The organism is Paenibacillus sp. NPDC057967, from assembly GCF_042887015.1.
Taxonomy (GTDB): Bacteria; Bacillota; Bacilli; order Paenibacillales; family Paenibacillaceae; genus Pristimantibacillus.
Genome location: NZ_JBHVQB010000003.1, coordinates 433331 through 548673, shown reverse-complemented (window position 1 = coordinate 548673; position 115343 = coordinate 433331). Strand labels below are relative to the sequence as shown.

Genomic DNA, 115343 nt, shown 5'->3' with positions numbered 1-115343 from the left:
CGAAAGTCGTCTTTTTTCTTTCCAGCCTATTGCCGCATCGTCGGGATTTCGATATAATGTCCACTATAGGTGTACAATTGTCTTTTTGAGGAGGACTGGGATGGCTGATCGCTATTTTGTCGTTCGGGAGGATATTTTGCCGGAAGCGATACAGAAAACCATACTGGTGAAGTCGCTCCTCAGCAGCGGGAGCGCAGCGACCGTACACGAGGCCGTAGAGCGCGCGGGCCTTAGCCGAAGCGCCTTCTATAAGTACAAGGATGGCGTGTACGAGTTGAATGAGATTGCGCGAGAGCGGATTATTACCGTCTCCATGGATTTGGAGCATCGGTCCGGCGTGCTATCGAGCGTGCTTGCACTGGTAGCCAGTCAGGAAGGCAATGTGCTGACGATGAATCAGAGCATTCCATTGCAGGGATTCGCCAACGTCGTGCTTTCCATCGATGTCTCTCAGGTCGCAGGTGATGCTACTGAGCTGATGGAGCTGCTTCGCCTTCAATCGGGAGTACGCAAAGCGTCCATTATCGGACGAGGATAACGAATATAATTTAATAGGCAACGGAGGGAATATATGAAGCAGGTAAAAGTAGGTTTGCTAGGACTAGGAACAGTCGGGACAGGCGTCGTACGCATCGTGGAGGCGCATCAGGAAGATTTGCAAAGCCAGGTGGGGTCGTCCATTATCATCGAGAAGGTGCTTGTGCAAAACAAGAGCAAGTCGCGGAATATTTCGATTTCCCAAGATAAGCTGACGGAGGACCCGTGGGAGGTTATCCGCCACCCGGATATTGATGTAATTGTTGAAGTCATGGGCGGCATCGGTCAAACAAAGGAATACATTCTTGAAGCGCTCGCGCTCGGCAAACATGTCGTAACGGCGAACAAGGATTTGATGGCGCTGCATGGTCCGGAAATTTTGGCCAAGGCGAAGGAGCATCACTGCGATGTGCTGTATGAGGCAAGCGTAGCAGGCGGCATTCCAATTCTGCGTACACTTGTGGAAGGTTTCTCATCCGATCGCATTACGAAAATTATGGGCATTGTGAACGGGACAACCAACTATATCTTGACGAAAATGAGCCAGGAGGGTGCAGCCTACGCCGACGTGCTGAAGGAAGCGCAAGCGCTTGGTTATGCTGAATCTGATCCGACATCCGACGTAGAAGGTCTTGACGCTGCCCGCAAGATGACGATTCTGGCCACGCTCGGCTTCCGTACCAACGTAAATCTTGAGGATGTGTCCGCCAAAGGCATCTCCGCGGTTAGTAAAGAGGATATCCTGTATGCGAAGCGTCTTGGCTATGAATTGAAGCTGCTCGGTATCGCGGAGCGTCAGGATGACCTGATCAGCATCAGCGTGCAGCCAACAATGGTGAAGCATTCGCATCCAATCGCGTCCGTCAACGGCGTGTTTAATGCGGTGTACGTCTATGGCGAAGCGGTTGGCGAGACGATGTTCTATGGAGCGGGTGCGGGTGAGATGCCGACGGCAACATCCATCGTTGCGGACTTGGTCGCAGTAGTTAAAAACTTGAAGTTAGGTGTGAACGGCAAGCAAAGCGGCATCGCGTACAAAGAAACAAAGCTGAAAACCGACGAGCAGATTTCTTCGAAATATTTCATGCTGCTTCATGTGGCCGACCGTGCAGGCGTGCTCGCGCGTATTACGCAAGTGTTTGCGGAATCCGAAGTAAGCCTGGAGTCCGTGCTTCAGCAGCCGAACCCGACGAACCCGGAAGCAGAAATCATCATTATTACACATGACGCGAGCAAAGCCGCGGTCCAGAAGGTGCTCGGCACATTCGAATCGCTGGATGTTGTGCATAAAGTGAAGAGTGTATACAGGGTGGAAGGTTAAGCGGATGAATAATCGCAGAGTTATTGTAAAAGTACCTGCAAGCACCGCTAATCTGGGTCCCGGCTTCGATACACTCGGCATGGCGCTCGGTCTGTACGCTTGGATTGAAATGTCGGCATCTTCTACAGGCGAGACAACATTTGAGTATTATGGCGACGGCATGGATGACTTGCCTCAGGATAAATCCAATCTGCTCTACAAGGTGGCGCAACTGGTCTTCAAGGAAGCAGGCGTGGATTTGCCGGAGCTGCGTATCGCCATGTACAGCGATATTCCGCTTGCACGCGGTCTCGGCAGCAGCGCTTCGGCGATTGTCGGCGCGCTTGTCGCAGCCAACGCGCTGATCGGCAGTCCGCTCAGCGATCATAAGCTGTTCCAGCTTGCAACGGAACTGGAAGGGCATCCCGACAATGTTGGCGCCTCGCTGTTCGGCGGCATTGTCGTATCCGCTTGGGACGGCTCGGAGGCGCAGCATGTGCGGATCGAGCCGAATGAGCGGCTGCAGACGCTGGTAGCCATCCCAGCGTTCCAACTGGCGACGGAGAAGGCGCGCCATGCGCTGCCTTCTCAGATTGCCATGGCCGACGCGGTATTCAACGTGGGCCGCAGCTCGCTGCTCGTCGCAGCACTCGCTAGCGGCGAGCTCGGCTTGATCCGCCATGCGATGCAGGATCGGCTGCACCAGCCCTATCGTGCACCCCTTATTCCAGGCATGGCGGAGATATTGGAGCGCGCCGCCGACTTTGGCGCGCTGGGCGCAGCGCTTAGCGGAGCGGGGCCGACGCTGATCGCATTCGTTGATGCGAACAGCTCGGACAAGGCGGGTTTAGAAGCATTTCTCAAGGGGACACTTGCGAAGGAAGGCATCGATGCGGAGACGTTATGGCTTTCACCTTGCAAAAGCGGTCCTATTGTCACTATAGAGGAAGGACCGAGCGGCAGCGGGCAAGAATCGCTGCTGGATCGAATTAAAGGAGAAGTAAAAGCATGAAGACGATAGCTTTGTTGCCGGCCGGCTCCGTATCGGATGAAGCGGCCAAACATTTATTTGCCAGTGAAGACCGGGTCGAGTGGAAGTATCATCGGCTCATAGCGGATGTATTCAATTCGACAGTAACTGGAATAAGCGATTATAGCGTCATTCCTATAGAGAACACGATTGAGGGTTCTGTAAGCCTTCATATGGATTGGCTTGTTCATGAAGTCGATCTGCCTATGCAAGCGGAATGGGTGTATCCATCCATTCAGAATTTGATCAGCAGACGGTCGGAGCTGTTGAACGGCGCGGGAGAGCTGGACTTCTCCCGCATCAAAAAAGTGATCAGCCACCCCGTCGCTATGGCACAATGCCTGCAATTTCTAAGAGAGCATATGCCGAATGTGGAGACGGAGCATGTGAGCAGCACGGCTGAGGCGGTTCGTATTGTGCGCGATCATCCGGGTGAAGGCATTGCGGCGATCGGCACCCGTATTGCCGCCGCGAATAACGGGCTGGATATGCTTGCGACGGAGATTACCGATCACGACAACAACTATACCCGCTTTATGCTGGTTGGCTCCGAGCCTTACACCGCTCGTAAGTCGGACCGCATCAAGACCAGTATTCTGGTGACGCTGCCTGAGGACTATCCAGGTGCGCTGCATCAAGTATTGTCCGCTTTCGCATGGCGGAGAATCAACCTGTCGCGGATTGAATCCCGTCCGACGAAGAAGAAGCTGGGCAACTATTATTTCTACATCGAAATTGAGATGTCGCTGGATTCGGTTCTGCTGCCAGCGGCGCTTGAAGAGATTGAAGCGATTGGCTGCTCGATTCGGGTGTTGGGTTGCTACCCTAGTTTTTCGTATGAGCAATTGCTTTAATGACTAACTGACTACTTTTTCGGAGGTGTATGGTAAGGTATGGCACAGCAATGGATCTACTTAAACGGCGAATATGTAACGAAAGAAGATGCAAAGGTATCGGTGTACGATCACGGCTTTTTGTACGGTGACGGTATTTTCGAAGGCATTCGCATCTACGACGGCAACATCTTTAAGTGCAAAGAGCATTTGGACAGGCTCTATGATTCCGCCAAATCCATTATGCTGGACATACCTCTAACCTCGGGCGAGATGCAAGCGGCGCTCGTTGAGACCATCCGCCGCAATGAGCTGCGCGACGGCTATATCCGGCTTGTCGTCTCTCGCGGTCCGGGCAACCTGGGACTTGATCCGAGACGCTGCCCCTCCGCTTGGGTGATTAATATTGTGGAACAGCTGTCGATCTACCCGGAGGAGGCCTATAAGAACGGGTTAGTCTCCGTCTCGGTGTCGCAGCGCCGCAATATTCCGGACGCGCTGAATCCGAAGATCAAATCGCTCAACTACCTGAATAATATACTGGTCAAAATCCAGGCTAACCTGGCAGGCGTCGGCGAAGCGATCATGCTGAATGCGCAAGGTTATGTCGCAGAAGGGTCCAGCGATAATATCTTCATCACTAAGAACGGCACCGTCTATACGCCGCCTTGTTATGTAGGAGCGCTGGAGGGCATCACTCGCGGAGCGATTATGCAGTTGTGCGACAAGCTCGGCTACAAGCTGAAAGAAGAGCCGTTTACGCTGCATGACGTCTATATTGCCGACGAAGTCTTCTTCACCGGAACGGCCGCCGAGGTTATCGCCGTGCGCGAGGTCGACGGACGCAAGATCGGCTCCGGACAAGCCGGCCCCATCACAACCCATCTGCTGCAGGAATTCCGCAGTATCGTTAAGGTTGACGGCGTAAAGGTGTACGAGTAGACCGGATATTAAGATAAGAACCAACCCTTTGATCGATTGGAGAGAAGCTTGTGCGCGAAGCACAAGACTTCCTGCATGCGGTGAAGGGTTGTTTTTGCGTATGTAGCGCTGTGTGGTCGGTACGTGGGAGGTTTGTAAGTCGATTTGATCGACTTAAAATGCTCGATGCGTCGGCTTTGCGAGTTTAAGTCGGCCTCACCGATTTAAAACTAGTGATCAGCCATTTTCGGAGCAATAAGTCGGTATCATCGACTTAAAATACCCGTTGCGTCGGCCCTGCGAGTTTTAAGTCGGCCTGACCGACTTAAAACCAGTAATCAGTTACTTTCGGAGATTATCGTGACTTCTGAGATTTAGTAGTTTGAGGCGGCGTTATTTCCCCCATTCCATCGTTTTCAGCAATTTAGTGTTGCTTGGCAGCACTGTTTCCGAACACTCTGCGCTTTTGGCAAATTAGGGTTATATAGCGATGTGATTCTCTTCATTTGGCTGGTTCAAGTAAATGCTGTATCCCTACTACGACTTCCAAGTCGCTTCGACCGACCTAAATCAGGCATAGGCCGCGCTTTTTGCTCAAATAAGACCATCCCATCTACTTACTCTCGTCCGTTCAACTTACCAACTGTCTCCTTATGCCGCGAGACTAATTTTTTCAAGAAAGTGGAGACACCAGCCCATGATCTGCATAGGATGTAGAGATTGATAACGGGCATTAGCCTTGCCAAGTTATTCAGAACGTGACAGGAGGTCATCGGCGAGTGAGAATCCATATGGTCAAAAGTGGCGATACCTTATACTTTATCGGTCAGAAGTATAATGTGCCGCTCGAAGAAATTTTGAAGCTCAATCCGGGCATAACCAATCCGGATATGCTGGAGGTAGGTACTAAGCTGAAGATTCCATCGACCCCTACTGCACAGAATGGAGTGAGTGGAATGGATATCATGCATCAGCATGTCGTCAAACAAGGAGATACGCTTTGGAAGCTATCCAAGGCTTGGGGTGTTCCGCTGGCCACGATGATTCATGCGAACCCGCATCTCAAAAACCCAAACGTGCTTCTGACAGGAGAAGTTGTAAACATACCTAAAGCCGATGCGCAGGTGCCGCCGACCGTGACTCAACAAAGCACTGGCGGCAAAACGCCAACGCATCCGCTTCATCCGTCTTCCCTTATGCAAGGCGTTCAGGGCATTGTAGGCAAATTGTCTACTGCCCCGTCAGTAGTCGGCAAAACGTTCACAGGCCTTGCTACGGAGAAGAAAAATACCGCTCCTGTGACGGAGAAAAAACCGACGGCTCCAATCGTCTCTCCCGTACCGCCAGCTCCAGCTCCTAAGCCGCCTGCCGCCAAAGTCGAGCCAGTCGCAGAGAAAAAGGTCGAGGCAGTCGCAGAGAAAAAGGTCGAGCCAGTCGCAGAGAAAAAGGTCGAGCCGCTTGCTAAGAAAGTAGAGCCGCTCGCAACAAAAGTAGAGCCTCTGGCATCGAAGAAGGTTGAGCCGCTGGCCACGAAGATAGAACCGCTTGCAGCGAAAAAACAAGAGCCACTCTCTACTGGAAAAGTAGCTCCATTATCATCTAATGTAAGTCCTTTAGCCGAAAACAATATCGCACCGCTTGCAAACAGTAATATTGCTCCGCTGTCGTCGAATATGGCGCCAAACAGTAACATTGCGCCTATGGCTACTGGAAAAGTAGCTCCTCTGGCTTCAAAAGCGGCACCGTTAGGTACTGGTAAAGCTGCGCCGTTAGGCACTGGTAAAGTAGCACCGTTAGGTACTGGTAAGGTTGCGCCGTTATCCTCGAATGTAGCACCTCTGTCCATGGGCAACATGAGCCCTATGTCATCGAACATAGCGCCGCAGTCTATGGGCAACGTAGGCCCGATGTCATCGAACTACGCGCCACAGTCCATGGGCAACGTAGGCCCGATGTCATCGAACTACGCGCCGGAGTCCATGGGCAACATGGGCCCGATGTCATCGAACTACGCGCCGCAGTCTATGGGCAACGTAGGCCCGATGTCATCGAACATCGCACCGCTGTCCATGGGTAACATGGGCCCGATGTCATCGAACTACGCGCCGCAGTCCATGGGCAACGTAGGCCCGATGTCATCGAACTACGCGCCGGAGTCCATGGGCAACATGGGCCCGATGTCATCGAACATCGCACCGCTGTCCATGGGCAACATGGGCCCGATGTCATCGAACATTGCGCCGCAGTCCATGGGTAACATGGGCCCGATGTCATCGAACATTGCGCCGCAGTCCATGGGTAACATGGGCCCGATGTCATCGAACATCGCTCCACTGTCTGGTGGCAACGTAGGTCCGCTGTCTTCGAATGTAGCGCCTCTATCCATGGGTAACATGGGCCCTATGTCCTCGAACATCGCGCCGCAGTCCACAGATAATATTGCGCCATTGTCGTCCAATGCTGGTCCAAATGCCAATATCGGTCCATTGTCCAATGCGCCTGCGACCAAAGTGATGCCATACGCCGGTAAAAAACCGCTGCCTATTGAAAAGCCGGTAGAGAAGAAAATTCAAGCATCTAATTCCGAGTATATGGAAAGCATCGACCTGTTCCAACAATACGGCATGCCGGCCTCTGACGTCATGTCGCTTTACGACCTGCCGAACTATCCGGAAGCCAATGCTCCGAATGTTCAGCCCTATGCCATGCCGAACAGCGTAATGCCTTACAGTGTAAATGCCGAGCCAAATCTGGCGCCATATTCGGAGACACAACCGATGTATCCTTACGATTGTCCGCCGGGAACGTTCATGTCCAGCTATCCGAATTCATCCATTATGCCATACGGGGCAGGTCCAGACTGGGGCCATGGCGGTAATCCTTCCTATTATGGAATGGGCGAAAATACAGCTTTATCCCCGTCAAGCTTTGGCCCTAATGCAGGCATGATCTCGCCAATGTCGAATGCGCCAAATACAGGCATGATCTCACCGATGTCGAATGCACCGAACGCAGGTATGTTCTCGCCGATGTCCAACGCGTCGAACGCGGGCATTTCGCCATACTCTAGCACGCATGCTCTGTCCGCTATGTACCCGCCGCCGGGATATGCTGGATATCCAAACAGCTATCCGAATAGCAACCCAAACGCCTACTTGAACAGCTACCCAAGCGGCTATCCGTATCCCGGATGGGCGAACAACGCTGCGCCTGTAGGGCCTGCAGGCAAATCAAAGGATGATTGCGGCTGTGGAGGGAAGCGGGAGGATGAGTTGACGGGCACGACCGGCAAAACAAATTCCGCATCCGGCAAGCCGCGCAAAAAAGGCAAAAAAGCGGTCATTCGCACCGTTGCTCCCAGCAGCAAAAAGAAAAGAAAAAACGGCAGCCGGCCGTGGCTGAATCGTTAGCAGCATTAAGCTGATCATTTAATTCGAAGCGGCAAAACTGCATATTAGAAATACAGCCAAACCGATCAGGAAGCAACCGATCGGTTTGGTTTTTTGCTATCCGCTACTTGATTTGAATAATTATACAACTTTGGAGCAGACTATCGGAAAACGTAATAAAGGGGGCTTCCTCATGATGACATTCAGCCTGTGGAAGCAATTGAAACGAAGGCTGCGCAGAAACCGCAGACCGCTCTGGACGTTAGGCGGGCTCATATGCTGGATTCTGATCGTTTCAACTGCCGTAATGCCTGTATCGGCGCATGCAATGGACGGTAGATGGGGGATTTCACAAGCCGAACAAGACATAGAGATGAAATCGGCATATATGAATATGGAGCCGTCCATTATACCGTATTTGAAAAAACGGAAAGAAGCCGTTCCTGTCGTTCTGCAGCGCATTTACGTGTGCGGAGAAGAAACGGAGCCGATCGGACAATTGAGCTCTCATGAGGTCGTGATGCTGCTGTCGGATCATCCAGAATGGAACGCGGTGCTGCAAAAGGATAATGAAACGGTGATGTTGGTGCACCGCATTGAGGACATCTCGGATTATTGCCGGGAGCATGCGCATTTCGGTGTAGATAAGCGAGGGAATTTCTCCTTATTCGACGGCATGCCAAAAGAAGAAAAGGTGATGCGAACCTTCTTTCAATTGGATATTCATTATATGGAGAGCAGCTTGCCTCAGCGGCAGCTGGATCTGCTGAATCAAGGTATTCGGGTTAATGATATCGATGAATACAACAGTGTATTGTCGACGTTCAGCGACTATGCTGTTCAGCGTGACGAAAGAGCAATGAAAGAAGCTTATTAGCGGACAAGCTCTGCAAAAGCGGCGTTGCCACAGAATACAACCTCTCTAGAGATTGGCGAAGAGAGGTTTTTTGTTGCGTCTATATTTGGTGGGCTAGACTCTTAATCTGTAATCACTCATTAGAAACATCAAACGTCCGTTCTCATTCACGGCAAGTTTTGCTATAATAATAGACAGGTCTTATTTAGTTTGATAGGTTGGTAGGGAGTTGGCGAATTGCGCGTTTTAGGAATTGACCCGGGTATTGCGATTGCGGGTTTCGGATTTATAGACAAAGCAGGACATAAGCTCATGCCTGTGCAGTACGGCGCCATTACGACAGAAGCGCATACGCCGCCGGAGGAGAGGCTTGTCCAAATTTACGAGTCAGCCAGTGCGCTTATGGACAGGTACAAACCGGATGCCGTCGCGGTGGAGAAGCTGTTCTTCAATCGCAACGTGACGACAGCGTTTGCGGTTGGCCAGGCGCGGGGCGTCATCATATTGGCAGCCGCGCAGAGAGGATTGCCGGTTGCGGAATATACGCCGCTGCAAGTGAAGCAGTCGGTCGTCGGATATGGCAAGGCGGAGAAGAGGCAGGTGCAGGAAATGGTGAAGATGTTCCTCAAGCTGTCGGCTATTCCGAAGCCTGACGACGTAGCGGATGCGCTTGCCGTGGCAATCTGCCACGCGCACTCTGCTGTCATGACACAGAAAATAAACGAGGTGAAGCGGTCGTGATCGACTATTTGCGCGGGCCGGTTGTACATATTGAAGCAGAATACATTGTAATGGATGTCAGGGATATTGGTTATCGAGTGTTCGTCCCCAATCCTTATGCCTTTGCAGCCAAGGATGAAGCTGTGACGGTCTTTATTCACCATCATGTGCGAGAGGATGCCATTCTGCTGTTCGGATTCGAATCGAGGGAGCAACAGACGCTGTTCCGCAAGCTGCTGGATGTATCGGGCATTGGACCAAGAGTAGCGCTGGGGGTATTGTCTGCGGGCAAGCCGGAGTCCGTCGTTTCGGCGATCCAGCAGGAGAACATAGGTCTGCTGACCAAGCTGCCTGGCATTGGCAAGAAGACGGCACAGCGCATGATACTGGACCTTAAGGACAAGCTGCTCTTTGCTGTTCCGGAGGGAGGCTTGCTTACCGCTGCCGGATTCGGAGCAGAGCTTGCAGGCGATGCCGACGGTCAAGGAGCAGGCACGGCGTGGAAGGAAGCCCGGGAGGGGCTGGCTGCGCTCGGCTATACAGCCGCAGAGCTGGATAAGGCCTGGAATGGATTGCAGGATAGCGTGAAAGCGGATGACACTGTAGACTCGCTTATGAAGCGGGCCTTGCAGCAATTGTTCAAAGGGTAACGGAAGAAGGAGGTAACAGCAAGCGATGGATGATCGAATTATTTCCGCCAACCTGATGATGGAAGACCAAGCCGTTGAGCTAAGCTTGCGTCCGCGGTATCTGGCCGAATATATCGGACAGTCGAAGGTTAAGGAAAACCTGACCATTTACATTGAAGCCGCCAAGATGAGGAAGGAAGCGCTGGATCATGTCTTGCTTTACGGTCCTCCGGGACTGGGCAAGACGACGCTTTCGAATATTATCGCCAATGAACTGGGGGTTAACCTCAGAACGACGTCTGGACCCGCGATTGAAAGGCCTGGCGATCTGGCTGCCCTGCTGACGAATTTGCAGGAGGGAGACGTCCTGTTCATCGATGAGATTCATCGGCTTCACCGGACCGTAGAGGAAGTGCTTTATCCCGCTATGGAGGATTTTGCGCTGGATATTATGATCGGCAAAGGTCCGAGCGCCCGCTCGGTAAGACTCGATCTGCAGCCGTTCACGCTGATCGGCGCGACGACGAGAGCCGGACTATTGTCGGCGCCGCTGCGGGATCGCTTCGGGGTTGTAAGCCGTCTGGAGTTCTATACGGTGGATGAGCTGGCGTTTATCGTATCGCGCGCGTCCGAGATTTTGGATGTATCGATTGTCGGAGAAGCCGCGGCGGAGATTGCGATGCGCTCCAGAGGGACGCCACGGATCGCCAATCGGCTGCTGAAGCGGGTCAGAGACTTTGCCCAGGTGAGGGGAGACGGCGTCATTACACATGACATCGCCCGCTCTGCGCTTGAATTGCTTCAAGTAGATCCCATGGGACTAGACCATATCGATCATAAAATGCTGCATGCCATGATGACGACCTTCTCGGGCAGACCAGTCGGGTTGGACACGATTGCGGCGACGATCGGGGAAGAAAGCCAAACGATCGAGGATGTATACGAGCCGTATTTGATGCAAATCGGATTCCTTCAGCGTACGCCGAGAGGAAGGATTGCGACGGACAGCGCTTATACCCATCTGGGCTTGCCTGTGCCGAAACGAAATTAAGCGGTATGAGAGAGGAGAACAGAATGACGTTTAAAGCTTCATGGAAAAGACTGTCTCTGGCGACTGCTGCGCTGCTGGTGCTGGTATCGACCTTGTCGGTCCAGCCTACACGGGCTGCGGTCCCTGCGCTAGATATGATCAGAGTTGCGATGTTCCTTCAATTGCCGGGCAAATATGAGTCGATGACGGCTGCGGCCACCTTTCAGTCTGCTGGTGGAATCAAGATTGGCACGCGAGAGCCTTCGGGCATTAAAGAATGGTTCAACGTTGAGGCGAACAGAAGCGTGCGCTTTGCCGTAGACGATTATAAAGTTAAGCTGGTCGAGACGGCGAACTTTGCGAATGCATGGGCTATCTATCAGCATGTCCAATCCTTAAGAGGTATGGGCTATATCACATCGGTTCCCAAAAACGGAGGCACACAGTATCAGGTGTTCGAGGGGACTTACGCCTCAGCACAGGAATCTGCAACTGCGCTTGGCCGCTGGAATGCGGATGCGAAGCTGACAAGCTTGCTTGGCGGCTATAAGCCGTCACAACATGGACCGCTGCGCTTGGAATCGCCAGCCTTGGAGAGCAAGGCTGCGGCGCAAGCGATAGCTGCTTCGTTCGGCGGCGCCGGCCTGGATGCATATGTGGCGGTAAGAGCAGGAGAGAAGGGCGCCGTCTATTCGGTTATGGTCGGCGGCGCATCTACGGCGGATGAGCTGAAGAACCTTCAGACAGCTGCCATGAAGGCACCCAATGGCGCGTCCTTGAAGCCAATGGACACAGCCTCGCCATACATGCTGATTCGCGCTGATCATTCGGTCAGCGGCAAGTCGGATTCGGCTCTTGAGCTGTATGCCTTCCCGGCGAGCGAGATCAAAGTATGGGCAGCACCTGGCGGCGCTCAGCCGATCGGGTTGACGGAGCGCAGCAACCGAACGTATCGCGGAAGCTTCGAGCTTAGCGCGTTCAATGGCAAGCTGACCGTCATCAATGAGCTTCCCTTTGAACAATATTTGTATTCCGTTGTGGCTGTAGAGATGTACACATCTTGGCCGATCGAAGCGCTTAAGGCGCAAGCGGTAGCGGCAAGGTCCTACGCCTTGAACAAAGGCTTCGGCTTCCAGATCGCCCATGTCGTCGATACGACATTAAGCCAAGCTTATTATGGAACAGGCGTGGAGAAGCCATCGTCCACGGAAGCGGTTGAAGCGACCAAAGGCGAGGTGGCGCTCTATAACGGGAAAGTCATCGAAGCGGTATTCTCCTCCAATGGCGGCGGGAAGACTTCAGATGCGAGGGATGTATGGAAAAACGAAATTCCTTATCTGCAATCCGTGTCCAGTCCGGACGCTTCGGCGGAGACAGGCTTGCAAAGCTGGCATCGCATCGTTCTGCCAAGCGGACAGGTGGGGTATATCCGTGAGGATCTGGTGAAGGATACCGGTCAGAAGACAGCGGCAGGCAGCCGCATCCTGGAATTGACCACTGACGGCACGAATATTCGCCGCCATCCTGTCATTCAGGATTCAATCCCGGTTGTAGCCCAGCTGCAAAAAGGGGCCAGAGTCATCGAGCTGGAGCAGGTGATCCAATCCAATCCGATGAGCTGGACCAGGGGACCTTTCACGGGTGATGAGCTGTTAACAACGATTAATGCGCGTGTGAATCCCAAGCTGACGGGTACGGTCACGTCGGTGGAAGTTAGCGCTCGCGGCATTTCTGGCCGAGCAATTGAGATGACGGTGAACGGAACCAAGCTCACGCTCTCCTCGCCGGACTCCATTCGATCGACTTTTGGCGTAGGCGAGTCTCTGCCTAGCACGCTGTTCAATGTAGAGGAAACGGGCAAGGTCGTTATTCAAGGCGCCGGCGGCGCACAATCGACCAAGACGGAGAGCTCCAGGCAAGTGTATGTCATAGGAGCAGACGGCAAATCAACCTCCTATGGCCAAGATTATATGTATGTTTTGGATGGCGACGGAGATATTCGCGCAGCAACCAAAAATCCGGGCTTCAGCTTTACCGGCACGGGCTTCGGCCACGGCGTGGGCATGTCGCAATACGGCGCGTTAAGTCTGGCCCAGCAAGGGTATGACTATCAATATATTTTGAAATACTATTATAAGGGCATTACGATAGCCAAGGAATGAAGGTTAAGAGATGAATGTAGATTGGTTTGATTTTGACCTGCCGGAGGAGCTGATTGCACAGACTCCGCTGCAGGACCGTACGGCATCCAGGCTGCTTATGGTGAATAAGGAGACAGGAGTGACCGAGCACGGCATATTTACGGATTTGGAAGCGAAGCTGCAGGCAGGCGATGTGCTTGTATTGAACAATACGAGAGTAATTCCGGCGAGGCTGCTTGGCAGCAAGAAGGATACCGGGGCCAAAGCTGAGCTGCTTCTGCTCAAGCAGCTGGGAGAGGATCGCTGGGAAGCTCTGGTCAAGCCCGGTAAGAGGCTCAGGGCCGGGGCGGTAATCGTCTTCGGCGAAGACAGCAACGGCGAACCGCTAATGGAAGCGGAAGTTTTGTCGGAGGGAGATATGGGAGCGCGGGTAATCCAATTCCGCTATGAGGGCATCTTCCAGGAGCTGCTTGATCGGCTGGGAGAGATGCCGCTGCCTCCTTATATTAAGGAACGTCTGGATGAGCGCGAACGTTATCAGACGGTCTATTCTCGTCATGAAGGCTCCGCCGCCGCTCCGACGGCTGGCCTGCATTTCACGGAAGACTTCCTTCGGAAGCTGGAGGAAAAAGGGGTCAAGCTCGTCTATGTCACGCTGCATGTTGGCCTTGGGACCTTTCGGCCGATGTCAGTCGATACGGTGGAAGAGCATGAGATGCATTCGGAATATTATGAGCTGGATGAAGCCAATGCCGAACTTCTGAATGAAGCCAAGAGAAGCGGCCGACGGATTGTAGCTGTCGGAACGACATCAGCACGGACGCTGGAGACGCTTGCGGACAGATTCGGTGACGAGGAGCTGCAAGCTTGCAGCGGCTGGACTTCTATATTTATTTATCCGGGGTATAGCTTCAAGCTTGTAAATGCGCTGCTGACAAATTTCCATCTGCCGAAGTCGACACTGGTGATGCTGGTGAGCGCGATTGCCGGCAGAGATGCGATTATGAAGGCATATGGCGAAGCAATCGAACAAAGGTACCGCTTCTTCAGTTTTGGAGACGCGATGTTTATTTATTAAATAAGAAGAATGGAACGTGACAACGTGGCTGTAAAATACGAATTAATTAAACAATGCAAGCAATCCGGAGCGCGTCTTGGACGCGTACACACGCCTCATGGCATTATTGAGACACCGACCTTTATGCCGGTAGGCACTCAGGCAACCGTCAAGACGATGAGTCCGGAAGAGCTGAAGGCGATGGACGCTCAAATTATTTTAAGCAATACGTATCATTTATTCCTCAGACCGGGACATGACTTGATTAAGCGCGCAGGCGGCCTACATAAGTTCATGAATTGGGATCGCCCGATTCTGACGGACAGCGGCGGATTCCAAGTTTTCAGCTTGAGCGAAATGCGCAAGATTACCGAGGAAGGCGTGCATTTCCGCTCCCATCTGAATGGCGACAAGCTGTTCCTTTCCCCGGAAGTAGTCATGGAGATTGAGAACGCGCTTGGTCCGGATATTATGATGGCCTTTGATGAATGTCCGCCTTATCCGGCAGAGTATGAATATATCAAGCAATCGACAGAAAGAACAACCCGTTGGGCCGAGCGTTGCTTGAAAGCTCATGCAAGACCTCACGATCAAGCCTTGTTCGCAATCGTTCAGGGGGGCATGCACAAAGACTTGCGCATTCAGAGCGCTAAAGATTTGACTTCCATGGATTTCCCGGGGTATGCTATTGGTGGACTGAGCGTTGGCGAGCCTAAGCATCTGATGTATGAGGTGCTTGATTATACGGTGCCTGAATTGCCGGCGAACAAGCCGCGTTACTTGATGGGCGTCGGATCTCCTGATGCATTGGTTGAGGGGGCTATCCGCGGAGTCGACATGTTCGACTGCGTGCTGCCAACCCGAATCGCAAGAAACGGGACAACCATGACAAGCGGAGGGCGACTCGTCATACGCAACGCCAAGTTCGCGGAGGATTTCGGGCCGCTGGATCCGAATTGCTCCTGCTATACATGCCAGAACTATTCCCGTGCTTACATACGGCATTTGCTGAAAGCGGATGAAACGTTCGGCATGCGATTAACGACGTATCATAATTTGCATTTCCTTTTGCAGCTCATGCGGGATGTTCGTCAAGCTATCATGGAGGATAGGCTGCTAGACTTCAGGGATTCCTTCTTCGATGCTTACGGCCTTCATGATAACGACAAAGGATTTTGAAAGGGGTGAATTTTGATGTTTCTGGCAACCGAAGCAGGTGGTAATGCAGGTGGTATTTGGGGGCTGATCTGGCCTTTCATTCTGATGTTCGCCGTATTCTATTTCTTGCTTATCCGTCCGCAACAGAAGAAGCAAAAGCAGCGTTCAGCCATGCTAAATCAAATTAAAAAGGGCGATAAGATTACGACGATCGGCGGTTTGCACGGCACTGTTGTAGAATTGACGGATGACACAGTTGTTGTTCGTGTCAACGATACGACAAAGATGACGTTCGAGCGCAGTGCAGTTAACACGATTGTTAGCACTGCACCAGCAGCTGCAACGGAATAAATGATTGCATACATAGAATGGCCGACAGACCTTATGGTTTGTCGGCCATTTCTTTTATCACAATAGAAATGTAAGATTTCGAGATTGCCAGATCTACAAGCTCTATTTGGCGATAAAACCTACCAGATGCTTATGAGGCGGGTTTGCTAAGCAAACCTTTAGGCTGCATCTCTTCGTAAGTACTTGATAGAGGTGTCCTCATTTGCGCAGGTTGACACCGACGATGCCGCCTAGCGCACCTGCCAGCAATGCGACTCCCAGGATAAGCGCACTGTTCCATGACGGGGCGGCATTAGCCGCCAGGAAGCTGACAATCATGACGATAACACCGTAGATCAGACCGAGCAAGCCGCCGTTGTACCAGCCTTTGCGCTCCGATCGCTTGCCGGAAGTTAGACCGCCTGCCAAAGCAGAGACGCTGTGAACGAGCAGCGAGTAAGTGCCCAGATTGCTTTCCTTCATGCTGGAGAAGTGAAGCATCAGGGAGAGCAGCAATGCGCCTGCAGCTAGCCAAATAATTGAAAAGACGACGCCGGCGAGCACAGGCGAGCCGATAATCGGCGGTTTGGGAGCTTGCTTGACGGAATTCATCCTATTCCTCCTATCCGATATTCGCGTATTACTTAACCTTATGGCCAAGCATGCCGAATTAGTACAGGTCCTTAGGATCAATATTTGCCTAATGAGTTGCATCATTGCCATTAATTCGTGTGTGTTTATTCGTATGATGAGCGATTGGCGGGGTGAGAATAGCTGTACAACGTTACAGCTGGTCAAGCAGCCAGTATGGTACTTTCGAGGAGGCGCTTACTTGGAAATCTGGAGCCTGTTAATCCGGACGACGGTTATTTATTTCGTCGTGTTTTTGATCATGCGTTTTATGGGCAAGCGGGAAATTGGCAAGCTGTCCGTGCTTGATCTGGTCATATCGGTAATGGTGGCGGAAATCGCGGTAATCGTTATAGAGGATACCGAACGATCCATGTGGGATGGCATTGTCCCGATGGTGATGTTATTGCTTATACAGGTCAGTACAGCCATGATATCGATGAACAATCGCAAGATGCGCTTGCTATTCGATGGCAAGCCAAGCGTCATCATCGCAAAAGGTAAAATCAACCGGGAAGTGATGCGCAAACAGCGTTATAACCTGGATGATCTCATGCTGCAGCTCCGAGAAAATAAAATAACATCGGTTGCGGATGTAGAATTCGCCATTCTGGAGACAAGCGGCAAGCTGTCTGTTATCCCGAAGGATGGGGCAGAGGAAGCGGATTCGGTACAAAGTACAGAGACGCCAGATATTAATGTTGAAACATCCAGCCACACCCCTCTGCCAAGAGGAAGGGAGAAAATCATTCCTCCCGGGTTCCGGTATGAAATCCTGCCAATTCCGCTCATCATGGATGGCAAAGTGCAGGATGAAAATTTGGGGAAAATCGAAAAGACGCGCTTTTGGCTAAAAAATGTGCTGCAGGATCAGAAAGTGACCGATTTCAAGGATGTTTTTTTATGTACGATCGACCATAAAGGGAAGCTGTTTGTAGATGTCAATCAGAAAAAAATTACTTGAACCATACGCCTAGCCATGGAATTCGTGCCATATCATAGCGGTCAATGATGCGCATCCATATCATGAGCAGCATATAAATGATGGCGCTCACCAGACAAGCAAAGATCATACCCAGCCATTCGGCGGATAGCACAAAATGGTTCATCGTCCACTGAGCGGCTGCACCCATGATGGTCATGGCAGCACCGACCTTCAGGAAGTCCATAACGTTCATTCGGAATCCGATGAATCGCATGACGCTAATGCCATGAAGAATCGTGACCAATACGATGTTGACGCTGATGGCAATGATCGCTCCATAGATGCCAAGCTCAGGTTTGGACGCCAATTGGACAATCAATACAAGCTTGACTGCCGCCCCGATGAAGGTATTCATCAGGGCGGTTCCTGGTTTGTTCAGCGCTTGCAGAGCCGCCTGCAGCGGGGCTTGCAGGTAGATGAAGATGCCGGCCAGGCTCAAGAGCTGAAGCATCGGCGAGTATTCGGGATGATCATAGATCAGCCGGCATAACGGCTCCGCAAACAAGCCCATGACGACAACGAACGGAGCGCCGGATACCAGTGCGATACGCATCGACTGGTGAAGTCTCTTCTGAATCAACGCTTTGTCTCCCCGCGCGGCAGCTTCGGATAGCGAAGGCACAAGCGAGACGGCAAGTGAATAGGTCAAAGCGGTAGGAAGCAGCAATAGCGGAATAATCATACCCTGCAGGGCGCCGTATTGAGCGGTAGCCACACCGGTTACGATGCCAGCGGCAGCCAGACTGCGAGCGGTGAAGATGGATTCAAGCAAATAGGATAAGGACCCCACCAGCTTGCTGCCGGTTACTGGAATAGACAGTCCGAGCAGCTTGCGAAGAATAGGAGGTTTCGTGCGGCTGGGCGGCATGGAAGGGAGCTCGCTTGCTGCGGCTGCCTTCTTTTTTTCGCGTACATATTTCCACAGAAGAACAAGCAGCCCGCCGATCTCTCCGGCTACAACGCCAAGCATAGCGCCAGCTGCTGCCCACTCCAGTCCCATCGGGAGGAATAAATAAGCTAAGAACAGGGAGCCGATAATACGGACAATCGTCTCAGCCAGCTGGGATACTGCGCTTGGAATCATATTCTGCTTGCCTTGGAAGTAACCTCGAAACACGGAAGACACTCCGACGATGAGCAGCATGGGCGTCATCATAAGAAAGGCTCGATACACCCTGGTGTCCGGGAGGATATGACGGATAATAAACGGAGCGAATAGCAGCATCCCGATCGTCAGCACAACCGCAATAGAAATGGTCAGAATCATGGCCGTTCGAAAAATATGCTTCACACGGCGCGTATCGCCTAGTGACTCCGCTTCCGCGATCCACTTAGCGATAGCCAACGGGATACCGCCGGTTATAATGGTCAGCAATACAATGAGGAAAGGATAGGCCAGCTGATACAGACCAACTCCCTCCGCTCCAATGATACGGGGCAAAGCGATTCTCGGCACGAAACCGAGCAGACGGTTCACGATGCCTGCTGCGAGCAGAATCATCGCACCCTTGATAAAGGATTGCTTCGTCATAGCGGAGACCTCTTCTCATTCAAGGTAACGCCTCATGGGCGCTTAAGCGCACGGACATGCATGTACTAACACTTTATGCTCGGCATGTCCTCTTCCATGTCAGTCAATTTGACCCATCTTCCAACGGATGCAGGAGAATGGCGGGCATGATCGAATATATACAAGGGACAGCAATGTGAACGAGGAGGTGCAGCATATGGCAGAAGCAAATGAGGAATTGGACGCTGTGATTGAGGAATTATGCCATAGCAAAGCGGAGGAATTCCGGCTGCTCGGCTACGAGCATGTGGATGGCAAGGAGATTTGGGACTGCGTCAGCGCCAAATACGCGAAGACAGGCCAGCCGGAGCTGCATCAGCTGGTGAATGATATTTTATCGCTCAAGATTACGCAATTCATGAATTTCATGACGCTTAGCGCTTTCAAGGGTAACCCGTTCTAGTGGCGGGGCCTTTCTTTTTTTGACTCGTTTTTGCCGCATCTGTATAATGGGAATATTGAGATCATAAGGGGGATTCAGACGTATGTTCGGGAAGAGAATAATTGCCTTCCTTGCTATCGTGGTCGTCGGGTTTGCGGCAATGGCCGCAACAAGCCCGTGGGTTATCGATGGCGTCAAGCTTGGGCTAGATTTAAAGGGCGGTTACGAGGTGTTGTACGAAGCTGTACCGTTCGAAGGTGGTTCCGCTGTAACGCCTGAAACGTTGAAAAAAACGGCTCAAAGCTTGCAGAAGAGGATCGACGATACGGGATTGGTAGAGCCTGAGATTACGACGGAGGGCAAAAACCGCATTCGCGTGAAGCTCCCAGGCATCAACAGCGAGGACGATGAAGTGCTTAAAATGTTGTCCAAGCCTATCAACCTGACGTTCCGTGCGCCGGATGGCACAATTATGCTGACAGGTACGGATTTCGTAGAAAACGCTGCTGGAGTAGCCTTTGATAATATGAATCAGCCTATGGTTACGATCGAACTGAAAGACGCCAAGAAGTTTGAAGAAGTGACTGGCAAATTGGTTGGACAGACGATGGCTATTTACTTGGATGAAGAGCTAATCTCTAATCCAGGGGTGAGTCAGGTTATTGCAAGTAAAAATGCTGTGATCGAAATGCGCGGATCGACGTCCGACAAAGCGAGAGAATTGCGTGATTTGATCAATATGGGTTCTTTGCCCCTCAAGCTTGAAGCTAAATATACGCAAAGCGTAGGCGCGAAGCTTGGTATGGAATCCCTTAAAGATACGGTTACAGCCGGTATTATCGGCTCTTTGATTGTTCTTGTATTTATGGTCGTTATTTTCCGGGTACCGGGTTTTGTCGCTGCGATTACCATTATTACGTACGCATGGCTGCTTTTGCTCGTACAAAATTTAATGAACGCTACGCTTACGCTTCCTGGTATTGCGGCATTCGTGCTTGGTGTTGGTATGGCCGTAGATGCCAATATCATTACAGCGGAGAGAATCAAAGAAGAAATTCGCACCGGCAAGAGCATGCTGTCATCGCTTAAGACAGGCTCCAAAAACTCTTTCCGTACGATTATGGATGCCAATATTACGAGTATCATTGCCAGCGTCGTGCTTTATTATATTGGCGACGGCGCAATCAAAGGCTTTGCTTTGACGATGATTTTCAGTATTTTGGTGAGTATCGTCACGAATATTTTCCTTGCTCGTTTCTTGCTGACGCTTCTCGTTCGAAGCAACAAGTTCATGAAGCCGGGCTACTATGGCGTGAAGGAGAGTGAAATTCGTGAACTTTGATACGAAAATTCGCTATGATGTCGTAAAAAATCGCAATAAGTTTTTATTGTCTTCTCTTGCATTGACGATCATCGGCATATTGTCGCTGGTGTTCTTTCAATTGAATCTGGGTATTGATTTTAAAGCAGGTTCAAATATGGACGTAGCTACAACAAAGGCTGTATCTCAGCAAGAGGTCAATGAAGTTTTGAAATCTTTGGGGTATGAGGATTTAGCACCTACCATTGGCGGACAGAACAACGACCGGATCTCGATCCGTTTCAGCGATGTTCTTGATCAGGATGAGTCCAATAAGGTTTCGGCTGCTTTAAAAGCAAAGTTTGGTGAAGATATCGATACGGAAGTAAACGTTGTCTCCCCGGATATTGCCCGCGAGATGGGCATTAAGACAATCTGGGCGATCCTGATTGCAAGCTTGGGCATTATGCTGTATGTCATGATCCGTTTCGAGTGGCGTTTCGCGCTTGCTGCGAATATTTCTATCTTGTATGACAGCTTTATCGTTATAGCGGTATTCTCCATCTTCCGTTTTGAGGTAGACCTGCCGTTTATTGCTGCAGTTCTGACGACGCTTGGTTATTCCATTAACGATAAAATCGTTATTTTCGACCGTATTCGTGAGAACATGCGTTTTGCATCGGTTAAAAACGAGTCTCAGCTTGCTGAAATCGTAAACGCTAGTATTTGGCAGACGATGGCCCGTAACTTGTATACGGTGTTGACGGTTGTCATCGTGACGGTATGTATTTTCATCTGGGGCAGCCCTTCGATCAAAATGTTCTCCTTTGCCCTATTGGTTGGTCTTATCAGCGGCGCGTACTCCACGATTTTCGTAGCGAGCCCGCTGTGGTACCTGTTCAAGCGCAACCAAAAGCACAAGCCAAAGGTTGCTGCCAAACCGACTCCTTAATCTTGGAGCAAGTGCGATATGTATAGATGAATATAATGCTTACGAAGTCAGGTTTTGCTTCGCAAAACCTTTCAGGAGGTTCAAATGTCAACCAGACCGCGAGATGGGAATAAGACGACCCGGGGCAGAGCTCGTATATGGGACAACGTGCTGGACGTTCTGTTTCGGGGCGCACGAAGAAATCACAAGGATGCGGATCGGGATGAAAATGCGGATGAGCTGATGCAGGTGGTACAGCGTGTGGAAGGTGTCGTAACGGTACAGTCCATACGCGCCAGAGAGCATGGGCATTACGTGGTGGCGGAAATCATCATCAGCGTCAATCCCCGCATTACGGTATTGGAAGGCCAGGAGATTGCCAAAAGGGTTCGAACGCTGCTCATGCACAGGTTCCATCATTTGACGGAAGTGTCCATCTATGTAGAGCCTTATGATCCCGGATATCCATACAAATCCAATCACGATCCAAATCAGGAGCAGATGCCGACACTGCTGCAATAGCCGTTATCGGACAGCAGGAAGGAGTGAGAACCTGATGATTCATAGAAAGACACGCTGGGCTCTTGCGGAGTGGGAAGAGTCGGGGGAAGGTGCAGCCGGGAAGTTGAGCAAGGGGCTGAACCTTCCTCCTCTTGTTGCCCGCTTGCTCGTGCAACGGGGTTACCGTGACGAGGAGAGTGCTCGAATATTCCTATATGGAGACGAGAGCAGGCTCCATGACCCGTATTTGTTGAGCGGGATGGAGGAAGCGGTTAAGCGCATTCGGCTAGCAGGAGACAATCAAGAGAAAATTCGTATTTACGGGGATTATGATGCAGATGGCGTGTCCAGCACGTCGCTGCTTATCCATGTTTTCCGGGCTATGGAACTGAATTTTGACTATTACATACCTCATCGGGCGCTGGAAGGCTATGGACTGAACAAAAATGCCATAGCTTTGGCCGCGAATGAAGGGGTTAAACTAATCGTTACGGTCGATACCGGCATTAGCGCGTATGATGAAATTGAATATGCCAAATCGCTAGGTGTCGACGTGGTCGTAACCGATCATCATGAGCCGCCGGAGCAATTGCCGCAAGCCTGCGCTGTGGTAAATCCGAAGCAAGCGCATTGCGGATATCCGTTCAAGGGGCTGGCCGGCGTTGGCGTTGCCTTCAAGCTGGCGAGTGCGTTGCTTGCGAGGCCGCCGCTGGAGTGGGCGGATATCGTCAGTCTCGGCACGATTGCCGATCTGATGCCGCTGGTGGATGAGAACAGAATCCTGGTTCGATACGGATTGGAACTCATGCGCAAGGAGCCAGGAACGGGCTTCCGGGCCTTGGCGGAAGCGACGGGTATCGAGCTTCAGACGATCGTCTCCACAGGCATCGCATTCGGGATGGCGCCGCGAATCAATGCTGCAGGCAGGCTGGATCATGCGAAGAAGGCCGTCGAGCTGCTTACAACTCCTGTATACGATGAAGCGATTCTGTCGGCGATCCAATTGGATACATTGAACAAGGAGCGCCAGCGAATCGTTGAGTCGATTGTGAAGGAAGCGGAAGAGCAGTGGCTGACGAAGCGGCTTGCCGCCGAGGAGATAGGCATCGATCCGCCGTCGGTTATTGTGTTAAGCGGGGAGAGCTGGAATGTCGGCGTCATTGGCATTGTCGCTTCCAAGCTGCTGGAGCGGCATTATCGTCCGGTCATTATTTTGGGAATCGATGCGGAGACCGGCATGTGCAAAGGTTCAGCTCGTTCGATCGAAGGCTTCGATCTCCATGCGGCCCTTACGGAATGCGAATCTTTGATGGACCACTATGGGGGACATCAGGCTGCCGCTGGCATGAGCTTGCATCGGGATAATCTGGAGCAGCTGGAGCAACGAATGTCGGAGCTCGCGAAGCAATGGCTGACGCCAGAGCATTGGATACCGAAGACGCTGGTGGATATGGCATGCAGCCTTGAGGATGCAACGCTTGATACCATTAGCCAGCTGGCGCTTCTAGAGCCGTTCGGCATTGGCAATCCGTCCCCGCGCATCATGTTCCGGGATATCCAGCTTGCAGATCGGCGTGCGATCGGCAAGGAGTCCAAGCACCTCAAGCTGGCGCTTGGCGGCGGACGCAAGCTGCTGGATGCGATCGGCTTTGGCATGGGTGAGATGGCTTCCACCGTACCGGCAGGCAGCCGGCTGGACATCGTAGGCGAGCTGTCGATTAATGAGTGGAACAATCAGCGCAAGCCGCAGCTGCAAGTGCATGATTTGCATTATATGCCAGCGCCGCTGGCGAGTTTCCCAAGCAGAGAGCAATTCGGTCAAGTATACCAGTGGCTGCGCCAAACAAGAAGGGCTCCAGAGCAAGGACTTGCCATGCGAATTGCGGGTCAGGTCGGCTTGACTGTGGAAGCTGTTCAGCTTATGCTTGACGTATTCGAGGAATTAAAGTTTGTCGGACGTCATGATGGCGCTTACGTCGCAGCCGCAGCGCCGGAGAAGCGAGAGCTTGCCTCTTCGGAACGTTATCGTGCCGCGAAGGAGCAGCATGATCGTCTTCATGATCTCGCATAAAACATTCTCAATTAAACAAGTGTGTAGAAGAAAGGGTTGACCATTCGTGTCGAAGGCATCATACAATTTCAAGGATTACATTCGAGTTATTCCGGACTTCCCGCAACCGGGAATCCGCTTTAAAGATATTACGACGCTGCTGAAGGACGGAGCAGCTTATCGTGCCGTTATCGAAGAGATGCGCACAGCTGTCGAGCATCTGAAAATCGACGTTATTGCCGGACCTGAAGCGCGCGGTTTCGTCGTAGGCGCTCCGCTTGCGCTGGCTCTAGGCGTTGGTTTTGCACCGATTCGCAAGAGCGGCAAGCTGCCGGGCGAGACGATTACAGCCAGCTATGATCTGGAGTATGGCAAGGACCAACTAGCGATGCACAAAGATGCAATCTCGCCTGGACAGCGCGTTCTCATTGCGGACGATTTGCTGGCTACCGGCGGCACGATCGCAACGTCGATGAATCTGATTCGCCAGCTTGGCGGAGAAGTGGTTGGCGCTGCCTTCCTGATCGAGCTTGCCTACCTGAACGGACGCGAGAAGCTGAACGGCGTAGACGTATTCTCCCTGATGACCTACGAATAAGATGATTGTCACTAAAGGCCGCGAGAGCAGGCTGATGAATGCGCCCCGACATGGACTCGTCTTCGGACGATACGCCATCCGGGGCGATTTTTTCTATCGGGTGATACTAGACTATGTCGCGGGCGTCATAAGACGTCGATTTTATTCCGCAGGAAGTTGACGTAACCGCTCACTTAAAGGCATAATATTAGAAAACTCGGATCGTGCCGCAGCGGCATATCATATGAGAATACGATGGCGTTAACCCGTACGCTTGGAAAGGGACGTTTCATGGGCATAGAGCAGTTACTTGAGAAGGCATCCGTCTATATGAAAGAGCAGGATCTCATACGCATCAAGGAAGCCTATGATTTCGCTGAGCAAGCCCATCATGGACAAGTGCGGAAATCAGGAGAGCCGTATATTTTGCATCCTGTTACGGTCGCCGACATATTGGTGGATATGGGCATGGACGTGCTGTCGATTATCGCAGCGCTTCTTCACGATGTCGTGGAAGATACGACGGTGGATTTGGGGACCGTCCGCGCGAAATTTGGCGAAACCTGTGCCATGCTGGTGGACGGACTGACCAAGCTCGAGAAAATCAGGTTTCAATCCAAGGAAGAGCAGCAAAATGAGAATTACCGCAAAATGTTCGTCGCAATGGCACAGGACATTCGCGTTATTCTGATTAAGCTTGCAGACCGCCTTCATAATATGCGTACGCTGAAATATCAGTCGGAAGAGTCTCAGCGCAGAATCGCTTACGAGACGCTGGAGATATTTTGCCCGATCGCGCACAGGCTCGGCATCTCCGCCATCAAGTGGGAAATGGAGGATATCGCGCTTCGTTATCTCAATCCGCAGCAATATTACCGTATTGCCAATCTGATGAAGAAGAAGCGGGCGGAGCGGGAGCAGTTCATCGACGATGTCATATCCCGCATTAGCGAGAAGCTGGAGGAAATGGGCATCGAAGGCGATATTTCCGGCCGACCAAAGCATCTATACAGCATTTACAAAAAAATGACGAGTCGCAACAAACAGTTTAATGAGATCTATGATCTGATGGCGATCCGGATTATCGTGGACAATATTAAGGATTGTTACGCAACGCTTGGCATTATTCATACGCTATGGAAGCCGATGCCGGGCAGGTTCAAGGATTATATCGCTATGCCGAAGGCGAATATGTATCAATCCTTGCATACGACGGTGATTGGGCCGAACGGAGAGCCGACCGAAGTGCAGATCCGTACGTGGGAGATGCACCGTACGTCGGAGTACGGGATCGCCGCCCACTGGGCGTATAAAGAAGGCATGGTTGTGCCTGACGGCAACTTTGAAGACAAAATGTCATGGTTCCGCGAAATTCTGGAGCTCCAGAATGAAACGCGCGATGCGGCGGAGTTCATGGAGTCGCTTAAGATGGACTTCTTCGCCGACCTAGTCTTCGTATTCACGCCAAGCGGCGAAGTGATCGAGCTGCCTGCCGGATCAGTCCCGCTTGATTTTGCTTACCGCATTCATACGGAAGTAGGCAACCGGACAATAGGCGCGAAGGTGAACGGCCGGATCGTGCCGCTTGATCATAAGCTGAAGACCGGCGATATCGTCGAGATTCTGACGTCTAAGCATTCGTACGGACCAAGCCAGGACTGGGTGAAGATCGCGCAATCGTCACATGCCCGGAGCAAGATCAGGCAATGGTTCAAGAAGGAGAAGCGCGAGGAGAATGTCGCCAAGGGACGCGACCTGCTGGAGCGGGAGCTGAAGCGTCTTGGCCTTGAGCCGTCTGCATGGATGACGGACGACAAGCTTCAGGAAGCGGCGGGCAAATTCACGTTCAATGATATTGAGGATATGATGTCGGCCATTGGATTCGGCGGTATTACGGCGGCTCAGATCTGCACCAAATTGACGGAGAAAATGCGCCGCGAAGCGGAAGAAGCGAACCAAATTGAGCTTACGAATGAGAAGAAGGAAATTAAAGCGGCCTCAGGCAAGAAGGGACGCCCGAATCATGGCGTCACGGTCAAGGGCGTGGACAATTTGCTCGTACGCTTCGCACGTTGCTGCAACCCCGTTCCGGGAGACGCGATCGTCGGCTATATTACACGCGGCCGCGGCGTATCGGTTCACCGCATGGACTGTCTCAACATTCCATTTGGCATGGACGGAGAAGAAGCGGAACGCGTCATAGAAGTGGAATGGGAAGAGTCGGTGGAAGCGAACTATAGCGTTGACATCGAGATTACCGGTCATGATCGCAGAGGCCTCTTGAATGAGGTGCTGCATGCAGTGTCGGAGAGCAAGACGAATATATCCGCTGTGACGGGACGTTCCGTCAAGAACAAGATGGCGCTTATTCATATGACGGTGCTGATCCGCAACGTAGACCATCTGTCTTCCGTTGTAGAGAAGATCAAGCGTGTGCAGGATATCTACTCTGTTCAGCGCATTATGCAATAAAGGAGATAAGGCATTGAAAGTCGTGGCACAACGAAGCAAAGCGGCAAAAGTGACGGTGGAAGGCGAAGTGACGGGCTCCATCGATTCCGGACTGGTGCTGCTGGTCGGCATTACGCATGAGGATACATTGGCGGATGTGCGCTGGATGGCGGATAAGGTAGCGGGACTTAGAATCTTCGAGGATGAATCGGAGAAGATGAATCTTTCGGTTACGGATGTCGGCGGCTCTATTCTGTCCGTATCCCAGTTCACGCTGTATGGAGATTCCCGTAAGGGCAGAAGGCCTAACTTTATGGCTGCCGCGCGTCCCGACCAAGCAGAGACGCTGTATAACGCGTTTAACGATGCGCTTCGGGAGCTGGGGCTGCGTGTAGAGACGGGGCGGTTCGGCGCCATGATGGACGTGCAGTTGACCAATGACGGACCGGTGACGTTAATTTTGGAGAGCGGCGCTTAAGATTGGACAGACAGGCAACAATAAAGGTAGACGGCATGAAGGTTGGCATCGAAGCTGGCCGCTCATGCGAGATACCGATGTTGGAGGAATGTCTGTCATGCATCAGTCGAGGAAAGAGCAAGCCATGGAACGAATAGCGAGTGCGTTAATCAATCCGGACCTGCGTGAAGTCAGGATCGCAGCGGAGCTGGATGCGGATATGGAAGCGGCTGAGGAATGGGAAGGCAGACCGCTGCATGCCGGGCGCTCTGGCAACCGGATGTGAGACGTGCGCGATAAAAGCGTTTTCGAATTTGTAATATTACTGTAATCAATCGCTAACGTTCTATTAACATCCAGGACCTATAATAGATCTCGACCCCCTTTTTTAAAATATACTTTTACTTTGGACCTGCACGTTGTTGCGGGTTTTTTTCTGTCTTGCGGACGGAAAACCGCTCTGACCGCTTCAGATCAGAAGCGCGTTCTTGACTTTCCACCCATCGGCAAGTAAAATAAACAATCAGTATGAGATATATGGATTCCATGACGGGAAAAAGTAATTCTTCGCGAAATATACAGAGAGGGACGCCAATTGGCTGCAAGCGTCCTTATGACGGTTGAATGAAAGACCTCCCCGAGAACAGATGGCGAACGAGAGCATGGCGCATGATGGCGTCAGGCAATTCCTCCAGTAGCTGCTCTGCGAATGACGGATGTTACCCGTTGCAAGCGAGCGAACCGTATTGCGGATTCGTTCGGAATGTGGGTGGTACCACGGAAGCACAAGCTTTCGTCCCTTCGGCGATGCCGATTGGATGGGAGCTTTTTTTGATTGTCACGAATCAATGAAGAAAGTAGGGAAAGGCATGAAATTTCAGAAATCGCCCGGAACGCAGGATATATTGCCAGGCGCGGTGGAGAAATGGCAATACGTGGAGGGCAAAGCCCGCGACATATGCCGCCGCTTTAATTTCAGAGAGATTCGAACGCCGCTCTTTGAATCCACAGAATTGTTCCAGCGCGGCGTTGGAGAAACAACGGATATCGTCGAGAAGGAGATGTATACCTTTATCGACCGTGGCGAGCGCAGCCTGACGCTGCGTCCGGAAGGAACAGCTGGCGTTGTGCGCTCCTACGTGGAGAACAAGCTGTTCGGTGATCCGGATGTAAGCAAGCTATATTATATCGGCCCGATGTTCCGCTACGAGCGCGCGCAGGCGGGACGCTACCGCCAGTTCCACCAATTCGGCATTGAAGCGATCGGTGCAGTTGATCCGGCGATAGATGCAGAGGTTATCGCGCTTGGCTACACCTTCTACACCGAAGTAGGCCTGAAGGGTGTCCGCGTCGAGATCAATTCCGTCGGCACACCGGCTGTACGCGCGGCATTCCGCGAGCGTCTGCTGGAGTTCTTGAATCCGAAGCGCGAGCTGCTGTGCAAGGACTGCCAGTCCCGTATCGACCGCAATCCGCTCCGCGTGCTGGATTGCAAAGTGGATCAAGCGCATTTCGAAGGGGCTCCTTCCATTCTGGACAGCCTGGACGAGGAGTGCAGCGCTCACTTCGAGAAGGTGAAGCAGTGTCTGACGGATATGGACATTCCTTATGAGATTAACCATCGACTGGTTCGCGGTCTTGATTATTACACGCATACCGCATTTGAATACAAGGCGGAGGGGATTGGCGCCATCGATACCATCGGCGGCGGCGGACGCTATAACGGCCTCGTATCCGATGTCGGCGGGCCGGAGCAGCCGGGCGTCGGTCTTGGCCTCGGCCTGGAGCGTACGATTATTTTGCTGGAGCACCAGCAGACGGAACTGCCGAATTTGCATGAAATCGACGTGTATATCGTCGCGCTTGGCGATACGGCGGACCGGGAAGTAACCCGCTTGGTCTATCAGCTTAGGCAGCAAGGCATTCGAGCGGAGCGCGACTACCAAGGCCGCAAGATGAAAGCTCAGCTTAAATCTGCGGATCGTCTCGGCGCAAGGTTCACTGCCATTCTTGGCGACGATGAGCTGGAACGCGGCGAGATTGCGCTGAAGGATATGGCGAAGGGCGAGCAGCGCATGGTTCCAATGAATGCTCTTGCTTCGGAGCTTCAGCCGTAAGCGGGAATACCTGCAGGATGAATGAACAACTACTAACGATAAAGTGAGGAGACATGATTATGACGATGATGTTGAAGACGCATAACTGCGGAACATTGACGAAAGCAGATGTAGGACAAATTGTAACACTGAACGGCTGGGTACAGCGCCGTCGTGACTTGGGCGGAGTATTGTTCATCGATCTTCGTGACCGTACAGGAATCGTACAGACTGTATTCAACCCGGATTTCTCCGGCGAGGCGCTGGCTGTCGCTGATCGTGCGCGCAACGAGTTCGTGCTTGCTGTCAAAGGCAAAGTAGTCGAGCGCGACCCTGAGACATTCAACGCGAACCTGGCAACAGGCGAGATCGAAATCCGTGTAACGGAAATCGAAGTGCTGAACGCGGCGAAGACGCCTCCATTCCCGATTGAAGACGAAGTGGAAGTCGACGAGTCGCTTCGCCTCAAATACCGTTATCTGGACCTGCGTCGTCCAGAGATGCAGAAGACGCTTCTGCTTCGCGCGAAAGCGGCGAAGATTTTCCGCGACTACCTGGATGGGCAAGGCTTCATTGAAGTAGAAACGCCGATTCTGACGAAGAGCTCGCCGGAAGGCGCTCGCGATTACCTGGTGCCTAGCCGCGTGCATGAAGGCGAATTTTTCGCACTGCCGCAATCGCCGCAAATTTTCAAGCAATTGCTGATGGTCGGCGGCGTAGAGCGTTATTATCAAATCGCTCGCTGCTTCCGCGACGAGGATCTTCGTGCAGACCGCCAGCCGGAATTTACGCAAGTCGACGTTGAGACTTCGTTCCTCTCGCAGGATCAATTGCTTGGTATGATGGAAGAGCTGTCTGCGAGATTGCTTCGCGAGACATTAGGCGTGGAGCTGGAGCTTCCGTTCCAACGCATCACGTATGCAGATGCCATGAACAAATATGGCTCCGACAAGCCGGATCTGCGTTTTGGACTGGAGATCGAAGATATTACTGATATTGTCGCATCGAGCGACGTGAAAGTATTTGCAAGCGTAGCAGCTGGCGGCGGCGTGGTTAAAGCGCTGAACGCAAAAGGCTGCGCAAGCTGGAGCCGCAAGGAGCTTGACGACCTGCAGCCGTTCGCAGCACGCTACGGCGGCAAAGGCCTTGCATGGATCACAGTGAAGGATGGCGAGTGGAGAGGTCCAATCGTGAAATTCCTGAAGCCGGAGGAAATCGAAGCGTTGACTGAGCGTCTGGGCGTTGAGGAAGGCGACCTGCTGACCTTCTCCGCGGACAAGCCGAAAGTGGTGGCGGATGTGCTGGGCAACCTGCGACTGAAGCTGGGCCGCGATTTGGGACTTATCGACGATTCGAAGTTCAAATTCGCTTGGGTTGTGGACTTCCCGCTGCTTGGATGGGATGAGGAAGCGAAGCGTTATGTAGCGGAGCATCATCCGTTCACGCGTCCAAATGAAGAAGATCTGCACTACTTCGATACTGACCCTGGCAAAATCCGCGCGCAAGCGTATGACCTCGTCCTGAACGGCTACGAAGTAGGCGGCGGTTCGATGCGTATCTACAAGCGTGAGGTTCAGGAGAAAATGTTCAACGCGCTCAGTCTGTCGCCGGAAGTGGCGCAAGACAAGTTCGGTTACTTGCTTGATGCATTCGAATATGGCACGCCTCCGCACGGCGGCATCGCCTTCGGCTTCGACCGTCTGGTCATGCTGCTGGCAGGCCGCACAAACCTGAGAGAGACGATTGCCTTCCCGAAAACGGCAAGCGCGACAGATCTGCTTGTCGACGCGCCGTCCGAAGTCGAGCTGTCCCAGCTTGAGCAGCTTCATATCCGTACGGTTCTGAAGCCTAAGCCGGCAGCCGCTGCAGCAGGAGCGCCAGCTTCCGCACAAGGCGAAGAGAAATAGGCTTAACGCAAAGGAGGCTTACAGAGCATGCTGCATCAATTCTCGCGTACGGAGCTTGCGATCGGTCCGGAAGGGCTGGAGCGGATGAAAGGGAGCACGGTTGCCGTGCTCGGCATCGGCGGAGTCGGCTCTATTGCGGCAGAGGCGCTGGCTAGAACCGGCGTCGGCCGCATCATCCTGATCGACAAGGACGTTGTCGACATTACGAATATTAACCGTCAGATCCATGCGCTTTTGACGACAGTCGGTGAGCCGAAGGCAGATCTGATGCGGGACCGCATCAAGCTGATCAATCCGGAGTGCGATGTCATCTCCTTGCGGATGTTCTATACGGAAGAGACGTATGAGCAACTGTTCGCTTATCCGCTGGACTATGTGGTCGACGCATCGGATACGATCATCTATAAGGTTCACTTGATCAAGCAATGTCTGGAGCGCGGCATTCCTGTCATCTCCAGCATGGGCGCAGCTAATAAAATGGACCCTTCGCGCTTTAAAGTAGCGGATATCTCCAAGACGCATACAGACCCGATCGCTCGTGTCGTACGCACGAAGCTGCGCAAGGACGGCATCAAAAAGGGCGTGAAGGTCGTCTTCTCCGATGAGGAGCCGATGAAGCCGCGCGAGGACGTGACGCAGCGCATTGTACCGGAGAACGCTCCGGAAATCCGCAAAGCGCAGCAGCCGCCGTCTAGCAACGCCTTTGTTCCGCCGGTTGCCGGACTGATCATGGTCAGCGTGGTAGTAAAGGATTTGCTTGCATCGGGAGAAACTGGCGCGTGAATGCCGAACTTTCCCGCAAGCTGAGACTGGAGCCGGATAAGCGGGCAGTCATTCTTCATCCGCCCGATGATTATGATATTGTCCGCGAATTGGGCTTGCCGGCTTCCTCCAGCCGGTCGACGGAGGATGAGCTTGGCGAAGGGGCATATGAATTCGTTCTGTTGTTTGTTACTTCCCTCGCAGAGCTGGAGAAGCGGGCGCCTGTCGCCATCCGCGCTGCGGAGACGGATGCCTTGCTATGGATTTGTTATCCGAAGGGAACATCTCGCATCAAGACAGATATCAATCGCGATACAGGCTGGACGCTAATGAAGACGTTCGGCACCGAAGGCGTTGCGATGATCTCAATGGACGAGACGTGGTCCGCTATGCGTTACAGGCCGGAGGGCGCTGCCAAATCGAGTCGTTCCCGCAAGAAGGGGAGTGAGCTTGGAGCTCTGGCGGTGAAGCCATCTGCGGCCGTGCCTGATCTACCGGATGACCTGAAAGCCGCGTTCACAGCGTCACCGGAAGCCCGGACTTTTTTCGACACGTTGACGGATTCCATGAGAAGAGATTATTTAAATTGGATTCTAGAGGCGAAACGGGAGGAGACCAGGGCAAAACGGGTGTCTGCATCGATTGAGAAGCTTGGAAAGGGACTTAAGCGTCCTACCGATAAATAAAGGTTTAGCAGCAGCGCTGCGACGGGTTAAGCCCGTTGCAGCGCTGTTTTTTATGCATGGGAAGTTGCCCGCTAGCGCCAGTTCGTTCGGCAGCGGTAGCTATGCAGATTGCGGGACAGCTAGATTTGGTATATAATAGGTTTATAAAAATGAAACATAGTTTCATATGGTGAAACTTACTGTTAGCAGACATGGAAATTCCAATCCTAAATCGGAAGGAGGATAACGGATGTCCTACGTTTTTGAAGGAATTGATCATGTGCAGCTGGCTGCTCCAGAGGGCTGCGAGGAGCAGGCGAGGTTGTTTTATGGGAACATGCTGGGCTGGAGCGAGCTTGCGAAGCCGGAGACGTTGCGGCATAGAGGCGGCGTATGGTTCCGCTGTGGGAGCCATGAGGTTCATATTGGCGTCCAACCCGCGTTCGTACCGGCGCTGAAAGCCCATCCTGCCTTTACCGTACGGGGCCTTCAGCATTTGAAGGAAAGACTGAGCCGCTCCGGCGTTCCTGTCATCGATGACGAGCTCAGGCTGGAGGAAGGGTATCGCCGTTTCTTTGCATCCGACCCGTTCGGCAACCGGCTGGAGTTTCTGGAGCGTATCGAGAGTGCGGAATAATCGAATCAAGAAGGAGGACAACAAATATGGACAATAAGGAACGATTTACGAATCGGGTGGACAATTATGTGTTGTATCGCCCGACCTATCCGGGAGCAGCGATTGATTTCTTATACGAAAAGCTGGGGGTTGGCCCGGACAGCGTCATCGCGGATCTGGGGGCGGGTACAGGCATCTTCTCCAAGCTGCTGCTGGAGAGAGGCAGCCGTGTTATCGGCGTAGAGCCAAATGCAGCGATGCGTGAGGCGGCTGTGCTGGCGCTTGGCGGCTCAGAGCGCTACCAAGCTGTTGCAGCCTCGGCGGAGGAGACTGGACTGCCGACGCATTCTGTAGATTTCATTGTCTGCGCACAATCGTATCACTGGTTCGACAGAGAGCTTGCGAGGGCGGAATTCAAGCGTATCCTGAAGCCGGGCGGCAAGGTCGTTCTGATCTGGAATTCGAGAAAAACCTTCGGGACGCCATTCCTGGAGCAATTCGAGAAGATGTTGCTTGAATACGGTACGGATTACGAGAAGGTCGGCCATAAGAGCATCACACTGGACACGTTGCGTTCATATTTCGCAGACGGAGGCCCGACACTGAATACGTTCTCGATAGAGCAATTGCTGGACGAAGATGCGCTGAAGGGCAGGCTGTTGTCCTCCTCGTACAGCCCGACGCCTGACCACCCGCGTTATGAGGCTATGATGAAGGAACTGAAGGACATCTACCGGAGCAATGAGGCAGACGGCGTTGTCAGGATGGAATATGTCACGGAGCTGTATTGGGGAGAAGTTTAGGTAGACAGCCTGTCGATCTGGCGAACGTCTGTGCCTGTATGCTATCATCTAGGTATACCATCATAAAGGATTGAGTGTCGGCATGGACTTATTTAGCTATGAAGAAGCGGAACGGCCCCGGGCGAGATTGCTCGCTGATCGGATGAGACCGCAGACGCTGGATGAATATATCGGACAAGAACATATCATAGGCCAAGGCAAGCTGCTGCGCCGGGCGATTGAGGGCGACCAGGTGTCGTCTATCCTTCTGTACGGACCGCCGGGCTGCGGCAAGACGACGCTTGCGAACATCATATCACTGCGGACGGAAGGCGATTTCGTCAAGCTGAATGCGGTAGATGCTTCCGTCAAGGATGTCAGGGAGGTCATTGACCGGGCAAGGTCGAACAAGACGCTGTACGGCCGCAAAACCATTCTGTTCCTCGATGAGGTGCATCGCTTCAACACGTCGCGTCAGGATGCGCTCCTGCCTGCAGTTGAGCAGGGCATTATTATCTTTATTGGTGCGACGACGGAGAATCCATTTCATCATGTGAACGGGGCTCTTCTCTCCCGGTCGACGCTGTTCCAGCTTGAAGCGCTGGAGGAGAAGCATTCCATGGAAGCGATGCGCCGGGCGATTGAGGATGCGGATCGCGGTCTTGGCTTTATGAAGCTGATTGCGGAGGAAGAAGCGCTGCAGCATATCGCCGACATGTCCGGCGGCGACATCCGGCGGTCTCTCAATGCGCTCGAGCTGGCGGCGGTGACGACGCCTTCCGAGCCGGATGGCTCCGTCCGTATCACGCTGGAGGTTGCGCAGGAGTCGGTGCGCAAGCCTTCCATCCGGGCGGACATGTCCACGCAATACGATGTTTTGTCGGCCTTCCATAAGAGCATCAGAGGCTCCAGCGATGCCGCATTGTTCTGGTTTCTGTACGCTGTGGAGAAGCTCGGCATGGACCCGATGACGTTCCTGCGCAGATTAATCGTAGCTTGCAGCGAAGATATAGGGCTCGCGAATCCGCAAGCGATGGTCCAGGCGGTGACTGCGATGGACGCCTATCACAAGATCGGCTGGCCAGAGGCCAAATATAACATTTCCCAGGCAATTTTGTTCGCAGTTGAAAGTCCGAAGTCCAATGCGACTGCGGTGGCCATTGGGAATGTGATGAATGCAATCGAGCGCAACGGCAATCTGGAAGTGCCGCTCCATCTTCGCGATACGCATTACAAAGGCGCGGCGCAGCTCGGACACGAGGGCTACAAGTATCCGCATGACTTCCCGAACCACTACGTAAAGCAGCAATATTTGCCCGATCCGCTTGCGAAAGTCACATTCTACAAAGCGTCAGAACAGGGAATGGAAGATAAGATCAAGCAAAATCAGCAGCGTCGCTTGAAGTGACGCTGCTGATTGTTATTTGCTAATATCTTGCTAGTCCCATATTCGTACACGAGGAATGTCTGCCGTTCTTAGATAATCCAGTAATTGCCCCATATGAACAGACTCGTGATAAGCAATGCGCAGAAGCATATCGCCCAAGCCTCTGATATACCCCGCATCGGATCGGTCGATTTGGATTTCGTCCAGATCGGATTCGGTGAAAGCGGCAATCGTTTCTAGAAACTGATTGCGATAGGGCTCCGCAAATTCAAGCTCATCTTGAACGGTTGTGTAAGAACGATGTTCAAATGGGGAATCGAAATGCGGCAGACTGCCTCTATGCTGCAGCGCCAAATGATAATAATGCTCGCTTTCGAGTACATGCCTGACCATCTCGATGCATGTCAGGGCGCTGTCGTCCGGCTTCCAGCCGAACATATTCTCAGGAATAGATGTCCACACTTTAATGCTTCGACGCCGAACTTCATTGAAATGCAAAAGAATGAGAGAAATTGAGTTCATAATTGCCTCCTGAATGAAATATCCTAAAAGTATACACGAATAAATGTTCGGATTTCAATTCTGGGATCAATCATACCAAATGATGAGGAGGCCGCGATGAACGTATTGGACCATGAAGAATATAAGAAATGGGCTCTGATTAGGCAAAGAGGAAAGTTTCGCTATATGTTGAAGTGGGTCTTGTATTTCTTCTTATTTATGACGTTGATTCATGGATTTGTGTCGTTGCTTAACGGCAATGAGTTCGGGATACAGGAAGTTTTAATCGTACTGGCTGTTAGTCTGCTTGTTGGAGGCATAGGCTCTCTATTGAGATGGATAATATTCGAGAAGAGATTTCGGCTTAGCGATGACGACAATACCCCGGGGTGAAAGCAGAATAGAGCGGAGTACGTCCGCGACATCGTCTAATCGATTTAAACATAAAGGAGCATCATTCCCGCCAAGGGGAAGATGCTCCTTATTGGTTACTGCGCAATAGAAAACATGAGTCCGAAGTAAGCGAACACCACCATAAGCAGCCCCAGAAGGAAGGCTACGCTTGGGCGATTCATCCGGTACGTCCAGACGACGCCCACCGCCATTAGCAGCGCTGCGGCGAACATGAGCACGCTCTCCATATGGAGTGTAAACGCAAGCTGAACATCCGGGCTGAACGCCCCTTTGTACAGCCAGGTGAACAGCGGTGACGGCGATACCGATTGCAGCGTATCCTTGAGGTTATGCGGCGGCGCCTGCTGGCCCATGAAGGCTGTAGCGCCAAGCACCAGCATTGCAACCACGCTTTCCGCCCGGAGCCATTTGACCGGCTGGAAGCTGCTGTCCTTCGCGGCCACCGACTTGTATAGAAAGCCGTTCGTATAGGCGAATAACAGGAGCGGCAGAATGAGCAAATGCTTGATTAGCAGCGCCTGGCCATACGGGATCATCCATGAATTGACGTATTGCGGCGTAGTAAAGGTCATTAGCGTCAGTCCGGCCAGCAGCGTGACGACCACGCATATAATCGCGACCGGCGAAAACCACTTCAGGAATGCGGACCAATTGTCCTTATCCTTGGAGAACCAGCTCACGACGAACAATATGCCGATCCAGACGCTGAAAGCCAGAAAATGCATCGTATGTACAAACAAACCTTTGAAGGAACTAAGCGACGAAGCATGGCTTGCGTAACCTAGCCATATAACAAGCAATCCGGTAACGAACAGCGCCACCTTGGGCATATGCTTATCGTTCCGGAATGCTTTCATGCCCAGCAAGAGAGCCAGGCCAAGAGAACCAACAGTCGTCCAGATCCACGCCTTGCCCGATTTAACGTCCATCAGAATGCTCTTCAGCATCTCGCCGTACGTTAATTCGAATTGGGAGGCATACTGGCTGGCAAGCTGATGAATCGGCGCGAAGGACAAGATCGGAATGGCAAGTGCACATGCCATTAACAGCCCGTTCGGGACATGAACGGAAGGACGCTTGCGCTCCGGCACAAGCCGAAGCACAAGCGTTCCCATCAGAATAGCAAAGCTAATATAAAGAAGTCCTTCGCTTACGTAGATCATGACGATTTTTTCCTCATCAGCACAACGAAAATGACGACAGCTACAAGGATGATGCCGATCATGACCAGCACAGGCGGTGATGCCAGCACATCGCCGATGTCGTCGCCGGAATCGTTATCCGACGGCGTTGCTGTTGGCGTAGCGGACGGCTGTTCACTAGGTTGTTCGCTCGGCTGCTCGCTTGGCTCGTTCGATGGCTCTTCGGATGGGGTAGGCGACGGCGTCGCTAGAACAGACGCATCTACCGTAAACGCATATTCGCCCTCTACCGCATGGCTGTCCGCTCCGATAATCGTCCATTTCACCGTGTACTTGCCATTATCCAGCGCGGCTGGTACGGCTCCGGTCATCGTGTCGCCGCTTACTTCGGCTTTGCCGGTCTCCACTTGCTCTCCGGCTTCGTTGAACAGCTTGAATGTGCTTAGCTTCTCGATTTTGGTGTCAAACTTCATCTCAATACGCTCTGGAGATACATCTACCGTGGCGTCAACTGCAGGCAATGCGGTTTGCAGCGTGGAGTGCGCCAGTGCCGCGGAGGGCAGGAGCCAGATGAGGGCCATAACGATGAGTAATGCTCGTTTCATAAGGGATCAATCCTCCGTTTCTTTGTTTGCGAGTGGCAGCGCTTCAGCATGGCAATCGCTCCTTGCATTATACCATCTTTACCATACGGAAAGCTTCAAGGTCGTGATCAATTCGTTGCAGACTTTTGAACGTTTGATGAATGCGGGCTAGAAAAAAATAACAACTTTATCCGGGTACAGCGCGTTTAATACTCATAAGGAAACTTTAGGGACAAGGGGGGATGCACTTTATGAAAAAAAGACTGGCTGTTATGCTGTTCTTCGGACTGGCGGTGCTGGCGTTATCGTCGTATTCGAATGCTTCAGACCCCGCCAATATTGTGATCAAGTCCGGTGCCATAGCTTTTGAGGGAGTCACTGAGAAGGGGGCCGGTGAGGAAGGGCTTGTCTCATCCGATGAACGCCTGTTTCAGAACTGGATGAACAGCTATTCAAAGATTCCTTACGTTAAGCTCGGAGACAAAATGACCATTGAGGCAAATCGCGACTTATCGGGGAGTTATGAAATAAGGGACGTCCTATTAAAGAAGGACGGAACGCTGAAATACAAGACCCAACAAAACATAGAGCCTAGTCCTGTAACCGAGATACAATTCGATCAGGGCGTCGGCAGCTTTGTTCTGACGGAAAATATGCACGCTTATTTAAGCTCCCAGAGCGCAGACTATGAGCCGGGCGCAACGATCAGAGGGTTTAAGCTCTATCTAAAGGACACGGAGGAAACGCTTATATTTGTAATTCAAACCGATGCGGGGAGTTCAGAGGAGCAGGAAGTCGCATTCCATTGCATATCGACTAAGCCATCCTGAATACATATGACTACTACGCGCAGATTAGGCTGATACACGTATGTGCAAAAAAGGGAGGTGCACCCGTCGCCGGGCCATGCGCCGCGGTTGGCGGGGATGGGTTGGGAGAGCCTTTGCCGCTTGGCTTGTCGCTGACGCTTGTGATGCTTCTGGTTGGCTTGAACGGTTTTTTGGCTGCGTCGCAGCATGCGATGTCCAGAGCAAGAATGAATCGGATGGAGCGCTTGACATCTGGGAAGGACGCTCATGCGGGGCGGGCGAGACGGATACTGGAGCGAAGCGGGTATGCGACGGCTTGCCAGCTCGGCATTACTATGTCTTCGATTGGCCTCGGATGGCTGGGAGCGAACCTGGCAGCCGGGCGGGTAGCGCCCTGGTTGTCGGATGCCGCGACGATCAGCCCGTCCGCTGCGGTATGGAGCTCCATAGCGCTTGTGTTTGTTCCCCTTGTACTGTTGCATGTCACGATAGGCGCGCTGGTGCCCCGAGCAGCCGCGCACCGCAGAGCGGAGCTTGCCGCGATTCGGGCTGCGAGGCCCCTCCATCTCCTCTACCTCACCATATGGCCGCTAGTCTGGCTGGCCGATCATTCAACCTCTGTTATGCTGAAAATAGGAGGCATCGCACTCCCAACCGAGAAGGAGCCAGCCCACACGGAAGAGGATCTGCGTAATCTGCTGAAGGAAAGCCACCGCAGCGGTTATATTGATCAGACCGAGCTGACCCTGGTGGATAACATATTTGACTTCACGGAGACGACCGCGCGAGAAATTATGATTCCCCGCACCGACATGATCTGCTTGCATGCGGGGCTTTCGCTGCAGGCGAACAAAACGATCGCCGTCCAATATATGCGAACGAGATATCCCGTCTGCGAGACGGACAAAGACGATATTATCGGCTTTGTGCATATGAAGGATCTGTTTAACTTAAGCTCTGGAACAGTAGCATCAATCAAGGAAGTTATGAGGCCGGTCACAGCAGTGCCTGATTCAATCCCGATTAGTGTGCTGCTGAAGCTGATGCAACGAAACAAAACACAGCTGGTGATTCTGATTGACGAGTACGGCGGAACTTCGGGTCTGGTGACGCTGGAGGATATCATGGAGGAGATTGTAGGCGATATTCAGGATGAATTCGATCGCGAGCACGCCGCAATTATACGGCAGGAGGACGGCTCTTGTCTGGTCAGCGGATCGATGCTGATCGAGGAGATGAACAGCTTTTTCGGCATGAATCTGGAGAGCGGCGATTACGATACGATTGGGGGCTGGCTATACGCGCAGCTTCCTTTTCCCCCGGCGAAGGGGCATTCGGCAAGTGTCGATGGAAGATTCCAGTTTGTCGTCGAGGAGATGCAGCATCTGCGCATCTTGCGCATACGGCTTATTGTTCTGGCCGAAGATATGCAGCGGACCATAAAGAAAGGGCTCAACGGGAGTGTGTGAACCTCCCGATTGAGCCCTGTTTGTCTTTATTGCACGGTCTCGGCTTGAATCTTGTTGACGACATCGATCGTGCCGCCTCCGAGGCATACTTCGCCGTCATAGAAGACAACAGCTTGTCCTGGCGTAACGGCCTTCTGAGGCTGATCAAATGTAACAAGCGCCGTTCCGTCTTCCCGCATCGTGACGGTTACGCCTTGATCCTGCTGACGGTACCGGAATTTCGCTTTGCAAGCGAACGGCTCCCTGGTGTTCAGAGGAGCGATCCAGTTGAGGCCTGTTGCGATCAGGCTATCGGAATACAGGCTTGGATGCGTTTCTCCTTGCACGACATAAAGGACATTGTCCTGCAGGTTCTTGTCGGCTACGAACCAAGGCTCGCCGGAGCCGGTTCCGGAGCCGCCGATGCCAAGTCCCTGGCGCTGACCCAGTGTATAATACATGAGGCCGTCATGACGGCCTTTCTTCTCGCCCGTGCGAATATCAATCATATCGCCTGGTTTGGCCGGCAGATAGCCGCTCAGGAATTCCCTGAAGTTGCGCTCGCCGATAAAGCAGACGCCTGTGCTGTCCTTCTTCTTCGCCGTATGCAGTCCGGCTTCTTCCGCGATGCGGCGAACCTCCGGCTTCGGCAGATGGCCGATCGGGAACATCGCTTTCGCGAGCTGGTCCTGATTAAGCGCGCTCAGGAAGTAGGTTTGGTCCTTGCCGGCGTCTATGCCGCGCAGCAGCTTTGTTACGCCGTCTTCGGTCCGCTCGACTCTGGCATAATGCCCGGTCGCCAGATAGTCGGCGTTCAGCTCAAGCGCTTTGTTCAGGAAATCGCCGAATTTAATTTCTCTGTTGCACATGACATCGGGATTCGGCGTGCGACCCCGCTTATATTCATCGAGGAAATAGGTAAATACTTTATCATGATACTGTCGTTCAAAGTTGACCGTATAATAAGGAATGCCGATCTGATCGCAGACGCGGCGGACATCCTCGGAGTCCTCTTCCGCGGTGCAATGCCCGAATTCATCGGTATCATCCCAGTTTTTCATGAATATGCCGATTACGTCATAGCCCTGCTGCTTGAGCAGGAGCGCGGTGACGGAGGAATCGACGCCGCCGGACATACCGACGACAACTCTCGTTTCGGCGTTTGATTTGCTCATCTATGCCACCACCTTGTCTCTTGAAACTTTCATCATTGTATCATATGCTAAAAAAGTTTTCATGAAGAAGTGGGGGCTTTTTTGACACGAGGGGTGTCCAATATGTTACCATATAAAGATAATAGGAATACAGTGATTAAAGAGAGGTGCTACCTTGAAGATATCGACTAAAGGACGTTACGGTCTTACCATTATGATGGAGCTTGCAGCAAGGTTCGGCGAAGGTCCAATCTCGCTGAAGAGCATTGCCGAGCGTAACTCACTATCCGAACATTACTTGGAGCAATTGGTCGCTCCGCTGCGCAACGCAGGATTGGTAAAGAGTATTAGAGGCGCATATGGAGGGTACATTCTGTCCAAGGACCCGGCGCAAATTACATCCGGAGATATTATCCGCATTCTGGAGGGCCCAATCTCTCCGGTAGATTTCACAGAAGAAGACGATCCGGCGAAGCGCCATCTGTGGCTGCGCATCCGTGACAGCATCGCTGAGGTGCTCGACTCCACCACGCTGGAAAACTTAATCGCTTTCAAGGAAGAAGAAGCGAAGGATAGTTATATGTTTTACATTTAATCGCATACTTTGCATAAGGAAGAGCCCACCGATCATTTATTCGGCGGGCTCTTATTCAATTTGTCCCGGATTTTGTTTATTTTCCTTCACTAGTCGCTTCAATTGTTTATTAAAAGATGTATTCGAAAGCCATAATCCTCGTTGGCCTTATTGTTCATGAATTTTTGAATTCCGTATTTCGATCAGAAAAGCGCCTTGATCGAGCCCAACCACGCAGTAGCCCTGGTCATCCGTTGCACGATCCTTCGGAAAGGCTCAGCAGGAGCAGAGTCGTATGCCGGAAGTATGCTACCACCTGCGAAAATTGTCAATAATAAAATCCATTTTTCCATAATAATTCCTCCTGCCTATAAAACGCTTCAAAACGCGCTATAGTTGCGCAATTCGTACGATAGGTGAGCCTTGACGAATGTGTTATACTTTTCTAGATAAAGCTGTAGGACAAGCGAAATAATTCGATGGTTGAAGGATTCGCCGCAAGGCGCAGATTTTGAGCATCTACTATAAGGGTGACGGTTGATGGGTACATACTATTTTGATCATGCCGCTACAACGCCCATGCATCCGGATGTCGTGAAGACGATGCTCGGGCTGATGCAGGGAGTCGGGGGCAATGCATCGAGCATGCACGCGTACGGACGAGCAGCCAAGGGAGAGCTCAGCCGTGCGCGTGATCTGATTTCGGCGGCGATTGGCTGCAAGCCGGGAGAGCTGCTGTTCACATCCGGGGGAACGGAAAGCGACAATTTGGCCTTGATCGGCGGGGCGAAGGCTCAGCGCAAGCGCGGCAAAAACCACCTGATCACTTCAGCGGCAGAGCATCATGCCGTGCTGCATACATGCGAGTGGCTGGAGCAGGAGGAAGGCTTCAAGCTGACCGTGCTGCCTGTCGATCAGCAGGGCCGCATTCATGCGGATCAAGTGAGAGACGCGCTGCGTCCGGATACGGCGCTCGTAAGCATCATGCACGGCAATAACGAGGTCGGCACGCTGCAGCCGATTGAGGCGATCGGCGAAGCCGCGCATGCGGGGGGCGCTCTGTTTCATGTCGATGCTGTACAATCGTTCGGTACTACCAACTATCGGCTATCGGAGCTTCCGGTTGACTTTATGAGCTTCTCTGCGCACAAGATTAATGGACCACAAGGGGTCGGCGCCTTGTATGCGGCCGCCGGAGCGCCGTTCGAGTCGCTGCTGCAGGGCGGCTCGCAGGAGCGGAAGCGCCGTGCAGGCACCGAAAATATAGCCGGAATTGCCGGCTTTGCCAAAGCTGTTGACATTTGTGTGAACGAAATGAAAAAAAAGCAACCTTTTTTGGACAAACTTCGTAAAGAATGGGTAGAGCTGATGATAGGCGAATTGTCAAGCGATGAGGTTATCGTGAATGGCGATTTGGAGAACAGCTTGTCGCATATCATCAATCTTAGCTTTATCGGCGCCCATACGGAGTCGATGCTTATGAATCTCGATATGGCGGGTATAGCAGCAGCTAGCGGCTCGGCCTGCACATCCGGTTCGCTGGAAAAGTCCCATGTGCTAAGAGCGATGGGCATTCCGCAGGAAAGATTGGATTCAGCTGTAAGATTTAGCTTCGGGTTGGGGAATACTTTGGAGGAACTTCAAGAAGCCGCTCCTATTGTCGCGGGTATCGTAAGGCGGATACGGAGCTAGGTTAGGAGGCTTCCGGCCAAAGTGATCAAACTTCAACAGCTGATCGGGCTGCCGGTCATCGTTATTCATTCCGGCAAGCAAGTAGGAACCGTGAAGGACTGCTGGTTCGATGAGAACTGGAAGCTGAACGGCGTCGTGCTGGAATACGGCAAATGGTTTGCGGCGAAGGTTCGCATTGTCGCTTGGAGCGACGTACTCACCTGTGGTGAGGATGTTGTTATCATCGCAAGCGAAGAGGCCGTCATGATGATGAAGCCCAAGGAAGTAAGCCGCGCTTTTTACACCGGCGTCGTGAAATTGAAGAATATGCCGGTTGTAACCGTACACGGCGATCAATTAGGTTTACTGTCGGATGTTTATTTTTACCCTTTACAGGGTACACAGATAGTAGGCTATGAGCTTACTGACGGTTTTGTTTCGGATCTGATGGAGGGGCGTAAGTGGCTAAAGGCGCCGAGCGATCCGGATATGGTGTTGCTCGGGGAAGACGCGATTATCGTTCCTGCTGTCAGTGAAGCGGAATTGGAGCCTGTCGCAGCTTCCAATTTCAGAGAATAGGGAGAAATGTTTATGATGAATATGCTCAGATGTCCGAATTGCAATTCGAAAGATATCGGCAAGATCGGTTCCCACCAATTTTACTGCTGGGGCTGCTTTATTGAACTGACGGTGAATGGCGAGAAAATGTCGGTCTATCAAGTGGAAGAGGACGGCACGCTGAGCTCGCTCGACGACCTGTTCTTCGAGGACGATATCGCTTCGCAAGAGATTCACGTCAACTAACAAATAACTTCCATTGAATAAAACAACCAGGGACGGCCATAAGGCCGTCTTTTTTTGCGTTCCAAGGATGATTGGCATGACTTGTACATATACTGAACAACATAGGAGATCCTTTGCTCGCATGCGACTGGTCAGATGCGCGCGGGATGTTCGGGGGTGCAAGAGGTGGAACGATTCACAAAAAACCGGTTGTTCGTAGGGCTCATTTATTTGATATTGAGTTTGGTGGCGATCTACTTTTTATTGCAGCTGAAGCCGCTGATTGTCTCCATCTACGATTTTTTGAAAGCCGTGCTGGGGCCGTTTATTATTGCCATGATTATATCCTACGTGCTTAATCCCATTGTGACGCTGCTGCATGAGAGGAAGGTGCCGCGCACGATTGCAGTGTTGTTGATCTATGCGGTATTTTGCGCTGTGGTGACGGTGCTGCTTGTCAATATGATTCCGATGTTCGTGAATCAGATCCAGGAGTTGAACCGCCATATACCGGAGCTATCCATGCGGGCGCAAAGTCTGGTGACCGATATTAACAACACATCGTTCCTGCCTGAGAGCTTCCGCGATGGCGTCAATAAGGCGTTGATCGGAATCGAGAAGCGGGTGTCAGAATCGCTGCTGCATTTTATCAATAATATCGGGAACATGTTGAATGCGGTATTCATTGCGTTTATCATTCCGTTCCTGGCCTTCTATATATTAAAGGACTTCGATGTCTTCGAACGAACGGTCATTACTTACGTACCGAAGTCGCATCGGAAAAATACGGTCCGGCTCATGAAGGATATCGACCATGCGCTTGGCAGCTACATCAGGGGGCAGTTCCTTGTCTGCTTGATCGTCGGTATATTGGCTTATACCGGCTATTTGTTCATCGGCATGCCGTATGCGCTATTGCTGGCCAGCATTGTAGCGATTACGAATGTGATTCCTTATCTGGGACCGTTCTTCGGTGCAGCGCCTGCCTTGTTGATGGCGTCGACCGTCTCGCTGAAAATGATGATTTTGGTGGCGATTGTGAATACGGCCTGCCAAATCCTTGAGGGTAATGTCATCTCGCCGCAGGTGGTCGGCAGAACGCTTCATCTGCATCCGCTGCTCATTATTTTCGCCTTGCTGGTGGGCGGCGAGATTGCGGGCATTGTGGGCATGATATTAGCCGTGCCGATCTTCGCGGCCTGCAAGGTGATCGTCCAGCATATGTTCGCCTACTATGTGCGCCGAAAGATTATTTGACAGCCTACAGGGGCAAAGTTATAATTTGTCGTATAATAGCTAACACGATGATGAAATGGAGTAAGCCATAGCAAGCCATCCAGAGAGAATGCTTCTTCGCAGTTGCCCATCGCGGCGATATGCGTCGGTTGAGAGAGCGTTTATGTGCGTAAGTGGCCGAAAGCTAGTTTCGGAGTGTGAATGAACTTCAACGGCTGGACCCGTTATCGTCCGTTAAGGAGATTGCGCATGCTGCGCGATAACCAGGGTGGTACCGCGATATCGATTCGTCCCTGTCATTGACAGGGGCTTTTTTATTTTTTCAGAATATAGAACCTATAGGAGGCAATCGTCGATGAAAGCAAGTGAAATCAGAGCCAAGTGGCTGCAGTTTTTTGAAGAGAAAGGGCATAAGATCGAGCCGAGCGCTTCGCTCGTGCCGCATAACGATCCGTCCCTGCTATGGATCAACGCGGGCATGGCGCCGCTAAAGCAATATTTTGACGGCCGCGTCATTCCAGAGAATCCGCGGATTGCCAACTCGCAGAAGTGCATTCGTACCAATGATATCGAGAACGTCGGCAAGACTCGCCGCCACCATACGTTCTTCGAGATGCTGGGCAACTTCTCCATCGGCGATTACTTCAAGGAAGAAGTGATCACTTGGGCGTGGGAGTTCCTGACGGACAAGAAGTGGATCGGCTTCGATCCGGAGCGCCTGTCCGTAACGGTGTACCCGGAGGACGAAGAAGCATTCCGCTTCTGGAATGAGAAGATCGGCCTGCCGTCTGAGCGCATCTACAAGCTGGAGGAGAACTTCTGGGATATCGGCGAAGGACCGTGCGGGCCGTGTACGGAGATTTTCTACGACCGCGGCGACAAGTACGGCGATCTGTCCGATCCAGAGTGCTGGCCGGGCGGCGAGAACGAGCGTTTCCTGGAGGTATGGAACCTCGTATTCTCCCAATTCAACCATAACAAAGACGGCAGCTACACGCCGCTGCCGAGCAAAAATATCGATACTGGCGCAGGCCTGGAACGTTTTGCTTCTATTCTGCAAGACGTGGATTCGAACTTCGACACGGATCTGTTCCTTCCGATCATCGACCGCACTTGTGAAGTGGCAGGCGTGACGTACAAAGTGAACGAGGAGCAGGATGTGGCGCTTAAAGTGATTGCCGACCATATCCGTACGGTTGTATTCTCCGTCGGCGACGGTGTTATGCCGTCGAATGAAGGCCGTGGCTACATCATCCGCAGACTGCTTCGCCGCGCGGTGCGCTATGGCAAGAAGCTGGGCGTGGATCGTCCGTTTCTCTATGAGCTTACGCCGATTGTGGGCGATGTCATGGGTGTCTACTATCCGGAAGTAGTCGAGAAGCGCGAATTCATCGAGCGTGTCATCCGCACGGAAGAGGAGCGCTTCCACGAGACGTTGTCCGACGGCCTTGCGATGCTGTCCGATATCGTGGCATCCGCCAAGTCGGCTGACAGCACCATCATTCAAGGCGCAGACGCATTCCGCTTGTACGATACGTACGGATTCCCGTTCGACCTGACGGAGGACTTTGCGGCGGAGCATGGCATGACCGTCGACCGTGAAGGCTTCGACGCGGAGATGGAGCTTCAGCGCGAGCGCGGACGCGGCGGACGCCGCGAGACCGAAAGCATGAAGGTGCAGGGCGGACCGCTGTCCGAATATACGGATAAAAGCGAATTTGTTGGCTATACTGATCTGATAACTGACTCCCAGATTAAGGGTATCGTGCTGGGCGACGCATTCGTAGAGGAAGCGGGCGAAGGCAATCAGGTGCTGGTGCTGCTTGACCGCACACCGTTCTATGCAGAGAGCGGCGGACAGATCGCAGACCGCGGCACGATTGCAGGCGACGGCTTCGAGCTTCGCGTAGAGAATGTATCCAAGGCTCCGCATGGTCAGACGGTTCATCATGCGGTTGTGGTATCCGGCACGGCCAAAGCAGGCGCAACCGTGCAATCGGCGATCGACAAGGCTGCGCGTGAAGATATTATTAAGAATCATACGGCAACACACTTGCTTCATAAAGCGCTTAAGGAAGTGCTTGGCGATCACGTGAATCAGGCTGGCTCCCTGGTGGAGACAGACCGTCTGCGCTTTGACTTCTCCCACTTCGGCAGCGTTACAGCGGAAGAGCTGGCAGAAATCGAGCGCAAAGTGAACGAGCAAATCTGGCTGGGCACAGATGTCGACATCTCGAACAAATCGCTGGCGGAAGCAAAAGCGATGGGTGCTATGGCGCTGTTCGGTGAGAAATATGGCGATGTCGTGCGCGTCGTGCGTGTTGGCGATTATAGCCTTGAGCTGTGCGGCGGCTGTCACGTTCGCAACACTTCGCAGATCGGATTGTTCAAGCTGCTTGGCGAGAGCGGCATCGGTTCCGGCGTTCGCCGAATTGAAGCTGTAACCGGAAGACATGCTTATACGTATTACGAGGAGCAAGTGGAATTGCTGAAGCAATCGGCAGCGCTGCTGAAGTCAGGCGTAGCTGACGTGCCGAAGCGGATTGAAGGCCTGAACGCGCAACTGAAGGAGCTGTCCCGCGAGAACGAATCGCTGCAGGCGAAGCTGAGCCGGATCGAGGCGGGTTCACTTGAATCGCAAGCGGTGAAGGCGGGCGAAGTGACGGTACTCTGTGCGAAGGTGAATGCGCCGTCGATGGATGCGCTGCGCGGCATCGTGGATGAACTGAAGCCGAAGCTCGGCGCAAGCGTCATCGTGCTGGGCGCGGTAGCAGACGACAAAGTCAATCTTGCGGCAGCGGTATCCGCTGATCTCGTGAAGAAGGGCTTCCATGCCGGCCAGATCATTAAGGAAGCGGCGATTATTTGCGGCGGCAACGGCGGCGGACGCCCAGACATGGCCCAAGCAGGCGGCAAGGATATTACGAAGCTGGACGAAGCGCTGAAAGTTGCGGAAGAACTGGTTGTTAACCGGGCGAATGTGATATGATAGTGCTAGGCAATGTCTCTTTAACGGTTTTTTGGAAAGCGAGGTGCTGTTGATGAGTTCTATGGACCAAACAATGAAGTTTAACGTGAAGGCTGAGGGGGTGGAGACTTCTTCTGGAGATATTCTTCTTAGCGTGCATGAAGCATTGCTGGAGAAGGAATACAATCCAATTAACCAGATCGTTGGGTATTTGCTGTCCGGAGATCCCGCGTATATTCCGCGGCACAACAACGCCAGAAGTTTGATCCGCAAGAAGGAACGCGACGAATTGATCGAAGAGTTGGTCCGGTTTTACTTGCAGCACAAGAAACAATAACAAGGAGCCGGACAATTAGATGAGAGTGATGGGACTGGACTATGGGGACCGCAATATTGGAGTGGCGATCAGCGATGCCTTCCAATGGACGGCTCAAGGCATCACAGTCGTGGAAAAACGACGCGACGGAGGAGAGCTGGATCGGTTATCCGAGCTGGCAAAGGAACATGAAGTATCCGAAGTCGTAGTTGGTTTGCCGAAGAATATGAACGGATCCGTCGGCCCGCGTGGCGAAATTTGCATCGCATTTGCCGAGCAGATTGGGCAGAAGCTAGAATTACCAGTTCACCTTTGGGATGAAAGGCTGACAACGGTAGCAGCCGAGCGAACGCTCCTGGAAGCGGACGTCAGCCGGAAGAAGCGAAAGCTAGTCATAGACAAGATGGCCGCAACGATCATCTTGCAAAATTATCTCGATTCTAAAACGAAAAGGTGAGGGTTACGATGACAAAGGACGACATGCAGTACGAAGAGCCGGAAATCATTTATATTCCGGATGAAGAGGGCAACGAAGAGGAATTCGAAGTCATCATGAAGTTCGAAGTAGATGATTCGGATCAGAAATATATGATGGTTGTGCCGCTGATCGGCGCGGATGACGAGGAAGACGAAGTCTATGCGTTCCGTTATGAAGAAGATGGCGACGATCTGAAGCTGTATACGATTGAAGACGAAGAAGAATGGAACATGGTCGAGGAAACGTTCAACACGCTGCTCGGTGAGTTGGAGGAGCAGGGAAATGACTGATGTTTCACATAACAATCCTGAGCGGCTTAGCCGCTTGAAGGAACTGTTCGGCACCGAAGTGGAACTCGTGTCTGAAGATGGCACAGCCGAATTTTTCCGGATTAAAGCCGAGTTCAAGCTAGGCGGCGTGCAGTATGTTGCGCTGCAAAGCGAGGCGATGCGCGCCGAAGACGAGGTTGAGCTGTTCCGCATCAATCTGGACTCCGATGAGCCTCATCTGGAGACGATTGAGGACGATGAGGAATGGGAATCGGTCTCGGAAGCCTATGACGATCTGCTGTTTGACGGAGAAGAGCGCCCATAGCGTCCTGTACGGCGTTATCATTCGGCAGCTTGTCATTGCGCAATAAATACATTCGTATAGTGGAACCAAAAGGGCGGCTTACCACCGCTCTTTTTTTCGGAAACTTGCAGAAGAGGGTGCGATTGGTTGGATACGATGGAAGAGAAGCAAACGCAAAAAAAGAAGAAAAAGCGGAGCAAGAATCAGAAGCCTAGAACATGGCTCATTAATTTGTGGGTCTTTGTCAGCCTGGTGGGCATTATGGTTCTGGTCGCCGGCGGTGCGGCTTTTTACTTGTGGAACAATCTTAAACCTACGCCCAAGGGCGAGATGAAGCAGGTGACGATCACTCGGGGCATGTCTGCCAATTCAGTGGCCGATCTGCTCGAAGAGAATGGCATTATTAGAAATGGATTTGTATTCAGCTATTATTTGAAGATGAAAGATGAAGGAGCCAAGTTCCAAGCCGGCACGTACGAGCTGCAGCCCGGCATGGACAAAACTGCGGTTATTGCGAAGCTTAACGCGGGGGATACGATCGCAGCAGAGACGATCAGATTCACGATTCCGGAGGGCTTCACTGTCCTGCAGATTGCGGACAAGCTGTCGGCTGATGGACTCATTAATAAAGACAAGTTTCTGGAGCTGGCCGAGACGGACCGCGCCTGGGGAGACTCAGAGACGGTCCGCGGCTTGCCGAAGTCGGATAAGCTGCATAAGCGTCTTGAGGGTTATATGTTCCCGGAGACATACGAAATGAAGAAGGAAAGCACCGAGGAAGATATTATTATTCGCATGCTGACAGAGACTGACCGCAAGCTTAGCGCTTTGCCGGAAGGCTGGCAAGATGCAATGGAAGCTACGGGCAGAACACTGCACGAAATATTGACGATCGCATCGCTGGTTGAACGCGAGGTTGTCGTAGACGAGGAGCGCGCGCTGGTTGCCGGTGTCATCTACAACCGGATTGCAGCCCCAATGCGGCTGCAGATTGACGCTACGGTCCAATATGCCCTGGATACGCCGAAGGCACGCCTGTCTCTGTCTGATTTGGAAATCAACAGCCCTTATAATACGTACAAGATCGACGGCTTGCCGCCGGGACCGATTGCAAGTCCGAGCATTGCTTCGATTGAAGCGGCGTTGTATCCTGCGGATACCAAATATCTATTCTATGTGACGAAAAAGGATGGCTCACAGTCGCATCTGTTCGCAGAGACGTTCAAGGAGCATCAGAAGAATATCGCTTTAAGTGAAAAAACGACGCAATAGCAGGTGCCAGCAGACCAACTTTGTGAATTGGCACCCCTAGTATAGACGAAGGAGAACCATAATGACGTACAGACCTGAATTGCTTGTCACCGCATCGTCGCTTGAAGAGCTGTCCCGGCTTATAGCTGCCGGCGCCGACGCGTTCGTCATTGGCGAGTCCCGTTACGGGACTCGGCTTGCCGGTGAATTCTCGAGAGAGATGATCAAGGAAGCCGTAAGCCTGGCACACGCCAAAGATGTTCGAATCTATGCGGCGGTCAACAATATTATCGATAACGCTGCGCTTGAAGAGCTGCCCGATTATGTGGCGTTTCTCCATGAAGCGGGAGTAGACGCCATCGTATTCGGTGATCCTGCCGTGCTAATGGCTGCGAAGTCTCATGCGCCCGGCATGGCGCTGCATTGGAATACGGAGATGACCTCGACGAACTTCGCAACGGCCGAATATTGGGCGCGCAGAGGCGCAACACGTTATGTGCTTGCTCGGGAGCTCAATATGGAGCAGATCGAAGATACGAAGGCAAGGTCGGAGCTTGAAATTCAAGTTCAAGTGCATGGCATGACGAATATTTATCATTCGAAGCGTTCATTGGTGCACAGCTATCTGGAGCATAAAGGGGACCCGGAGCGCATCCCGGATGCGGAGATTGAGCGCGGACTGTATATGATGGAAGCGGATCGTCCCGATGAGCGCTATCCCATCTTCGAGGATGCTAACGGCACGCATGTTATGAGCTCCAGCGATATTTGCATGCTCGAAAACTTGCACGAGCTGCTGGCCGTCTCGGTTGATAGCTTCAAGATCGAAGGCATCATGAAATCGGTCGAATACAACGAGAGAGTCGTTAGCGTCTATCGCAGAGCGATTGATGCCTATTTGGCTGACCCGGAAGGCTATCGCTTCCAAGAGGAGTGGCTCGATTCGATCAAGGAAGTGCAAGATCCGAAGCGCGAGCTAAGCTATGGCTTCTTTTATAAGGAACAAGTCTATTGATCGGATACATGCAGGAGGTGTGAACCACGATGACTACAGGCATAAGAACGGCTTCCCGCCGCTATCAGGGCAAGCGCAACAGGCTGGATCGGCCGGAGTTGCTCGCTCCGGCAGGCAATCTGGAGAAGCTGAAATTCGCCATTCACTACGGGGCGGATGCCGTCTATATCGGCGGACAAAAGTACGGTCTTAGATCCAATGCGGACAACTTCAGCTTCGAAGAGATGAGAGAAGGCGTCGAATTCGCCAATCGCTACGGAGCGAAGGTGTTCGTCGCCACCAATATCTATGCGCATAACGAGGATATTGAAGGTATCGAGGAGTATTTGCGCAATTTGGAGGCAGTCGGCATCTCGGCTATTATTGCCGCTGATCCCGTCATTATTGAGACGGCACAGCGCGTTGCGCCGAAGCTGGAGGTGCATCTCAGCACACAGCAATCGACGATGAACTGGCAGGCGGTCAAGTTCTGGAAGGATGAAGGACTGCCTAGGGTCGTGCTTGCGCGCGAGACTAGCTTCGAGGAGATCGAAGAGATCAAGAAGCATGTCGATATCGAGATTGAAGCGTTCATTCATGGTGCGATGTGCTCGTCGTATTCCGGAAGATGCGTTTTGTCGAACCACTTCACCGACCGGGATTCCAATCGCGGCGGCTGCTGCCAGTCGTGCAGATGGAAGTATGATTTGTTCGTGGACGATGCACCGATGTACGAGCAAGGCAAAGACCAGTTCACGATGGGCTCGAAGGATTTGTGCATGATCGGTTATTTGCCGGAGCTTATTGAGGTTGGCGTTGACAGCTTCAAGATTGAAGGCCGCATGAAGAGCATTCATTACGTGGCTACAGTGGTTAATGTCTATCGGCAGGCGATAGACGCTTACTTCGCCGATCCGGAAGGCTACGAATTGAAGCAGGAGTGGATCGAGGAGATGAACAAAGCCGCGAACCGTCCGCTCAATACGGGCTTTTTCCTGGATACCCCAGGGGTGGAGGATCATATTTACGGCCCTGAGGAAAAAGCGGCACCGTACGACTTTGCCGGCATTGTGCTGGATTATGATGATCGGACCGGATTCGCAACCCTGCAGCAGCGCAATCACTTCAAGGTAGGACAGGAAGTAGAATTCGTAGGACCGGGCGGCACATTCTTCAAGCAGACGGTGACGGAGCTGACGGATGAGACTGGAGTTGCTCTGGATGTGGCAAGACATCCGCTGCAAACCGTACGCGTGCGCACGCTAAAGCCGGTAAAGCCGATGGATATGATGCGCAAGAAAATTCGTTAACTATATTTAGTGGAAATTAGAAAAAAACCAACATAAAGTCATAATAAACCCTTAACCAAATTGGTTAAGGGTTTATTTGTATTTTTCCATTGACAACAGGGACTAGGAACCTAAATAATAGAACCTAGGAACTAGTGATTGTGTCACTATCATTTTGTCTATAGCTGTTGTTTGCTTTACGTTCTATACCACAACAAACAAGGTGGGTGTCAGGTATGTTGACAAAGATGGAGCAAGACGGCAGTAAATCTGAACGAAACAGAGATGAACTAAAAAGCGGAAAGCCAAGGAATCAGGAATTACATAAAATAGCGTCATTTAATATTACGCGAATATGGGCGTCAGTAGGTTTTAAATTATTTATTATTATTTTTGTCGGCATATTGGCATGTGTGCTTACCGTGGGTCTAATTTCCTATTCACAAGCCAAACAAATGGTGGAAGAAAATGTATCGGAAGCCAGTCACCAGACCATTGTACAAGCTGCGGATAATTTGGATGTCGTCTTTAAAACGTATGAGGATTTTACGATGCAGCTGCTGGTGGACAAGGATTTTTTTGCTTTGGCTCGCAATATTGCTGGTCATGAGGACGAATCGGTTCGCTATTCATCTGCCAAGGCGCTGTCGGATAAGTTCCGGGGGTATGCACTTAGCCAGCAGTCGGTGAAGGGGATGATACTCCTGCCGGTAAAGCAAGGGCTTCATGTGGTGGCCTCCGGTTCCTCGCTCAGCACGAAAGCAGAAGCGCTTAAGGAATCGGACTGGTACCGCAAGACGTTGGAGCTGAACGGCAAAACCCATTGGATCGCACCTCAAGCTGGCGGAATCTCTTACGATTCCAAGACTCCGACAATCGGCCTCAGTCGACTGTTGAAGGACGGAGTTTCCAGCGACGCGTCGTATATTCTTCTGCTAGAGATGGATGCGGCTACGTTCAGCGGCCGCTATGCAAGCGTCGAGCTTGGCGAAGGCAGCGCTCTGGCTATCGTGGACAGAGAAGGCAAGTATGTACTGGCGCAGGATGCCGCATTAATCGGGCAAGCAGCCTCCATCAGTGTGCCTTCGGATGACGGCTCCTGGAAGGGCTTAACGACAGACGGCAGTGAGGTGCTAGCCGTATACAAGACCTTCCAGGCGATGGATTGGAAGCTGGTCGGCACAATACCGGTGAAGGCGCTTACGCAGGATGCGGAGGCTATTCGGAGCTTGACGTGGATTACCGCGCTGGCTGCCGCATTGATCGCCGTCGCCATCGGGGGGCTGGTCATTATGACCATTGCCCGTCCGCTCGTGAAGCTGCGTAATCTGATGCTGCAAGGCGCGGATGGCAATCTGGCTGTTCGCTCCTCGATCAGGAAGCGGCGGGATGAAATCGGCGGACTGAGCGACAGCTTCAACCGCATGATGGGGCAGATGACGGAATTAGCGCAGGAGGCTACGCGTTCCGCTGAGGCCGTACTCGCTACGGCTTCTAGGCTGTCGGACGCCTCGCATAAGACGTCCTCAGCGGCGAAGGAGATTGCCGTTGCGACGGAGGAAATCGCAAGCGGCTCATCCAATCTGGCATCCGAGGCTGATCGCGGCAGCCAGCTAACGGGACGTATCGATGCAGGCATGAAGCAAGTCCTGTCGGCAAGCGAGATGATGTTGGCTTCCGCTGCACAGGTGGAGCGCGCTAGCGAGCAAGGTACGGCCTATATGGAGCAATTGCTGGAGAAGACGGGCATGACGGAAGCGATGACAAGCTCTATGGCCGAGAAGGTAGACGCGCTCAAGGACAGTACAGCGTCGATTGCGGGTATTCTGGAAGTGATGCAACAATTAACAAAGCAGACGAACATTTTGTCTTTGAATGCTGCCATTGAAGCTGCTCGTGCAGGAACGGCTGGCAAGGGGTTTATGGTCGTAGCCGATGAGATCCGCAAGCTGGCAGAGCAGTCCCGCCAATCCATTGAGATCGTAGCACGTACGACAGAGACGATCCGGCACGGTATTGACGAGACGGTGCAGGTATTGTCGCAAGCTTACCCGATCTTCCAGGAGCAGATCGGCTCGGTTAAGGAAGCGAACGGCATCTTCATTAGCGTTCAGCAGCAGATGGCGCAATTCGTGCAAGGGCTGGATAGCGTAACAGGCTCGGTGGCCGAGCTGGAGCATTCGCAGGCTGCGTTGTCTGAAGCGATGCTTAGTGTAAGCTCAGTGGCCGATCAATCTTCCGCGACGAGCGAGGAGGTAGCGTCTCTAAGTCATGAGCAGCTAGGCATTAGCGGCAGTCTGGTCAGCTTGTCCGGGGAGCTTAATGAAGTGTCCACAAGGCTCAAAGAATCGCTTGCCCAATTTAATATGGAGAAACGTGCTTGACCGATTATTAAAAGACATATGAAGCAACCCTATTCCGCGGCGGTATGAATGCCGGTTACGAGGAATAGGGTTTTTTCTCTACTAATTGACAAGAAACCAACAATATCAAATAATAGGAAATAGACTACATACATTGTTCGGCATAATTCGCTAAAAAAAAGGATCGTATGCGTTCGACCAAACTAAAGGCGGTGCTTGCCATCATGGCCGGTAAAGAGAAAAAGCTGCTTCATGTGTCTGCGAAGGAGACAGGGGAGAAGGGAAAGAGAATTGAAAACGGTTACATAAAAGAGTCGTCCGTCTGGCGCTCTTTCTTGACGAATCCTTTTAAATCGGTTGGCTTGAAAATCTTTTTTGCCATCTTCGGAAGCATTTTGGCATGTGTATTGACGGTAGGGCTGCTGGCCTATTCCGAGGCGAAGACGTTGGTTGAGAAAAAAGTATCGGATGCCAGCCTGCAGACGATCAATCAGGTAGCCAGCAATCTGGATGTCATCTTCAAAACCTACGAGGACCTATCACTTCAATTGTTGATCGACAAGGATTTTCATGCCATCGTCAGCCAGCTTGCAACGAGCAATGACGATTACGAGAAATTCGAGGCAGCGCGAAGGCTTGGCGATAAGATGCAAGGCATGACGCTTGGCAATAACTCGATCAAAGGCATTATGCTGCTGCCGTTGTCGGAAAACTTGCATGTGGTGGCGGCTGGCTCATCGCTGACGACCCGAGCGGAGCCCCTACTGAAGACGGAGTGGTATCAGAAGACGATCGAGCTGAACGGCAAGGTGAATTGGATTGCACCGCAGCCTACAGGCATCTCGATGCTAAGCGATAAGCCAACAATCGCCTTGACCCGACTGTTGAAAAATACGGTATCGAGTGAAGCCGGATATATGCTGGTACTGGAGATTGAAGCAGATACAATTGTGAATCGCTACAAGGATGTCGTCCTGGGGGACGAAAGCGAGCTGGCGATTATCGACGGTGACGGGAATTATGTTATCGCAAATGATAATGCGAAGATTGGAAAAGCGGCCAGTATTAGCTTGCCGGTATCCGGAGTGCTGGCGCAAGCCGGATCACCGAAGCTGTATACGACCGATGGCGTAGAAGTGCTTGCGGTCTATCAGAAGCTTCAATCGATGGATTGGAGATTGGCGGGAACGATACCGGTTAAGCACTTGGTGAAGGATGCGGAGTCTATCCGCAATATTACGCTGATCACGGCGCTTGCCGCAATGGTTCTTGCGATTGCAATTGGCGTACTTGTCATTTTTGCGATTGCAAAGCCGCTTGTGAAAATCTGCAGCTTGATGATGGAGGGGGCGCGGGGCAACTTGACGGTACGCTCATCCATGCGCAAGCGGCAGGATGAGATTGGGACGCTGAGTGTAAGTTTCAATGCAATGATGGATCAGATTACAGGATTGGCTCAGCAGACGACAAGGTCGGCGGCAGACGTGCTGCAGACAGCATCCGAGCTGACGGAGGCTTCGCGGAAGACATCGGCTTCCGCCAGAGAAATAGCCGCGGCTACGGAAGAGATTGCAGGAGGCGCGACTAGTCTCGCGGTCGAAGCGGAGAGAGGCAATGAGCTCGCAGTCCATATTAACGAGCAGATGAAGCAGGTTATCTCGGCGAATGAAGAGATGGTCGGTTCCGCTGCAACCGTGGAGCAGTCGAGCGAGCAAGGAACCGCTTATATGAAGACACTCATTCAGAAGACAGGCATGACCGAAGAGATGACGCGCTCCATGGTAGAGAAGGTCGATGCGCTGAAGGAAAGCACAGGCTCGATTGTGAAAATATTGGATGTGCTTAACAATTTGACAAAACAGACGAATATTCTTTCTCTGAATGCAACGATAGAAGCTGCCAGAGCAGGCGCAGCGGGCAAAGGCTTTATGGTCGTCGCGGACGAGATCAGGCAGCTGGCTGACCAATCGCGGCAATCTATTGATGTCGTCGCTCAGATTACGGACAAGATCAGATCCGAGATTGATGAGACGGTACAAGTATTGACGGAGGCTTATCCGCTCTTCCAAGAGCAAATCGGGTCTGTCAAAGAGGCAAACGGCATATTCGTCAGCGTACAGGAACAAATGTCGCAATTTGCCCAGCGGTTGAGCGGCGCAACAAGCTCCATCGGGGAGCTGGAGCAGTCGCAGCAGGTGCTGGCCGAAGCGATGACCAATGTCAGCACGGTAGCGGAAGAGGCCTCTGCAACGTCTGAGGAAGTAGCATCCCTGAGCAGCGAGCAGCTTCATATCAGCAATAACCTGGTGCTGCTGTCAGAGAAGCTGGATGCCGTATCGCGAGGACTGAAGGATTCACTTGCTCAATTCAAACTTTAGGTATTGATGGATTCACCTAATCTAGGACTGAATGGATACTTCGGTATAATCAGTCCTATTTTTTTGTTTTTAGTATTATGAATGAGATGTTAATTGTCGATAAAACTAGTAGTATCGTTCTATGGACGTAGGCTTTAATACACATTACATATGAGGATTTCATACTACAAAGGCGGTGTCTACCTTCATGCCGGGTACAAAAGGGAAGAAAAAGGAAAAGGAATTGGACAACAAGCAACAAATTGAAAACAAGCTTGCGAGCGAGAAGAAAGCAGGCGCCAGCGTTAAGTCGACAGCAAATTGGATGAAAAGCAGCCTGAAAGATGTAAACATTTCCAGCCCAGTCAAATCTGTTGGGCTTAAGCTTTTCTTTATTATTATCATCAGTATCGTTGCCTGCGTATTGACTGTCGGGCTGATCGCGTATTCCCAAGCCAAAAATCTGGTGGAGAAGAACGTATCAGAAGCTAGCTACCAGACTGTCAATCAGGTAACCAACAACCTGGATATCGTATTCCAGACGTATGCTGACCTGACGCTTCAAATGCTAATCGACAAAGAGCTTCAGACAGAATTGAAAGTTCTGTCCACAACTAATGATTCTTACGATATCCTGCAGTCCAGCAGAACGATATCTGATCGTATGTCTACTTATATTATGGGCAACACCACGATTACAGGTGCGGCTATTATTTCAACCGACGAAGAAGAAGGTGTCATTACAGCTGGCAACAATAACGGCTACCGTGGCGATACGCTGACTAAGGCGGACTGGTTCACGCAGACGATTGAGCAGGACGGCAGACTCGTGTGGGTCGAGCCGAGCAGCACAGGGATCATTGCTTCCAAGTCGCCTAACTCGATCGCACTTGCGCGTGTGATCAAAGCGGCAAACAGACCTTATGTCCTGGTCATGGAAGTCAATCTGGACGCGATCGTGAAGCGATACCAGGATGTACAGCTTGGCGAAGGCAGCACGCTTGCCATCGTGAATGGCGCGGGTCAATACGTGACGAACAATGATCTGGCTTTGCTGGGACAGCCGCATATTGTTACGCTGCCGACTGAGGGCGAAGAGGCTAAGTCGGATCGCAAGAAGATGACTACGGTAGAGGGCAACAGCGTGCTTGCTGCGTATCAGACTTCCGAGATTACGGGCTGGAGATTCGTAGCGACGATTCCAGTTGAGAAACTGGTAGAGCAAGCGTCGGTTATTCGTAACTTAACATGGCTGATGGTTGGTCTGGCAACGCTAATTGCCATCGCGATCGGGGTTCTGGTCATACGTACAATTGCCACTCCGCTTGTGAAGCTCCGCAATCTGATGGTTGAGGGTGCAAGAGGCAATCTGACGGTTCGCTCTTCGATCAAGAAGCGCCAGGATGAGATCGGCCAGCTGGCTGACAGCTTCAATGACATGATGACGCAAATCACGTCCTTGGCGTTGCAAACGACTCATTCGGCAGCAGAGGTTCTACAGACGGCATCCGAGCTGACAGACGCATCGAAGAAGACCGCAATCGCTGCTAAAGAGATTGCAGTGGCAACGGATGAAATCGCCAACGGCGCAACAAGTCTTGCTGTTGAGGCGGAGCGCGGCAGCGACCTGACGAATCATATGAATACGCAGATGAAGGAAGTTATTTCTGCGAACGAGCAAATGTCGCAATCCGCATCCGAAGTGGATCAAGCGAGCCAGCAAGGTACCTCGTACATGGGCCAATTGATCCAGAAGACGGGTCTGACGGAAGAGATGACGCGTTCCATGGTGGAGAAGGTTGATGCGCTGAAGGACAGCACCGGTTCGATTGTGAAGATCCTGGATGTGCTTAACAACTTGACGAAGCAAACGAATATTCTATCGCTCAATGCGACGATTGAAGCGGCGCGCGCAGGCGCGGCAGGCAAAGGCTTTATGGTCGTTGCCGATGAAATCCGCAAGCTGGCTGACCAATCGAAGCAATCGATCGATATTGTTGGTCAAATTACAGCGAAGATTCAAGGAGAGATTGAAGAGACGGTAAAGGTTCTGTCCGAAGCATATCCGATCTTCCAGGAGCAGATTACGTCGGTCAAGGAAGCGAATCAGATCTTCCTGACGGTGCAAGCACAAATGGGTCACTTCGTCGAGAAGCTGGAGCTTGCGACCACATCGATCGGCCAACTGGACGAGTCGCAATCCGTATTGTCGGAAGCTATGACGAATGTCAGCGCGGTAGCCGAGGAGTCCTCTGCTACATCCGAGGAAGTGGCTTCGCTCAGCACCGAGCAGCTTAGCATCAGTGATGGACTGGTCAGATTGTCCGAGAAGCTGGATTCCGTATCCCGCGGACTGAAAGATTCGTTGTCACAGTTTAAAGTGCAATAATAGAACGATACTGCAAGCTGTCCCCGTAATGGGGGCAGCTTTTTTGCGCTTTCATGGGATGGCTTGGTTCTTAAACCATGATTTCTGATTCCCCGATTGTCTCATGTTTGTCGAAGTTTGGAAGATCGGCAAAAGGCAACAATAGTGAGAAGAGGCTGTTCTCGTTAAGAGTAGCTGGAATGCGATTAGCTGAAAAACAGGAGGGTGAGTCCGGTGATTACGAAGAGAGCAGGAGCTATCGGCATCTTGATTACCCTCGTACTGCTGCTGTTCGTGGTCCGAATGGCATGGCTTCAGCTGCTCCCGTCGCATATCCCGACTGCATCGCCTGCAGCAGGCGGACGGGACGGCTGGAAGCGGATGGCGGTTGTGCAGCGGCAGAGGAGCCTTGTTCTGGATACGGGCAGAGGGGATTTCCTCGACCGGAACGGTTTGGCCATTACAGGCGAGACTTATATGACGGTCGTGTTATTCCCCGTGAGGCCTGATGTGCGGGGTAGCCAGGAGCAACTGGGCAAGCTGGCTGAGCAGCTGCGCATCTCCAAGGAAGAGCTCATCCATCGCTGGAATGACATGACGCAGCCTGATTTCTGGCGGGAGGGATCAGGGAAGGACGGACCGGTCAGACTCACAGAAGCTCAGGCCAACGCGATTAGAAGTCTAAAGGTAGAAGGTGTCCGTGTGCTTCCATACCGTAATCGTTATTTGTCCCAGTTCGATGCGAAGCATGTGATCGGCTTTACAAGCCAGCATCCGGAATGGCTCATGTCCGCTCATGAGCAGGACATTGCGAAAGGCCGAAGGAAGCTAACGGAACAGGTTGGCGGCTCAGGGCTGGAGAGATCGCTTGATGGCCTGCTGCACGGCATTGGAGAAACATCGGTCTCCTACTTTATCGATGGCCGCAATGCGCCGCTTCACGGGCTTGATCTGCGCGTCGTACAGCCGAGCAACCGGTATTATCCGCTTAAGGTTGTAACGACAATTGATCTGGCGATGCAGAATGAAATAGAAGAGTATGCCGATGCCATGGGGTTACAGGAAGGGTCAATTGTCGTGCTGGATGCGCGCAATGCCGACATTGTGGCGATGGTGTCGAGGCCGAAGCTGAGGCCCGGCAAGTTTGGCAGCAGCGACGGATCGGAGTGGCGCAACTATGCGCTGACCGCGGTAGAGCCGGGTTCAATATACAAGCTGGTTACGGCAGCATCTGCGTTGGAGCACGGCGTGGTAGACCCGAGGGAAAAGTTTCATTGCAACGGTCATTACGGCAGGTATGGGCTATCCTGCTGGAAGGAAGGCGGACATGGCGAGCTTACCTTCCAGGAAGGAATAGCCCAATCCTGCAACATTGTGTTCGCTACTATTGCGGAGCGACTGGAAGCGGAGCAACTGGATCGAACGGCGGAGGCGCTTGGTGTGAAGGAGCGCATAGGCTGGTATAGCAGCCAAGGCTTCGGCCCGTTCCCGAAGCCGCTCAGGCTGCTGCCGGAAGAGGAAGCGGGGCGCTTATTCGCGGGTGAGCGGAGCGGGGAGGACGGAGGTGTGCGCGTTCAGAGCGGTATCGGGCAGCGCGACGTCCGTATGACGCCGCTCCAGGCCGCGAATTTGATGGTAACGCTCATCCACGGAGGCCGAGTTATGGAGCCGAGAATTGTCAGCGAGGTTCGCTATGCGAGCGGCGAGAAAATGGTCGAGCTTCCGGCGCGTAAGCTGCCCCTGACCGGCCGAGGCATCCGTACGGATACGGCAATGGCATTGCTGCGAGGGATGGAGGCGGTCGTTGATCACGGTACGGGGCAATCGATACGCAAGGGAATCTGGAAGGTAGCAGGCAAATCCGGTACGGCGGAGACGGAGGAAAACAGCGTGGCGCTTAATCACCAGTGGTTCGCCGGATATGGACCTGCTGCGAAGCCGCGCTATGCGGTAGCTGTGCTTGCAGCTAATCGTCCTATCGGCAGCTCCCACCAAGCGACCAAGCTGTTCCGCGGCGTCATGGACATCGCGGCGAAGCATGCGCATGAGCCTCATAGGCATGGTCACCGCTTCTGAGCTATCTAATCAGAAATTAACGTCCCTTGCACCGCTAAATAGGATGGATGAGCTTATACGGGAGATTAGCGTTGTGAGGCACCACTAAATCGTCTGGATAAGCATAATCGAGCAAATAGTGTTATGTGACAACGTTAATTTGACTTCCGTTACAGCGGCTAGTTGCATTGTTTTAGCTGATGGGTCAGCCACCAGAAATAAAGCTCCCGTCACTCTGATGCAGAGGCGGGAGCTTTTTCGTAACCGTATTATTTTTTCAGTGAATCAATAAAGGCGGTATCTTGCTTCCCAGGCTCATTCGCCACATCGGCTGCGACGACGGGTTCATCGAATTCGTCGACCGGAGTGCGGATCCAGCGGTGGAAGTAGCCTTGGTCGTACAGCGACTTCACGAGGATGACCAGAATCGGCGACAGGATGACGCCGGCGATGCCGAACAGCGAAAGCGAGATAATCATGAACGACAGCATAGTGAACGCTGATACGCCCAGCGAATCGCCCGTAATCTTCGGCTCCAGAATTTGGCGCGTCAGAATGACGACCAGCAGCAGCGCAGACAGCCAAATGGCCAGCGATAATTTCCCAACGATGAACAAATAAATAATCCATGGGATGAACAGTGTGCTGACACCGAGCAGCGGCAACACGTCGAAGATCGCAGCGACTACCGCTATGATGAAGGCATTATCTACACCAAGCAGGATAAGAGCGATCAGAATAACGATGAACGTAATGCTGATCATTTTGGCTTGTGCCTTGATGTACGATGCGATGCCTCTGAATACATTGTTTCTAAGGAAGAAAAAAGCACTTTTAAAAGTTTTTGGCGTTTTGTCCGTTGCGGCCTGTTTCCAGGTTTTAATTTCGATACTTAAGAAATAAGCTAATATAATCCCGACCACAAAATTGAAAATAAAAGTGGAGAAGGACGATACGTATCCGATCAAGCCGTTCAGGAAGGCGGTAATCCACTTCTGCAGATTATCGGTCGCGCCTTTGGTCAGGTTTTTGATTTCTTCCGACAGGCTGACGTCATTAGGCAGTTTGTCCAGTTGTTTCTCTACCTGGGACGCCAGGTTGCCGATTTGTTCGGCCAGGATGCTTTGATATCTAGGGAAGTTCTCAATCAGCGCGTTGCCTTGCTTTGTAATAAGCACAGCCGCGCCAGAGAAGGCACCCAGGATGAGCAATGTAAAAATAAGGATGGATATGCCGGAGGCAATAGACTTTTTTACCCCCCACTTATTTAATCTTTTTGCGAGCGGTTCAATAATAAGGAAGATCAGGAACGCAAAAAAGATTGGAGTGGCGATCTTGTACACATAACTAAAGGCATACATGACCAAATAGACGGTTAATGCGATGAGAGCAATGTCAAATGCGGTTCTCCAGTATTTTTTGTAGAAAGGCAGCATGCGGTTCCCCTTCTTCCCATTTTCGGGATCTTGATTTGGTTTTCTTTCCATTAAGATTGTACTATAGATTTTATGAATTGTGCCTATTTTTTATTTGAGTATGATACAATTAGAGGTATTGTTGTTGTTCTGAACCGCTAACTATTCATCGACTAATTCATCAAACGGTGGGGAAAACAAGATGGAAAATTTGTTTTTATGGGGATTCTACGTCATGACGTTCTACGCCTTTCTCCCTGGTGTGATAAGCCGAACGTTCGGCTTCCGCGTATTCAAAAAGGGGAAAGTGGAGAAGGAGATCGCACTGACGTTCGATGACGGGCCAGACCCTGTCTATACGCCACAGCTGCTGGATTTGCTCGCCCGCTACAATGCGAAAGCGACTTTTTTTATCGTTGGGTCGCATGCAGAGGGGCAACAAGAATTGCTGCGCCGGATGCAAGAGGAAGGACATACCATCGGTATTCATAATTATGTGCATAAATCGAATTGGGTTATGCGTCCTCGCACAGTAAGGCGCCAGATTGAGAAGACGAATGATATCATCGAGCAGGCTACGGGAAGCCGCGCTATCTATTATCGGCCGCCATGGGGAATTGTGAATGTATTCGATTATTCCAATCTGGGTTATCTGCGAATTATTTTGTGGTCGGCGATGTTCGGGGATTGGCGCAAGTCAGTAGGCGCGGAGCGCCTGAAGAAAAGAATGATGAAGAAGCTTCGTCCAGGCGAGGTCCTGCTGCTGCACGACTGCGGCGATACTCTCGGCGCGGATCATGATGCGCCCCGCAATATGCTCACTGCACTGGAAGCGTATATGGAAGAGGCTGCGAAGAGAGGCTATACATTCGTTGCCATCGAAGAGATGATGAAGCTGACGGATGCGAAGCGGGCGATGCACCGCTCACTGGGCAAGCGAATTATCATCTCGCTGTGGCTAATGTGGGAGCAGGCGTTTCACACATTGTTCCGGCTCAAGAAAGTCGGCGACAGCGACACGCCGGCCTTCCATTATCGCGTAACCACATACAATGGCGACGAGCTTAAGTTCGAACAAGGCGGCAGCATTGCAAAAGGGGATACTGTAGCGGAGCTGCACTTTGACAACCGCATGTTGTCGAGCATCGCCGCTACGTCCAAGTCCCCGCTTGCTACAGGCATTCGTATGCTGAGGGAAGTGGAGCGCGCGCTGCCGCAGCTTGCGGATCAGCTGTCCGCCGATCCTGATGCCAAGCATATCAAGGCCGTATACGGGGTTACGATGATTCATCGCGGGGCAGACCGGCTGGGCTTTGAAATATTCAAGCTGAAGGAAGGGCTGTTCGCCAAGTCGACGCGTATCTATCTGAAGCTGCTGCTTAAGGTATTGACCAATACGAAGCAATACGGCAAGGAGCGGAAGCGCAAGGACAGAAGCGAGGCCATCTCGCCGCGTATGCTGCTTATGCCTGTACAGAAGATCGTGTCGTACGCGACCGTACAGACGAGAATGATCAAAGAAGAAGTGGAGCGTGTGTCCGAATCTGTAGACCGGGTCATTAGCGGTGCTGCGGAGGATGCGTCTTCGATTGGTTCGAAGACAACGGCCATTTAATGCTCTATGCAGCAAGAGAAAACGGTGCAGCCCACATGACGGGCTGCACCGTTTTTTTAAGACCATATGTCTTACTTGTAGAAGTCGGTTGTATCATGGATGTGGGAAGAAATGCGGATAATTGGGTTTGTACAGAGATATACGCCTAAAGTTATGTGGGCTTTAAAAAGTAAAACGGCTCATTCGGGGTCAGAATGAACCGCTCTAGCAGGCATTAAAATTAAAGAGATAAAGTATCCAGCGGGATTTCAAACGCCCGTTTAATAACCAACCCGGCAGCTAGCTTCGTTTCATCCGGTTTGTTATAAAGGTACATCATTTGCACGTGATTAACTGTTACTGGCAGCTGGTGCATGACTCTGGCTTTGATCTCGCTGAACATTTCGGGACTGATAGACTGAATGACACTGCCCGTCATAAGCAAGCTGTCTGGATTGATGAAGGTAATAATGTTGGCGAGAGCTACCGAGATGCCATCGATTATTTTTTCATACAAGCCAAGAAACTTGGCATCACCTGTTTTGATGCCTTCGGCAAACTCCTCAAGCGTACATTTGATCGACACACCCAGTCCGCTGCTGGAAGCAAGCGTCGTTAAGCATCCGGATCTGCCGCAATGGCAAGGATAAGCGTCTTCTCCATAAAACCCTTTATAATGCCCGAATTCCCCTGCGACAAAGTTGGATCCCGCTACAATTTGTTTATCATGGACGATAGCGCCGCCTGTACCATAATCGAACTTAATGGTGATATTGTTTGTGGATTCTTTCAAGCTGCCGTTCATGTTCTCGTAGACGGAAAGAAGATTAACGTCATTCTCGATATGCACAGGAATATGATATTTGTCTTCGAGCAGCTGACTGAGCCGCAGACGATGAAAACCTATGCCGGGCGTACGGAGAACGATACCGTGCTGAGAATCCACCAGGCCCTGTATGCTGATGCCAATTCCTTTTATTTTGGAGGTATTGGGCATTTGACTGATCAGCTCATCAATGACTTCATGAAGCAGCTTCAGCAGCACATCTACGGAGCCATATTTGAAAATCGTACGTTCTGCTGATGCGACAGCTTCTTGACGCAGGTTGTACACTTGTCCGCGGATATATTTGCCGGCGAGTTCAAGCCCAATGGCATAAAAGCTGCCGCTGTTGATATGAAGGCCTACTCTTTTTCTTCCGCTTCCTGCCTCCAGATCCATGAGCTCTCCTACCACGATTGTTTTTTCCTCCAACAGGCGGTTTACGATATTGGTTACGGTCTGCCTGCTAAGTCCAGTCTTTTCTGAAAGCTCTACGCGAGAGATCGGCCCTTCTGAATAAATGAGAAAAAGAACCTTCTGCTGATTAATTGATTTTAATAACATATGGCTAGTTTTTTTGACCGAATCGCTCACGATATGCATCCTCTTTCCGACAACTATTATATATAAATCGATCTTCAAAACAGTTGATAAATGATTCGCCTACTCTGCTTCAAGTGTAGCATTAATACGAAGGGAATAAAAGTTGCTAGTCAGGGCGACAAAAGGAACTTTAAATCCCACTATACTAAAAAAACGAAGGATTGTATTGACAATATGAAAAAAAAAGATATGATTAATTTGTAAACTGATTTGATTAAATAAAACAAATAGACGTCTAGAGGAGCAATTCATGGGATGGATGGGATGGATGCTTGCAGCAGCAGCGATGGCGGTGCTGACTTACATATGCTGGCTGCATGCAGTTGTGTTAAAACCTGGTAAGGCAGATGCGCTTATTGTGCTTGGTTATGTATCGAAAGACGGCCGAATACATCCTTTGCTTAAAGAAAGACTGGATGAGGCTTATAAGCTTTTCCGGCAGTACGGGCACCAATATATCATTGTATCGGGGGGAGCAGTTGGTTCACGCCGATCGGAAGCGGAGCTGATGAAAAAGTATCTAGTTGAGAAAGGCGTTCCCGCAGAAAGAGTATTAAAAGAAGATAAATCATCTAATACGGTGCAGAATTTAATGTTTAGCAAGCAATTAATGAAGCAGTACCAGCTAGAATCCTTTATTATTATAACAAATTTATTCCATATTCGCCGCACGAAATATATTATGCATCGTCTTGGGATGGAAGGCGGTTTCAGCGCTAATCGAAGCTTTAGAAGCATTGCGGTATTTCAGCTGAAATTAACCTTTTTGGAAATTCGGGCTTTCAGGTTAACGCTCCCGATTATTAAAAGGGCCATTCATGATCAAAATAATGGGTAAGAAGGTTAACGGTCCAACAAATAATATTAAAATTGTAAACGCTTACAAATAATTGTGGGAGGTGAGGCTTAAAGAGGAAATCCATTAACTTATTTACAAATGATTAACCCTGATTTGATTGGCAATTAACAAAATACAGCTATATTCAAATAGTTAATCCAATTTATTTATTAATTCAGAGGGGGAGCTAATATGTTGAATGGAAAAATGAAACGATTAATGAGTACGGGGGTTGCAGCCGTATTATCTCTAACGATGCTGGCCGCATGCGCTGGCAACAATGCAAAGAACGGGGCTAGCCCAAGTACAACTCCTGCTGGCTCGGATAAGCCGGGTGTGTCCGCAGAGACAGAGGTTTATGAGAATGGCTTGTCAAAGAATGAGAAAGTCACGCTAAAGATTGGCTTCTTTGTAGGGGGTTATGGCCGAGAGTGGTTCGATTATGCAGTTGAATCGTTCACAGCGAAGTATCCAAATGTCAAAGTAGACATCACGGCTTCAGCGGATATGAAAACGATCCTTTCTACAAAAATCTCTGCAGGCAATGATAATGACATGTTCGATCTATTCAATACAGAGCCGTCTGGAGGTATTGTGGGGCTCGCTGAAGCCGGTAAGCTTGAACCAATGGATGACATTTGGGAATACCCGCTTCCAGACGTGCCGGACAAAAAGGTCAAGGATCTGATGATGCCCGGCATGTACGAGTCAACGCCGCTGATCAACGGGAAAAGGTATGAGTTTACGACGGCGAGCAGCTTTGGCGGGTTGTTTTTTAACAAAAAGCTATTCGAAGAGCATGGCTGGAACCAAAACCCGAACACATGGGATGAATTTAAAGCGCTGCTAGCAGACATTAAAGCGGACGGCATTGCTCCAATTACGTTCCCGGGCATTCATCCAAGCTACCATAACTGGGCTTTCGGAACAGCCAAAAACTTTGAGCTGGCTGATATCAATGGCCATGTCGATGAGTTTATCGAAAATTTTAGAACCTATGGTCTCCCGCAATACACCAATCCAGAGACGGTTGAAACCTGGACGCGCTTCTATGAGCTTGGCCAACAAGGATATTTTGCAGAAGGACTTCCGGCATTGAACCATACGCAATCGCAAATGCAGGTTATTCAGGGGCAAGCCGCGATGGTATCCACAGGAACTCATGTCGAGAATGAGATGAAGGAAGCAACGCCTGCGGATTTCGATTGGGGCTACATGGCGGTTCCATTCAGAGATAACACGAATCAACAGCTCTGGATTCGAAGCGGAACTTCAAACTTCAACTATATCTGGGCAGCTAAGCCGGAGCTGAACAAACAGTGGGCCAAAGAATTGATCGCATGGCTGGTTACGCTTGAAAATCAACAATTTGCTGCCGAAAAAGCAGGTGCTTTGCCCATGCGCAAGGATTTTACGGAGGATGCTGCCCGAACGGCTACGCTGTCCAGCTCTGCCCAATCTGTACTGAAATACATTGCGGATAATCAGGCTCATACTTACAAAGCAAGCCGATCTGTCAGCATCTCTGATCCGAATCTTGCTCAAGCGGAAAAATTAATGAATGAGAATATTGCGAAATTTGCTATGGGCATGCAGGACCCGAAGCCGATTCTGGAGCAAGCTGAAGAGCTGCTGAAGAAGGCTGTAGAGGCTGAAAAGAAATAAAAAAACATGATGGAGCGGGGAGGATCATCTCCGCTCTTCCATAGCAACCATAGGCTTCACACTGACTTATAAACGTCTCGTAAGATTGGAGTTGACCTCTCGTGTCTGATTCAACCGCTGTGAAAACTGTGCGCAAGCTGGGTCTAGATAAAGCGAATACGCAGAAGTGGATCTTTCTGTTCGTAGCCATCGTGCCTCCCTTTGGCGGCTATTTGCTGTTTACATTGTTTCCGAACATTCTATCTGTCTATTATGCAATGCTCAATTGGGACGGATTTACGGATGCCAAGTTTGTCGGGTTGTCTAATTTCATCACCGCATTCCAAGATAAATATGTGTGGCGCGCGCTTACTCACAACTTGATTTTTATGATAACCGTGCCTTTCTTTGTGATTATTATCTCCTTGCTCCTTGCCTACTTAATTACAAATAAATCGTATAAAGAAAATAAATTTTTAAAGGTATTGTTTTTCTTTCCGAATGTTTTATCTACGGTCGTAGTCGCCCTCCTCTGGGCTTTCATTTATGACGGATCGTACGGTTTGCTCAATGGGCTTCTCAAATTCGTTGGCATTAATATCGGGAATTTCTATTGGTTGGGCAATGAAAGCACGGCGCTTGCAGCCATTATCCCGGCGTGGGTGTGGGGCGGCGTCGGCTTGTACGTCATAATCTTTGCCAATGCGATGCTGGGGATTCCAAAGTCATTGTACGAAGCGGCGATTCTTGAAGGAGCCGGACATATGACACGCTTGTTTAAAATTACAATGCCGCTCGTAACGCCCATTATCCGCGTCAGCGCTTTGTTCCTCGTCGTCGGCACAATGAAGGGCTTCGAAATCATCCTCATTATGACGAATGGGGGACCATTCGGGTCGACGGACGTCATCGGCCTTTACATGTTTAACTTAGCTTTTGGCGTAGAGTATCGGAATTACGGCTACGCTTCGGCAGTCGGTATGATTCTGTTCGCAATATTAGTAACAGCAAAGCTGTTAATCGATAAATTTGTGCCGAACAAAGGCTACGAGTATTAGTTTCCATATAAAGGTTCGGAGGGATCTGTTTGAAGGAAAAACGAACGTTAATGGACATTGTGTGGCGTGTGGTGCTTTATGTCTGGGCGCTGACCATATTATTTCCTTTAGTCTGGGTTATTTACGAATCGTTAAAAAGCAATCCTGAGTTTTTTAAAGATATATGGGCGCTGCCTTCGGAACTGCGATGGCAGAATTATTCCAAGGCCTGGAATCAATACGGTTTTGGGCAATCACTCTTAAATACCCTATATTATGTTGGAGGAAGTCTGGTGCTTGGTCTATTCTTTACGACTATTAACGCCTATGCGCTTACTCGAATGAAATTCAAAGGAAGAAAACTGATATGGGGCTTGATTATGTTGTCTCTGTTCCTGCCGGGCATCAATGCGCTTGTACCCCAGTATGTCATTATGCGGGAGTTGAGTTTGACCAATAGCTTGACCGGATTAATTCTCCTGTCCAGTCTGGGGGAAAGCGTGTTCTACCTTATGCTGCTCGGAGGATTCATGAGCTCTCTGCCAGTGGAGCTTGAGGAGAGCGCAACGATGGATGGCGCCACCTTATTCCAAAAGTTCTGGCGCGTTATTGTGCCTTTGTCTACACCGGGAATTGTAACCGTTGGCGTATTCAAGTTCCTGGGATTCTATAACAATTTCTTGGCGCCTTTTATCTATTTGAGCGATCCCAAGAAATATCCCATTGCGGTGCAAATGTATTCTGCGAACAAGCAAATGGAGTTTACTGCGGACTGGGTAACTTTGTTTGCCGGGGTAACCATTGCGATGGTACCGTCCATTATTATTTATATCCTATTCCAAAAACTTCTTATGGAAGGCGCGACAATGGGCGGGGTGAAGGGATGAATGTCATGCATCAGGTAGAAGCGAAGTATAAGCTGATGGCATTGGATCTGGACGGGACTCTCCTGACAGACCGGGAGCAAATTACGGAAGAGACGAAAAAGTGGATTCAATATGCCGTAGACAACGGAGTTACCGTCATATTTTCTACCGGAAGAGGCTTGCAAAATGCGAAGGGGTTCTGGGATGAGCTCGGTCTCGATTCCCCAATGGTGCTACTCAATGGCGCAGAGATTTGGGAAGGGCCGGACAGGCTTAATAAACGCGTCTTTATTCCTCGGGACACGATTCGCCGCATTCACGCGATTGCTGCTGAACGGGGTGAATGGTATTGGGGCTACAGTGTAGAAAGTCTGACAGGCGCCGCGGACTGGACGCCGGAGATGTTCGAGCGGGATTGGATGAAATTCGGCATCGGCAGCCACGACCAAGAGAAGCTTGCGGGAATAAAGGAAGAGCTGCTCAGTTGGGGGACACTCGAGATTACACACTCTGCCCCTGTCAATATGGAGATTTCAGTGCAAGGCATTTCAAAGGAAAGCGGAGTGCGCCAGGTTTGTCAGCTGCTGGGCTTGTCTATGTCCGATGTCATCGCTATAGGAGACAGCCATAATGACGCGAAGCTGCTGAAGGCGGCAGGTCTCGGTGTGGCGATGGCCAACGGAGAAGAGCATATTCAATCCATAGCGGACGTGATCACGGCTTCTAACAATGAGGACGGCGTTGCTGAGGCGATTCGGAAGCATGTATTCCAGATCGAGTAAACGCAGCAAGTGTATGCATGTAGAGATAGAGGGGAGTAGTCATAGATGAACGTTCCATCGAAAGAGATAAATTTAGATCAATTGGGCGAAACGATATACCGGGAGACCATAAATGGAGAACAGTTGAAATGGCATTCTCCGCTTGAGGCCCCCTTTCACATCGCGGGCTTCCCTTGGCTTGCGCAGGACGGGCTATTCAGACGCTTGCCCCTCGCTTCCGGGGCTGTCTTGCCGCCTGCGGTTGATACGCTTGCTTATTGTACGGCAGGCGGGCAAATTCGCTTTCGCACCAATTCTTCGAGGCTGGTCATAAGGGTGCGTCTTGCCGGACCGGCCAATATGTATCATATGGCTCCTACAGGACAGTGCGGGATTGACTGCTACCTTGGCGAGCCGGGCGAGCAGAGCTTTATCACCACGGCTAAATTCAAGCCAACGGCAAGTGAATATGAATCACAGCTTTATCAGTGGGATACAAAAAAGGAAGTGGCCGTCACCTTAAACTTGCCGCTCTACCAAGGAGTGGAAGAGGTGTGGATCGGTGTAGATCAGGACGCTGTCATAAGCGAAGCGCCTGCCTATGCAAGCAGCAGACCCGTTATTATATATGGAACTTCAATTACGCAAGGGGGATGCGCCTCCCGGCCGGGTATGGCTTATACGAATATTCTCAGCCGGATGATTCCGGTGGAGTTCGTCAATCTTGGCTTCTCAGGCAATGGAAAGGGCGAGCCGGAGCTCGCGCATATCATGTCGGAAATCGATGATCCGGCGCTTTTCATTCTTGATTATGAGGGGAATACGGGCGATGCCGATAACATCGCACGAACGCTGCCTGCATTTATTCAAATATTGAGAGAGCGGCATCCCGTAGTTCCAATATTAGTCGTCTCCAGGATTAGCACGGCCGAAGACCAGTTCTATAGGAAGAGAAGGGAGCTTAATGATCGTCGCAGGCTGATTCAGATCGAGAATGTGGAACAGAGGCGGATAGAAGGAGACCGCAATATCCATTTCGTTGACGGCTTGAAGCTGCTAGGCGATGATTTCGTCAATGATTGTACGGTTGACGGAACACATCCGACTGACCTCGGGTTTTTGCGCATGGCACAATCGCTTGCACCTATTATTAAGCCATTCTTGCGACTGTGATTAACCGATAGATGATAGGAACAGCCTTCAGACTGCATGTTTTAGTTTAAGGGCTGTTTGTCTATCAGACACCTGTAATACATGTTAAGACGACAAAGGAGAGGATCTTAATGAAATCCAATAGTAGAAACCTGCCTTTAATCGTAATGGTCTGCTTAATTGCTGGAGTTGCTAGTCTATGTTACGGCATAATGGTATTCGCATCTTCGGAGAAAGCTGATGGTGTCTCTAAAAAAGATAGAGAGGCGTACTTAGGATATTCATTGTTCAAGGGTCACATGCATACCCATACCTCTCTCAGTGATGGGATATTGTTGCCTGATGATGCATACCGTTTTGTGAAAGCTAATACAGATTTTGATTTTTATGCTGTGACGGAACACGACGTGACTTATGACATCAGTACGGGCAGTGATTTTATTACGAATGTGCAAGACTCTTATTCAGAAGAATACAAATTGCTGCATGAGCAATCCGATGCTCACAATCGTGAGGATGAATTTATTACGCTGCCAGGTACGGAAGTGACCTGGTACGATGAAGCGGGTCATATCAACTTATTTAATACAGCATGGTTCCCAAGAACACATGGATTAGGTGCGGATGGCACGTGGGGCTGGAGCGACATCAAATACGATCTGCCCACCTTTTACGCAAGACTTGCCCAAGATCCCCATGCGATTGCTCAATTCAACCATCCGCGTTCGTCAGGAAATTGGAGTTTCAATGAATTTAAACACTATAACCGAGATGCGGACAGAAATCTGAATATGATCGAATACAAATCCTCCAATGATTTTGCCATCTATACCAAGGCATTAGATCGAGGCTGGCATGTGTCTCCTGTATTTGGCGGAGACGAGCACAAAGGAAATTGGGGAATGGTTCAACCTCATGTAACCGGGATATGGGGAGATCATCTATCAAGAGAAGGTCTATATGAGGCGATGCGCAATCACCGCACCTATGTATCATTTGATCGAAATTTAGAAATGGCGGTTTCGGCAAACGGTCAGATGATGGGGGCGATCCTTCCAGCTGATACCCATGAAATTGATCTAAATGTGCGGATTATTGATCCTGATGCCAACGATCAGTTGGATAAAGTCGTTGTGTACAAAAACAGCTCTGAAGTAGTCAAGGAGTACAGCAATATTGCCAGCCATTCATTTGAAATCGAAGAAACCTTTGCAAGCGCAGACGGGGATTATTTTATCGTTAGAGCTTTCCAACAAGACGGTGAAGAAGCTGTTAGTGCTCCAATATGGATTGGTGATGTAACGAGAGGCACGGTGCATGCGCCTGAAATTACGGTCCATGGACAATATCCGGATACCGTTGAGCTTGGGGATCTAGTAGAAGTGCTGGACGCTTCGGCCACAGATAATGGCGGGCAATCTATACCGGTGGAAGCAATCATTTTAAATGATCAGGGGGAAGCAGCCGTCGCAGATGGGCATTTCAAGGTAGAGATGTATGGCGAATATTTCATTAAGTATGTCGCAACAGACAATCAAGGAAATACGCGCGTTGAGCTTATCCGGCTGCTTGTTGATCAACAAAATCTGGATGCCGATAAAGTCTTAAATGAATTTCAACCCATTGTTAATACAGGCGCAAATGAACGTGCAGTCGGAATAAATGTCGTGACCGATAAGGCATTAGAAACAGCCTATATTCAGTATAAACCTGAGTCAGAGGCATTGTGGGACCATGCTGAAGTGACACAAGCGGAACTCTCTTATTTTCAGGTGGCCTATGGCGATACATTTGCCAAGAGTAACTATCGTGTGCTTGCAGCCCATGAAGCGAATTTAACCGATCTCGACTTAGGGACTAAGTATGACTATCGGTATGGTATTTCACCGACTGGGCCATGGAGCGGCAGTTATAGCTTTAGGACCGCATCAGCTTCAGGGGATGCCGTTATGTATGTGATGGGGGATCTTGAAGTTCCGGATCGAAATCCGGAAAGCTTCCGGCTCTTTAAAGATATGCTGGACGTTCTGCAGGAGAAAAATACAAACGGACAAACTGTGATTCAAGTCGGAGACTTGGTTGATCTTGGCGGCAATATGTATGCTTGGGATGATGTGTTTAACAACATTTACAACAACGATTTGGGTCTAATTTCTGCTCATGTTGCCGGGGACCGTGAACGTGTGACGGAACGGAAATTCGGGGCATTCTCCGGGTTCTTCAACCTGCCGAAAAACGGTGAGGGCAGCTATCGGGAAACGAATTATTCGTTTGATTACGGCGATATGCACATTGCTGTTCTGAATTCTGTGCTGGATTTCGAGAAGCAGCTGTCATGGCTGGAAAAGGATATGCGGGCAACAGATAAAAAGTGGAAAATCGTAATGGGACATTATCCTTATTATGGCGGTCAATCTGGCGATGAGACCGGGATGAACATCATGAGAGTGAAATTGTCTCAGGCTTTTGAAAGGCTTGGCGTCATTTTGTATATTGGCGGTCATGATCATGTGTATAAACGGACAACCATACGGAACGGTGTAAAGGATCTATCGGAAGCAGCGATGAACCTTGGAACAACTTTTGTGACCGTTGGTTCATCAGGTCCAACGTTCTATGATAACAAAACCTTTGACTGGGATCATATCGTTTATGATGAACATAAGCAGACGGGTGTTATTTTAGAATCAAACGAACATTCTCTCACTTTAAAAGCTTACAACAGCGACGGTGTTGAAATAGATACATTTACGATTCAGCAACCTGAAAACTATATGAACCTAACAAGCGCGATTGTAGAAAATAACGTCTTGAAGGGCGTGGGGGTTTTAAATTACCCCAACTCGCTTGAGCGAGTTACGGTTATCGCTGAAAAGCGTGATCATACGGGTGAACAGCTGATAGAAACGGTTATTCAAGAAGTGATGCTGGAACATCTCGGACGTGAGCAGATCATCTTACTTAACAGCCCGCTTGCGTTTGGGGATGAACATATGATCATTATAAGATTAGTTAATAACCCGATCGACAGAGAGCCGTTAACGGACCCTTTACTAGTGAAAGAGGGAATGCTGGGGGATGGATCGGAAGACAACCCGTATCAAATTAAAAGTGTAGAGGGACTTTATAAAATGCATGAGTTCCCGGACAAACACTATGTTTTAGAACGGGATATTGATGGGAAAGGCGTGTTTTTCGAAGCCATTGGCGCCAATGAAACCCCATTTACGGGGACGTTTGATGGGCAAGGGCATACGATTACAGGCGTTATTGTCTCCTCAGGCGGAGCGGGCCTCTTTGCCATTAATGAAGGGATCATTCGAAATGTGGGTATCATCCATGCTGATATTGATGTCCGCCGGAGTAATGTCGGGATTCTGGTTGATCAGAATGATGGAATCGTGGAATACGTCTACAGTACCGGGTCCATTAAAGGCAACTCTACGGTTGGCGGTCTTGTGGGCTACTTGAACGGTACCGTTAAAAACAGTTATTCAACGGCTCGAGTCCATGCGCGAGGCAAGCAAGCCGGCGGCATTATTGGGATTACAAATCGGGGCAGCGTAACAGATCAGGTCTATGCAATGGGAGCCGTTATAGCAGACGAATCAAATGCGGGCGGCATCAGCGGATATGGATATAACAATACCGTCATTCAAAATAGTATGGCATTAAACCCGTCTATTGTTACAGGTACTGCATCTAATCGAATTGTCGGCAGAGTATTAGCCGGCGATACAGCCACTTTAGTAAATAATTACGCGGATGAAAATATGTTTGTCAGCAGTGAGAATGTGACAGTGAATGATCCGAACAATGAAAAGGGACAGGGTGTTGGTACAGACGCATTCACGAAGTCATCCTTTTTCACAGAAACTCTCGGTTGGGACTTTGATTCGATCTGGGTCTGGAATGAAGATGCGAAACGTCCATTGCTGCAAAGCAATTTGGAACCCATTAACGAAGATCATAATCCAAAGCCGAAGCTTGATCAAAACGAAGACGGGTACTACATGATTCGTTCGATTAATGAATTGAACACCATTTCAGAATTTCCGAATGAAAATTATATAGTGGAAAACGATCTTGATTTTGAAGGGAAGCTTTTTGAGCCTTTATTCAGGGGGATGCCTTTCCATGGCGTATTTGATGGGAATCATAAATCTTTGACCCATCTCAACTCAGAAAATGGCGGCTTATTCCATCTGAATGGCGGAACGATTAAAAACATAGCTTTGGTAGATGCGAGTGTCACAGGCGGGAGTAATATAGGCATACTCGTTAATACGAACAATGGAAAGGTAGAGAATAGTTATGTAACGGGCTCAATCGAAGGCTCCAGCACGGTGGGCGGTCTTGTGGGCTATTCCAATGGCATCGTGAGAAACAGCTATTCTACGGCAAATGTAACGGCTCAGCTGAACCAGGCCGGCGGTTTGATCGGCATTACGAACTCGGGCAGTTTAACGGAAAACGTGTATGCATCGGGAGACGTCCAGGCGCTTAGAAGCAATGCAGGCGGGGTAACAGGCTACGGCTATAATGATACGGTTGTTAAAAATGTTATTGCTCTTAATCCTTCAGTCGTGACGCCAACTATGGCGAACCGTGTGGTGGGTCGCGTTCTTGCGGGGCATACCGCAACGCTTGAGAATAATTATGCGTTCGATGGCATGATTGTGGATAAAGAAGGCGAAAGTATTAGCGCTGCTAATAACAGAAAAGGTTTAGGGCTATCCCAACAGCAGGTTGAAGATCCCAATACGTATACCGATAAACTAAATTGGGATTTTGAGTCGGTGTGGATGTGGAATGATACATTTAAGCGTCCGGTATTGAGCAGTAATCCTGAAGAGGCAGGAGAGCCTGCCGTGCCATTGGAAAGAAATGAAGCGGGTTATTACAAAATCAAATCCATTGCTGATCTGAACGTGATGGAAGACTTCCCGGCAGAAAAATATATGTTAGATCAGGATCTGGATTACGCTGGACATACGGCGGAGTCACTATTTAAAGTGGTTGCGTTCACCGGTGTTTTCGATGGAGACGGGAAGAAAATAATTAACTTTAATTCTTTGAGCGGCGGCTTATTCCATCTCAATAGCGGAGTGATTAAAAATATCGCTATAATAGATGCCAGCGTCACTGGCGGGAGCAGAATAGGCATACTCGTCAACACGAATAATGGCGAGCTAGAGAATAGCCTTTCAACTGGCTCCATTACAGGCTCCAGCACAGTCGGAGGATTAGTTGGCTATTCCAATGGTATCGTAAGAAACAGCTATTCTACCGCAGATGTAACCGCTCAGGTCAGCCAGGCCGGCGGACTAATCGGAATTACGAACGCGGGCAGCTTAACGGAAAACGTGTTTGCGTCTGGAACTGTGCGGGCGATCACGAGCAATGCGGGCGGAGTGACTGGCTACGGCTATAATGATACGGTCGTCAGAAATGTCATTGCCCTCGGCCCTTCGGTTACGGCGCCAACTATGGCGAACCGTGTGATGGGACGGGTTCTTGCGGGGCATACCGCCACGCTCGAAAATAATTATGCATTTGACGGTATGATTGTGAATAAGGAAGGTGTTGCTGAAGGAGCATTAACAACCCTTAAAGGCTTAGGCCTATCTGGAACTGAGATAGAGACTCCGTCGACCTATGCAGAACGGTTAGGGTGGGACTTTAACGAGATTTGGAGATGGGATAATATAGCCAAACGTCCTGTTTTACAATCCGTATCAGAGGGCAACGAAGAAGAGCCAATTAGCCTGATTGAGCTTGAGCTCGAAGGGCTGCTTACACTGGTCGTTGGAGAGAATGACCAGACGATGACTGCCGCTGTGTACAGCGATGGAAGCCGTGAAATAGTGGAGACTAATGTTGCCTATACAAGCAGTGATCCAACTATAGCGGAGATCAGCGCTAGCGGTATTGTCACAGCGAAGTCGGAAGGAACCGTACTCATCACGGCAGAGTATGAAGGTTTGATTTCATCCTATGAGCTAATCGTTGTTAAACAAGATGAGCCCGACAAGGAGCTGATTCGCTTGGAGCTTAGCGGATTGGATCCGCGTATGCAGGCCCATTCTACATTAAGTTTGCTCCTTACTGCCATCTATGAGGATGGAACGAGGGAAACGATAAGCGATGGCGCCATGTATACAAGCAGCAAGCCGCAGACAGCATCTGTATCTGAATCTGGTGTAGTAACCGCTCATCGTCCAGGTGCAGTCACGATCACCGCTTCTTATCAAGGAAAAACAGCAAGCTATAAGGTGAGAATTAACGCAGCGGGCGGGATTCCTTTTACGCCGTAGCGATGCACCGTTATTTCTATTCATAATGGAGGAAACAAAATGAAAGCAGCAAAGCCACTTGTAATTGCGCATCGCGGTGCTTCGGCGGAGGCACCCGAAAATTCTTTAGCAGCATTTATGCTAGGTGTTAGGCAGGGATGCGATATGATCGAGCTGGACGTTCATCTTACGAAGGATAAGCAGGTCATTGTTATTCATGACCACACATTAGATCGCACGACTAACGGTATAGGCGACATCGCTAATCTTAATTACAAGGATATTAAAGGTTTTGATTGCGGCAAGTGGTTTAGCGATCAATATGCTGGAGAATATGTTCCTCTGCTTGAAGAAGTGTTGACGAAGGTGCCTGCCCATGTCCAGTTTAATGTGGAAGTAAAAGCCGCAGAAACGCCAGGTATGGTAGGCTGCTTAGTTGATGTATTAAGAAAAACGGATCGTATCGGAAGTACAGTCGTATCATCGTTTCATTATGGCTGCTTGATTGAGCTGAAAAAACAATTGCCTGACCTTCGTATTGGTTTGCTTTATCATGAAGAGATTGCAGACTGCAAAACATTCGAAGAGGAATCGGGCGTTGAAGTATTTTCATTGCATCCGCATTACCCGTTCGTCACCGCATCCTATATGGAGACCGCTAATGCTGCCAGCAAAGCCGTCTATCCATGGACGGTGGATGGAGAAGCAGATTTGAGAAAACTTATAGATTTGGGCGTAGCAGGCATTATTACCAATAAGCCGAGTTTATTAAGCACGATATTGGATAAATAAATGAAATAAAAGAAAGGGCCCTCTACGGGCCCTTCTTTTGTTGTGAGAACTTATCTGCGGACATCCTACTTACATCTTCATAACGCCGCCAGTGCTGGCGGATGTAACAAGATGAGCATAACGTGCAAGGTAGCCGCGTTTGATCTTCAGCTCGAAGCCCGGCCATGCGGCGCGGCGCTCTTCGAACTCCTCATCGCTGATCAACAGGTTCATCGTGCGGTTGTTCATGTCGATCTCAACGATATCGCCATCGCGAACGAATGCGATCGGTCCGCCTTCAGCCGCTTCCGGGGAAGCATGGCCGATACTAATACCACGGGATGCGCCTGAGAAGCGTCCATCCGTGATGAGAGCGACTTTGGCGCCAAGACCCATGCCGACGATTTGGGATGTTGGAGCAAGCATCTCAGGCATGCCTGGGCCGCCTTTTGGTCCTTCGTAACGGATAATAACGACATGACCTTCTTTGATCTTGCCGCCAGCGATGCCAGCGAGCGCATCATCCTGCGAATCGAAGCAAATAGCAGGACCTTTGTGGTAGCCGCCAACCGACTTGTCGACTGCGCCTGTCTTGATGATGGCGCCATTCGGTGCAAGGTTGCCGAACAGGACAGCTAGACCTCCGCGCTCGGTATGCGGGTTGTCGATGGAACGAATCACATCGTTATCCTTCACTTCGCAACCTTCAGCATTCTCGCGCAGCGTCTTGCCCGTCACGGTCATGGTATCGCCGTGAAGCGCGCCTTCCTTCTTAAAGAGCTCATTCAATACGGCGCTTACGCCGCCCGCATTGTGAACGTCTTCGATATGATAATCGGATGCCGGAGCGATCTTAGCCAGATGCGGCACACGCTCAGCAACTTCGTTAATGCGTTCGATTGGGTATTCAATACCTGCTTCATGAGCGATGGCAAGTGTATGAAGCACGGTGTTCGTGGAACCGCCCATCGCCATATCGACAGCGAAAGCATTGTCGATCGCTTCTTTGGTTACGATATCGCGCGGCTTCAGGTTAAGATCGATCAGCTTCATCAGCTGGCGAGCAGCTTCTTTAACAAACTCTTTGCGCTCAGGCGCAACCGCCAGAATCGTACCGTTGCCCGGAAGAGCAAGGCCAAGCGCTTCCGCAAGGCAGTTCATGGAGTTGGCTGTGAACATGCCGGAGCAGGAGCCGCAAGTCGGACAGCCGTATTGCTCAAGCTCAAGCAGCTGGTCGTCGCTGATCTTGCCTGCTTGGTGCGCGCCTACGCCCTCGAATACGCTGGAGAGGGAGATCGGACGTCCGTCGGATGTTTTGCCGGCTTTCATCGGTCCGCCGCTGACTAGCATTGTCGGAATGTTAACGCGAAGTGCGCCCAGAATCATACCCGGTGTAATTTTGTCACAGTTCGGAATACAGATCATGCCGTCGAACCAGTGCGCGTTCACAACTGTCTCTACGGAGTCCGCAATAATCTCACGGCTGGCAAGGGAATAACGCATGCCGATATGGCCCATGGCAATGCCGTCGTCTACGCCGATGGTATTGAACTCGAACGGTACGCCGCCCGCCTCGCGGATTGCTTCTTTGACCAGTTTGCCGAATTCCTGCAAGTGAACGTGGCCTGGTACGATGTCGATATAAGAGTTGCATACCGCGATAAACGGTTTGCCGAAGTCTTCATCTTTCACGCCCGCAGCACGCAGCAAGCTGCGGTGAGGCGCGCGGTCGAAGCCTTTTTTGATCATGTCAGAACGCATTCTTTTGGCCGCCATTAATGTAGAACCTCCTTAAAAATAGCCAGAGCGCTGCTTGCGCCCCGGCGCTTATGACCTAAAATAATGAATACTCATAATTTTATCATAACGGACAACTGTTGGCTATATAAAGGGAACCACTGCCAATATCCGGCCGCTTCATTAATTAATCCTTAAGAATGACTTAAGCTTTGTGAAAATACAGCTTTCCAGATTACGTTTCGACTTTGGTTCATGTATAGTAGAATCAACAAAAACAAGGAGGATGAATGGTGTGGAGCGTCGCGTATTGATCGTGGACGATGAGCGTGAAATCGCCGAACTGATCGAAATTTATTTGAGAAACGAAGGATTCCAGACAGAGGTTGCATTCGACGGCGAGCAGGCGATAGAAGCGTTCGAGCGGGAAGCTGCCGATCTTGTCATTCTCGATATTATGATGCCGAAGCTGGACGGGCTGGAAGTATGCCGCCGAATTCGCAAGGATCATCATGTGCCGATTCTGATGGTTAGCGCGAAGACTGGCGATATGGATAAAATCATGGGCCTGATGACGGGAGCGGACGACTATATTACGAAGCCGTTTAATCCGCTGGAGCTGATCGCCCGCGTACGCTCGCTGCTGCGGCGGTCTTATCAGTACAGCAAGCCTACTGATTCCGCCGCCGGGAGCCGCGAGAGTGAGAGCAAGGAGCTGCGGCTAGGCGCACTGCGTATTGACAAGCTGAGCCATTCCGCCAACGTAGACGGCAGGCCGCTGCACCTCACGTCGACAGAGTTCGGCATTCTGCATCTGCTGGCCAGCCAGCCGGGGCGGGTGTTCAGCGCTGAGGATATCTTCCAGCAGGTGTGGAAGGAGAAGTATTTTGAATCAAACAATACGGTCATGGTGCACATCAGCAAGCTTCGGGACAAGCTGGAGAAGGAGCTGGGCGAGAAGCTGATTGTCACTGTGTGGGGGGTTGGCTACAAAATTGAAGGATAACGTTGTCTTCCGGCTTGTGTTCCGGTCGTTTCTGAATATTTTCTTTGCTGCCATCCTGTCTTTGGTGGGGGTCGCGCTATTGTATGTTGTAGCGCTCTTCCTGTCCAGCAACTTCCGATCGTTTTGGTTCCTGCGGGACCTGGGTATATTTTTTGTTAACGGTTTACCCTATGCGCTGGGGCTCTGGTTCATATGGGTGCTGCTATTCGGCGCCTGCTTCTTTATCCTGCAGTGGGTGCAATTCAGCGCCTTCGGCAAAATCAACGAGACCGTCCGCCAGATTGCAGACGGCCAGCTGGAGATGAACCATCAGATTGCCGTCCGTCAAAGAAGCGTGTTCGGCGTGCTTGCCCGCAATGTTAATCGGTTGTCTGATCGTCTTCAGCATGCGCTCGAGGAAGAGCGCCGCGCGGAGCAAGCGAAAAACGAATTGATTACGAACGTATCGCATGATCTGCGCACGCCGCTCACTTCGGTAGTGGGTTATCTGGGCCTTATCGAACAGGACCGGTACCGGGACGAAGTGGAGCTGCGCCATTATATTGCGATCGCGTATAAGAAGTCGCAGCATCTTCACGAGCTGATTGATGATCTGTTCGAATATACGAGGATGAGGCATGATACGATTGCGCTCAAGCTGGAGCCGATCAATCTGGTCGAGATGCTGGGGCAATTGCTGGTGCAGTACCATATGCCGCTGGAGGAAGCGGGTATGGTTAGTCAGCTGCATAGCGAAGAGAAGCAAATTACGGTCAAGGCGGATGCCGGCAAGCTGGCGCGCGTATTCGAGAATCTGATCTCGAATGCCATGTCATACGGACGCGAGGGCAAGCGGATTGATGTGTGGATTACTTTAATTGAAGGCAAGGTTTCCGTCGCTATTGTGAACTATGGCGAGCCGATCTCTGCGATTGACCTGCCCCATATTTTCGACCGCTTCTACCGGGCCGACAAGTCGAGAACCAGATGGTCCGGCGGTTCCGGCCTTGGGCTTGCGATATGCAAGAGCATCGTGGAGAAGCACGGCGGCACCATTGATGCGGACAGCAACACGGAGCGTACGGTCTTCCGCGTCATTCTGCCCTTGCAGTAAGATGAGGATGGAAAGTGAAGCGGCTACAGCCGCGATCGGAGCCATAGTGGGTTCCTGAAGTACCCGGTTATAGATAAAACTAAGAAGGTCTTAAGGTTTATTTATGAAACAGTTACAATCTCCTTAAGCTTGGCTGCCTATACTGAACAGTATAGACAACTGAGCGAAAGGGGATTTTTTTGTTGAAGATGATCGTAAAGACAAAGCCTAGATACGGCATGCGGTTGACGATGGTCGCGGCAGTAGTCGCGATTGTATATATAGGTGCGGGATGGTTGAAAGACGGCTTTATAAAAAAGGATGTGCTGCAACTGGCCTCAGCATCTGCGATCCTGATCGATGCGACGACAGGAGAGGTTATTTTTGAGAAAAATGCGAACAAGCCGCTGCCTCCGGCAAGCATGTCGAAGATGATGACAGAAATATTAGTGCTGGACGCTGTAGCAAGAGGCGAAGCCCGCTGGAGCGATATAGCGAGGGCAAGCAGCTACGCGGCCGCAGTGCCTGGCGCCAGAATGGGGCTGATCGAAGGTCAAGAGGTGACCGTAAGAGAACTGTTCGACGCGATGACCATCCATTCGGCCAATGATGCGGCCGTAGCGTTGGCTGAGCATTTGGCAGGCTCCGAGGAAGCTTTCGTGACCTTGATGAATAAGAAAGCTGCAAGCATCGGGCTATCTCATGGGGCAGTATTTGGCAATGCGTCTGGATTAAGCAAATCGGATATTGCGCCGTACAACGGCTCAGCCAGTGCACGCGATACGCTGCTGACAGCGAAGGATACGGCAGTCATTGCGGGACATCTGATCGGGAAGTATCCTGAGGTGCTTGCGGTTACGAGCCGAGGCAGCGTCAACGTATCGACTCAGAGACAGACGCTGGCGTCTACGAATCTGATGCTGGCCGACAAGCCATTCGCTTATCCCGGCAATGACGGCCTTAAGACAGGTTATACGCCGGATGCGGGTTATTGTTTTACGGGGACTGTGAAGCAGGATGATACGCGGTTGATCTCTGTCATTATGGGAGCAGACAATATAGATTCCAGATTTTTGGAGACGATAAAGCTGTACGAATACGGTTTTGAAGTGAAAGGGAAGTCAGGACTGAGAACGGCGTTAGGTTTTTGATAGTATTGGATCGGGTTGTGTGATGAAAATGTTATTTTTCCTTCGTGAAATTGGTGATTCCCTCTTCAAACGGAATAATTTATGTTATATTATATAACATATAAGAATGCGTTTTCTTTTGCGGCATGATTGGCTGATTGAAGAGCGAATACATTCCGGAAGGGGAGAGTGGATGTGGCTTTGACCGAACGGGAAAAGGAGCTGCTGCTTAACGCGATAGCAGCCGATCTGGCCAAACATCGATTAAAGCGCGGTGTTAAGCTGAATTACCTGGAAAGTGTGGCGCTGATCACTTCCCGGATGATGGAGGGTGCCCGCGAAGGCATGAGCGTGGCGCAGGTTGTCGACCTGGCGCGAAGCACGCTGCGTAAGGATCAAGTGATGTGCGGCATTGCCGAGATGCTTCGGGAGGTCCAGGTAGAGGCGGACTTTCCGGAGGGGACGCGTCTGGTGGTTGTGCCATACCCGATAACGGGCTGACTGCCTGGCCATTAGATGAAGCCAGCCGGATAGAGATCCGGCTGGCTTCATTCTGCTTCCGGACATTGACGTTACATCGAGTCCAAGTCTATACTGTGTTCAAGAAATCGGGACTAAAGTCCAGAGGGGAGTGACACGGCCCATATGACTTCCATGGAAGAAAGAATGGAGTTAATGAAGTCGCTAGACGAATCGTTCCGCGAGGTTAGGAAGCTGATTCAGGCGGAGTGGAACAGGGAGAACGAGCATGCTCTTGGCATGACCCACGGCAGAATGCTGATTATATTGTCGGAATCCGGACCTCAGAAAGCTTCCGCGCTTGCGGAAGGACTCCAAATTACGAGCGGTGGCGTAACAGGCATTGCTGACAGGCTCATCGAGCTTGGCTATGTATCGAGGGAGCGCAGCGAGGAAGACCGCCGGGCAGTGATGCTTATGCTGACCAAAAACGGCGAGGCGATGGTCCAGTCGATGCTCAAAGTAAGAGAGAAAGTCATGATCAAGCTGTTCCGCGGCATGAGCACAGAAGATATGGAGAAAGCGCTTGACCTGTTCTCAACAATGAAGGGCAATATGGAAAGAGAAGAATGAAAACGGAATCAATGTTACAACTTTTTGAACGTTTGTCCGTGCGACATTGCTTCTGCGAGTTATTAATGTAGAATAAAGTAGAAAAATGTCGAATAAATAGGATTGACAAATTCCTATAAAACTACTAGGATAAATAGGAATTAGCACATTTCACGGACAAAAAAGGGGAGATCGGCATGAAGAAACATCTGGTATTGCTGCTGACACTGGTTCTTGCGATTGGCGTCCTCGCGGCATGCGGTTCTACAAACAATAATAAAGGCAGTGAAGGCAACACTCCGGCAAACGGCGGAGATGCGGATAAAGGCAAAAAGCAGCGTATTGCGCTGGTACTGCCGGAGCAAATCGGCGTGAACCCATTCTTCGCATTGATGGATGAAGGCTTCAAGCGCGCGGGCGAAGAGTTCGGCGTTGAAGTAAAGACCATTGAATCGACAGACCCTGCAGGCTTCGAGCAAAACCTGCGTACAACGGTCGCTGAAAACTACGATCTGATCATTACGGCAACTTTCCAAGCGGAAGATGCTCTCAATAAAGTAGCTCCAGAAAATCCGGACAAGTCGTTCGCCATTATCGATACGGTGGTTGATCTGCCGAACGTACGCAGCGTTGTATTCCGCGAACATGAAGCAGCGTTCCTGCTGGGCGCAACGGCTGGTCTTTCCACAAAAACGAACACGGTTGGCGCAGTTGTAGCGATCGACGCTCCGCTTCTGAGCAAGTACACTGAAGGCTTCAAGCAAGGTCTGGCTTACACGAATCCGGACGCGAAATTCCTGGTGAACTACGTTGGCGGATTCGATGATTCCGCGAAGGGCAAAGAGCTGGCCATTCTGCAGCATTCCAAAGGCGCAGACTTCATCGCTGGTATGGCTGCTGTAGGCGACCTTGGCGTATTCGAAGCAGCGAAGGAACTTGGCTTCTATTCCTCCGGCCAGGACGTTGACCGTACAGAACTGGACCCTGAGCATATCGTTCTGTCCCAGTTGAAAGGGACAGACGCTGTAGCTTACGAGACGGTTAAAGCTTTTGCAACAGGAACATTCGAATTCGGCTCCGCAGACTATGGCGTGAAGGAAGATGGCGTCGGTCTTACCTTTGTTACAAAAGACAGCAAATCTCCGCTGAGCCCGTTCATTGGCCAAGAAACGGTAGATAAAGTAAAAGCTATTGCGGAAGACATCAAATCGGGTAAAATTGAAGTAGTTAATCCATTGGCTCAATAATACCCTTAGTTGAATATTCCATGATACCGGCTGCTACCCGCAGCCGGTTTGCTTGTTGAAAGGAGCGACGATATGCTGCTGCAAATGGACAATATTACGAAGACATACGGCAACGTCACAGCGAACAGCGATGTAAGCTTTGATCTTCGCAAAGGAGAGATTCATGCCATTATAGGCGAGAATGGCGCGGGCAAGACGACGCTCATGCGCATTCTGTACGGCATGGAAACTCCGACTAGCGGGGGGATCAGGCTGGACGGGAAGCCGGTTTCTTTCCACTCGCCTACCGACGCGATCAAGAACGGCATTGGCATGGTGCATCAGCATTTTATGTTGTTCTCCTCTTTCACCGTCGCCGAAAATATCGTGATCGGCAGAGAGCCCTCCACACCTATTGGCTTCGACCGTAAGGCGGCGGCCGCGGTAACGAATGAACTGGCCAAGCTGTACGGTATGCCCGTTGATCCATGGGCGAAAGTCGGCGAGTGTTCTTTGGGCGTCCAGCAGCGTGTCGAGATTCTGAAGGTTCTCTATCAAGGGGCGGAAATTATTATATTGGACGAGCCTACCGGCGTGCTGACGCCGCTGGAGGTGAAGGAGCTGCTGGCAGCGATCAAGAGCCTGGCAGCTCAAGGGAAAAGCTTCATTATTATCAGCCATAAGCTTCAGGAAATTATCGAAGTGGCGGACCGGATTACGGTGCTGCGCGACGGCAAGGTGACCGGGACCGTTCAGGCCGCAGATACGGATGAGGAGCAACTGTCGAAGCTCATGGTAGGCCGGGATTTGGTCACGCTTACCCGTGAGAAGAAACAGTCGGGCAAGCCGGTGCTGGAAGTCCAATCACTGTCGGTTCGCGGCGATCGGACCAAGCCGCTGCTCAGCGACGTCTCGCTGCAAGTGAATGAAGGAGAGATCGTCGGCATTGCAGGCATATCCGGCAATGGACAGTCGGAGCTGCTGCAAGCCATATCAGGTCTGCTGAAGCCGGACACGGGTTCGGTTAAGCTGCTTGGAGAGGATATAACGGGTGCTCCTGTCGGTCAAATCAGGCGAGGCGGTCTAGCCCATATTCCGGAGGACCGGTACCAGTGGGGCGTGTCCAAGGAGGCTGATGTTCTGGAGAATGGCTTAATGGGCCATACAGCCCGCCATCAGAAGCTGGGGCTGTTGCGCGGATCTTCCATCAGGGAGATGGTAGCGGAGTGGGTAGAGCGATTCGGCATCAAAACTGGATCACTGAATACAAAGGCTCAATTCCTCTCTGGCGGCAACTTACAGAAGCTGATCGTCGCCCGCGAGCTTGCACAGGGGACGCCATTTCTCATTGCGGCGGAGCCAACACGCGGCGTAGATGTCGGCGCGATGGAAATTATTCATAAGGAATTGCTTCAGCGACGCAGTGAGAAGGGTGCCATTCTGCTTGTTTCCTCAGAGCTGACTGAAGTATTGAAGCTGTCCGATCGAATCCTGGTCATGTTCGAAGGCAAGATCGTCGGCGAGTTGATGGCAGAGACGGCAACAGAAGAGAGAATCAGCTTGCTAATGGCGGGAGGTAAACACGTTGGATAAGGTTACGACAGCCCTGCGATCGCTCATACAGCCGCTGCTTGCGGTAATCGCAGGTCTTGCCGTCGGCGCGATTGCAATCGTCATTGTCGGCGGATCAATAACAGAGACCTATGCGGAGATGTGGAAGGGCGCCTTTGGCAGCTTCTACTTTCTGACGAACACGCTTACTCGGGCGACCCCGATTATTCTGATCGGCCTTGGTGTAGCGCTCGCCTTTCGTGCCGGATTTTTCAATATGGGCTCGGAAGGCCAGATGGTGCTGGGCGCGCTAAGCGCAGCGCTCACCGCAATCTACATGCCGGGTTCTGGCGTCGTGAAGATAATCGCGGCCCTATTCGCCGGGGTGATCGCGGGCGGCCTCTGGTCGGCGTTCGCGGGATGGCTGGATGCCAAGTTCCGCATGAATTTGCTAATCACAACCTTGTTGCTTAATTATATTGCGACTTATTTTGCGGCATATATGGTAACCTATCCGTTCAAGGACAAGACGGGCTCCGCTGCAATGTCCCAGACGGTCATGCTCGGCAGGGAGGCTTGGCTGCCCAAGCTGTTCCAAGGCATGACCTTGCATACGGGCTTCCTGATTGCCGTGATTGTGACCATACTGATGTTCTTGTTCATGAAGCATACGGTGAAGGGCTACGAGATTCGGATGCTGGGCGGCAATCCGCTGTTCGCCAGCTACGGCGGTGTTCAACGGGGCAAGCTGATGCTCGCAAGCATGTTCGTCAGCGGTGGACTCGCTGGGCTTGCAGGCTCGGTCGAAGTGCTGGGCACGCAGTACCGGTTCATTGATGGAGCCTTGACTTCACCGGGCTATGCTTGGTCAGGCATCATGGCAACCTTGCTGGCTGGCTCGCATCCGATTGGTACGGCGCTTGCCGCGATCCTGATCGCTGCGCTTCAGACTGGCGGCATGGGGATGGAGCGGAATACGGATGTTCCGCTTGAGGTATCCAGCATTATTCAGGCGGTACTCATTCTGTTCGTGTCCGCCAAGCTAACGTATTCATTTATTAAACGGAAGAAAGCGGGGGCGAAGAATGGACGGGCTCTTTGATATTTCGTTGTTCGCTTCGGCTTTGCGGACCGTAACCCCAATCCTGCTGGCCGCACTTGGCGGCGCAATCTGTGCCAGAGTGGGACTGTTCAATGTCGGCCTGGAAGGGATGATGCTGGTCGGCGCATTCACAGCTATTGTAGGCAATTACTTAACGGGCAATATTATAGTTGCAGTATTGTTCGCAATGATGTGCACATTGCTGTACTCCCTGTTATTCGGATATATGAGCATTCATCTGAGGGCGAATGTCATCGTAGTCGGGATATCGCTCAACTTCCTGGCGCTCGGGCTGACGACCTTCTCCCTGCGCGCGATCTTTGACGTGAAGGGCGCTTTTTACGACAAAAGCATGAAAGGCCTGCCGAAGTGGGAAATTCCGCTCATTAAAGATATTCCGTATATCGGCGATATTCTGTCGGGTCATTCGGCGCTTGTCTACCTGTCGATTCTGATCGTTCTCGGCTTGCAGTACTTCCTGTTCAAGACGGTGACCGGCTTCCGGCTGCTCGCGGCGGGCGAGAATCCGACTGCGGCACGAAGCCTTGGCATCAAGGTGTCTCGTATTCAATACGGCGCGGTGCTTCTAAGCGGTGCGCTCTGCGGACTTGCAGGGGCGCAGCTGTCGCTGGGCAATGTGACGATGTTCACGGAAGGCATGACGGCCGGACGCGGATTTATCGCGCTGGTTGCGACGATGCTTGGGCAGTCCAATCCGCTTGGTGTAGCCGGAGCGAGCTTGCTGTTCGGCTTTATGGAGTCGCTCAGCATCAGGCTCCAGGGCTTCGCGCTGCCGACGCATTTTACGATGATGGTACCTTATGTGGTGACGATTATTGCGATGTTCTTCTTCAAGGATAAGAGCTATATGCAGGAAGCGCGCAAGGCGAATGAGAGCTCGAGGTAACTGTTAAAGAGGAATTCACTAAGCAAAGGCGCTGCAAGAACCCATTGTTGCTCCGATCGCTGTTCCAGCCGGAAGATTTTGATGATACATGATAAGGTTATCTTCCGGCTGCAAAGGCGAACACTTCGTTTCTCCACAACAATGGGTTCCCTCCGCTTATAGCTTAGTTGAAAATGTTAACCTGTAACCTCTTCGTGAAGGATTCTGGCTTGATGATTGAAGCTTCAAGCAACCAAGACGGGGAGGAAGCTTGCCGGGGATGGCAAGTGACTCGCCTGACCTTTGAACATCTTTGGAGGAGTGATAACTGACATGCACAACAAGGCCGCACGACTGAAGAAAGTGTCTCCCAAAGTATTCGAAGTACCGCAAGAAATCGCACATCGTGTGCCACCGGGCCAGACGGTAACGGAACGGTTCCCGATTCTCCATGAAGGAGAAGTGCCGGAATATGATCTGGATTCGTGGACGCTCCGCGTGTTCGGCGAGGTAGATCAAGAGAGTGTATTTACCTTCCAGCAGTTGCTGGAGCTGCCGCAGCATAAGATTGTGCGCGATATTCACTGTGTGACGCGCTGGTCGAAGCTAGATACGGAGTGGGAAGGCGTACGCTTTGCGGACCTCCTGCCACTGCTTGGCGTGAAGCCGGAAGCGAAGCATGTCATGATCCATGCCGATCAAGATTATGATACGAACGTGCCACTGGAAGACCTCTTGAAAGAGGATGTCATTCTGGCGCACCGCTATGACGGAGAGCCGCTGACTGATAAGCACGGATGGCCAATGCGCCTGATTGTGCCTCATCTCTATTTCTGGAAGAGCGCGAAATGGATTCGCGGTATCGAGTTTATGAAGGAAGACCGTCCGGGTTTCTGGGAACGTAATGGCTTCCATAACTACGCTGATCCGTTCCAGGAGCAGCGATTCAGCAGTGACGATAACAGTATGCCGGAAGATGAATGGCTGAAAAAGGAGTTCGATTAAGATGTACTTGCCTATTCTGCAAGTGAATGCGGAAGACTTGCCACCATATGCAATTGTATGCGGCGACCCTAGACGCGCGGAGGCGATCTCGACTAAGCTGACGAATACGGTTGAGCTGGCTTTTGCTCGCGAGTATCGTACTTTCGTGGGCGAATACAATGGAGTCAAGCTGGCTGTCGTCAGCCATGGCGTAGGCTCACCGGGTGCGGCGGTATGCTTCGAGGAGCTGATTCGCGGCGGCGTTACGACGCTGATTCGTGTAGGTACGGCAGGCTCTTATTCTGCCGACCATCCAGCAGGCAGCCTGATTGTTAGCACAGCGGCTGTACGGGCTGAAGGCCTGACGAAGCAACTCGTACCAGACGGCTTCCCGGCTGTGGCGGACAGCGCGATCGTCGATGCGCTATACGAGACAGCGAAGGAAAGCGAAGGGATTGTCAAGAAGGGAATAACGGTTACGCTTGACGTATTCTTCAACGGCGTAGTCGAGGTGCCGCATAAGCAATTCAAGGCGGCAGGCGCGCTGGCGGTGGAGATGGAGATCGCAGCACTGTACATCGTAGCAACACTTCGCGGCGTAAGAGCGGGAGCGATTCTCGCACTGGATGGCTATGCCGATTCCGATCTGGCAGCCGACTATGATCCGCACACGGACGTTGTCTCGAACGCGGTTGAACGTGAAATCGTTACAGCACTGGGCGCAATCGTTAAGCTTGCGAAAGCATAAAGTTTAATACATAAAGGGCTGTCCCTATAACGACAGGCCCCGCTATAAGCAAGGCCGGAGGTTCGGTATCGGCATCGCTTATAGGGGAGCCTGTCGGGGGATGGCTCTTTTTTTGTTGTTGAGCGGTGCCAAAAAATAGCATTTCCAGATCCTGGCGCTATTCTTATGTGGGATGGTGGAACAAATTAGGCATCCCTCACCGCATTTGTGGTAAACGTAAAGCGGATGGTTAAGTTAAAAAAGCAAAAGCAGTCTATCCCTGGATGAGGATAGACTGCTTTTTTCAATTTGAAGATAGTCGTTTGCTTATGAACGATTCAAATGACTAGGGAAGAAGGCCCCCATGCCTGGAAGCCTTCTCTTGAAATCATAGGATGATCAACCAACGCTTTCCTTCGGCGTGCGAATCAGCAAAGCCAACACTACGATGACCAAGGTAAGCACAATCAGCAAATTAAATCCGTTCGAAATCCCGAAGACTTGGGATACTTGCCCGATCAGGATACCGATGACAGCACCGCCTAATCCTGAGGCCACATAGATTAAGCCCTGCAAAGATCCGGCCTGCCGGGTCAGCTTGGAGGCAATCCCTTGCGCCGTCGGGAAGAGCACAGACAAGGCAAGACCGAATAGCATCATGAGATAGCTAAAATCAGTCATGAAGATGCGTCCGACAATCAACGAAACGAGCGCGAACAGCGAGAATACGACGAGGGTGCGTCTTTCGCCAAGCTTGTAGATGATAAATCCGCCTACAAAACGGCCGATCGTGAACAAGAACGCAAAGCTGGCAATAATGTAACCGGCCGTAGCCGCTTTTTGCGCAGCATCCATACCTGCAATATCAAGAGCAGTATAGAAGATCGGGAAAAAGTTAAGGAACCCTGCCTCAACGGCGACATAGAAGAGAATGAACAGAATCACGAATAGAATTTGGCGGTCCTGAAAAAGCTTCAATATAGAGCTGATCGTCACCGTGTCTTGCCCTTGCGAGGCGGCTTGCTTTGCCGGTTTAAAGGCAAGCAGGGCGAGCAATATGACCGCGATTACAACCGCAGTCCCGATATAAAAGAAGCGCCAGCTCACGTTATGAGCGAAGATAAAGTTTAACAAAAGCGGCGTTACGATCATTCCGACTCCAAACAGCGCATTCGCCAGATTAAACACCACACCCGCTCGCTCTTTGAAGAACGTAGGAATCAAAGTGGCAACCGATACCGTCATCGAACCAATACCGAGTCCGACAATCAAATAGAATCCCAGGAAAAATGCTACGGTAAAGGCAGCGCTTGTTCCGATGAGACCGCCGATCATCAATACCGTACCGATGCTCATGACAATCTTGATCCCTTTACGGTCGGCAAAAATCCCTGCGATCAGACTAGCCAGCAAGAAACCAATTTGGAAAGTAGATACCATGATGCCAACCTGGCTCACATCCAACGAAATATCGTTCTGCACCTTTTCCAGAATAAGACCTTTCGTATTTTGAACTCCGCCAAGCACGAACATCGTCGCAAAGATGAGGAAATAAATAATCGAGCGTTGTAGTTTTTCCATGATGTTAGTTGCTTCCTTTCACTCGGTAAGTTTGTATGGCGTCAAATAAGTCATCTGTTGCCCAGCCATAGCAATAGTACAGGAGATCATCCGCAGCGCTGCTCTCTCCGGCTTGAATGGCCTGGATCAGGTTGTGTGGAGTTAAATTCCACATTTGAATCCCGCTGAAAATGCGTGTCCCCGGAGCGGATTGAGTACGAACGATATTATTCTGATCCGCTACGAATTGAATGGGAAAGCCTTCTTGCTTGAAGGTAGCGTAAGATAAGTCGTAAGGCAGGTTAAAAAATCTTTTGAAAGCTTGAAACGCTGCTTCCTGCTCCTGCTCGGTCGCCGCCAAGTGATGGATCAACCCCTGCACGTCAGCGCCCCCGCCCAGCTTGTGATAGGGGAAGTGCTTCAAGGCAGGCGAAAGCTTGGTCAAGTTGGCATAATCTTGTCCCAGCATCCAACTGTAAGCAGGCGGCCATAGATCAAGCCATATTGTAAAGTCGTGATTTACTTTTCTTACGCGATCAATCAACCGTCCCACAAAACCCGATACGCTTTCCTGACGAAAAGCGATCCAGGCTTGCATCGTCGGATTTTGCTCCGCATACGAAACAGCCTCGTCGAAGCGCTTGTCTTTTAACAGGCTAACCCAGGCTTGCAGCGCATGCTTGATAGCCTCGGCATCCAGGTTCTGATCAGCCATTTTCTTCTGGCAGTGGGAGCAGAAGCAGGTCAGCAATCCTTTTGGATTCACTTCTTGCCCAGCCCAATCCGGGTAACGAATCCGATCAATCATATAGGAAGCAAAACCGTAGCGCTCATATAAGTGAACGAATGTTTTCTCCCAAAAATCGATCACATCCGGTGCGTTGGGACATAGCCAATGAGCGATAGCTTGTCCTTGAAAATCGATGACAAGATTGTTCTCCAGCAGCGGACCTTCAAAGTGGCCGTTCAAAATATTCAACCAGGGGATAACCTCAATCTCCTCATCTTGCATCGCTTCCTTGATGATCATCAGCGGATCGCGCTCAGCGCTTAAACCAGGCTCCCGGCGCTGATCCAGACCGGATTCCTTGTATGAAGGAAGGATCGCATGCATTGTGCCTGTCCCGTAGACGACCTCATGAACAGGGTTGCGAGGGAGCTTGCCGACCGGATAAGGATTCCTTTCGAAGATCGTATTCACTTCAGGGAAGATGTATTTGATATCCTGCAACTTTCTGATGTGCGACATGATTTGCGGCATACCTTCATCGAGAATATCGTGCGGGTGCAATTGAATACCTGACATGTTGCTTCACGCTCCTTGGCTAGTAAAGTTGTTTGTCCTTCATGAATTGCAACGATGGAAAGGCTTGATTCAGTCCTAATATCGCGATGCCTTGCAGGGCCGATTGATGCTGTAAACTTGAGATTTCGATTGCTACGCTAGTGGTCTCCGAAGTATGGAGATTCACCTTCTTCCTGAGGTCCTCCAGCGATAGCGATTGGGTAACGCCGCCCATTAGCAAAATTTTCTCCGGATTTACGAGTGTAATGATGTTTAGGATACCCAATGCCAGATGATCTTCGAATTGATTAACCAAGCGCTCGGCTTGAATATCTCCAAGCTCAGCTAGTTGGAACACTTGCTTGGCCGACATTTTTTGGTGGAATAGCGCCGACGCGGCCGCTTCCAGACCTGATCCGGAGCACGCCATTTCGAAGTGGCCCTTCGTTGACGGGGCGTACAACTGATTGGAATTGAAAACCATGTAACCAATCTCACCGGCTGCATTTTTGGCGCCGCGAATGACTTTTCCGTCAATGAGCACTGCAGCTCCCAGCCCCGTGCCAATGCCGATCAGAACCGCAGAGTTTACATGCTGGAACACCCCGGCATACATCTCGCCAACCAATGCGGCCCGCACATCATTCTCGATCGTGACAGGGATTTGGAACACGTCTTGAAAATACTGCGCTAAGTGAATGTTCCTCCATTCTGGGAGGTTAGGGGAGCCTTCCAGCACAATTCCCGTTACAGGATCTACGATGCCCGGGGTAGCAATGCTCATAAACGAAAGCCGCTCCATAGGCTGATTCGCTTGCTCGATAAAGGCCTTCATATCGACCACCATCTGATCCAGGAAAGCTTGGCTCGTTTCTAGATCATAGGTTGATACTGTATGTTTCATAAAGCATTCCCCCGCTAAATTGAACAGCCCCATATGAATCGTCGTGCCGCCTAAATCTACAGCAAGTCCGAAAGAGGCATGCTTGGAGAAGTGAAGGTTGGTGCCGCGCTTGCTTAAATCGGCGTCGTCCTTCTCATCAAAGATCAGCTTTTCCTCAATTAGTTCTTTGACAATATCCGAAATGGTCGCTTTCGTGATCCCGGAATGCTTGGCGATCTCTGACCGGGACAGAGGTCCCAGGTCTTTGATGATGTTAAGAACAATATTTTTGTTCATTTTGCGTATCGTGCTGGGTAAGTTTACATTCATAGGGTCATCACACTACTTTCAATCGATTGTTCGTTATTTAAGTTTATATTATAAACCTAAATGGCCAAAATAAAAGTGAATCTCGCAACTTACGCTATTAATCATGTTGTTTTATGTGAATTAAGTTTATATTACATCCTTGATGTAAGCGTGGTCAACAGGAAAATTAAATAAATCACAGCCTATTTGATCCGGAGCATCTTCTTTAAACCACATATTCCCTCTTGGATAATTGCTATTGAAATTCTTGATTTCAATTTGAATTGCTGGAATGAAGGGATTAATAGGATTGAACAAGATATTTTTGAAGGATATGCTAAGCGGTTATTAGATTGGATCGGGGAGAGCTATAAAAAAATATTCATTATTTCACATGATGGTACAATTACGAATTATCGGATATGGCTTGGAGAAAAAGGATTGACCAGAAAAGATTTTCTCGGTGAGGCTGGAGTATATCGAATGAAGTTGTAGTTTGTTATTTCTAGTTTACCACTATCGAGCTGACCTATGCCGTAAGCATAGGAGTAACTCGGTGGTGGTTTTTTATTTGTTCTGCCTAAATAGGGAAGACTAGGAAGGAAAAGGTTCCAAGCAGCCTCATTTAGTTTTGTTTTTTTAGTATTTGTTTATTATTTTAGGATTTTGCAGCGGAAAATTGAAGCGTATACTTTGGCTTAAGACAAATATGAGGAGGTCAAAAATCATGAAATTGAAATCGCTTACTTTTACCCTAGTACTCGCAACTGGACTTATTTTATCAGGCTGTTCCCAGGATAACGGTGGTAAAAAGAATGAAAACACGCTAACGATTTACACAGCACGTAGCGAGAGCTTGAACAATGCGGTCATCCCTAACTTTGAGAAGGATACGGGCATTAAAGTCGACATCGTTGTCGCAGGTACAGGCGAGCTGATCAAGCGCGTAGAATCTGAGACGAACAACCCGATGGGAGATATTTTGTGGGCAGCTGACGAGACGATGCTTTCCAGCAAAAAAGAGCATTTCGAAAAATATGTATCAACTGAAGATGAGAATATGATTCCGGCATTCCGCAATAAAACAGGTTATTTCTCGCCAGCTTTTGCTGACCCGACTGTATTTATCGTAAATAAAAATATTGTCGGCGATGTGCAGGTAAAAGGCTTTGAAGATCTTTTGAACCCAGCGCTAAAAGGTAAAATTTCCTTCGGTGATCCATCGGCATCCAGCTCCGCATTCCAATCGCTGGCAGCGATGCTTTATGCAATGGGTGACGGCGACCCAATGTCCGACAAGGCTTGGGAATTCGTAGAGAAGTTTATCGCTAATTTGGACGGTAAAATTGCAGGCAGCTCTGGCCAAGTTCACAAAGGTGTAGCTGACGGCGAGTACCCTGTTGGTCTAACTTGGGAGGACCCGGTTGTTCAATACATGAACAACGGCGCTCCTGTAGATGTTATTTTCCCGGTTGAAGGCGCTATCTTCCCTGGCGAATCCGTTCAAATTATTAAAGGTGCAAAAAATATGGAAAATGCACAAAAGTTTATTGATTACGTGCTTTCCGACAAGGTTCAAACTTTAGTAGGCTCTGAGCTTACGGTTAGACCTCTTCGTGACGGCGTTAAATTGGCAGATTACATGGTTCCAACTGACAGCATTGTTCTTGCTAAAAACTATGACGAAGCTTGGATTTCGGAAAACAAAGATAAAATTACGGCTAAATTTACGGATTTGCTAGAAAGATCAATGGATTAATCGTTTTTCGAAAGTAGAGCAGTTTATACGCTACTTATAAGCTGCTCTATCTTTATTAAGGCTTGAAAGGATGACGAACATGAGTGTATCTATTATAGTCGACAACGTTGTGAAGAAGTTTGAAGATACAACGGTCATTAATAAGCTTTCTTTGCAAATAAAGCCAGGTGAGCTATTTACGCTGCTAGGACCATCAGGCTGTGGAAAAACGACTCTTTTGCGCATGATTATCGGGTTTAATTCCATCGATGGCGGCAGCATTAGAATTGCAGACAAAGAGATTAACCATATACCAGTGAGCAAGCGTAATATGGGGATGGTGTTCCAAAACTATGCGATCTTCCCGCATATGTCTGTCAAAGACAATATCGCTTTTGGGCTAAAAAATCGCAAGCTGGGCAAGGAAGAAATGGAGAAGCGGATTAACGATATTTTAGGCGTCGTTCATATTGAGAAATATAAGGATCGTATGCCAGATAAGCTTTCCGGCGGACAACAGCAGCGTGTAGCATTGGCAAGAGCGATTGTTATCCACCCGGAAGTACTGCTTATGGATGAACCGTTATCTAATCTTGATGCGAAGCTACGCGTGGAAATGCGCAATGCGATTAGAAGCATTCAACAGCAGGTTGGCATTACTACCGTCTACGTTACGCATGATCAGGAGGAAGCGCTTGCGATATCTGATCGCATTGCCGTTATGAATGGCGGAGTTATTCAGCAAATCGGAACGCCGAAGAGCATTTATGAGCGTCCAGCCAATATTTTTGTATCCAAATTTATCGGTACATCAAATGTAATAGAAGCAAAGCTAAAAGTAGAGAACGGCGAAAAATATATTCAACTAAGCGATAATTATCAAGAAAAGATGGCGAATCTGAAGGATCAAGCAAAACCCGGAGATACCGTCTTAGTATCGGTCAGACCTCAGGAATTTATGATTTATGAGGAAAAGACTGGATTGAAGGGAAAAGTGATTAGAAGCATGTTCCTTGGCGTTAATACGCATTACTTTATTGATCTGGAGCATGGTGAAGAGGTAGAGGTTATCCAGGATGCCGACGCAGAGGAGCTAATTCCGGAAGGGGCTACCGTATATTTGAAGGTAAAGCCAACTAAAATCAACGTTTTCAGCAGCGAGGATGAGACAACACTAATTAAAGTAGGTGGGATCAATGAAAGTAAATAAAAAGCCGTTTAATATTTGGAACACCTCCACCTTGCTTATTTTATGTATATTTTTGCTTTTCATCGCGTTTCCGCTTTTTCTAGTTTTAAAGAAAAGTGTGATTGATCCCGGGACCGGACAATTTACCTTTGAATACTTGAGCAAGTTTTTCGAACGGAAATTTTATTGGATTACGATCTTAAACAGCTTCAAGGTAACAGTGGCTGCTACGCTGCTATCTATGGTTATCGGTTTGCCGCTGGCCTACATGATGCGGAAAGTGAAAATTAAAGGCAGTAAGTTTATTGAAATCTTTGTTATTATTTCGTATATTTCTCCCCCATTTATCGGCGCCTATGCATGGATTCAGCTATTAGGACGCAGAGGTGTAATCACGGAGTTCGTCAATAATTTGTTCGGCACGCAGTTTGATGGGATTTACGGATTTGCAGGCATTGTATTGGTGCTATCTTTGCAATCTTTTCCACTCATCTATCTTTATATCTCGGGCGCGCTGAAAAATCTGGATAACTCGCTCAATGAAGCCGCAGAGAGTCTTGGCTATTCGAATATCCAGCGTATTTTCAAAATCATTATCCCGCTCATTATCCCAACCATGCTCGCTAGCGCGCTCCTTGTCTTTATGAGAGTCATTGCGGACTTTGGTACGCCGATGCTGATTGGCGAAGGCTACCGCACCATCCCGGTTTTGATCTATACGCAGTTTATGAGTGAAGTAGGCAGTAATGATGGATTCGCTGCCGCGTTATGTATGATCTTTATTGTTGTAACGTTAGTTCTGTTTTTAGTCCAGCGCATCGTAGCCAGCCGCTTCTCTTATTCGATGTCGGCGCTAAAGCCAATGTCTGTTGAAAAGGTAAAAGGCTTCAAAAATATTTTGTCTCATGCATTTGTTTATTTCGTTGTTTTATTAGCGATTCTTCCGCAGCTAGTCGTAACGTTTACTTCGTTTTTGGAAACGAAGGGAGGCCAGGTTTATACCGGGAACTTCTCATTCGACAATTACAAAAATATTTTGTTTATGAAAAATACGGCTGTCATTTGGAATACTTATAAAATGGGTATTATCGCGATCATCATTATTGTCGTGCTAGGGGTATTGATTTCTTATTTAACAGTTAGGAAGAAAAATGCCATTACGAATATACTAGATACGGTTTCGATGTTCCCGTTCATTATTCCAGGATCGGTACTAGGAATTGCGTTTATTTTTGCCTTTAGTGATAAGCCGTTTGTGCTGAGCGGTACAGTGTTAATTATGGTTATGTCGTTCGTCATTAGAAGGATGCCGTACACGATTCGTTCAAGTACAGCGATTATTGGCCAAATCAGCCCAAGTCTTGAAGAAGCAGCGATTAGCCTTGGCGCATCAGAGGCGAAGACATTCCGTAAGGTAGTTGTTCCAATGATGATGCCAGGGGTTATGGCAGGAGCAATTATGAGCTGGATTACGGTTATAAGTGAACTGAGCTCCTCGATTATTTTGTATACGAGCGGTACGCAAACACTTACTGTATCGATCTATACGGAGGTCATTCGCGGTAATTACGGTAATGCATCCGCATACTCGGCAATATTGACTGTAACGTCAATTATCTCGTTATTACTATTCTTCAAGCTGACAGGCAAACGCGAGGTAAGCGTATAGTTAGCTGGACGTGGAATTGGTATTTAAGTATGCTGAAAGGAGGCTAGAAGCAGCGGCAGAGTACTATATAAAGAGCAGCCTTGCAACGGAGGCTGTTCTTTTTAACAGATAAGACAGTGTCACATTTTCTAACGAATCTCAAGCATCGTGATTGTTTTAGGGTAAAGGGGGAAATGAATATGCAAAAAAGCTTTAGAGACTACATGAAAAAAGTGTTTCTCAAATATTCGATCATTACGATCGCTCTTATTTTCACCTTGTATATTTTATCCCTATACGTCACGTTTATGGTTGTCGTCGTCAAGAAAAACAATCAGGTCAATGACCAGATCCGCGCTACTGTCGCAAATGAGTTTTCCAGGTATCGCAATACACTTGATAAGCTCGTCCAGAATGAAGCTTTTCAGCAGGTGACAGAGGGGCGATCGCAATTATTGGAAGTAAATAATATCTTGTATCCGTTTATTAATTCCAGACCATTTAAAGGGAACTTTGTTCTTTTCGATAAAAATGGCAATATCGTCACCACTAGTCTTTACAAAGGGAATGTAGAAGCGTTAAAAAGTGACTATTTGATGCAAAGCTTACTAAGAGATACGGATCTAAGAGATGGGATAGAGCGAACCGTTGATTATTCGTTGTTTAAGGAAGGACAAAGCAGCTCCTATATTTTCGCTAAAGCGATTATGACAGATGAAAAGATCCAAGGCTATTTATTCTTTTTTCTTGAAGATCTTGGCCGCTACTTTCAGCATTCGGCAGATTTGGTTGCGATAACAGACCGGTTTGACCAAGCGATTTATGTATCTGATCAAAAGCTGCTGGCTCATGTCGGCAAGGTAAACAAGCACTACCTTGAAGGAAATACAGCTACGATTGATAATAATACTTACTATGTAACGAGTCGCACGATTCATGATCAAGATATTCATATTATAAACATGCTATCGATTAACACGTTCATACAATCGGTGTGGATCGGGCTGATTTCTTTTATAAGTATAGGCATAGCTATGATTATTGTTCATTATTTGGTTCTGCCTAAAATCATGAGGCAAAGCCTGCGATCCGTAGATTCGTTAATTCACTTTATTCAAACGCCCTCCAAGGGGATAAAGTCTCAGGCTTTTGAAGAGTTTCAAATGATTCAGGATGAGTTCCTAATTAAAATGGATCAAATTCAATCCTTAATGCAAAGCAATGCAGAAATAGCAGAGATGAAGAGGAAAATGGAAATAAAGCAGTTGGAGGCGCAATTCAATCCGCATTTTGCTTTTAACGTATTGGAAATGCTGCGTTTTGAAATTTTATTCGATCCTCAGAATGCATCGGAAATTGTCGTTTCATTTGCCAACTTGTTAAGGTACAACATCCATTATGGAAGCACGATGGTTCCTGTTGAAACCGATATCAAATATGTAGAGGATTATTTGAAGCTGCAGAAAATGCGCTTTAACCGACGGTTGGATTATACGATAGATGCAGATGAATGTATAAGGGATTTCAAAATTCCAAAGCTTATTATTCAGCCGCTCATCGAGAACAGTATAAAGCATTGCATCGAGGACACGGCTCATTTGGATATTGCGATCAGCATTTTGCGTAATGACGATTATATCTATATGGCTGTAAAGGATAATGGGAAAGGAATTGAGCCGGACAGGCTGGCCTTGCTTCAGCAATCGCTCGAGCGGGGAACGAATGACACGGAGCACTTCGGTATTTTTCATTCGCATCGCGTCGTTCAGCTCATCTATGGCGAGCAGTTCGGGATGACGATTGACAGCGTTCATGGAGAAGGAACGAATGTTGAAATCAAGATACCTTTAAATAAAGGGGATTGAAAGCATGTATAGAGTGCTTATCGTGGAAGATGAGGACATCATTCGCAAAGGACTTACTTATAAGGTGGATTGGCTGAACAATAACTGTGTAGTCGTTGGCAGTGCGATCGATGGGAATGATGGGCTGGATAAAATAAAAGAGCTAAAGCCTGACATCGTGATCACCGATATAAGGATGCCTTTTAAGGATGGAATTATCATGCTGGAGGAAGCACTGGCTGTACATGATTTTGAAACGATTATTATTTCAGGGTACAGTGAATTTGATTATGCCCAAAAAGCGATTTCGCTGGGAGTCAGTGAATACATTTTAAAGCCGATTGATTTTAGATTGCTTGATATAGCGATTCAGAAAACGAGAAAGAAAATTGATGCAAGGCAGCATGAAGAAAAGAAGCATGAATACCTTCATTTGTATCAGGAGGTGCTAGATGTTGAAGCGTTATCGGTTCATTCCACCTATGTATCAGCCATGCTGGACTATATTAAAGGAAATTACCCGCATAGAGTTTCGATAACGGATCTAAGCGAAAAATTGCAGGTATCCACGGTGTATCTGAATGCCAAGTTCAAGGATGAAACGAACTATACGTTTAATGATTTTTTAAACCGGTACAGAATTATTAAAGCGATTGATTTTATGGAGAATAGCGGCAAGCTTATCTATGAAATCGCGGAGCTGGTAGGGTTTAAGGAATACAAGTATTTTAGTCAAGTGTTCAAGAAGTATGTCGGGTATTCGCCTACTCATTTTACGAAGTAAAGATGGTGGCGCCAGGCGGGCAAGCAATAGAATAGGACGGCGCTTGGATCAAGATTGGACTACAGCTGTTGTAGTCCAATCTTTTCGATTTTGTAAGACAATAAGAATAATCTGCTATCATCACGCTTCCCGAGGCGCATACTTCAGATCAATCGCATTGAGCTTGGCGTTGGGAGGGCTCCACTTCGGCGGGCCGTACTTGCGCATGTAGCCTAGTGTATTGAGATAGTCGTGCACAGGCTGCTCTTCATCCAATGTGCGGAACAGCTCCCAGCAAGCGATAACATCGTTGAGAGCACGATGTCCGCCGACGAGCGGGATGGCGTAACGGTCGCACATATCTTTTAGCGTATGCGGGTAGACATGCCGCTCTCTGCTGATGGTAAGCGTATCGATAAAGTCGTTGCGGAAGGAACGGCCGGCAATGCGCATCAAGGAATGATGCAGGAAGCTCAGATCGAATTGTGCATTATGAGCGACGAGCACTTGGTCACCAACGATCATCCGGTTCAAGATACGGAACGCGGTGTCCTCATCCATCCCGTATGCGGTCATATCGTCGGTAATGCCGGTGAGTTCTGTGATTTTCGGCGCCAGCTTGCCATCATATTGGACTAGCGTACTGAATTCACTTGCAATCTCGCCATTGACGACACGAATGGCCGCCATCTCGATGACGCGGTCGTTCTTGGGATCGAGTCCGCTCGTCTCGAAATCGAATACGGTAAAGGATCGCTCATGTAAAAGAGTCATATATGTTCACCACTTTTTATGTAAATTCGTAGAGCACTATCCTTATAACTTCTACACGCATGCCCGATCCCCTTTCCAAAAACGCAAAAAACCTCGGAACCGGCTTCAAAAAAGCGGTCCCGAGGCGCGTCGTTCTATGGATTAGTGGTTGTTGCCGGACGCGTTTCCTTTTTTGTCCGACGATTTGGTTTTGGTGTTTTTGCTCGCATGTCCTTGCTGCTTCGCCATGAGTTCATCCTCCTTTCCAAGAGATATTTTTAGTGTGAGGCGAAGGGGGCGTTCCTTATGCAATGTGAATTTTGGATTCTGTACAATTCGCTCTTTCTATCTTTCATGGATGTGATACACTGTTGGTAGATAAGAGACGTACGTACATAATTGCTTTATGCAACGGAGGAACGTCACATGCGACTGGGAGAAGTCTTGGAACGAATTTGGAGCGGGATAAAAGGAGGGGATTTGGCGCCGGAGCGCAAGCTTGGCAAAGAAGCTGTAACGGCACTAATTATTCATAGTTGTTTTCAGTTCGGCGCGTCCATGTCGGGCTTGTTCCTGAACTTGTATTTGTGGAGGCTGACTGAGGATCTGGTCATCAATGCCGTCTACAATATTGTCAGCTTTATTATTACGCCTATTGCCTTTGCAGTCGGCGGCTGGATATCGAAAAAATATGATCGCATGTTGACCTACCGGCTCGGTATTGTCATGATTGCGTTTTTTTATTTGCTTGTTATTTTGGCGCAGGAGCAGGTGCCGAATTATTATATCTGGTTTGCGATCTTTAACGGCTTTGCGTCAGGCTTCTATTGGACGGGGTATCTGGTACTGCAATATGATGTCTCCACGGATGCCAACCGGATTCGTTTCCTGGCGATAAATATGGTTACGTTCAACTCTGCCGGTCTGGCTGGTCCCGCGCTAGCGGGCTTCGTCATCCAGCGGAATGACGGTTTGTCAGGCTATATTTTGATCTTTACGGTTGCCTTTATCATGTTCGTAGTCGCCGCGCTGATCAGCTTCAAGATTCCAACAATCAAGACGCATCACAAGACGTACTATCTGAAGCTGATGGGCGAGGTCATGCGGCGCAATAAGCGGTGGGTCAAAGGTTTGTACAGCTTTCTGATCCTTGGTTTGTTCCAAGGCATAATGCTGTTCCTGCCCAACATCCTGCTCTTCCAGGCTGTGAACCGGGAGGACTGGGTCGGTTATCTCGGCGTCTTCTTCTCCGCGCTGACGGTGGCGACAGGCTATGTCATCTCCCGCAGGGCGCAAAAAGAAAATGTGCGCAGATACGTGTTCCTCGCAACGAGCGGAACGGTGCTTGGCGCGGCCCTGTTGCTCATTCAGGTGGAGCTATGGTCTGTTGTCCTGTTCATGATTTTGTTCTCCATCTGCAATCCGCTTGCGATCAACACGCTTACTTCTTACTACTACCGGATTATCGGAGAGCTGCCGCTAAAAGGACAGCTGCGTATCGAGTCGGTCGTCATGCGAGAGGTGTTCCTGAATATTGGACGGGTAGTGTCGATTGTGCTGCTGGCCATATTCGGCTCCGATCTGGAATCGATCTGGATGCCGATTATCCTGTTCGGTGCTGCCGTGATGCAATATGCGCTGGCATGGCTGATCAGTGAGGATCAGCCTAAGACAGTGACGGAGCAGGCTTCGTCGGCAAAAGAGGCATAGATAAAAAGCAGCGGCTCAGCCGCTGCTTTTTTAATTCCAATAGATTAGAGTCGTCTGCGCTTGTAGAGGACGATGAAGAGACATGATGCCAGCAAGATAACAGCGGAGACAGCTGCCATTATCGCTTCCTCTTCGTTGCCTTCGTTCAGCGCTGTCGTGTCGCCTGGGAAGCGTCCGCCGCCGAAGCCTCCCATACCGCCCATGCCTTCCGGTCTAACGCCGCCCATAAAACCGCCTTGGCCTTGTCCGCCGCCTTGCGGATTTCTGCCTCCGGCCCCATTGCCGTTCTGCTGGCCCTCATTCGGCGCTTGTTGCTCGCCGTTCTGGCTGTCTGGCGTAATCTGTTCTTGCGTATTGCCGTCTGGCCGAACCATATTCGGGGCGGATTGGGGCTGGGAAGCGCCATTCTGACTGTTCGTCTCTGTGGCAAGTATGATTCGCTCGCGTGGGCTGACCGATAAGCTAGCCGCAACAGCATCACGGGAAGAATCGTCATAGGCCGAGCCGCCGTTCTCAGGGACCGTACTGTTCTCCGATGCAGTCCCGCCTGGGAATCCTCCTTCAGGAGGTGTGAATCCCTCCGGCAATTCGCCGCCCGGGAATCCGTTTTCAGGAGGCGTGAATCCCTCCGGCAATTCGCCGCCCGGGAATCCGCCGAACCCTCCGCCGCCAAAGCCGCGGCTGCCGCTGCCGGTGCCGTCCCCGGACGATGGCTCCGTGCCGTCGAGCTGCTTGGCTATGCTGGCGGTCTGCGTTTCCGTAAAGCTCAGCAATTTCTCTACGCCTTGCTCATATTGCTCATAGGTGACAAAAGCTGTAGGATCAGCTTTCACATCCTCCGAAATCATGGCCTTCAGCTCCGCGACTCTAGCTTCGAAGCGGCCGCTCTCCAGATAGCCGTCCAGCATCTCCGAGATAATCTCGTGATACCGCTCCTTGTAGGCATCGACGGCAAGCAGCTTGCTGACGAGCGGACGATCAGCTACAGCGCCTGTCGTCGGCTCGTCGATGAGGATGCCCGATCCGCCGAATCCTCCGAAAGCCATATTGTAGTCCCATGGCAGTACAGAGAAGATGCCGTCCAGCTCATACAAATAGTAGTTATGCTTCTTCTCGGACAAGTAACTGTCCATATTGCCGATGACGGCGTTCAGCGCGATATACTTCAGCACATTGTCGGTATCCAGTACTTGATCATAGTTGCTTCCGTTATTCAACTCGTCCAGCATGGCGAGCAGAGCTTCATCATTGCGCTTATCGGACTTCACATCGAGTCCGGTGTAGGCTTCTGCCGTCTCCAGCCATGTCAGCTCGCTGCCGCTGCCTCCATTAGCTTTGTAAAGCGTGCCGTAAGCCTTGCCGAAATGCCGCTCCAAATAAGCGTCGCCAATCTGCTCTACAGCAAGATAGAAGCCCCATAGCTCACCGTTCACGTATACGTTGACGTAGGAGCGTTTTGGCGTGGGCAATCCCATCTCCTCCGCTAATTCATAAGATAAAAATTCCTGCATATAGCTGTTGTCGCTATAGTTGTTGTTCAGATTAACCTTGCTGATGCCGCCAAGCGTCTGATTGACGTATTCGTCGAATGAAATCTTGAAGCTGTAGCGGTCCGAGTCCGGCATGTTCACGACGCTGTTCAGACTCAGGTTGCCTTTGGTCCGAATGGCTATGTTCTCAAATGTCTCGCCATTGTACTCCACAGACGCTTGCTTGAACTGCTCTGCTGCGGCATTGTCCAGCATGTCCTGAAAGTCGTCAGGGTCAATCGTAATCTTCACATCGACAACTTTATCCTGTGGAAAATACCGCTCATCGAGCAGCTGTTCATCCGCAGAGACGGTCTGCGCGCCGAATGTTCCCGTTACGCCGGAGTCCATGGCCAGCGCGACGCCGACAAGGGCGACGACGATCAGAAGCGTCATCAGCCGGGACGCGTATTGACGGATTGCTCCCATCTGTTCATCCCCTCCGTTTCTTAAGATACATAATCTCCGTTATAGCTGATCAAGACGGCGCTGCGCACGCCTGGCAATGCGCTCAATTGGTTCACGAAGCGGCCCGTATGGTCCTTCAGGCGAAGCTCCAGCGTCAGCTCGATCGAGCCTGCGGAGACGTTCTTCTGCTTAACGTTGAAGCGCTTGGCATGCTGGCTCACATGCTTGTGCAGCAGCTCTTCGCCTTCGTCGCTCTCGACGTGGGCCACGAGCAGGAACGGTGTCTCTGCTGTGCCGCCTTTTACGAAGAAGAAGAGAATCAGGCCTACGATGACTGAGCCGATAATCGCGAGATTATAGAAGCCTGCACCTGTTACAATTCCTGCTACAGCTGCCCAGAACAGGAAGATGAGGTCAGTGGGGTCTTTGATGGGTGTACGGAAGCGGACGATCGACAGAGCGCCGACCATACCGAGTGACAGCACCAGATTGGAGTTGATCGCAATAATGACAACTGCCGTAATCATGGTCATGCCGATCAGCGAGACGTTGAAGCTTTTGGAATAGAGCACTCCGCTGAAGATGCGGCGGTAGAGCAGGTAGATGAACAGTCCGATGATGAACGCTATGGCCAGCGTCAGCAGGATTTTGCTAAGGCTGATGTCCGACGCGAAGTTGTCCAATACCGAATTACGTATAATATCCGAGAAATTAGTTGATTGCTGAGATGTATCCATTTTAATAATCCTCCCATGAGTTCGATTTCAAATATTTGCGGCAAATGACATACTTGGATGCGGATTGGCGGTTCAGGCCTTCCAATTGAATCGCGGTCTGGATCGCCGAAGGCATGTATTCGTCAAACTTGACCTCCAGAATGATCAGGTTCTGGTCAAGCGCTCGGATCGGAGCTAGCTCCGGGTCGAATATGTCGGTCGCATGCAGTCCGGTGCGGAGCTCCTTGTCGAACGTAATGCGCACATTGCCGTGCTTATTCACATATGGCTCGCGTACATAATCGACGATGACTTTGGGCGCCAGCAGGCTGTGCTTCATCCGGTCGTGGATTTCAAGCAGCAAGGGCTTGCGGCCTTCTTGCAGGATGCTGATGTCTCCGGCGAGCAGCGCATCGTACATCTCACGGGTAAGTGGCTCCTTCACTTTGGCGATGTAGTCCTTGAATTTGATTTTTTTCTCAAAATGAATGACGCCGTCGGAGTGGTTGTAGATGCGAATGCGGTACTTGGCCCGGTCCCGGATGCCGCCCAGCTTCTCGTGCAGCGCCGTGTTATGGATATCGTCGAAGTAGAGGCTTCGGATATGATATTCGCCGTCGGCGCCGGCATGCTTGTCTCGCTTCATAAGCCCCTTCAATCGCTGACGGATGATGAAATGCTGATGATGGTTAATCATAAACTTTAGCTCGTTGCGGTATTGGAGTTCTCCGTTCATTTTTTTCACACCTCGTTTCGATCGCTTCTCTGTAACCACTGCTATTGTATAAATCTTTACTTATTCTTAACTTAAGGCCCGCTGAAAGATTGCTGAATGCGCGCCAAGAGACGGTTATGATAAGCTTTGGCTAACAAATGGACGAAGGTGCAGGTGAGCAGAATGAAGAAGGAAGGACTGATTATCGCTTTGTCTGCGATTGTCATCATTGGCGTGTTCTTCTGGGTGGAAGGCCGGAAGAATGAAGCGATGGACAAGCCGCATTCGCTCGTCATGAATGTAGGAGAGGATGCGGCGACCGTCCGGTCGTTCACATGGCAGAGCGGCAGCAAGCTGAATAGAAGCCTGATTCAATATGTAGAGAGCGAAAGCCGTGAGGTGGACTGGAAAAGCGCACATGCGGCGACGGTGGAAGGCACTTTTGATCTGATTGCGACAGATGGCAACCGGCGGATGGTGCATCAGGCAACCATATCCGGTCTGCAAGCAGGCAAGACCTATGCTTACCGGGTCGGGGACGGTACTGCCAAGGGCTGGAGCGGGACGGAGCTGTTCTATACCATTACGGATTCGCATGTTGATGGCGGATTTTCTTTTATTAATGTGACGGACTCACAAGGTGAGACGGAGGCGGACTTCAAGCTGTGGGGAGATACGCTGAAGCAGGCAATCCAGAGTGTGCCGGATGCCGCTTTTGTTGTCCATAATGGTGATTTGACGGAAAATCCGAAGGATATGGGTGCGTGGGATGCGTTCTTTCGCGAGGCTGCGCCTTGGCTGTCCTCCGTTCCGCTGATGCCGGTCACAGGCAATCATGACGAGGTGGACGGCGACGCGGAGCCGTTCGTCTCGCTATTCCATGTGCCTGACAATGGCGCGACGGATTCGATTGACGGGACGAGCTATTTTTTCGACTATGACGATGCCCGGTTCATCATGCTCAATACGGAATCTAATATAAACGGCCAGACGGAGTGGCTAGAGGATGTGCTGGAGAAAAATACACGGAAATGGGTTATCGTTTCCCTTCATAGAGGACCGTACGGCGGTAATCAGAACAAAAACATTGGAGATTGGGTGAAGCTGTTCGACCGCTACGAGGTGGACTTGGTGCTGCAGGGGCATAACCATGAATACGCGCGTTCGTACCCGCTGCGGGATGGTAAGATGGCCACGGGCAATGATTCGCATGTGCTGGATCGCGCCGGAACGGTCTATGTCGTGACGAATGCCGCTGGACAGAAGCTGAACGAGAAGAAGGAAGACCAGTTCTACCACAAGGTACACCTCCAGAATGGCAAAAGGATGTTCGCCGCTATTCGGATCAGCGGGAACATCCTTAAGTTTCAGGCATACGATACGGATGGCAAGCTATGGGACGAGTTCGTGCTGGAGCATACGTCGTCATAGTCCGCGTGATGATTTATGGATGCGGGTCTATAGATCGATTCTCATACAGCGGAATTGTAATGAGGAACGAAGTTCCTTCACCAACACCGCTGAACACCTCGATATGCCCATAATGGGCTTCAACGATTGATTGCGTAATCGCAAGACCGAGCCCGGTTCCGCCGCGCGCGCGCGAGCGGGACTCCTCCCCTCGGTAGAAGCGCTCGAAGATATGCGGGAGATGAGCGGAGGCGATGCCGGAGCCGTTGTCCCGAACTTCGAGGCGGGCGGTATTGCTGCTCCTTCCAAGAATAACCTCGATATCTCCGGTCTCGGCATCGGTATGCTGAACAGCATTATGAAAGAGGTTAAGTACCACCTGCTTTAGCTTATCCCGGTGAATGAGGGCCGTGACGTTGCTGGCGGAGCGTACAACAAGACTCCGCTTACCTGCCAGCAAGGCAAGCTGGGGCTCCATCTCCGTCAGCAGCAGATCGAGCCTTGCCGCTTCCAGCTTGAGCGGCGCGGGCTGCTCAAGCCTGACCAGCTGAAGCAGGTCCTCTACCAGCTTGTTGACCCTCTCCGATTCTGTCTTCATGCTGGCGAGCGCGCGCATGAGCTGCTCCTTATCCGCAGCCGCCCCTCTAAGCAATACCTCGATAAATCCGTGCAGGGAAGTAAGCGGCGTCCTCAGCTCATGGGAGGCGTCTGCAATAAAACGTCTCATTCGTTCATTGGTTGCGCGCTCTTGCTCGAATGCGGAATCGAGACGCACAAGCATGCTGTTGAACGCCTCGGACAAGGAGTCGACCTCGGATTGTCCTTGCCTCTCCGGCAGTCGTGTGTTCAGGCTGCCTGCATCCGTCAGCTCCGCTGCCTGTACGACCTTGGAGAGCGGGTACAGCGTTCTTCGCAACAGAGGCAGATACAGCAGCAGTCCCGCGATTAGAGCCGCGGCAGCAAGCGCTGCGAAGATGGCGACCTGTGTAAGTAACTGATTGCGCAGCGATTCCGTCTCGACGGCGGCTTGCAGCATGCTGCCGTCCTTGTCGCCGGGGCGGGGGGCCATACGGAAAACGGCTATATATGGCGTCCCATTGTCTGCCGTGATGAGCTGATAGTCGGGACGTTCTCCGGCTTGCAGCTTCTGGCGGATCTCATTGTACCCCTCGATTCCGAGCAGCGGTGTATCCTTCGGATCGATATTGCCGTCATCGGTTACCGCCTGCGCTTCTCCCGTTGCATCAATGACAATTAACGAAAATCCCGGCTGGAATAATAACGGAGAATCCGGCCGTACTTTGCCGGGATGTCGGATGCCCGGCTCCTTGCCGTCCAGCCGGAACAGATCGGGTGGGAGGGACATGAGCTGGGCGTTCAGCGCTTCTGCTTTGTTGCGGTATAGGAAGTCCCTCATGAACAGGAATTGCAGGGAGCCGATCAGCACAAACAATGCTGCCAGCACAAGCAAGGAACGAACTAGCAGCTGTAGCCGGAGAGAAGCGGGCCGAAGCATGCGGCGGACGATTCCGGTACGTTCCTTCATGGCAAGTCCATCCGGTATCCGGCGCCGCGAAGCGTGCGGATTAAGCGGTGCTCCTTGTCGCCGAGCTTGTCGCGCAGGGAGCGGATGTAGACCTCGACGATATTTTGCTCCCCGCCAAAATCATAGCCCCATACCTTCTCCAAAATTAGCGACTTGCTCAGCACCACGCCATGATTCATGACAATGTACTTAAGCAGCTCATATTCCGTAGGCGACAGCTCGACAGCTTCCTCCCGATAACGAAACTCTTTGCGCTTATCATCGATGGTGAAGGGGCCATAGGCCACTTCGCCAAGCAGATTGGGGAATTGGTTGCGCAATCTGGCGTGAATCCGCGCCAGCAGCTCCTCGAAGCTGAATGGCTTGACCAAGTAGTCGTCCGCACCTAGCGACAGTCCGTAGACGCGATCTTCTACTTCATCCTTGGCTGTCAGCATAATGACCGCCACTTGCGATCCCGCTTGCTTGAGTTCCCGGCATACCGCAAATCCGTCCATATCCGGCATCATGACATCCAGTATGACGACATGCGGCTGGAATTCACCCGCAGTCTGAAGCGCGTGTCTGCCGTCTTCGGCTGTTGCGATCTGCGCTCCTTCATTCGCCAGTCCCATCTCCAAAAATTGCACGATAGCCGTCTCGTCATCGACGACGAGAATTTTGATTCCGTTCAGCGTTCGCATCCATTGTCCTCCACTTGATGGCTTTGTCCTTCTATTATGAGCGTAAGGCTGCTAATATCCAACTCCTTGCAGCCCAAATAGGGCGATATTCAGCAAATTTTCAGCTTGCGGATTTTTTTTCATTTGGATGAAATGAAATGCGATTTTTGGGGATAGTAACGGTGGTAGCAACAATCCATATCAGGCTGACAAAAGGAAGGTGCAAACGAATGAAGGATAAGCAAGTGGAAGGATATTCGAAAAAGAAAGTGGGCGCGGGATGGCGCTCGGCCAAATACTTAAGCGTGGCAATCATTACGCTTGCGCTGATGTTCAGCTTGCCGAATACATCTCTAGCTGTAGGCAAACGCGCGAAAGGACCGGACGTCTACGTTATTCAGGGCATGCTGAAATCAATCGGCAGCTATAGTGGTCCAATCGATGGCTACTATGGCCCTGCAACGGTCAAAGGCGTTAAATATTATCAAAAGACGCATGGTCTAACTGTATCAGGATCAGTGGATGTGAAGACGCTGCAATCGATCAGCTATTCCTATGCGAAAGCAAAAGGCGCAGCAGGCCAAGCGAAAGCTCAAGCGAAGAGCAAAGCGAAAGGCACTGGTAAAGCTGGCGCTGGCGCAGGCGGCGGTGCAGGCGGCGGAGCTGGTGGCGGCGGAGCTGGCGGCGGTGCAGGCGGCGGAGCTGGTGGCGGTGCAGGCGGCGGAGCTGGTGGCGGTGCAGGCGGCGGAGCTGGTGGCGGCGCAGGCGGCGGAGCTGGTGGCGGAGCTGGTGGCGGTGCAGGCGGCGGTGCAGGCGGCGGAGCTGGTGGCGGTGCAGGCGGCGGAGCTGGTGGCGGTGCAGGCGGCGGAGCTGGTGGTGGCGCAGGCGGCGGAGCTGGTGGCGGTGCAGGCGGCGGAGCTGGTGGCGGCGCAGGCGGCGGAGCTGGTATCGGCGGCGGCAAAGGCGGCATCGGCGGTGGCGAAGGCAAAGGCGGTATTGGCGGCGGAGCTGGTGAAGGCAAAGGCGGCAACATCGGCGGCGGCGGTGCAGGCAAAGGCGGCAACATCGGTGGTGC

98 protein-coding genes are annotated in these 115343 nt (G+C 50.7%); 79 read left to right on the top strand and 19 right to left on the bottom strand.

Annotation, left to right across the window (positions count from 1 at the left end):
- Window positions 1-100 precede the first annotated feature (100 nt).
- From ACFVSO_RS09885 to yajC, 14 genes are all read left to right on the top strand, one after another.
- A complete protein-coding gene (locus ACFVSO_RS09885) occupies window positions 101-538 on the top strand; it encodes an ACT domain-containing protein (protein WP_387472706.1) in 438 nt (145 codons plus the stop codon).
- Window positions 539-571: 33 nt separating this feature from the next.
- Window positions 572-1858, top strand: coding sequence for a homoserine dehydrogenase (locus ACFVSO_RS09880; RefSeq protein ID WP_387472704.1), 1287 nt, complete (start codon window positions 572-574; stop codon window positions 1856-1858).
- Window positions 1859-1862: 4 nt separating this feature from the next.
- Window positions 1863-2849, top strand: coding sequence for a homoserine kinase (thrB, locus tag ACFVSO_RS09875; protein WP_387472702.1), 987 nt, complete (start codon window positions 1863-1865; stop codon window positions 2847-2849).
- Window positions 2846-3721, top strand: coding sequence for a prephenate dehydratase (pheA, locus tag ACFVSO_RS09870; RefSeq protein WP_387472700.1), 876 nt, complete (start codon window positions 2846-2848; stop codon window positions 3719-3721). The genes thrB and pheA overlap by 4 nt, the downstream gene beginning before the upstream one ends.
- A 39-nt stretch (window positions 3722-3760) precedes the next feature.
- Window positions 3761-4642: a branched-chain-amino-acid transaminase gene (gene ilvE / locus ACFVSO_RS09865; RefSeq protein ID WP_387472698.1), complete on the top strand. Its 882-nt coding sequence runs from the start codon at window positions 3761-3763 to the stop codon at window positions 4640-4642.
- A gap of 758 nt (window positions 4643-5400) precedes the next feature.
- Window positions 5401-8031, top strand: coding sequence for a LysM peptidoglycan-binding domain-containing protein (locus tag ACFVSO_RS09860; RefSeq protein WP_387472696.1), 2631 nt, complete (start codon window positions 5401-5403; stop codon window positions 8029-8031).
- A gap of 172 nt (window positions 8032-8203) precedes the next feature.
- Window positions 8204-8887: a BofC C-terminal domain-containing protein gene (locus ACFVSO_RS09855; protein WP_387472694.1), complete on the top strand. Its 684-nt coding sequence runs from the start codon at window positions 8204-8206 to the stop codon at window positions 8885-8887.
- Between the two features lie 216 nt (window positions 8888-9103).
- Window positions 9104-9607: a crossover junction endodeoxyribonuclease RuvC gene (gene ruvC / locus ACFVSO_RS09850; protein ID WP_387472692.1), complete on the top strand. Its 504-nt coding sequence runs from the start codon at window positions 9104-9106 to the stop codon at window positions 9605-9607.
- Window positions 9604-10236 carry a Holliday junction branch migration protein RuvA gene (gene ruvA / locus ACFVSO_RS09845; RefSeq protein WP_387472690.1) on the top strand — a complete coding sequence of 211 codons (633 nt, stop codon included), beginning with the start codon at window positions 9604-9606 and terminating at the stop codon, window positions 10234-10236. Before ruvC ends, ruvA begins: the two co-directional genes overlap by 4 nt.
- A gap of 25 nt (window positions 10237-10261) precedes the next feature.
- Entirely contained in the window at window positions 10262-11266 is a 1005-nt protein-coding gene (gene ruvB, locus ACFVSO_RS09840; protein WP_387472688.1) for a Holliday junction branch migration DNA helicase RuvB, read from the top strand.
- A 23-nt stretch (window positions 11267-11289) separates the two neighbouring features.
- Window positions 11290-13407 carry a SpoIID/LytB domain-containing protein gene (locus ACFVSO_RS09835; protein WP_387472686.1) on the top strand — a complete coding sequence of 706 codons (2118 nt, stop codon included), beginning with the start codon at window positions 11290-11292 and terminating at the stop codon, window positions 13405-13407.
- Window positions 13408-13417: 10 nt separating this feature from the next.
- A complete protein-coding gene (queA, locus tag ACFVSO_RS09830; RefSeq protein ID WP_387472684.1) occupies window positions 13418-14464 on the top strand; it encodes a tRNA preQ1(34) S-adenosylmethionine ribosyltransferase-isomerase QueA in 1047 nt (348 codons plus the stop codon).
- A 9-nt stretch (window positions 14465-14473) separates the two neighbouring features.
- The gene (tgt, locus tag ACFVSO_RS09825; protein ID WP_387472682.1) at window positions 14474-15622 is read left to right on the top strand and encodes a tRNA guanosine(34) transglycosylase Tgt; all 1149 of its coding nucleotides are present in this window, start codon (window positions 14474-14476) and stop codon (window positions 15620-15622) included.
- A 15-nt stretch (window positions 15623-15637) separates the two neighbouring features.
- A complete protein-coding gene (gene yajC, locus ACFVSO_RS09820; RefSeq protein WP_387472680.1) occupies window positions 15638-15952 on the top strand; it encodes a preprotein translocase subunit YajC in 315 nt (104 codons plus the stop codon).
- Between the two features lie 198 nt (window positions 15953-16150).
- Here yajC and ACFVSO_RS09815 read toward each other — a convergent pair whose 3' ends face one another.
- The gene (locus ACFVSO_RS09815) at window positions 16151-16543 is read right to left on the bottom strand and encodes a TIGR04086 family membrane protein (RefSeq protein ID WP_387472678.1); all 393 of its coding nucleotides are present in this window, start codon (window positions 16541-16543) and stop codon (window positions 16151-16153) included.
- Between the two features lie 220 nt (window positions 16544-16763).
- On the opposite strand from ACFVSO_RS09815, the gene ACFVSO_RS09810 reads away from it, so the two are divergent.
- Window positions 16764-17525, top strand: coding sequence for a YetF domain-containing protein (locus ACFVSO_RS09810; RefSeq protein ID WP_387472676.1), 762 nt, complete (start codon window positions 16764-16766; stop codon window positions 17523-17525).
- Here the strand turns inward: ACFVSO_RS09810 and spoVB are convergent.
- Entirely contained in the window at window positions 17518-19077 is a 1560-nt protein-coding gene (gene spoVB / locus ACFVSO_RS09805; RefSeq protein WP_387472674.1) for a stage V sporulation protein B, read from the bottom strand. The two genes, ACFVSO_RS09810 and spoVB, sit on opposite strands and share 8 nt — an antisense overlap.
- A 196-nt stretch (window positions 19078-19273) precedes the next feature.
- Between spoVB and ACFVSO_RS09800 the strand changes: the two genes are divergently transcribed.
- From ACFVSO_RS09800 to ACFVSO_RS09725, 16 genes are all read left to right on the top strand, one after another.
- Entirely contained in the window at window positions 19274-19519 is a 246-nt protein-coding gene (locus ACFVSO_RS09800; protein WP_387472672.1) for a post-transcriptional regulator, read from the top strand.
- Window positions 19520-19601: 82 nt separating this feature from the next.
- Window positions 19602-20840, top strand: coding sequence for a protein translocase subunit SecD (gene secD, locus ACFVSO_RS09795; protein WP_387472670.1), 1239 nt, complete (start codon window positions 19602-19604; stop codon window positions 20838-20840).
- Entirely contained in the window at window positions 20830-21750 is a 921-nt protein-coding gene (secF, locus tag ACFVSO_RS09790; protein WP_387472668.1) for a protein translocase subunit SecF, read from the top strand. Before secD ends, secF begins: the two co-directional genes overlap by 11 nt.
- 84 nt (window positions 21751-21834) lie before the next feature.
- Window positions 21835-22251 carry a cation transporter dimerization domain-containing protein gene (locus ACFVSO_RS09785; RefSeq protein ID WP_387472666.1) on the top strand — a complete coding sequence of 139 codons (417 nt, stop codon included), beginning with the start codon at window positions 21835-21837 and terminating at the stop codon, window positions 22249-22251.
- Window positions 22252-22285: 34 nt separating this feature from the next.
- Entirely contained in the window at window positions 22286-24301 is a 2016-nt protein-coding gene (recJ, locus tag ACFVSO_RS09780; RefSeq protein ID WP_387472664.1) for a single-stranded-DNA-specific exonuclease RecJ, read from the top strand.
- Between the two features lie 46 nt (window positions 24302-24347).
- Window positions 24348-24878 carry an adenine phosphoribosyltransferase gene (locus ACFVSO_RS09775; protein ID WP_387472662.1) on the top strand — a complete coding sequence of 177 codons (531 nt, stop codon included), beginning with the start codon at window positions 24348-24350 and terminating at the stop codon, window positions 24876-24878.
- Window positions 24879-25148: 270 nt separating this feature from the next.
- Window positions 25149-27329 carry a RelA/SpoT family protein gene (locus tag ACFVSO_RS09770; RefSeq protein WP_387472880.1) on the top strand — a complete coding sequence of 727 codons (2181 nt, stop codon included), beginning with the start codon at window positions 25149-25151 and terminating at the stop codon, window positions 27327-27329.
- A 13-nt stretch (window positions 27330-27342) separates the two neighbouring features.
- Complete coding sequence (dtd, locus tag ACFVSO_RS09765) at window positions 27343-27786, top strand: D-aminoacyl-tRNA deacylase (protein WP_387472660.1); 444 nt, start codon at window positions 27343-27345, stop codon at window positions 27784-27786.
- Between the two features lie 97 nt (window positions 27787-27883).
- Window positions 27884-28051, top strand: a complete 168-nt coding sequence (locus ACFVSO_RS09760; RefSeq protein WP_387472658.1) for a hypothetical protein — start codon at window positions 27884-27886, stop codon at window positions 28049-28051.
- 583 nt (window positions 28052-28634) lie between these two features.
- Window positions 28635-29882, top strand: coding sequence for a histidine--tRNA ligase (gene hisS, locus ACFVSO_RS09755; RefSeq protein ID WP_387472656.1), 1248 nt, complete (start codon window positions 28635-28637; stop codon window positions 29880-29882).
- A 65-nt stretch (window positions 29883-29947) separates the two neighbouring features.
- Complete coding sequence (aspS, locus tag ACFVSO_RS09750) at window positions 29948-31768, top strand: aspartate--tRNA ligase (protein ID WP_387472878.1); 1821 nt, start codon at window positions 29948-29950, stop codon at window positions 31766-31768.
- Between the two features lie 27 nt (window positions 31769-31795).
- Window positions 31796-32551 (top strand): tRNA threonylcarbamoyladenosine dehydratase, encoded by a 756-nt coding sequence (locus ACFVSO_RS09745; protein ID WP_387472654.1) that lies wholly within the window; start codon window positions 31796-31798, stop codon window positions 32549-32551.
- Entirely contained in the window at window positions 32548-33216 is a 669-nt protein-coding gene (locus tag ACFVSO_RS09740) for a YdeI/OmpD-associated family protein (RefSeq protein ID WP_387472652.1), read from the top strand. The genes ACFVSO_RS09745 and ACFVSO_RS09740 overlap by 4 nt, the downstream gene beginning before the upstream one ends.
- Window positions 33217-33445: 229 nt before the next feature.
- On the top strand, window positions 33446-33832 hold the full coding sequence (locus tag ACFVSO_RS09735) for a VOC family protein (protein WP_387472651.1): 387 nt from the start codon (window positions 33446-33448) through the stop codon (window positions 33830-33832).
- A gap of 26 nt (window positions 33833-33858) precedes the next feature.
- The gene (locus ACFVSO_RS09730; protein ID WP_387472649.1) at window positions 33859-34614 is read left to right on the top strand and encodes a class I SAM-dependent methyltransferase; all 756 of its coding nucleotides are present in this window, start codon (window positions 33859-33861) and stop codon (window positions 34612-34614) included.
- Between the two features lie 82 nt (window positions 34615-34696).
- On the top strand, window positions 34697-36001 hold the full coding sequence (locus tag ACFVSO_RS09725; RefSeq protein ID WP_387472647.1) for a replication-associated recombination protein A: 1305 nt from the start codon (window positions 34697-34699) through the stop codon (window positions 35999-36001).
- A 30-nt stretch (window positions 36002-36031) separates the two neighbouring features.
- Here the strand turns inward: ACFVSO_RS09725 and ACFVSO_RS09720 are convergent, their stop codons facing one another.
- A complete protein-coding gene (locus tag ACFVSO_RS09720; protein WP_387472645.1) occupies window positions 36032-36502 on the bottom strand; it encodes a DinB family protein in 471 nt (156 codons plus the stop codon).
- Between the two features lie 96 nt (window positions 36503-36598).
- Between ACFVSO_RS09720 and ACFVSO_RS09715 the strand changes: the two genes are divergently transcribed.
- Window positions 36599-36874, top strand: coding sequence for a hypothetical protein (locus ACFVSO_RS09715; RefSeq protein ID WP_387472643.1), 276 nt, complete (start codon window positions 36599-36601; stop codon window positions 36872-36874).
- Between the two features lie 95 nt (window positions 36875-36969).
- Here ACFVSO_RS09715 and ACFVSO_RS09710 read toward each other — a convergent pair whose 3' ends face one another.
- Together ACFVSO_RS09710 and ACFVSO_RS09705 are read right to left on the bottom strand one after the other, a co-directional pair.
- The gene (locus ACFVSO_RS09710; protein WP_387472641.1) at window positions 36970-38058 is read right to left on the bottom strand and encodes a copper resistance D family protein; all 1089 of its coding nucleotides are present in this window, start codon (window positions 38056-38058) and stop codon (window positions 36970-36972) included.
- The gene (locus ACFVSO_RS09705) at window positions 38055-38642 is read right to left on the bottom strand and encodes a copper resistance protein CopC (RefSeq protein WP_387472639.1); all 588 of its coding nucleotides are present in this window, start codon (window positions 38640-38642) and stop codon (window positions 38055-38057) included. The genes ACFVSO_RS09710 and ACFVSO_RS09705 overlap by 4 nt, the downstream gene beginning before the upstream one ends.
- A gap of 230 nt (window positions 38643-38872) precedes the next feature.
- Here ACFVSO_RS09705 and ACFVSO_RS09700 point away from each other — a divergent pair, with 230 nt between their 5' ends.
- Both ACFVSO_RS09700 and ACFVSO_RS09695 read left to right on the top strand, forming a co-directional pair.
- Window positions 38873-39451, top strand: coding sequence for a hypothetical protein (locus tag ACFVSO_RS09700; protein WP_387472637.1), 579 nt, complete (start codon window positions 38873-38875; stop codon window positions 39449-39451).
- 101 nt (window positions 39452-39552) lie between these two features.
- On the top strand, window positions 39553-40899 hold the full coding sequence (locus tag ACFVSO_RS09695) for a hemolysin family protein (RefSeq protein WP_387472635.1): 1347 nt from the start codon (window positions 39553-39555) through the stop codon (window positions 40897-40899).
- 26 nt (window positions 40900-40925) lie between these two features.
- On the opposite strand, the gene mnmA is transcribed toward ACFVSO_RS09695, so the two are convergent.
- Complete coding sequence (gene mnmA / locus ACFVSO_RS09690) at window positions 40926-42053, bottom strand: tRNA 2-thiouridine(34) synthase MnmA (RefSeq protein WP_387472633.1); 1128 nt, start codon at window positions 42051-42053, stop codon at window positions 40926-40928.
- A 154-nt stretch (window positions 42054-42207) separates the two neighbouring features.
- Here mnmA and cymR point away from each other — a divergent pair, with 154 nt between their 5' ends.
- Window positions 42208-42627: a cysteine metabolism transcriptional regulator CymR gene (gene cymR / locus ACFVSO_RS09685; RefSeq protein WP_387472631.1), complete on the top strand. Its 420-nt coding sequence runs from the start codon at window positions 42208-42210 to the stop codon at window positions 42625-42627.
- A 182-nt stretch (window positions 42628-42809) separates the two neighbouring features.
- On the opposite strand, the gene ACFVSO_RS09680 is transcribed toward cymR, so the two are convergent.
- Complete coding sequence (locus ACFVSO_RS09680) at window positions 42810-42959, bottom strand: hypothetical protein (protein WP_387472629.1); 150 nt, start codon at window positions 42957-42959, stop codon at window positions 42810-42812.
- A 187-nt stretch (window positions 42960-43146) separates the two neighbouring features.
- Here ACFVSO_RS09680 and ACFVSO_RS09675 point away from each other — a divergent pair, with 187 nt between their 5' ends.
- The 16 genes from ACFVSO_RS09675 (at window position 43147) to ACFVSO_RS09600 (ending at window position 63329) form a co-directional block, all read left to right on the top strand.
- A complete protein-coding gene (locus tag ACFVSO_RS09675; protein WP_387472627.1) occupies window positions 43147-44298 on the top strand; it encodes a cysteine desulfurase family protein in 1152 nt (383 codons plus the stop codon).
- Between the two features lie 21 nt (window positions 44299-44319).
- A complete protein-coding gene (locus ACFVSO_RS09670) occupies window positions 44320-44856 on the top strand; it encodes a PRC-barrel domain-containing protein (RefSeq protein WP_387472625.1) in 537 nt (178 codons plus the stop codon).
- A gap of 21 nt (window positions 44857-44877) precedes the next feature.
- Window positions 44878-45081 carry a hypothetical protein gene (locus tag ACFVSO_RS09665; RefSeq protein ID WP_116045676.1) on the top strand — a complete coding sequence of 68 codons (204 nt, stop codon included), beginning with the start codon at window positions 44878-44880 and terminating at the stop codon, window positions 45079-45081.
- A gap of 165 nt (window positions 45082-45246) precedes the next feature.
- On the top strand, window positions 45247-46317 hold the full coding sequence (locus tag ACFVSO_RS09660; protein ID WP_387472623.1) for an AI-2E family transporter: 1071 nt from the start codon (window positions 45247-45249) through the stop codon (window positions 46315-46317).
- Between the two features lie 334 nt (window positions 46318-46651).
- Entirely contained in the window at window positions 46652-49285 is a 2634-nt protein-coding gene (gene alaS / locus ACFVSO_RS09655; RefSeq protein ID WP_387472621.1) for an alanine--tRNA ligase, read from the top strand.
- 52 nt (window positions 49286-49337) lie between these two features.
- On the top strand, window positions 49338-49601 hold the full coding sequence (locus ACFVSO_RS09650; protein ID WP_116045679.1) for an IreB family regulatory phosphoprotein: 264 nt from the start codon (window positions 49338-49340) through the stop codon (window positions 49599-49601).
- 19 nt (window positions 49602-49620) lie between these two features.
- Window positions 49621-50037 (top strand): Holliday junction resolvase RuvX, encoded by a 417-nt coding sequence (gene ruvX / locus ACFVSO_RS09645; protein WP_387472618.1) that lies wholly within the window; start codon window positions 49621-49623, stop codon window positions 50035-50037.
- An 8-nt stretch (window positions 50038-50045) separates the two neighbouring features.
- Complete coding sequence (locus ACFVSO_RS09640) at window positions 50046-50348, top strand: DUF1292 domain-containing protein (RefSeq protein ID WP_387472616.1); 303 nt, start codon at window positions 50046-50048, stop codon at window positions 50346-50348.
- Entirely contained in the window at window positions 50341-50652 is a 312-nt protein-coding gene (locus ACFVSO_RS09635) for a DUF1292 domain-containing protein (protein ID WP_387472614.1), read from the top strand. The genes ACFVSO_RS09640 and ACFVSO_RS09635 overlap by 8 nt, the downstream gene beginning before the upstream one ends.
- A 135-nt stretch (window positions 50653-50787) precedes the next feature.
- Window positions 50788-51903, top strand: coding sequence for an endolytic transglycosylase MltG (mltG, locus tag ACFVSO_RS09630; RefSeq protein ID WP_387472876.1), 1116 nt, complete (start codon window positions 50788-50790; stop codon window positions 51901-51903).
- A gap of 61 nt (window positions 51904-51964) precedes the next feature.
- A complete protein-coding gene (locus ACFVSO_RS09625) occupies window positions 51965-52897 on the top strand; it encodes a peptidase U32 family protein (RefSeq protein WP_387472612.1) in 933 nt (310 codons plus the stop codon).
- A 29-nt stretch (window positions 52898-52926) separates the two neighbouring features.
- Window positions 52927-54186, top strand: a complete 1260-nt coding sequence (locus ACFVSO_RS09620; RefSeq protein WP_387472610.1) for a peptidase U32 family protein — start codon at window positions 52927-52929, stop codon at window positions 54184-54186.
- Between the two features lie 215 nt (window positions 54187-54401).
- Window positions 54402-56549 carry a methyl-accepting chemotaxis protein gene (locus tag ACFVSO_RS09615; protein WP_387472608.1) on the top strand — a complete coding sequence of 716 codons (2148 nt, stop codon included), beginning with the start codon at window positions 54402-54404 and terminating at the stop codon, window positions 56547-56549.
- A gap of 167 nt (window positions 56550-56716) precedes the next feature.
- Entirely contained in the window at window positions 56717-58906 is a 2190-nt protein-coding gene (locus tag ACFVSO_RS09610) for a methyl-accepting chemotaxis protein (protein ID WP_387472606.1), read from the top strand.
- Window positions 58907-59093: 187 nt separating this feature from the next.
- Entirely contained in the window at window positions 59094-61274 is a 2181-nt protein-coding gene (locus ACFVSO_RS09605) for a methyl-accepting chemotaxis protein (RefSeq protein WP_387472604.1), read from the top strand.
- A gap of 213 nt (window positions 61275-61487) precedes the next feature.
- Window positions 61488-63329 (top strand): peptidoglycan D,D-transpeptidase FtsI family protein, encoded by a 1842-nt coding sequence (locus tag ACFVSO_RS09600; RefSeq protein WP_387472602.1) that lies wholly within the window; start codon window positions 61488-61490, stop codon window positions 63327-63329.
- A gap of 248 nt (window positions 63330-63577) precedes the next feature.
- Here ACFVSO_RS09600 and ytvI read toward each other — a convergent pair whose 3' ends face one another.
- Window positions 63578-64744 (bottom strand): sporulation integral membrane protein YtvI, encoded by a 1167-nt coding sequence (gene ytvI, locus ACFVSO_RS09595; RefSeq protein WP_387472600.1) that lies wholly within the window; start codon window positions 64742-64744, stop codon window positions 63578-63580.
- Window positions 64745-64925: 181 nt separating this feature from the next.
- On the opposite strand from ytvI, the gene ACFVSO_RS09590 reads away from it, so the two are divergent.
- Window positions 64926-66338 (top strand): polysaccharide deacetylase family protein, encoded by a 1413-nt coding sequence (locus ACFVSO_RS09590; RefSeq protein ID WP_387472598.1) that lies wholly within the window; start codon window positions 64926-64928, stop codon window positions 66336-66338.
- A gap of 220 nt (window positions 66339-66558) precedes the next feature.
- Here the strand turns inward: ACFVSO_RS09590 and ACFVSO_RS09585 are convergent, their stop codons facing one another.
- Window positions 66559-67743: an ROK family transcriptional regulator gene (locus tag ACFVSO_RS09585; RefSeq protein WP_387472596.1), complete on the bottom strand. Its 1185-nt coding sequence runs from the start codon at window positions 67741-67743 to the stop codon at window positions 66559-66561.
- Between the two features lie 250 nt (window positions 67744-67993).
- On the opposite strand from ACFVSO_RS09585, the gene ACFVSO_RS09580 reads away from it, so the two are divergent.
- The 8 genes from ACFVSO_RS09580 (at window position 67994) to ACFVSO_RS09545 (ending at window position 81129) form a co-directional block, all read left to right on the top strand.
- Window positions 67994-68581 (top strand): YdcF family protein, encoded by a 588-nt coding sequence (locus ACFVSO_RS09580; RefSeq protein ID WP_387472594.1) that lies wholly within the window; start codon window positions 67994-67996, stop codon window positions 68579-68581.
- 192 nt (window positions 68582-68773) lie between these two features.
- Window positions 68774-70246, top strand: a complete 1473-nt coding sequence (locus ACFVSO_RS09575; RefSeq protein WP_387472592.1) for an ABC transporter substrate-binding protein — start codon at window positions 68774-68776, stop codon at window positions 70244-70246.
- 101 nt (window positions 70247-70347) lie between these two features.
- Window positions 70348-71283: a carbohydrate ABC transporter permease gene (locus tag ACFVSO_RS09570; protein WP_387472590.1), complete on the top strand. Its 936-nt coding sequence runs from the start codon at window positions 70348-70350 to the stop codon at window positions 71281-71283.
- Between the two features lie 29 nt (window positions 71284-71312).
- The gene (locus ACFVSO_RS09565; RefSeq protein WP_387472588.1) at window positions 71313-72149 is read left to right on the top strand and encodes a carbohydrate ABC transporter permease; all 837 of its coding nucleotides are present in this window, start codon (window positions 71313-71315) and stop codon (window positions 72147-72149) included.
- Entirely contained in the window at window positions 72146-72910 is a 765-nt protein-coding gene (locus ACFVSO_RS09560) for a Cof-type HAD-IIB family hydrolase (protein ID WP_387472586.1), read from the top strand. Before ACFVSO_RS09565 ends, ACFVSO_RS09560 begins: the two co-directional genes overlap by 4 nt.
- 45 nt (window positions 72911-72955) lie before the next feature.
- Complete coding sequence (locus ACFVSO_RS09555) at window positions 72956-74062, top strand: SGNH/GDSL hydrolase family protein (RefSeq protein WP_387472584.1); 1107 nt, start codon at window positions 72956-72958, stop codon at window positions 74060-74062.
- 110 nt (window positions 74063-74172) lie between these two features.
- A complete protein-coding gene (locus ACFVSO_RS09550) occupies window positions 74173-80358 on the top strand; it encodes a CehA/McbA family metallohydrolase (protein ID WP_387472582.1) in 6186 nt (2061 codons plus the stop codon).
- Between the two features lie 39 nt (window positions 80359-80397).
- Entirely contained in the window at window positions 80398-81129 is a 732-nt protein-coding gene (locus tag ACFVSO_RS09545) for a glycerophosphodiester phosphodiesterase (RefSeq protein ID WP_387472580.1), read from the top strand.
- Between the two features lie 69 nt (window positions 81130-81198).
- Here ACFVSO_RS09545 and ilvD read toward each other — a convergent pair whose 3' ends face one another.
- The gene (gene ilvD, locus ACFVSO_RS09540) at window positions 81199-82884 is read right to left on the bottom strand and encodes a dihydroxy-acid dehydratase (protein WP_387472578.1); all 1686 of its coding nucleotides are present in this window, start codon (window positions 82882-82884) and stop codon (window positions 81199-81201) included.
- A 256-nt stretch (window positions 82885-83140) separates the two neighbouring features.
- Here ilvD and ACFVSO_RS09535 point away from each other — a divergent pair, with 256 nt between their 5' ends.
- The 11 genes from ACFVSO_RS09535 to ACFVSO_RS09485 all read left to right on the top strand — a co-directional run bounded on the left by ACFVSO_RS09535 (window position 83141) and on the right by ACFVSO_RS09485 (window position 93621).
- A complete protein-coding gene (locus ACFVSO_RS09535) occupies window positions 83141-83851 on the top strand; it encodes a response regulator transcription factor (RefSeq protein WP_387472576.1) in 711 nt (236 codons plus the stop codon).
- The gene (locus ACFVSO_RS09530) at window positions 83829-84944 is read left to right on the top strand and encodes a sensor histidine kinase (protein WP_387472574.1); all 1116 of its coding nucleotides are present in this window, start codon (window positions 83829-83831) and stop codon (window positions 84942-84944) included. Before ACFVSO_RS09535 ends, ACFVSO_RS09530 begins: the two co-directional genes overlap by 23 nt.
- A 188-nt stretch (window positions 84945-85132) precedes the next feature.
- The gene (locus ACFVSO_RS09525) at window positions 85133-86074 is read left to right on the top strand and encodes a D-alanyl-D-alanine carboxypeptidase family protein (protein ID WP_387472874.1); all 942 of its coding nucleotides are present in this window, start codon (window positions 85133-85135) and stop codon (window positions 86072-86074) included.
- A gap of 174 nt (window positions 86075-86248) precedes the next feature.
- On the top strand, window positions 86249-86554 hold the full coding sequence (gene ureA / locus ACFVSO_RS09520; protein ID WP_387472572.1) for an urease subunit gamma: 306 nt from the start codon (window positions 86249-86251) through the stop codon (window positions 86552-86554).
- A gap of 144 nt (window positions 86555-86698) precedes the next feature.
- Window positions 86699-87145, top strand: coding sequence for a MarR family winged helix-turn-helix transcriptional regulator (locus tag ACFVSO_RS09515; protein WP_387472570.1), 447 nt, complete (start codon window positions 86699-86701; stop codon window positions 87143-87145).
- Window positions 87146-87321: 176 nt separating this feature from the next.
- Window positions 87322-88371 (top strand): BMP family lipoprotein, encoded by a 1050-nt coding sequence (locus tag ACFVSO_RS09510; protein WP_387472568.1) that lies wholly within the window; start codon window positions 87322-87324, stop codon window positions 88369-88371.
- A gap of 72 nt (window positions 88372-88443) precedes the next feature.
- Window positions 88444-89943 carry an ABC transporter ATP-binding protein gene (locus ACFVSO_RS09505; protein ID WP_387472566.1) on the top strand — a complete coding sequence of 500 codons (1500 nt, stop codon included), beginning with the start codon at window positions 88444-88446 and terminating at the stop codon, window positions 89941-89943.
- The gene (locus ACFVSO_RS09500; protein WP_387472564.1) at window positions 89936-91003 is read left to right on the top strand and encodes an ABC transporter permease; all 1068 of its coding nucleotides are present in this window, start codon (window positions 89936-89938) and stop codon (window positions 91001-91003) included. Before ACFVSO_RS09505 ends, ACFVSO_RS09500 begins: the two co-directional genes overlap by 8 nt.
- Window positions 90987-91910, top strand: a complete 924-nt coding sequence (locus ACFVSO_RS09495) for an ABC transporter permease (RefSeq protein ID WP_387472562.1) — start codon at window positions 90987-90989, stop codon at window positions 91908-91910. The genes ACFVSO_RS09500 and ACFVSO_RS09495 overlap by 17 nt, the downstream gene beginning before the upstream one ends.
- A gap of 312 nt (window positions 91911-92222) precedes the next feature.
- Complete coding sequence (locus tag ACFVSO_RS09490; protein WP_387472560.1) at window positions 92223-92894, top strand: sulfite oxidase-like oxidoreductase; 672 nt, start codon at window positions 92223-92225, stop codon at window positions 92892-92894.
- Between the two features lies 1 nt (window position 92895).
- Window positions 92896-93621: a nucleoside phosphorylase gene (locus tag ACFVSO_RS09485; RefSeq protein ID WP_387472558.1), complete on the top strand. Its 726-nt coding sequence runs from the start codon at window positions 92896-92898 to the stop codon at window positions 93619-93621.
- A gap of 378 nt (window positions 93622-93999) precedes the next feature.
- Here ACFVSO_RS09485 and ACFVSO_RS09480 read toward each other — a convergent pair whose 3' ends face one another.
- The 3 genes from ACFVSO_RS09480 to ACFVSO_RS09470 are packed head-to-tail and all read right to left on the bottom strand — an operon-like array spanning window position 94000 to window position 97658.
- Window positions 94000-95181, bottom strand: coding sequence for an MFS transporter (locus ACFVSO_RS09480; protein WP_387472556.1), 1182 nt, complete (start codon window positions 95179-95181; stop codon window positions 94000-94002).
- A gap of 4 nt (window positions 95182-95185) precedes the next feature.
- Window positions 95186-96466: a glycoside hydrolase family protein gene (locus tag ACFVSO_RS09475; protein WP_387472554.1), complete on the bottom strand. Its 1281-nt coding sequence runs from the start codon at window positions 96464-96466 to the stop codon at window positions 95186-95188.
- A 19-nt stretch (window positions 96467-96485) separates the two neighbouring features.
- Entirely contained in the window at window positions 96486-97658 is a 1173-nt protein-coding gene (locus ACFVSO_RS09470) for an ROK family transcriptional regulator (protein ID WP_387472552.1), read from the bottom strand.
- A gap of 706 nt (window positions 97659-98364) precedes the next feature.
- Between ACFVSO_RS09470 and ACFVSO_RS09465 the strand changes: the two genes are divergently transcribed.
- The 5 genes from ACFVSO_RS09465 (at window position 98365) to ACFVSO_RS09445 (ending at window position 104840) form a co-directional block, all read left to right on the top strand.
- Window positions 98365-99396, top strand: a complete 1032-nt coding sequence (locus ACFVSO_RS09465) for an extracellular solute-binding protein (protein ID WP_387472550.1) — start codon at window positions 98365-98367, stop codon at window positions 99394-99396.
- 79 nt (window positions 99397-99475) lie between these two features.
- Window positions 99476-100585, top strand: coding sequence for an ABC transporter ATP-binding protein (locus ACFVSO_RS09460; protein ID WP_387472548.1), 1110 nt, complete (start codon window positions 99476-99478; stop codon window positions 100583-100585).
- The gene (locus tag ACFVSO_RS09455) at window positions 100572-102233 is read left to right on the top strand and encodes an ABC transporter permease (RefSeq protein ID WP_387472546.1); all 1662 of its coding nucleotides are present in this window, start codon (window positions 100572-100574) and stop codon (window positions 102231-102233) included. Before ACFVSO_RS09460 ends, ACFVSO_RS09455 begins: the two co-directional genes overlap by 14 nt.
- A 173-nt stretch (window positions 102234-102406) precedes the next feature.
- The gene (locus tag ACFVSO_RS09450; protein WP_387472544.1) at window positions 102407-104077 is read left to right on the top strand and encodes a sensor histidine kinase; all 1671 of its coding nucleotides are present in this window, start codon (window positions 102407-102409) and stop codon (window positions 104075-104077) included.
- 4 nt (window positions 104078-104081) lie between these two features.
- The gene (locus ACFVSO_RS09445) at window positions 104082-104840 is read left to right on the top strand and encodes a response regulator transcription factor (protein WP_387472542.1); all 759 of its coding nucleotides are present in this window, start codon (window positions 104082-104084) and stop codon (window positions 104838-104840) included.
- Window positions 104841-104960: 120 nt separating this feature from the next.
- On the opposite strand, the gene ACFVSO_RS09440 is transcribed toward ACFVSO_RS09445, so the two are convergent.
- Entirely contained in the window at window positions 104961-105593 is a 633-nt protein-coding gene (locus tag ACFVSO_RS09440; RefSeq protein WP_387472540.1) for a 3'-5' exonuclease, read from the bottom strand.
- Window positions 105594-105998: 405 nt separating this feature from the next.
- On the opposite strand from ACFVSO_RS09440, the gene ACFVSO_RS09435 reads away from it, so the two are divergent.
- Window positions 105999-107282: an MFS transporter gene (locus tag ACFVSO_RS09435; RefSeq protein WP_387472538.1), complete on the top strand. Its 1284-nt coding sequence runs from the start codon at window positions 105999-106001 to the stop codon at window positions 107280-107282.
- 44 nt (window positions 107283-107326) lie between these two features.
- Here ACFVSO_RS09435 and ACFVSO_RS09430 read toward each other — a convergent pair whose 3' ends face one another.
- From ACFVSO_RS09430 to ACFVSO_RS09420, 3 genes are read right to left on the bottom strand one after another with little or no spacing between them, the layout of a single operon-like run.
- A complete protein-coding gene (locus tag ACFVSO_RS09430) occupies window positions 107327-109240 on the bottom strand; it encodes a CotH kinase family protein (protein ID WP_387472536.1) in 1914 nt (637 codons plus the stop codon).
- A gap of 20 nt (window positions 109241-109260) precedes the next feature.
- Window positions 109261-109956: a DUF4956 domain-containing protein gene (locus ACFVSO_RS09425; RefSeq protein WP_387472534.1), complete on the bottom strand. Its 696-nt coding sequence runs from the start codon at window positions 109954-109956 to the stop codon at window positions 109261-109263.
- Window position 109957: 1 nt separating this feature from the next.
- Entirely contained in the window at window positions 109958-110671 is a 714-nt protein-coding gene (locus tag ACFVSO_RS09420; RefSeq protein WP_387472533.1) for a polyphosphate polymerase domain-containing protein, read from the bottom strand.
- Window positions 110672-110833: 162 nt separating this feature from the next.
- Here ACFVSO_RS09420 and ACFVSO_RS09415 point away from each other — a divergent pair, with 162 nt between their 5' ends.
- Window positions 110834-112081: a purple acid phosphatase family protein gene (locus ACFVSO_RS09415; RefSeq protein WP_387472531.1), complete on the top strand. Its 1248-nt coding sequence runs from the start codon at window positions 110834-110836 to the stop codon at window positions 112079-112081.
- A gap of 13 nt (window positions 112082-112094) precedes the next feature.
- Here the strand turns inward: ACFVSO_RS09415 and ACFVSO_RS09410 are convergent, their stop codons facing one another.
- Together ACFVSO_RS09410 and ACFVSO_RS09405 are read right to left on the bottom strand one after the other, a co-directional pair.
- Entirely contained in the window at window positions 112095-113606 is a 1512-nt protein-coding gene (locus ACFVSO_RS09410) for a sensor histidine kinase (protein WP_387472529.1), read from the bottom strand.
- On the bottom strand, window positions 113603-114289 hold the full coding sequence (locus ACFVSO_RS09405) for a response regulator transcription factor (RefSeq protein WP_387472527.1): 687 nt from the start codon (window positions 114287-114289) through the stop codon (window positions 113603-113605). Before ACFVSO_RS09405 ends, ACFVSO_RS09410 begins: the two co-directional genes overlap by 4 nt.
- Before the next feature lie 209 nt (window positions 114290-114498).
- Between ACFVSO_RS09405 and ACFVSO_RS09400 the strand changes: the two genes are divergently transcribed.
- Window positions 114499-115343 (top strand): peptidoglycan-binding domain-containing protein (locus ACFVSO_RS09400; RefSeq protein WP_387472525.1); only part of this gene is annotated, 845 nt, incomplete at its 3' end.

Coding starts and splice junctions, on each gene's coding strand:
- ACFVSO_RS09420 (WP_387472533.1), bottom strand. CDS start 110,671: ATGAACGGAGAACTCCAATACCGCAACGAGCTAAAGTTTATGATTAAC.
- ACFVSO_RS09725 (WP_387472647.1), top strand. CDS start 34,697: ATGGACTTATTTAGCTATGAAGAAGCGGAACGGCCCCGGGCGAGATTG.
- ACFVSO_RS09410 (WP_387472529.1), bottom strand. CDS start 113,606: ATGAAGGAACGTACCGGAATCGTCCGCCGCATGCTTCGGCCCGCTTCT.
- ACFVSO_RS09650 (WP_116045679.1), top strand. CDS start 49,338: ATGAGTTCTATGGACCAAACAATGAAGTTTAACGTGAAGGCTGAGGGG.
- ACFVSO_RS09485 (WP_387472558.1), top strand. CDS start 92,896: ATGTACTTGCCTATTCTGCAAGTGAATGCGGAAGACTTGCCACCATAT.
- mnmA (WP_387472633.1), bottom strand. CDS start 42,053: ATGAGCAAATCAAACGCCGAAACGAGAGTTGTCGTCGGTATGTCCGGC.
- ACFVSO_RS09880 (WP_387472704.1), top strand. CDS start 572: ATGAAGCAGGTAAAAGTAGGTTTGCTAGGACTAGGAACAGTCGGGACA.
- ilvD (WP_387472578.1), bottom strand. CDS start 82,884: ATGGCGGCCAAAAGAATGCGTTCTGACATGATCAAAAAAGGCTTCGAC.
- ACFVSO_RS09405 (WP_387472527.1), bottom strand. CDS start 114,289: ATGCGAACGCTGAACGGAATCAAAATTCTCGTCGTCGATGACGAGACG.
- ACFVSO_RS09430 (WP_387472536.1), bottom strand. CDS start 109,240: ATGGGAGCAATCCGTCAATACGCGTCCCGGCTGATGACGCTTCTGATC.
- ACFVSO_RS09495 (WP_387472562.1), top strand. CDS start 90,987: ATGGACGGGCTCTTTGATATTTCGTTGTTCGCTTCGGCTTTGCGGACC.
- ilvE (WP_387472698.1), top strand. CDS start 3,761: ATGGCACAGCAATGGATCTACTTAAACGGCGAATATGTAACGAAAGAA.
- ACFVSO_RS09510 (WP_387472568.1), top strand. CDS start 87,322: ATGAAGAAACATCTGGTATTGCTGCTGACACTGGTTCTTGCGATTGGC.
- ACFVSO_RS09425 (WP_387472534.1), bottom strand. CDS start 109,956: ATGGATACATCTCAGCAATCAACTAATTTCTCGGATATTATACGTAAT.
- mltG (WP_387472876.1), top strand. CDS start 50,788: ATGGAAGAGAAGCAAACGCAAAAAAAGAAGAAAAAGCGGAGCAAGAAT.
- alaS (WP_387472621.1), top strand. CDS start 46,652: ATGAAAGCAAGTGAAATCAGAGCCAAGTGGCTGCAGTTTTTTGAAGAG.
- ACFVSO_RS09680 (WP_387472629.1), bottom strand. CDS start 42,959: ATGGAAAAATGGATTTTATTATTGACAATTTTCGCAGGTGGTAGCATA.
- ACFVSO_RS09415 (WP_387472531.1), top strand. CDS start 110,834: ATGAAGAAGGAAGGACTGATTATCGCTTTGTCTGCGATTGTCATCATT.
- yajC (WP_387472680.1), top strand. CDS start 15,638: ATGTTTCTGGCAACCGAAGCAGGTGGTAATGCAGGTGGTATTTGGGGG.
- ACFVSO_RS09590 (WP_387472598.1), top strand. CDS start 64,926: ATGGAAAATTTGTTTTTATGGGGATTCTACGTCATGACGTTCTACGCC.
- ACFVSO_RS09585 (WP_387472596.1), bottom strand. CDS start 67,743: ATGCATATCGTGAGCGATTCGGTCAAAAAAACTAGCCATATGTTATTA.
- ytvI (WP_387472600.1), bottom strand. CDS start 64,744: ATGCTGCCTTTCTACAAAAAATACTGGAGAACCGCATTTGACATTGCT.
- ACFVSO_RS09505 (WP_387472566.1), top strand. CDS start 88,444: ATGCTGCTGCAAATGGACAATATTACGAAGACATACGGCAACGTCACA.
- aspS (WP_387472878.1), top strand. CDS start 29,948: ATGATGTTGAAGACGCATAACTGCGGAACATTGACGAAAGCAGATGTA.
- ACFVSO_RS09445 (WP_387472542.1), top strand. CDS start 104,082: ATGTATAGAGTGCTTATCGTGGAAGATGAGGACATCATTCGCAAAGGA.
- ACFVSO_RS09715 (WP_387472643.1), top strand. CDS start 36,599: ATGAACGTATTGGACCATGAAGAATATAAGAAATGGGCTCTGATTAGG.
- ACFVSO_RS09720 (WP_387472645.1), bottom strand. CDS start 36,502: ATGAACTCAATTTCTCTCATTCTTTTGCATTTCAATGAAGTTCGGCGT.
- ACFVSO_RS09555 (WP_387472584.1), top strand. CDS start 72,956: ATGAACGTTCCATCGAAAGAGATAAATTTAGATCAATTGGGCGAAACG.
- pheA (WP_387472700.1), top strand. CDS start 2,846: ATGAAGACGATAGCTTTGTTGCCGGCCGGCTCCGTATCGGATGAAGCG.
- ACFVSO_RS09550 (WP_387472582.1), top strand. CDS start 74,173: ATGAAATCCAATAGTAGAAACCTGCCTTTAATCGTAATGGTCTGCTTA.
- ruvB (WP_387472688.1), top strand. CDS start 10,262: ATGGATGATCGAATTATTTCCGCCAACCTGATGATGGAAGACCAAGCC.
- ACFVSO_RS09710 (WP_387472641.1), bottom strand. CDS start 38,058: ATGATCTACGTAAGCGAAGGACTTCTTTATATTAGCTTTGCTATTCTG.
- ACFVSO_RS09620 (WP_387472610.1), top strand. CDS start 52,927: ATGACTACAGGCATAAGAACGGCTTCCCGCCGCTATCAGGGCAAGCGC.
- ACFVSO_RS09615 (WP_387472608.1), top strand. CDS start 54,402: ATGTTGACAAAGATGGAGCAAGACGGCAGTAAATCTGAACGAAACAGA.
- ACFVSO_RS09800 (WP_387472672.1), top strand. CDS start 19,274: ATGGCAGAAGCAAATGAGGAATTGGACGCTGTGATTGAGGAATTATGC.
- ACFVSO_RS09605 (WP_387472604.1), top strand. CDS start 59,094: ATGCCGGGTACAAAAGGGAAGAAAAAGGAAAAGGAATTGGACAACAAG.
- ACFVSO_RS09575 (WP_387472592.1), top strand. CDS start 68,774: ATGTTGAATGGAAAAATGAAACGATTAATGAGTACGGGGGTTGCAGCC.
- ACFVSO_RS09450 (WP_387472544.1), top strand. CDS start 102,407: ATGAATATGCAAAAAAGCTTTAGAGACTACATGAAAAAAGTGTTTCTC.
- ACFVSO_RS09640 (WP_387472616.1), top strand. CDS start 50,046: ATGACAAAGGACGACATGCAGTACGAAGAGCCGGAAATCATTTATATT.
- ACFVSO_RS09855 (WP_387472694.1), top strand. CDS start 8,204: ATGATGACATTCAGCCTGTGGAAGCAATTGAAACGAAGGCTGCGCAGA.
- ACFVSO_RS09580 (WP_387472594.1), top strand. CDS start 67,994: ATGGGATGGATGGGATGGATGCTTGCAGCAGCAGCGATGGCGGTGCTG.
- ACFVSO_RS09560 (WP_387472586.1), top strand. CDS start 72,146: ATGAATGTCATGCATCAGGTAGAAGCGAAGTATAAGCTGATGGCATTG.
- secD (WP_387472670.1), top strand. CDS start 19,602: ATGTTCGGGAAGAGAATAATTGCCTTCCTTGCTATCGTGGTCGTCGGG.
- ACFVSO_RS09460 (WP_387472548.1), top strand. CDS start 99,476: ATGAGTGTATCTATTATAGTCGACAACGTTGTGAAGAAGTTTGAAGAT.
- recJ (WP_387472664.1), top strand. CDS start 22,286: ATGATTCATAGAAAGACACGCTGGGCTCTTGCGGAGTGGGAAGAGTCG.
- ACFVSO_RS09745 (WP_387472654.1), top strand. CDS start 31,796: ATGCTGCATCAATTCTCGCGTACGGAGCTTGCGATCGGTCCGGAAGGG.
- ACFVSO_RS09515 (WP_387472570.1), top strand. CDS start 86,699: ATGACTTCCATGGAAGAAAGAATGGAGTTAATGAAGTCGCTAGACGAA.
- ACFVSO_RS09705 (WP_387472639.1), bottom strand. CDS start 38,642: ATGAAACGAGCATTACTCATCGTTATGGCCCTCATCTGGCTCCTGCCC.
- ACFVSO_RS09465 (WP_387472550.1), top strand. CDS start 98,365: ATGAAATTGAAATCGCTTACTTTTACCCTAGTACTCGCAACTGGACTT.
- ruvX (WP_387472618.1), top strand. CDS start 49,621: ATGAGAGTGATGGGACTGGACTATGGGGACCGCAATATTGGAGTGGCG.
- ACFVSO_RS09625 (WP_387472612.1), top strand. CDS start 51,965: ATGACGTACAGACCTGAATTGCTTGTCACCGCATCGTCGCTTGAAGAG.
- ACFVSO_RS09675 (WP_387472627.1), top strand. CDS start 43,147: ATGGGTACATACTATTTTGATCATGCCGCTACAACGCCCATGCATCCG.
- ACFVSO_RS09525 (WP_387472874.1), top strand. CDS start 85,133: ATGATCGTAAAGACAAAGCCTAGATACGGCATGCGGTTGACGATGGTC.
- ACFVSO_RS09885 (WP_387472706.1), top strand. CDS start 101: ATGGCTGATCGCTATTTTGTCGTTCGGGAGGATATTTTGCCGGAAGCG.
- ACFVSO_RS09440 (WP_387472540.1), bottom strand. CDS start 105,593: ATGACTCTTTTACATGAGCGATCCTTTACCGTATTCGATTTCGAGACG.
- ACFVSO_RS09770 (WP_387472880.1), top strand. CDS start 25,149: ATGGGCATAGAGCAGTTACTTGAGAAGGCATCCGTCTATATGAAAGAG.
- ACFVSO_RS09730 (WP_387472649.1), top strand. CDS start 33,859: ATGGACAATAAGGAACGATTTACGAATCGGGTGGACAATTATGTGTTG.
- ACFVSO_RS09835 (WP_387472686.1), top strand. CDS start 11,290: ATGACGTTTAAAGCTTCATGGAAAAGACTGTCTCTGGCGACTGCTGCG.
- ACFVSO_RS09475 (WP_387472554.1), bottom strand. CDS start 96,466: ATGTCAGGTATTCAATTGCACCCGCACGATATTCTCGATGAAGGTATG.
- ACFVSO_RS09785 (WP_387472666.1), top strand. CDS start 21,835: ATGTCAACCAGACCGCGAGATGGGAATAAGACGACCCGGGGCAGAGCT.
- ACFVSO_RS09480 (WP_387472556.1), bottom strand. CDS start 95,181: ATGGAAAAACTACAACGCTCGATTATTTATTTCCTCATCTTTGCGACG.
- ACFVSO_RS09760 (WP_387472658.1), top strand. CDS start 27,884: ATGCATCAGTCGAGGAAAGAGCAAGCCATGGAACGAATAGCGAGTGCG.
- ACFVSO_RS09635 (WP_387472614.1), top strand. CDS start 50,341: ATGACTGATGTTTCACATAACAATCCTGAGCGGCTTAGCCGCTTGAAG.
- ACFVSO_RS09735 (WP_387472651.1), top strand. CDS start 33,446: ATGTCCTACGTTTTTGAAGGAATTGATCATGTGCAGCTGGCTGCTCCA.
- tgt (WP_387472682.1), top strand. CDS start 14,474: ATGGAACGTGACAACGTGGCTGTAAAATACGAATTAATTAAACAATGC.
- ACFVSO_RS09815 (WP_387472678.1), bottom strand. CDS start 16,543: ATGAATTCCGTCAAGCAAGCTCCCAAACCGCCGATTATCGGCTCGCCT.
- ACFVSO_RS09545 (WP_387472580.1), top strand. CDS start 80,398: ATGAAAGCAGCAAAGCCACTTGTAATTGCGCATCGCGGTGCTTCGGCG.
- ACFVSO_RS09470 (WP_387472552.1), bottom strand. CDS start 97,658: ATGAATGTAAACTTACCCAGCACGATACGCAAAATGAACAAAAATATT.
- thrB (WP_387472702.1), top strand. CDS start 1,863: ATGAATAATCGCAGAGTTATTGTAAAAGTACCTGCAAGCACCGCTAAT.
- ACFVSO_RS09455 (WP_387472546.1), top strand. CDS start 100,572: ATGAAAGTAAATAAAAAGCCGTTTAATATTTGGAACACCTCCACCTTG.
- ACFVSO_RS09665 (WP_116045676.1), top strand. CDS start 44,878: ATGCTCAGATGTCCGAATTGCAATTCGAAAGATATCGGCAAGATCGGT.
- queA (WP_387472684.1), top strand. CDS start 13,418: ATGAATGTAGATTGGTTTGATTTTGACCTGCCGGAGGAGCTGATTGCA.
- spoVB (WP_387472674.1), bottom strand. CDS start 19,077: ATGACGAAGCAATCCTTTATCAAGGGTGCGATGATTCTGCTCGCAGCA.
- hisS (WP_387472656.1), top strand. CDS start 28,635: ATGAAATTTCAGAAATCGCCCGGAACGCAGGATATATTGCCAGGCGCG.
- ACFVSO_RS09435 (WP_387472538.1), top strand. CDS start 105,999: ATGCGACTGGGAGAAGTCTTGGAACGAATTTGGAGCGGGATAAAAGGA.
- ACFVSO_RS09610 (WP_387472606.1), top strand. CDS start 56,717: ATGCGTTCGACCAAACTAAAGGCGGTGCTTGCCATCATGGCCGGTAAA.
- ACFVSO_RS09490 (WP_387472560.1), top strand. CDS start 92,223: ATGCACAACAAGGCCGCACGACTGAAGAAAGTGTCTCCCAAAGTATTC.
- ACFVSO_RS09700 (WP_387472637.1), top strand. CDS start 38,873: ATGAAAAAAAGACTGGCTGTTATGCTGTTCTTCGGACTGGCGGTGCTG.